This window comes from Enterobacter sp. SLBN-59 (assembly GCF_024807915.1).
Taxonomy (GTDB): Bacteria; Pseudomonadota; Gammaproteobacteria; order Enterobacterales; family Enterobacteriaceae; genus Enterobacter; species Enterobacter asburiae_B.
In genome coordinates this window covers 1,947,089-2,062,431 of record NZ_JANUFI010000001.1, presented here as the reverse complement: position 1 = coordinate 2,062,431, position 115,343 = coordinate 1,947,089, and the positions used below count along the sequence as shown (strand labels likewise).

At 55.9% G+C, this 115,343-nt stretch carries 108 protein-coding genes, 1 other RNA gene, 2 pseudogenes and 1 other annotated feature (1 of these 112 cut by a window edge); of the genes and pseudogenes, 72 read left to right on the top strand and 39 right to left on the bottom strand.

The window, feature by feature from the left end:
* Positions 1-81 precede the first annotated feature (81 nt).
* Complete coding sequence (gene adrA / locus M2422_RS09905) at positions 82-1,185, top strand: diguanylate cyclase AdrA (protein WP_047061223.1); 1,104 nt, start codon at positions 82-84, stop codon at positions 1,183-1,185.
* Between the two features lie 14 nt (positions 1,186-1,199).
* Here adrA and proC read toward each other — a convergent pair whose 3' ends face one another.
* On the bottom strand, positions 1,200-2,009 hold the full coding sequence (gene proC / locus M2422_RS09900) for a pyrroline-5-carboxylate reductase (RefSeq protein WP_023310536.1): 810 nt from the start codon (positions 2,007-2,009) through the stop codon (positions 1,200-1,202).
* A 97-nt stretch (positions 2,010-2,106) separates the two neighbouring features.
* Here proC and M2422_RS09895 point away from each other — a divergent pair, with 97 nt between their 5' ends.
* The 5 genes from M2422_RS09895 (at position 2,107) to ppnP (ending at position 4,743) form a co-directional block, all read left to right on the top strand.
* A complete protein-coding gene (locus tag M2422_RS09895) occupies positions 2,107-2,565 on the top strand; it encodes a YaiI/YqxD family protein (protein ID WP_010428006.1) in 459 nt (152 codons plus the stop codon).
* Positions 2,566-2,708: 143 nt separating this feature from the next.
* Positions 2,709-3,233 carry a shikimate kinase AroL gene (aroL, locus tag M2422_RS09890; RefSeq protein WP_064673464.1) on the top strand — a complete coding sequence of 175 codons (525 nt, stop codon included), beginning with the start codon at positions 2,709-2,711 and terminating at the stop codon, positions 3,231-3,233.
* Between the two features lie 44 nt (positions 3,234-3,277).
* A complete protein-coding gene (yaiA, locus tag M2422_RS09885) occupies positions 3,278-3,469 on the top strand; it encodes a protein YaiA (protein WP_032638425.1) in 192 nt (63 codons plus the stop codon).
* 237 nt (positions 3,470-3,706) lie between these two features.
* Positions 3,707-4,384, top strand: coding sequence for an AroM family protein (locus M2422_RS09880; RefSeq protein ID WP_008503271.1), 678 nt, complete (start codon positions 3,707-3,709; stop codon positions 4,382-4,384).
* A 71-nt stretch (positions 4,385-4,455) separates the two neighbouring features.
* On the top strand, positions 4,456-4,743 hold the full coding sequence (gene ppnP, locus M2422_RS09875; RefSeq protein WP_008503270.1) for a pyrimidine/purine nucleoside phosphorylase: 288 nt from the start codon (positions 4,456-4,458) through the stop codon (positions 4,741-4,743).
* 47 nt (positions 4,744-4,790) lie between these two features.
* On the opposite strand, the gene rdgC is transcribed toward ppnP, so the two are convergent.
* Positions 4,791-5,705: a recombination-associated protein RdgC gene (gene rdgC / locus M2422_RS09870; protein WP_023310540.1), complete on the bottom strand. Its 915-nt coding sequence runs from the start codon at positions 5,703-5,705 to the stop codon at positions 4,791-4,793.
* A 123-nt stretch (positions 5,706-5,828) separates the two neighbouring features.
* Here rdgC and mak point away from each other — a divergent pair, with 123 nt between their 5' ends.
* Positions 5,829-6,734: a fructokinase gene (gene mak / locus M2422_RS09865; protein WP_063441447.1), complete on the top strand. Its 906-nt coding sequence runs from the start codon at positions 5,829-5,831 to the stop codon at positions 6,732-6,734.
* Between the two features lie 156 nt (positions 6,735-6,890).
* Here mak and sbcC read toward each other — a convergent pair whose 3' ends face one another.
* Both sbcC and sbcD read right to left on the bottom strand, forming a co-directional pair.
* Positions 6,891-10,022 carry an exonuclease subunit SbcC gene (sbcC, locus tag M2422_RS09860; protein WP_248202695.1) on the bottom strand — a complete coding sequence of 1,044 codons (3,132 nt, stop codon included), beginning with the start codon at positions 10,020-10,022 and terminating at the stop codon, positions 6,891-6,893.
* The gene (sbcD, locus tag M2422_RS09855) at positions 10,019-11,224 is read right to left on the bottom strand and encodes an exonuclease subunit SbcD (protein WP_064673462.1); all 1,206 of its coding nucleotides are present in this window, start codon (positions 11,222-11,224) and stop codon (positions 10,019-10,021) included. The genes sbcC and sbcD overlap by 4 nt, the downstream gene beginning before the upstream one ends.
* Before the next feature lie 187 nt (positions 11,225-11,411).
* On the opposite strand from sbcD, the gene phoB reads away from it, so the two are divergent.
* The 7 genes from phoB (at position 11,412) to M2422_RS09820 (ending at position 22,645) form a co-directional block, all read left to right on the top strand.
* Positions 11,412-12,101, top strand: coding sequence for a phosphate response regulator transcription factor PhoB (gene phoB / locus M2422_RS09850; RefSeq protein ID WP_008503265.1), 690 nt, complete (start codon positions 11,412-11,414; stop codon positions 12,099-12,101).
* A gap of 21 nt (positions 12,102-12,122) precedes the next feature.
* Positions 12,123-13,418 carry a phosphate regulon sensor histidine kinase PhoR gene (phoR, locus tag M2422_RS09845; protein ID WP_047061227.1) on the top strand — a complete coding sequence of 432 codons (1,296 nt, stop codon included), beginning with the start codon at positions 12,123-12,125 and terminating at the stop codon, positions 13,416-13,418.
* 409 nt (positions 13,419-13,827) lie between these two features.
* Positions 13,828-15,147 (top strand): branched-chain amino acid transporter carrier protein BrnQ, encoded by a 1,320-nt coding sequence (gene brnQ / locus M2422_RS09840; RefSeq protein ID WP_024906795.1) that lies wholly within the window; start codon positions 13,828-13,830, stop codon positions 15,145-15,147.
* Between the two features lie 81 nt (positions 15,148-15,228).
* Positions 15,229-16,602, top strand: a complete 1,374-nt coding sequence (proY, locus tag M2422_RS09835) for a proline-specific permease ProY (protein WP_064673461.1) — start codon at positions 15,229-15,231, stop codon at positions 16,600-16,602.
* Between the two features lie 139 nt (positions 16,603-16,741).
* Positions 16,742-18,559, top strand: coding sequence for a maltodextrin glucosidase (gene malZ / locus M2422_RS09830; RefSeq protein ID WP_064673460.1), 1,818 nt, complete (start codon positions 16,742-16,744; stop codon positions 18,557-18,559).
* Between the two features lie 88 nt (positions 18,560-18,647).
* Positions 18,648-21,263 carry a DUF2339 domain-containing protein gene (locus M2422_RS09825; RefSeq protein ID WP_064673459.1) on the top strand — a complete coding sequence of 872 codons (2,616 nt, stop codon included), beginning with the start codon at positions 18,648-18,650 and terminating at the stop codon, positions 21,261-21,263.
* A complete protein-coding gene (locus tag M2422_RS09820) occupies positions 21,260-22,645 on the top strand; it encodes a DUF3999 domain-containing protein (RefSeq protein WP_064673458.1) in 1,386 nt (461 codons plus the stop codon). The genes M2422_RS09825 and M2422_RS09820 overlap by 4 nt, the downstream gene beginning before the upstream one ends.
* A gap of 43 nt (positions 22,646-22,688) precedes the next feature.
* Here the strand turns inward: M2422_RS09820 and M2422_RS09815 are convergent, their stop codons facing one another.
* Together M2422_RS09815 and acpH are read right to left on the bottom strand one after the other, a co-directional pair.
* Positions 22,689-23,291 (bottom strand): peroxiredoxin, encoded by a 603-nt coding sequence (locus M2422_RS09815; RefSeq protein ID WP_014168840.1) that lies wholly within the window; start codon positions 23,289-23,291, stop codon positions 22,689-22,691.
* 127 nt (positions 23,292-23,418) lie between these two features.
* A complete protein-coding gene (acpH, locus tag M2422_RS09810) occupies positions 23,419-24,000 on the bottom strand; it encodes an ACP phosphodiesterase (RefSeq protein WP_029741678.1) in 582 nt (193 codons plus the stop codon).
* Between the two features lie 92 nt (positions 24,001-24,092).
* Here acpH and queA point away from each other — a divergent pair, with 92 nt between their 5' ends.
* From queA to M2422_RS09775, 7 genes are all read left to right on the top strand, one after another.
* Complete coding sequence (queA, locus tag M2422_RS09805; protein WP_039263914.1) at positions 24,093-25,163, top strand: tRNA preQ1(34) S-adenosylmethionine ribosyltransferase-isomerase QueA; 1,071 nt, start codon at positions 24,093-24,095, stop codon at positions 25,161-25,163.
* A 53-nt stretch (positions 25,164-25,216) separates the two neighbouring features.
* Positions 25,217-26,344 carry a tRNA guanosine(34) transglycosylase Tgt gene (tgt, locus tag M2422_RS09800; protein ID WP_003859110.1) on the top strand — a complete coding sequence of 376 codons (1,128 nt, stop codon included), beginning with the start codon at positions 25,217-25,219 and terminating at the stop codon, positions 26,342-26,344.
* A 22-nt stretch (positions 26,345-26,366) separates the two neighbouring features.
* Entirely contained in the window at positions 26,367-26,699 is a 333-nt protein-coding gene (yajC, locus tag M2422_RS09795) for a preprotein translocase subunit YajC (protein WP_003859109.1), read from the top strand.
* Between the two features lie 27 nt (positions 26,700-26,726).
* On the top strand, positions 26,727-28,574 hold the full coding sequence (secD, locus tag M2422_RS09790; protein ID WP_071789390.1) for a protein translocase subunit SecD: 1,848 nt from the start codon (positions 26,727-26,729) through the stop codon (positions 28,572-28,574).
* Positions 28,575-28,584: 10 nt separating this feature from the next.
* A complete protein-coding gene (secF, locus tag M2422_RS09785) occupies positions 28,585-29,556 on the top strand; it encodes a protein translocase subunit SecF (RefSeq protein ID WP_023334689.1) in 972 nt (323 codons plus the stop codon).
* Positions 29,557-29,698: 142 nt separating this feature from the next.
* The gene (locus M2422_RS09780) at positions 29,699-30,064 is read left to right on the top strand and encodes a VOC family protein (protein WP_033144761.1); all 366 of its coding nucleotides are present in this window, start codon (positions 29,699-29,701) and stop codon (positions 30,062-30,064) included.
* Between the two features lie 14 nt (positions 30,065-30,078).
* Positions 30,079-30,759 (top strand): YafY family protein, encoded by a 681-nt coding sequence (locus tag M2422_RS09775; protein WP_047061231.1) that lies wholly within the window; start codon positions 30,079-30,081, stop codon positions 30,757-30,759.
* A 145-nt stretch (positions 30,760-30,904) separates the two neighbouring features.
* On the opposite strand, the gene M2422_RS09770 is transcribed toward M2422_RS09775, so the two are convergent.
* The gene (locus tag M2422_RS09770; RefSeq protein ID WP_039264090.1) at positions 30,905-31,783 is read right to left on the bottom strand and encodes a nucleoside-specific channel-forming protein Tsx; all 879 of its coding nucleotides are present in this window, start codon (positions 31,781-31,783) and stop codon (positions 30,905-30,907) included.
* A 267-nt stretch (positions 31,784-32,050) separates the two neighbouring features.
* A complete protein-coding gene (locus M2422_RS09765) occupies positions 32,051-32,590 on the bottom strand; it encodes a DUF3251 domain-containing protein (RefSeq protein ID WP_033146491.1) in 540 nt (179 codons plus the stop codon).
* Between the two features lie 152 nt (positions 32,591-32,742).
* Between M2422_RS09765 and nrdR the strand changes: the two genes are divergently transcribed.
* From nrdR to thiL, 5 genes are all read left to right on the top strand, one after another.
* Positions 32,743-33,192, top strand: coding sequence for a transcriptional regulator NrdR (gene nrdR / locus M2422_RS09760; protein WP_008503337.1), 450 nt, complete (start codon positions 32,743-32,745; stop codon positions 33,190-33,192).
* A gap of 4 nt (positions 33,193-33,196) precedes the next feature.
* Positions 33,197-34,300, top strand: a complete 1,104-nt coding sequence (ribD, locus tag M2422_RS09755) for a bifunctional diaminohydroxyphosphoribosylaminopyrimidine deaminase/5-amino-6-(5-phosphoribosylamino)uracil reductase RibD (protein ID WP_039263923.1) — start codon at positions 33,197-33,199, stop codon at positions 34,298-34,300.
* Between the two features lie 87 nt (positions 34,301-34,387).
* Complete coding sequence (gene ribE, locus M2422_RS09750; RefSeq protein WP_006176874.1) at positions 34,388-34,858, top strand: 6,7-dimethyl-8-ribityllumazine synthase; 471 nt, start codon at positions 34,388-34,390, stop codon at positions 34,856-34,858.
* Between the two features lie 21 nt (positions 34,859-34,879).
* A complete protein-coding gene (nusB, locus tag M2422_RS09745) occupies positions 34,880-35,299 on the top strand; it encodes a transcription antitermination factor NusB (protein WP_006809908.1) in 420 nt (139 codons plus the stop codon).
* A gap of 77 nt (positions 35,300-35,376) precedes the next feature.
* Positions 35,377-36,348: a thiamine-phosphate kinase gene (gene thiL / locus M2422_RS09740; protein ID WP_064673456.1), complete on the top strand. Its 972-nt coding sequence runs from the start codon at positions 35,377-35,379 to the stop codon at positions 36,346-36,348.
* Between the two features lie 61 nt (positions 36,349-36,409).
* Here the strand turns inward: thiL and M2422_RS09735 are convergent, their stop codons facing one another.
* The 4 genes from M2422_RS09735 to xseB all read right to left on the bottom strand — a co-directional run bounded on the left by M2422_RS09735 (position 36,410) and on the right by xseB (position 40,477).
* On the bottom strand, positions 36,410-37,384 hold the full coding sequence (locus M2422_RS09735) for an aldo/keto reductase (RefSeq protein WP_064673455.1): 975 nt from the start codon (positions 37,382-37,384) through the stop codon (positions 36,410-36,412).
* A gap of 63 nt (positions 37,385-37,447) precedes the next feature.
* Entirely contained in the window at positions 37,448-39,310 is a 1,863-nt protein-coding gene (dxs, locus tag M2422_RS09730; protein WP_064673454.1) for a 1-deoxy-D-xylulose-5-phosphate synthase, read from the bottom strand.
* A gap of 24 nt (positions 39,311-39,334) precedes the next feature.
* On the bottom strand, positions 39,335-40,234 hold the full coding sequence (gene ispA, locus M2422_RS09725; protein ID WP_008503332.1) for a (2E,6E)-farnesyl diphosphate synthase: 900 nt from the start codon (positions 40,232-40,234) through the stop codon (positions 39,335-39,337).
* Positions 40,235-40,477 carry an exodeoxyribonuclease VII small subunit gene (gene xseB, locus M2422_RS09720; protein ID WP_008503331.1) on the bottom strand — a complete coding sequence of 81 codons (243 nt, stop codon included), beginning with the start codon at positions 40,475-40,477 and terminating at the stop codon, positions 40,235-40,237. It lies immediately after the preceding gene.
* Between the two features lie 191 nt (positions 40,478-40,668).
* Between xseB and thiI the strand changes: the two genes are divergently transcribed.
* Positions 40,669-42,117, top strand: a complete 1,449-nt coding sequence (gene thiI / locus M2422_RS09715; RefSeq protein ID WP_048978945.1) for a tRNA uracil 4-sulfurtransferase ThiI — start codon at positions 40,669-40,671, stop codon at positions 42,115-42,117.
* 67 nt (positions 42,118-42,184) lie between these two features.
* On the opposite strand, the gene yajL is transcribed toward thiI, so the two are convergent.
* Both yajL and panE read right to left on the bottom strand, forming a co-directional pair.
* Positions 42,185-42,775: a protein deglycase YajL gene (gene yajL, locus M2422_RS09710; RefSeq protein WP_064673453.1), complete on the bottom strand. Its 591-nt coding sequence runs from the start codon at positions 42,773-42,775 to the stop codon at positions 42,185-42,187.
* On the bottom strand, positions 42,738-43,649 hold the full coding sequence (panE, locus tag M2422_RS09705) for a 2-dehydropantoate 2-reductase (protein WP_064673452.1): 912 nt from the start codon (positions 43,647-43,649) through the stop codon (positions 42,738-42,740). Before panE ends, yajL begins: the two co-directional genes overlap by 38 nt.
* A gap of 121 nt (positions 43,650-43,770) precedes the next feature.
* Here panE and M2422_RS09700 point away from each other — a divergent pair, with 121 nt between their 5' ends.
* Entirely contained in the window at positions 43,771-44,262 is a 492-nt protein-coding gene (locus M2422_RS09700) for a YajQ family cyclic di-GMP-binding protein (protein ID WP_033144770.1), read from the top strand.
* 32 nt (positions 44,263-44,294) lie between these two features.
* Here M2422_RS09700 and M2422_RS09695 read toward each other — a convergent pair whose 3' ends face one another.
* The 8 genes from M2422_RS09695 to M2422_RS09660 all read right to left on the bottom strand — a co-directional run bounded on the left by M2422_RS09695 (position 44,295) and on the right by M2422_RS09660 (position 53,167).
* Positions 44,295-45,656, bottom strand: a complete 1,362-nt coding sequence (locus M2422_RS09695) for an MFS transporter (RefSeq protein WP_064673451.1) — start codon at positions 45,654-45,656, stop codon at positions 44,295-44,297.
* A gap of 148 nt (positions 45,657-45,804) precedes the next feature.
* The gene (gene cyoE / locus M2422_RS09690) at positions 45,805-46,692 is read right to left on the bottom strand and encodes a heme o synthase (protein ID WP_013095848.1); all 888 of its coding nucleotides are present in this window, start codon (positions 46,690-46,692) and stop codon (positions 45,805-45,807) included.
* 11 nt (positions 46,693-46,703) lie between these two features.
* The gene (locus M2422_RS09685) at positions 46,704-47,030 is read right to left on the bottom strand and encodes a cytochrome o ubiquinol oxidase subunit IV (protein ID WP_006176899.1); all 327 of its coding nucleotides are present in this window, start codon (positions 47,028-47,030) and stop codon (positions 46,704-46,706) included.
* Complete coding sequence (locus M2422_RS09680) at positions 47,030-47,644, bottom strand: cytochrome o ubiquinol oxidase subunit III (RefSeq protein WP_023334703.1); 615 nt, start codon at positions 47,642-47,644, stop codon at positions 47,030-47,032. The genes M2422_RS09685 and M2422_RS09680 overlap by 1 nt, the downstream gene beginning before the upstream one ends.
* Positions 47,634-49,625, bottom strand: a complete 1,992-nt coding sequence (gene cyoB, locus M2422_RS09675) for a cytochrome o ubiquinol oxidase subunit I (protein ID WP_014168864.1) — start codon at positions 49,623-49,625, stop codon at positions 47,634-47,636. Before cyoB ends, M2422_RS09680 begins: the two co-directional genes overlap by 11 nt.
* Before the next feature lie 16 nt (positions 49,626-49,641).
* Entirely contained in the window at positions 49,642-50,589 is a 948-nt protein-coding gene (gene cyoA, locus M2422_RS09670; protein ID WP_014882770.1) for a cytochrome o ubiquinol oxidase subunit II, read from the bottom strand.
* Positions 50,590-51,066: 477 nt separating this feature from the next.
* The gene (ampG, locus tag M2422_RS09665) at positions 51,067-52,542 is read right to left on the bottom strand and encodes a muropeptide MFS transporter AmpG (RefSeq protein ID WP_023310567.1); all 1,476 of its coding nucleotides are present in this window, start codon (positions 52,540-52,542) and stop codon (positions 51,067-51,069) included.
* A gap of 46 nt (positions 52,543-52,588) precedes the next feature.
* Positions 52,589-53,167, bottom strand: coding sequence for a lipoprotein (locus M2422_RS09660; protein ID WP_023310568.1), 579 nt, complete (start codon positions 53,165-53,167; stop codon positions 52,589-52,591).
* Positions 53,168-53,472: 305 nt separating this feature from the next.
* Between M2422_RS09660 and bolA the strand changes: the two genes are divergently transcribed.
* From bolA to M2422_RS09605, 11 genes are all read left to right on the top strand, one after another.
* Entirely contained in the window at positions 53,473-53,790 is a 318-nt protein-coding gene (gene bolA, locus M2422_RS09655; protein WP_021241655.1) for a transcriptional regulator BolA, read from the top strand.
* Between the two features lie 330 nt (positions 53,791-54,120).
* Positions 54,121-55,419 carry a trigger factor gene (gene tig / locus M2422_RS09650; protein WP_023310569.1) on the top strand — a complete coding sequence of 433 codons (1,299 nt, stop codon included), beginning with the start codon at positions 54,121-54,123 and terminating at the stop codon, positions 55,417-55,419.
* A gap of 259 nt (positions 55,420-55,678) precedes the next feature.
* Positions 55,679-56,302, top strand: a complete 624-nt coding sequence (clpP, locus tag M2422_RS09645) for an ATP-dependent Clp endopeptidase proteolytic subunit ClpP (protein ID WP_010428105.1) — start codon at positions 55,679-55,681, stop codon at positions 56,300-56,302.
* 126 nt (positions 56,303-56,428) lie between these two features.
* Positions 56,429-57,703 (top strand): ATP-dependent protease ATP-binding subunit ClpX, encoded by a 1,275-nt coding sequence (gene clpX / locus M2422_RS09640; protein ID WP_023310570.1) that lies wholly within the window; start codon positions 56,429-56,431, stop codon positions 57,701-57,703.
* Positions 57,704-57,885: 182 nt separating this feature from the next.
* A complete protein-coding gene (lon, locus tag M2422_RS09635; protein WP_023334706.1) occupies positions 57,886-60,240 on the top strand; it encodes an endopeptidase La in 2,355 nt (784 codons plus the stop codon).
* 210 nt (positions 60,241-60,450) lie between these two features.
* Positions 60,451-60,723 carry a nucleoid-associated protein HU-beta gene (hupB, locus tag M2422_RS09630; RefSeq protein WP_002444653.1) on the top strand — a complete coding sequence of 91 codons (273 nt, stop codon included), beginning with the start codon at positions 60,451-60,453 and terminating at the stop codon, positions 60,721-60,723.
* 212 nt (positions 60,724-60,935) lie between these two features.
* Positions 60,936-62,807 (top strand): peptidylprolyl isomerase, encoded by a 1,872-nt coding sequence (gene ppiD, locus M2422_RS09625; protein WP_033144773.1) that lies wholly within the window; start codon positions 60,936-60,938, stop codon positions 62,805-62,807.
* 148 nt (positions 62,808-62,955) lie between these two features.
* Complete coding sequence (locus M2422_RS09620) at positions 62,956-63,336, top strand: helix-hairpin-helix domain-containing protein (RefSeq protein ID WP_064673450.1); 381 nt, start codon at positions 62,956-62,958, stop codon at positions 63,334-63,336.
* A 99-nt stretch (positions 63,337-63,435) separates the two neighbouring features.
* Positions 63,436-63,834, top strand: coding sequence for a YbgC/FadM family acyl-CoA thioesterase (locus M2422_RS09615; RefSeq protein ID WP_023310574.1), 399 nt, complete (start codon positions 63,436-63,438; stop codon positions 63,832-63,834).
* A 48-nt stretch (positions 63,835-63,882) separates the two neighbouring features.
* Positions 63,883-64,236 (top strand): type II toxin-antitoxin system RelE/ParE family toxin, encoded by a 354-nt coding sequence (locus M2422_RS09610; protein WP_047061239.1) that lies wholly within the window; start codon positions 63,883-63,885, stop codon positions 64,234-64,236.
* The gene (locus tag M2422_RS09605) at positions 64,223-64,552 is read left to right on the top strand and encodes an addiction module antidote protein (protein ID WP_048978937.1); all 330 of its coding nucleotides are present in this window, start codon (positions 64,223-64,225) and stop codon (positions 64,550-64,552) included. Before M2422_RS09610 ends, M2422_RS09605 begins: the two co-directional genes overlap by 14 nt.
* Positions 64,553-64,554: 2 nt before the next feature.
* Here the strand turns inward: M2422_RS09605 and queC are convergent, their stop codons facing one another.
* The gene (gene queC, locus M2422_RS09600; RefSeq protein WP_048975530.1) at positions 64,555-65,250 is read right to left on the bottom strand and encodes a 7-cyano-7-deazaguanine synthase QueC; all 696 of its coding nucleotides are present in this window, start codon (positions 65,248-65,250) and stop codon (positions 64,555-64,557) included.
* Positions 65,251-65,316: 66 nt separating this feature from the next.
* Positions 65,317-67,017, bottom strand: a complete 1,701-nt coding sequence (locus tag M2422_RS09595) for an SgrR family transcriptional regulator (protein ID WP_064673449.1) — start codon at positions 67,015-67,017, stop codon at positions 65,317-65,319.
* Between the two features lie 101 nt (positions 67,018-67,118).
* On the opposite strand from M2422_RS09595, the gene cof reads away from it, so the two are divergent.
* On the top strand, positions 67,119-67,937 hold the full coding sequence (gene cof, locus M2422_RS09590) for an HMP-PP phosphatase (protein ID WP_039263943.1): 819 nt from the start codon (positions 67,119-67,121) through the stop codon (positions 67,935-67,937).
* A 40-nt stretch (positions 67,938-67,977) separates the two neighbouring features.
* Here the strand turns inward: cof and M2422_RS09585 are convergent, their stop codons facing one another.
* On the bottom strand, positions 67,978-69,027 hold the full coding sequence (locus M2422_RS09585; RefSeq protein ID WP_233101016.1) for a PLP-dependent cysteine synthase family protein: 1,050 nt from the start codon (positions 69,025-69,027) through the stop codon (positions 67,978-67,980).
* Between the two features lie 112 nt (positions 69,028-69,139).
* Between M2422_RS09585 and M2422_RS09580 the strand changes: the two genes are divergently transcribed.
* The 5 genes from M2422_RS09580 (at position 69,140) to amtB (ending at position 75,059) form a co-directional block, all read left to right on the top strand.
* The gene (locus tag M2422_RS09580; protein ID WP_029739897.1) at positions 69,140-69,598 is read left to right on the top strand and encodes an Lrp/AsnC family transcriptional regulator; all 459 of its coding nucleotides are present in this window, start codon (positions 69,140-69,142) and stop codon (positions 69,596-69,598) included.
* A 30-nt stretch (positions 69,599-69,628) separates the two neighbouring features.
* Positions 69,629-71,401, top strand: coding sequence for a SmdA family multidrug ABC transporter permease/ATP-binding protein (locus M2422_RS09575; protein ID WP_064673447.1), 1,773 nt, complete (start codon positions 69,629-69,631; stop codon positions 71,399-71,401).
* Complete coding sequence (locus M2422_RS09570; protein ID WP_047742676.1) at positions 71,394-73,175, top strand: SmdB family multidrug efflux ABC transporter permease/ATP-binding protein; 1,782 nt, start codon at positions 71,394-71,396, stop codon at positions 73,173-73,175. The genes M2422_RS09575 and M2422_RS09570 overlap by 8 nt, the downstream gene beginning before the upstream one ends.
* A gap of 220 nt (positions 73,176-73,395) precedes the next feature.
* Positions 73,396-73,734 (top strand): P-II family nitrogen regulator, encoded by a 339-nt coding sequence (glnK, locus tag M2422_RS09565; RefSeq protein ID WP_008503304.1) that lies wholly within the window; start codon positions 73,396-73,398, stop codon positions 73,732-73,734.
* A 35-nt stretch (positions 73,735-73,769) separates the two neighbouring features.
* Entirely contained in the window at positions 73,770-75,059 is a 1,290-nt protein-coding gene (amtB, locus tag M2422_RS09560; protein ID WP_023310584.1) for an ammonium transporter AmtB, read from the top strand.
* Positions 75,060-75,154: 95 nt separating this feature from the next.
* On the opposite strand, the gene tesB is transcribed toward amtB, so the two are convergent.
* A complete protein-coding gene (gene tesB, locus M2422_RS09555) occupies positions 75,155-76,015 on the bottom strand; it encodes an acyl-CoA thioesterase II (protein WP_023334719.1) in 861 nt (286 codons plus the stop codon).
* A gap of 200 nt (positions 76,016-76,215) precedes the next feature.
* Here tesB and M2422_RS09550 point away from each other — a divergent pair, with 200 nt between their 5' ends.
* The gene (locus M2422_RS09550) at positions 76,216-76,743 is read left to right on the top strand and encodes a YbaY family lipoprotein (protein ID WP_008503301.1); all 528 of its coding nucleotides are present in this window, start codon (positions 76,216-76,218) and stop codon (positions 76,741-76,743) included.
* Positions 76,744-76,776: 33 nt separating this feature from the next.
* Here the strand turns inward: M2422_RS09550 and M2422_RS09545 are convergent.
* A pseudogene (locus M2422_RS09545) lies at positions 76,777-77,174 on the bottom strand (MGMT family protein).
* Positions 77,175-77,258: 84 nt separating this feature from the next.
* Between M2422_RS09545 and ffs the strand changes: the two are divergent.
* The 8 genes from ffs (at position 77,259) to M2422_RS09500 (ending at position 83,113) form a co-directional block, all read left to right on the top strand.
* An RNA gene (gene ffs / locus M2422_RS09540) (signal recognition particle sRNA small type) lies at positions 77,259-77,355 on the top strand.
* Between the two features lie 108 nt (positions 77,356-77,463).
* On the top strand, positions 77,464-78,552 hold the full coding sequence (locus M2422_RS09535; protein WP_064673445.1) for a site-specific integrase: 1,089 nt from the start codon (positions 77,464-77,466) through the stop codon (positions 78,550-78,552).
* 70 nt (positions 78,553-78,622) lie between these two features.
* Complete coding sequence (locus tag M2422_RS09530; protein ID WP_064673444.1) at positions 78,623-79,441, top strand: abortive infection family protein; 819 nt, start codon at positions 78,623-78,625, stop codon at positions 79,439-79,441.
* A gap of 73 nt (positions 79,442-79,514) precedes the next feature.
* The gene (locus M2422_RS09525; protein WP_064673443.1) at positions 79,515-80,048 is read left to right on the top strand and encodes a hypothetical protein; all 534 of its coding nucleotides are present in this window, start codon (positions 79,515-79,517) and stop codon (positions 80,046-80,048) included.
* Positions 80,049-80,057: 9 nt separating this feature from the next.
* Positions 80,058-80,486, top strand: coding sequence for a hypothetical protein (locus tag M2422_RS09520; RefSeq protein ID WP_064673442.1), 429 nt, complete (start codon positions 80,058-80,060; stop codon positions 80,484-80,486).
* 393 nt (positions 80,487-80,879) lie between these two features.
* Positions 80,880-81,632, top strand: coding sequence for an OB-fold protein (locus M2422_RS09510; RefSeq protein WP_064673490.1), 753 nt, complete (start codon positions 80,880-80,882; stop codon positions 81,630-81,632).
* Positions 81,633-82,649: 1,017 nt separating this feature from the next.
* Positions 82,650-82,901: a hypothetical protein gene (locus M2422_RS09505; protein WP_023310587.1), complete on the top strand. Its 252-nt coding sequence runs from the start codon at positions 82,650-82,652 to the stop codon at positions 82,899-82,901.
* Complete coding sequence (locus tag M2422_RS09500) at positions 82,898-83,113, top strand: hypothetical protein (RefSeq protein ID WP_023310588.1); 216 nt, start codon at positions 82,898-82,900, stop codon at positions 83,111-83,113. Before M2422_RS09505 ends, M2422_RS09500 begins: the two co-directional genes overlap by 4 nt.
* An 81-nt stretch (positions 83,114-83,194) precedes the next feature.
* Here M2422_RS09500 and M2422_RS09495 read toward each other — a convergent pair whose 3' ends face one another.
* Complete coding sequence (locus M2422_RS09495) at positions 83,195-84,616, bottom strand: PLP-dependent aminotransferase family protein (RefSeq protein ID WP_064673439.1); 1,422 nt, start codon at positions 84,614-84,616, stop codon at positions 83,195-83,197.
* Between the two features lie 86 nt (positions 84,617-84,702).
* On the opposite strand from M2422_RS09495, the gene M2422_RS09490 reads away from it, so the two are divergent.
* The 3 genes from M2422_RS09490 to M2422_RS09480 all read left to right on the top strand — a co-directional run bounded on the left by M2422_RS09490 (position 84,703) and on the right by M2422_RS09480 (position 89,654).
* A complete protein-coding gene (locus M2422_RS09490; protein ID WP_023310590.1) occupies positions 84,703-85,314 on the top strand; it encodes a YitT family protein in 612 nt (203 codons plus the stop codon).
* A gap of 77 nt (positions 85,315-85,391) precedes the next feature.
* Positions 85,392-86,462: a LacI family DNA-binding transcriptional regulator gene (locus M2422_RS09485; RefSeq protein WP_064673438.1), complete on the top strand. Its 1,071-nt coding sequence runs from the start codon at positions 85,392-85,394 to the stop codon at positions 86,460-86,462.
* Between the two features lie 102 nt (positions 86,463-86,564).
* Complete coding sequence (locus M2422_RS09480) at positions 86,565-89,654, top strand: beta-galactosidase (RefSeq protein ID WP_064673437.1); 3,090 nt, start codon at positions 86,565-86,567, stop codon at positions 89,652-89,654.
* Between the two features lie 39 nt (positions 89,655-89,693).
* Here M2422_RS09480 and M2422_RS09475 read toward each other — a convergent pair whose 3' ends face one another.
* Entirely contained in the window at positions 89,694-90,527 is an 834-nt protein-coding gene (locus M2422_RS09475; protein ID WP_064673436.1) for a nickel/cobalt efflux protein RcnA, read from the bottom strand.
* 134 nt (positions 90,528-90,661) lie between these two features.
* Here M2422_RS09475 and M2422_RS09470 point away from each other — a divergent pair, with 134 nt between their 5' ends.
* Complete coding sequence (locus tag M2422_RS09470; protein ID WP_023310594.1) at positions 90,662-90,934, top strand: metal-sensing transcriptional repressor; 273 nt, start codon at positions 90,662-90,664, stop codon at positions 90,932-90,934.
* Here M2422_RS09470 and M2422_RS09465 read toward each other — a convergent pair.
* Positions 90,927-92,492, bottom strand: a complete 1,566-nt coding sequence (locus M2422_RS09465) for an EAL domain-containing protein (protein ID WP_047061248.1) — start codon at positions 92,490-92,492, stop codon at positions 90,927-90,929. The two genes, M2422_RS09470 and M2422_RS09465, sit on opposite strands and share 8 nt — an antisense overlap.
* 219 nt (positions 92,493-92,711) lie before the next feature.
* Between M2422_RS09465 and M2422_RS09460 the strand changes: the two genes are divergently transcribed.
* Both M2422_RS09460 and ykgO read left to right on the top strand, forming a co-directional pair.
* Positions 92,712-92,972 (top strand): type B 50S ribosomal protein L31, encoded by a 261-nt coding sequence (locus tag M2422_RS09460; RefSeq protein WP_010428154.1) that lies wholly within the window; start codon positions 92,712-92,714, stop codon positions 92,970-92,972.
* 2 nt (positions 92,973-92,974) lie between these two features.
* Positions 92,975-93,115, top strand: a complete 141-nt coding sequence (gene ykgO, locus M2422_RS09455; protein WP_003859006.1) for a type B 50S ribosomal protein L36 — start codon at positions 92,975-92,977, stop codon at positions 93,113-93,115.
* Here the strand turns inward: ykgO and M2422_RS09450 are convergent.
* A complete protein-coding gene (locus M2422_RS09450; RefSeq protein ID WP_064673435.1) occupies positions 93,112-93,822 on the bottom strand; it encodes a GNAT family N-acetyltransferase in 711 nt (236 codons plus the stop codon). The two genes, ykgO and M2422_RS09450, sit on opposite strands and share 4 nt — an antisense overlap.
* Positions 93,823-93,923: 101 nt before the next feature.
* Between M2422_RS09450 and M2422_RS09445 the strand changes: the two genes are divergently transcribed.
* On the top strand, positions 93,924-95,384 hold the full coding sequence (locus M2422_RS09445) for a PLP-dependent aminotransferase family protein (RefSeq protein WP_064673434.1): 1,461 nt from the start codon (positions 93,924-93,926) through the stop codon (positions 95,382-95,384).
* Here M2422_RS09445 and M2422_RS09440 read toward each other — a convergent pair.
* From M2422_RS09440 to acrA, 6 genes are all read right to left on the bottom strand, one after another.
* Positions 95,356-95,823: a YlaC family protein gene (locus M2422_RS09440; protein WP_023310598.1), complete on the bottom strand. Its 468-nt coding sequence runs from the start codon at positions 95,821-95,823 to the stop codon at positions 95,356-95,358. The two genes, M2422_RS09445 and M2422_RS09440, sit on opposite strands and share 29 nt — an antisense overlap.
* A gap of 117 nt (positions 95,824-95,940) precedes the next feature.
* Positions 95,941-96,492 carry a maltose O-acetyltransferase gene (gene maa / locus M2422_RS09435; RefSeq protein WP_064673433.1) on the bottom strand — a complete coding sequence of 184 codons (552 nt, stop codon included), beginning with the start codon at positions 96,490-96,492 and terminating at the stop codon, positions 95,941-95,943.
* A 205-nt stretch (positions 96,493-96,697) separates the two neighbouring features.
* A complete protein-coding gene (locus M2422_RS09430) occupies positions 96,698-96,916 on the bottom strand; it encodes an HHA domain-containing protein (RefSeq protein ID WP_008499287.1) in 219 nt (72 codons plus the stop codon).
* Positions 96,917-96,943: 27 nt separating this feature from the next.
* On the bottom strand, positions 96,944-97,318 hold the full coding sequence (gene tomB / locus M2422_RS09425) for an Hha toxicity modulator TomB (RefSeq protein WP_008499288.1): 375 nt from the start codon (positions 97,316-97,318) through the stop codon (positions 96,944-96,946).
* A 511-nt stretch (positions 97,319-97,829) separates the two neighbouring features.
* Positions 97,830-100,976: a multidrug efflux RND transporter permease subunit AcrB gene (gene acrB / locus M2422_RS09420; RefSeq protein WP_029741964.1), complete on the bottom strand. Its 3,147-nt coding sequence runs from the start codon at positions 100,974-100,976 to the stop codon at positions 97,830-97,832.
* 22 nt (positions 100,977-100,998) lie between these two features.
* Complete coding sequence (gene acrA / locus M2422_RS09415; RefSeq protein WP_259140511.1) at positions 100,999-102,192, bottom strand: multidrug efflux RND transporter periplasmic adaptor subunit AcrA; 1,194 nt, start codon at positions 102,190-102,192, stop codon at positions 100,999-101,001.
* 141 nt (positions 102,193-102,333) lie between these two features.
* Between acrA and acrR the strand changes: the two genes are divergently transcribed.
* Together acrR and mscK are read left to right on the top strand one after the other, a co-directional pair.
* A complete protein-coding gene (gene acrR, locus M2422_RS09410) occupies positions 102,334-102,987 on the top strand; it encodes a multidrug efflux transporter transcriptional repressor AcrR (RefSeq protein ID WP_033144791.1) in 654 nt (217 codons plus the stop codon).
* 113 nt (positions 102,988-103,100) lie between these two features.
* Positions 103,101-106,448 (top strand): mechanosensitive channel MscK, encoded by a 3,348-nt coding sequence (gene mscK / locus M2422_RS09405; RefSeq protein ID WP_064673432.1) that lies wholly within the window; start codon positions 103,101-103,103, stop codon positions 106,446-106,448.
* An 11-nt stretch (positions 106,449-106,459) separates the two neighbouring features.
* On the opposite strand, the pseudogene rsmS reads toward mscK, so the two are convergent.
* A pseudogene (gene rsmS, locus M2422_RS09400) lies at positions 106,460-106,658 on the bottom strand (pleiotropic regulatory protein RsmS).
* Between the two features lie 14 nt (positions 106,659-106,672).
* Positions 106,673-107,200 carry a primosomal replication protein N'' gene (gene priC / locus M2422_RS09395; protein WP_064673431.1) on the bottom strand — a complete coding sequence of 176 codons (528 nt, stop codon included), beginning with the start codon at positions 107,198-107,200 and terminating at the stop codon, positions 106,673-106,675.
* Positions 107,201-107,250: 50 nt separating this feature from the next.
* Here priC and M2422_RS09390 point away from each other — a divergent pair, with 50 nt between their 5' ends.
* The 9 genes from M2422_RS09390 to M2422_RS09350 form a co-directional block, all read left to right on the top strand.
* The gene (locus tag M2422_RS09390) at positions 107,251-107,628 is read left to right on the top strand and encodes a DUF454 family protein (RefSeq protein WP_033144794.1); all 378 of its coding nucleotides are present in this window, start codon (positions 107,251-107,253) and stop codon (positions 107,626-107,628) included.
* 150 nt (positions 107,629-107,778) lie between these two features.
* A complete protein-coding gene (gene apt / locus M2422_RS09385; protein WP_000127359.1) occupies positions 107,779-108,330 on the top strand; it encodes an adenine phosphoribosyltransferase in 552 nt (183 codons plus the stop codon).
* An 88-nt stretch (positions 108,331-108,418) separates the two neighbouring features.
* The gene (gene dnaX, locus M2422_RS09380) at positions 108,419-110,347 is read left to right on the top strand and encodes a DNA polymerase III subunit gamma/tau (protein ID WP_064673430.1); all 1,929 of its coding nucleotides are present in this window, start codon (positions 108,419-108,421) and stop codon (positions 110,345-110,347) included.
* Positions 109,677-109,741, top strand: a sequence feature (DnaX frameshifting element). It overlaps the preceding gene by 65 nt.
* A 54-nt stretch (positions 110,348-110,401) precedes the next feature.
* Positions 110,402-110,734 carry a YbaB/EbfC family nucleoid-associated protein gene (locus tag M2422_RS09375; RefSeq protein WP_003858972.1) on the top strand — a complete coding sequence of 111 codons (333 nt, stop codon included), beginning with the start codon at positions 110,402-110,404 and terminating at the stop codon, positions 110,732-110,734.
* Positions 110,734-111,339, top strand: a complete 606-nt coding sequence (gene recR / locus M2422_RS09370) for a recombination mediator RecR (RefSeq protein WP_008499298.1) — start codon at positions 110,734-110,736, stop codon at positions 111,337-111,339. Before M2422_RS09375 ends, recR begins: the two co-directional genes overlap by 1 nt.
* Positions 111,340-111,449: 110 nt before the next feature.
* Complete coding sequence (gene htpG, locus M2422_RS09365; RefSeq protein WP_064673429.1) at positions 111,450-113,324, top strand: molecular chaperone HtpG; 1,875 nt, start codon at positions 111,450-111,452, stop codon at positions 113,322-113,324.
* A 194-nt stretch (positions 113,325-113,518) separates the two neighbouring features.
* Complete coding sequence (adk, locus tag M2422_RS09360; RefSeq protein WP_006809841.1) at positions 113,519-114,163, top strand: adenylate kinase; 645 nt, start codon at positions 113,519-113,521, stop codon at positions 114,161-114,163.
* Positions 114,164-114,287: 124 nt separating this feature from the next.
* On the top strand, positions 114,288-115,250 hold the full coding sequence (gene hemH, locus M2422_RS09355; protein WP_033144798.1) for a ferrochelatase: 963 nt from the start codon (positions 114,288-114,290) through the stop codon (positions 115,248-115,250).
* Positions 115,251-115,312: 62 nt separating this feature from the next.
* Positions 115,313-115,343: the start of an inosine/guanosine kinase gene (locus M2422_RS09350; protein WP_029741032.1), read on the top strand. Its footprint extends 1,274 nt past the window's final position; the window shows 31 of its 1,305 coding nt (coding positions 1-31); the start codon lies at positions 115,313-115,315; the stop codon falls past the right edge of the window.

The window sequence follows — 115,343 nt, the reverse complement described above, 5'->3', positions numbered from 1 at the left end:
GGCGGCTCACCCGAAATTTCATACTTTCCCCGCAGACCCCCTCTCTATAATTTGGGAAAATGTTTCAGAATATTCCCAAAAATGATGAATGATGAAACGTATTACAACAAAAAGCGCATTCGGGAAGAGTGGAATTTAACCCTTTCTCAGGATGACCCTCACCGCGCCGGCATTCAGTTTGCCCGGCGAGTTCGGCTGGCGCGCGCCGTCGGGCTGGCGGCGATGTTTTTCCCCGTTGCGGGGATGCTGGTCACCCATTTTTTACCCGGTGGCTGGTGGCTTTTACTGGTGGGATGGTCGTTCGTCTGGCCCCATTTTGCCTGGCAGCTGTCCTGCCGCGCCGCTTCACCTCATCAGCAGGAAATTTTCAATCTTAAAATCGATGCCATTATCGCCGGGCTCTGGATCGGCGTGATGGGGATGAATGCGTTACCCACCGCAGCGCTGGTGATGATGGTGGGGATGAATATGATGGGTTCCGGCGGCTGTCGTCTGTTTATCCCGGGGATCGCGTTGACGCTGCTCTCCGCGCTGGTGACCCTGCCACTCGTCGGGAAAGTGGCCGTCTTCAACCCCGACCTCGTGGAGTGGGGCTTAACGTTACCCGTGCTCGTGCTGTATCCCATGCTGTTTGCCTGGCTCAGCCACCGAACCGCCGTCAGGCTTGCGGAACATAAGCAGCGGCTGGAAATGATGAGCACCCGCGACGGGATGACCGGGGTCTTTAACCGTCGGCACTGGGAAATGCTGCTGCGAAATGAATTTGAGCATTGTCGGCGCGACCACAGCACCGCCACGATACTGCTGATTGATATCGACCACTTTAAAAACATCAACGACACCTGGGGGCACGACGTGGGCGACGAGGCGATCATTGCTATTACGCGTCAGCTCCAGCGGTCGGTACGGTCAGGCGATGCGATCGGTCGGTTTGGCGGGGATGAGTTTGCGGTGATTATGTCGCAGACCGCGGCGGAAAGCGCCATCGCCGTGATGTCGCGACTGCATGAGCGGCTGGAAAAACTGACGTTGCCGTGCGCGCCAAAAGAAGCGCTGCGCATCAGCGTAGGCGTTGCCCCCTGGGGGCCGCAGTTTGGACATTATCGGGAATGGCTGAAGGCGGCCGACGTGGCGCTGTACAGGGCGAAAAATGCCGGGCGCGGCCGCACCGAAGTGGCCGCCTGACGCCCGGTCAGAAATCAGGATTTACTCAGCTTCTCTGATTTTTCCATGCATTTTGCCATCGCTTCAATGACGGCCGAGCGGAATCCGCGCTCTTCCAGCACCCGCACCGCTTCAATGGTGGTACCGCCCGGGGAGCAGACCATATCTTTCAGTTCACCCGGGTGTTTGCCGGTTTCCAGCACCATTTTGGCGGAGCCCATGACGGCCTGCGCGGCGAACTTATACGCCTGCGCGCGCGGCATTCCGCCAAGCACGGCGGCGTCGGCCATCGCTTCTAAAAACATGAACACATAGGCAGGGGCTGAGCCACTCACGCCGACCACCGGATGGATCATCGATTCGGCAATCACTTCTGCTTCACCGAAGCAGCGGAAAATATTCAGCACGTCGGCCACTTCTTCTGTGGTCACCAGCGCGTTAGGCGTGACGGAGGTCATGCCGGCATTGACCAGCGAGGGGGTGTTGGGCATGGCGCGGACGATTTTACGATCGTGACCCAGCGCGCGCGCCAGCTGATCGAGCGTGACGCCTGCGGCAATCGACACGACCAGCGTCTCTTTATTCAGGCTGGAGGTGATATCGCTCAGCACTTTGATCATGATGTTCGGCTTGACGGCGCCAAAGACGATATCGGCGACCTGGGCGACTTCCTGCGCGCTTTCGGCGGCGTTGATCCCATATTGATCGCGCAACTCGGCGACTTTGTCCGGTGACGGGGTATAGACCCAAATCTGACCCGGCAGCACCTGCCCGCTGGCGATCAGACCGCCCAGGATGGCTTTGCCCATGTTACCGCAGCCGATAAACCCGATTTTCTTGTCCATCACGATTCTCCGTCATTATGCGTTGTTTTCTCTGATTGATAGCTTAACAACGAAATGCAGGCGACAATAGTCGGCAGAGTCATTATGGGGAGACAATATGGCGATTTGGGTTGATGCGGACGCGTGTCCGAACGTGATTAAAGAGATTTTATTTCGCGCCGCCGAGCGCGTTCAGATGCCGCTGACGCTGGTGGCGAACCAGAATATTCGCGTACCGCCTTCGCGGTTCATTCGCTCCTTGCGCGTGCCGGCCGGGTTCGACGTGGCGGATAACGAAATTGTTCGCCTGTGCAGCGCGGAGGATCTGGTGATCACGGCGGATATTCCGCTGGCTGCCGAAGTGCTGGAGAAAGGGGCGGCGGCGCTCAATCCGCGCGGGGAGCGTTACTCGCCTTCGACCATTCGGGAAAAGCTCACCATGCGCGATTTCATGGATACGATGCGGGCCAGCGGCGTGCAGACCGGTGGACCGGACAGCCTGTCCCAGCGCGATCGCCAGCAGTTCGCTGCCGAGCTGGATAAATGGCTGCTGGAAGTGAAGCGCCGCACAGCGTAATGATAATTATTGTCAATTTGTGGTACAGTGTGGCCTCCACAGGGTTGTCATCCCGTACCGCTTTGCAGTAAAGTAATCGCAACATCTTCTGCAATTATTTCTTTACACTCTTCAGCCATTCGGCATCAAGGGGAACACCTGGCATGACCCAACCCATCTTTTTAGTTGGCCCCCGCGGCTGTGGGAAAACCACCGTTGGCCTGGAGCTGGCACGCGTGTGTCATCGCCAGTTTGTTGATACCGACCACTGGCTGCAAACCGAGGCCGGAAAAACCATCGCCGAGATTGTTGAGCAAGAGGGATGGGAGAGCTTTCGCGCGCGCGAAACCGCCGCGCTGAAAGCGGTCACCACCCCGTCTGCCGTGATCGCGACCGGCGGAGGCATCGTTCTGGCGGAGTGCAATCGCCACTTTATGCGCGAAAAGGGGATTGTGATTTATCTCAGCGCGCCGGTGTCGGCTCTGGTAGGGCGTCTGGAAGCTTTTCCGGAAGAGGGGCAACGCCCTGCGCTGACTACCAGGCCGCTCAGCGAAGAGGTGAGCGAAGTGCTGGCCGAACGCGATGCGCTATACCGCGAAGCGGCTCACCATGTGGTGGATGCGGCAGCCTCTCCCGAAGACGTTGTGATTCAGATTATTACCGCCCTGCGTTTGGCTTGTGCCAGCTAACCGGCGTCTATACTTATAGCTCAGACATAAAAAAAGGATGAGCTATGCCAACCAGACCTCCCTATCCGCGTGAAGCACGTATTGTTACCGTTGAAAAAGGCCAGACGGGTCATACCGTGACCTGGTATCAACTGCGTGCCGATCACCCCAAGCCGGACTCGCTGATCAGTGAACACGAGACTGAACAGGAAGCGCTGGATGCGAAACGGCGCTATGAAGATCCCGATAAAACCTGACCCTTTTCCTAAACGTTCCAGTATCGTGCCTGAATCACACTTTTTACTCATCGGGAAAGTTAAGCAGGAGTTAATATTTAGTTATTACAAGTAACTCCGGTATCGGCAGGCGATCTTTACATTTCGATGTCGGGATCACCTGCTACGCTTGGTGCTGTTTTGTTGAAAAAATGAACTGTGCAGCGTAGTGAGCCTGTACCTGTATGCACGATGTTGGAGTAATGGAAGGCGATCAAGATGAAGGCAACGTTGGCGATCCTCACCATTGGTGTGGTCCCTGTAAGCGAAGTGTTACCGCTCTTAACCGAGCATGTATCTGAACAACAGATAACGCATCTTAGCCTGCTGGGGAAGATGAGTCGGGAAGAGGTCATGGAAGACTACGCTGTCGAGGCGGGGGAGGATCCCCTGGCGACGTTATTAAGCGACGGTAAACTGGCGCACGTTTCGCGTCAGAAAATCGAGCGCTCGCTGCAGGGCGTAATAGAAGTGCTCGATAATCAAGGTTATGACGTTATTTTGCTGATGAGCACCGCACCCATTAAGGGGCTTACGGCGCGTAATGCGATTTTGCTTGAGCCGATGCGGATCATTCCACCGCTGGTGGCCTCCATCGTGGATGGTCATCAGGTGGGGGTGATTGTGCCCATTGAGGAGCTCATGGATAACCAGGAAGCAAAATGGCACGTGCTGGAAAAAGTGCCCTTGTATGCGCTGGCAAATCCGTTCTGGGACAGTGAGGCCAAGCTCATTGCTGCCGGGAAGGAACTGCTTGAGAGAGGAGCAGATGTCTTGATTCTGGACTGCCTCGGTTTCCATCAGCATCATCGTGATCTGCTGCAAAAAGCGCTGGATGTTCCCGTGCTGTTATCCAACGTTCTGATGGCTCGCCTGGCCTCGGAACTGCTCATGTAATGATTTTGCGTGACAGGTGATGAGCATGGCCCCTATAGTGAATTTTTATCTATAAATATAAGGGCCAGTTCATGCTTCAAAGTAACGAATACTTTTCCGGTAAAGTGAAATCCATTGGTTTTACCAGCAGCAGCACTGGCCGCGCCAGTGTCGGCGTTATGGCGGAAGGGGAATACACCTTTGGCACGGCGGAAGCTGAAGAAATGACGGTCGTCAGCGGTGCGCTGAACGTCTTACTGCCGGGTGAAACGGAATGGAAAGTTTACGCTGCCGGGCAAGTTTTCAACGTCCCTGGCCACAGCGAGTTCCATTTGCAGGTCGCTGAACCTACCTCTTATCTGTGCCGCTACCTGAAATAAAAAAAAGCCGGGTGGCGCTAACGCTTACCCGGCCTGCGTTTTGCCTGTTATCTCTGCGCTTCGCCGCCGAGACCTTCCACCAGATTCTGAATCAACGCGGCCAGCTCGCCGGTCATCAGGATGAAGTCCGCGTCAAAGCGCTGGGCATAATCTTCCCTGTCGATATCTTCGTTCTGATCGCGCAGCTCGTCGCAGAACTTCAGACGCTTCACGGAGCCGTCGTCGCACATCACGAACTGAATGCGCTGCTGCCAGTCGAGCGCCAGTTTAGTGACCACTTTACCCGCTTCGATGTGGACGGCGATCTCGTCGCTCACCAGATCCTGCTTCTTCGCGCGGATCACGCCGCCATCTTCCAGCAGGGCTTTCAGCTCGGCTTCATCAAGGATCTGGAAACCCTGAGCCGCAGCGCCGCTGCGTACCCATTCGGTCAGCGTCAGCTCGATCGGCGTTTCCAGCGCCAGCGGAACGACCGGTAAAGATCCGATGCTTTTACGCAGCAGGGCCAGCGTATCTTCTGCTTTCTTGGCGCTGGCGCAGTCCACCATGATCAGCCCGTTGACGGTGTCGATCCACATCATGGTCTGGCTGAAGCGGCTGAAGGCGCGCGGCAGCAGAGAGTGCAGCACTTCGTCTTTTAGCGAATCTTTCTCGGTCTTTTTCAGCTTGCGGCCCTGTTCGGCTTCCAGCTTGAAAATTTTCGCTTCGAGCGCCTGCTTAACCACCGGCGTCGGCAGGATTTTCTCTTCTTTACGGGCGCAGACGATGATTTGACCCGTGCTGCTGGCGTGGGTCAGTGCATCGCTTTGTGAACCCATTGGCGGAACCCAGCCGGTTTTCGCCATATCCTGGCTACCGCAAGGGGAAAAGGTATAAGCGGCTAACTGTTTTTCCATCTCTTCTGCACGCAGCGAAACGTCGCGGCTGAGACGGTAAACCATCAAATTTTTGAACCACAGCATGATAATTTCCACGGCCTTGTCGTTAAATCAGCGGGCATGATAACGAATTGTCGCATCGCTTGCATTGCTAATCGGGAAGCGTGCTTCTACTCTGTTGATAATCAAAATAATGAGGAGAGTCTTGTGCGTATTGGGATCGATTTGGGCGGCACCAAAACAGAAGTCATCGCGCTGAGCGAGCAGGGGGAGCAGCTGTTCCGCCACCGTCTGCCGACGCCGCGCGATGATTATCACCAGACTATCGAGACGATTGCCAGCCTGGTTGAGATGGCAGAGCAGGCGACAGGGCAAACCGGCAGCGTCGGGATGGGGATCCCGGGGTCGATCTCGCCGTATACCGGGGTGGTTAAAAATGCCAACTCCACCTGGCTCAACGGTCAGCCGTTTGATAAAGATTTGAGCCAACGTCTGAACCGGGAAGTGCGTCTGGCCAACGACGCCAACTGCCTGGCGGTCTCTGAGGCCATCGACGGCGCGGCGGCCGGTGCCCAGACCGTGTTTGCCGTGATCGTCGGTACCGGCTGCGGTGCGGGCGTGGCGTTCGGCGGACGCGCCCATATCGGCGGTAACGGCACCGCGGGCGAGTGGGGACACAACCCGCTGCCGTGGATGGATGAAGACGAGCTTAAATACCGCGCTGAGGTGCCGTGCTACTGCGGAAAGCAGGGCTGTATTGAGACGTTTATCTCTGGCACCGGTTTTGCGACCGACTACCACCGCTTAAGCGGCCAGCCGCTCAGGGGCAACGAAATCATGCGTCTGGTCGAAGAACAGGATCCGGTCGCCGAGCTGGCCCTTAGCCGCTACGAAATGCGGCTGGCGAAATCCCTGGCGCACGTGGTGAATATTCTCGATCCGGACGTGATTGTGCTCGGCGGCGGCATGAGCAACGTTGACCGGCTGTACGCCACGGTACCGAATCTGGTGAAACAGTGGGTGTTTGGCGGCGAGTGTGAAACCCCGATCCGCAAAGCTGTCCACGGTGACTCCAGCGGCGTGCGCGGCGCGGCGTGGCTGTGGCCGGAATAAAAGCAAATAATGTTTATTCCCTCTCCCTGCGGGAGAGGGCCTGGGTGGGGCAAGGTAAAAGCAAAACAGCAACGCAAGTTGCTGTTTTTGGTGTTTTTACCCTCTCCCTGTGGGAGAGGGCTAGGGTGAGGGCATCAGACCGCACCGACCTACCATTCAGCCCACCGCAAATTCCTTATCCAGCCTGCTATAACCCAGCCCGTTGATTTTCTTCACCTTGATCTGCACCGGAATGCGCTCTTTCATCGCCTCTACGTGGCTGATCACGCCGATGGTTTTCCCGGTGGCGTTCAGCGCGTCGAGCGCATCCAGCGCGGTATCCAGCGTTTCACTGTCGAGCGTGCCGAACCCCTCATCCAGGAACAGGGAATCGATCCGCGTCTTATGGCTCACCAGATCGGAAAGAGCCAGCGCCAGCGCCAGGCTGACCAGGAAGCTCTCGCCGCCCGAGAGCGTTCGGGTATCGCGCACCGCGTCCGCCTGCCACGTATCGACCACTTCCAGCTCCAGCGCGTCGCTGGCCTTGCGCTGCAGCAGATAACGCCCGTGCAGACGGTTAAGCTGCTGGTTAGCAAGCCAGACGAGATTATCCAGCGTCAGCCCCTGCGCGAACTTGCGGAACTTGTCGCCGGTGCTGGAGCCGATCAGCGCGTTCAGATAACCCCAGTCGTCCGCCTGGCGCGCGGCCTCTTCAATTTGCTGCATCAACGCCAGCTGGTGCTGACGGTTATCGCTGTCCTGCTTGAGCTGCTGGCGGATCTCGCCCTGATGCGTCGTGTTCTCGCGAAGCCTTTCCGCCAGCTGCTGCAGCTGGCTTTGCAGCGCAGGAGCATCGGCGTTGAGCCCTTCCGGCCGCAGCGACAGATGAGCCTGCAGCTGCTGGTTAGCCTGGCCGGAAAGGGCTGCGGCCTGCTGTATCTGGCTTTCCAGCGACTGCTTCAGCTGTTCGAGGCGACGAATAGCGTCGTCATCCAGCAGCGCGGCAAGGAACGCGTCCCGATCGGCAAAGCAGCTCGCTGCGAGCGCCGCGGTGAACTGCGTCTGCGACTGCTGCAGGCGCTCTTGCTCCAGCTTTTCCTGCTGCTGCTGCGCGCTGAGCTGGCTTTGTAGCGACACGCATTCATCGTGAACGTCGCGCCAGCCGTCAGGAATGGCCGGTTCGGCCTCTTCGCCGTTCGTTTCCGGAAGCGTGTCGAGCAGCGGCTTCAGCGCGTTTATGCGTTCCAGAAGCACGCCGTGCTGCGTTTGTTTCTCCTGCCACTGCGCGAATTCCGCTTCGCGGGCGTGCAGCCAGGCGGCTTCATTGCCGTCTTCAGGTACGTTAAGCGATAGCGAGAGCAGGGTGATTTCCAGCGCCTGGCGCGCGGCCGTCAGCTGCTGCTGATACTGTCGCTCCAGCACTTCCTGCTCGTTTAGCTGGTTTTGCAGGGTCAGACGCTGGCTCAACTGATAAAGCTGGCGCTCGTACTGTTCCTGCTCGTTCATCCATGGCGTGATATCTTCCTGAATATTCAACGCTATGTTCAGGGAAGCGCAGACCTCCATCCACTCTTTAGTGAGCGCTTGCTCTTCCTGAGAGAGAGTCTGCGCTTCGTCTGTCTCGCGCTGGATCTGCTGCGTCAGGGCATTAACCTGTCCCAGCACCAGCAGGCCTTCCTCTTTAAGCGCGGCGACCTCTTTTTCCAGGGTATCGCGGCGGCGCTGGTTATCCGTCAGCTCAAGCGACTGGTATTGCGCAACGGCGGGGTGTTCGCTGGAGCCGCACAGCGGACAGGGTTTGCCGGCCTCAAGCCGGGAACGATAGCTTTCCAGGTCTTTAATCGTCGCTTCGCGTTCGCAGAGGGCTTTAAGATCCAGAAAGTGCTGGTGTTTCTCTTTGTACTGCTGGCGACGCAGCGTCAGCGTTTCATTGAGTTTGTTTTGATCGGCCTGGGCCTTCTGCACGCTTTCACCGCTCTGGCGCAGGCGCTTTTGCAGCGGCTGATAGCGGGCATGCAGCGACGTTAGCCGCTGGCGCAGCGCGCGTGACCGTGACTGTTGCTCCATGGCCGCGCTGACCTCATCCGCCGTCAGCGTCAGCGCATTTTCCGGCATCTCAGCCAGCCTGTTGCGTAGTTCACCCATCCGCGCAGCAAGCGAGGCTAACTGCGTTTTGTCGCGGTTAAGCTGTGAGAACTGGGCACGCCAGCCGGCAATCTCCTGCCCCAGCAGGCGATAGCGCTCGTGCTCCGCCAGCCACTGCGCCAGCGCCTTCAGTTCGGTCTGAAGCTGCTCATGATTACGCTGGGCGGTATGACGGATCCGCGCGCGCAGTGCGGTTTTGGCTTGTAAGCGAGTATTTACTTCAACAATTCGCTGCTGGGTTTGCGTCAGGCGCGCGGTTTGCTCCTGCTGGTGCGCCCAAAGCGGTCGAAGCTGGGCGGCGGGCAGGGCAAGCTGGAGCTTTGCCAGCTCTGGCGCAGCGTTCGTCAGCGCCTGTTGCGCCTGCTGCTGCATTGCGGTGACGCGCTGTTGCTCAAGCACGAGCTCATCATGGCGCGTAAGCCACTGAAAATCTTTCTGTTGGCTTTGCTGCTGAACCAGCAGGATTTTCTCTTCGTCAGTAAGCGCCTGCAAACTTTGCTGCAACTGCTGCTGTTGCTCTTCGCTCAACAGCACGACGCCCGCCGCCTGCGCCTCGCACTTTTCAAGCACGCTGCGGGCGGCTTTATGTTTTTCAAACACCATGGCGGAAATCTGTCCGTAGATCTCGGTGCCGGTCAGCTCTTCCAGCAGCTCGGCGCGATCGCTCGGCCTGGCATTAAGGAAGGCGGCAAACTGCCCCTGTGAGAGCAGCATCGAGCGGGTGAAGCGGCCATAGTCCAGCCCGGTGAGCGCGGCGGTTTGCTCCAGTTTATCCGTCACTTTGTCGGCCAGGATTTTGCCATCTTCGCAGCGCGCCAGCTCCACGCGCGGCGCCTGCAGGTTTCCGTCCGGCTGGTTGCGCGCGCGGTTCTGGCTCCAGAATGCGCGATAGGCGGTGCCTTTTACCTCGAACTCCACTTCCGCCAGGCACTCGGCGGTGTCGCGCGTCATCAGGTCGTTTTGCGCCTGAGAGACCTTCTGCAGTCGCGGCGTTTCGTGATAAAGCGCCAGGCAGATGGCGTCGAGCAGGGTGGTTTTACCTGCCCCGGTCGCGCCGGTAATGGCAAACAGCCCGTTGCTGGCAAACGGCTCCGCGGTAAAGTCAATTTTCCACTCGCCCTTGAGGGAGTTGAGATTTTTCAGGCGCAGGCTCAAAATTTTCATGCGTTTTCTTCCTCATCATTGAGCGCATGCAGGGTATGGCTGAACAGTTCGCTGAGTCTTGCGCGCTTCGCGTCGTCAATTTCCTCCTGCGAGAGCCTGCGTTCAAACACCTCTTCAACCCGCAGTTCACTGAGCGTTTCGCGTTGAGCGCTTAACAGAATTTTCTCGCGCTGCTCGCGGCTGCGGCGTACCAGTAAGACCTCGACGGGTAAATCTTCCGTCAGCGCCTGAATTTTACGCTGCATATCGTGCAGGTAGTCGTCGGTGGTGATTTCGATATCCAGCCAGACGGGCGGGTTAAGCGCTGTTCCGCGCCACTGCTCAAGCTGGGCGGTAATGGCGGCAAGATCGCCCTTCAGCACCGCCAGCGGCTGGGTGACCGGGACCTCCAGCGTCTCGACGGCGTGAAGTTTTCCGTCGGAAAAGCTCACCAGGTGGACGGATTTGGCCTTGCCCGTTTCGTCAAAGCTGAGCGAAATTGGCGAGCCGCAGTAGCGGATGTGCTCGCTGCCGCCGACGACCTGCGCCCGGTGAATGTGCCCGAGCGCAATGTAGTCGGCTGGCGGGAAGTTTTGCGCCGGAAAGGCATCCAGCGTGCCGATATAGATGTCGCGTACGGCGTCACTTTTACTGGCCCCGACGGTGGTGAGATGGCCGGTCGCAATCACTGGAATCCGCTGCTCGCCCCGTAGGGCGCAGGCATCGGCGTGCTGCTGGTGATAATAGTCGGTGATGGCCTGTAATAAATGCTGCTGCTTTTCCGCACCCGACAGCCCCGCCTGGCTTTGCACGATGTCGCGTGGCCGTAAAAACGGAATGGGGCACAGCACCGCCCCCGGCGTGCCGTCGCGTTTTTTCAGGAGCTGCGGGGCGTGCCCGGCGCTGGCGACGACGGTGGTATTGAGAAATGCCAGGATGTCACGAGATTCATTGAGGGTCGCGACGGAATCATGGTTGCCGGCGACAATCACCAGATGACAGCCGGTTTGCTGCAAATTCACCACGAAGCGGTTGTACAGTTCACGCGCATAGCTGGGGGGCGAGCCGGTATCAAAGATGTCACCCGCCACAATAATCGCGTCCACCTCGTGCGTCCGGGCCGTTTCCAGCAGCCAGTTCAGGAAGGCTTCATGTTCAGCCGCACGGCTTTTGCTGTAAAAATTTTGACCCAGATGCCAGTCCGAGGTGTGAAGTATGCGCATAGCAGATCCGTGGCAAAAAAGAGAAAGCAGGATTATAAACGTTCAGAGACGGGAAAATAACCGCTGTAATAAAACAACGGTTTGCCCGTTATCGTGGTACTGTTTTTCATAAATCTGTCATAAATCTGACGCATAATGGCGCCGAATTACAAACTTGTAACTTAAATAAGATAAGACAGGGCAAAGTATGGCGAGACGTATTCTGGTCGTAGAAGATGAAGCTCCAATTCGTGAAATGGTGTGCTTCGTGCTCGAGCAAAACGGCTTCCAGCCGGTTGAAGCGGAAGATTATGACAGCGCAGTGAACCAGCTGAATGAACCCTGGCCCGATCTGATTCTGCTGGACTGGATGTTGCCCGGCGGCTCCGGACTGCAGTTTATCAAACACCTGAAGCGTGAAGCGCTGACCCGCGACATCCCGGTTGTGATGCTCACGGCGCGCGGAGAAGAAGAGGATCGCGTGCGCGGTCTGGAGACCGGCGCGGACGATTACATTACTAAACCGTTCTCCCCAAAAGAGCTGGTTGCCCGCATTAAAGCCGTGATGCGCCGTATTTCGCCGATGGCGGTGGAAGAGGTGATAGAGATGCAGGGGCTGAGCCTTGACCCCACCTCACACCGCGTCATGACCGGTGAAAATCCCCTCGACATGGGGCCTACCGAATTTAAACTCCTGCACTTCTTTATGACTCACCCGGAACGCGTTTACAGCCGCGAGCAGTTGCTGAATAACGTCTGGGGAACTAACGTGTATGTCGAAGACCGGACGGTTGACGTACATATTCGCCGCCTGCGAAAAGCACTGGAACTGAGCGGCCACGATCGCATGGTGCAGACGGTCCGCGGCACGGGTTATCGTTTTTCTACCCGTTTCTGAACAATGACAGGAGTGTGACGCGTGCTGGAACGTCTGTCATGGAAAAGGCTCGTCTTTGAACTGATCTTATGCTGTATTCCGGCCTTCCTTCTGGGGGCCTTTCTTGGACACCTGCCGTGGTTTCTGCTGGCGTCGGTCACCGGGCTGCTGATCTGGCATTTCTGGAACCTGCTGCGCCTCTCGTGGTGGCTGTGGGTTGACCGAAGTATGACGCCGCCGCCGGGAAGCGGCAGCTGGGAGCCGCTGCTGTACGGTCTGCATCAGATGCAGATGCGTAATAAAAAGCGTCGCCGCGAGCTGGGAAGCCTGATTAAGCGTTTTCGCAGCGGTGCAGAGTCGCTGCCGGATGCCGTTATTATGACGACCGAAGAAGGGACGATCTTCTGGTGTAACGGCCTTGCGCAACAGCTGCTGGGCCTGCGCTGGCCCGATGATAATGGTCAGAATATCCTCAACCTTCTGCGCTATCCCGAGTTCACGCTGTATCTGAAAAAGCGTGATTTTACCCGCCCGCACAATCTGAAGCTCAATAATGGTCGCCATCTGGAAATCCGCGTGATGCCCTACAGCGATAAACAGTGGCTGATGGTGGCGCGCGATGTCACCCAGATGCACCAGCTGGAAGGGGCGCGTCGCAACTTCTTCGCCAACGTCAGTCACGAACTGCGTACCCCGCTGACCGTGCTTCAGGGCTACCTGGAGATGATGCAGGAGCAAACGCTTGAAGGCGCGCCGCGTGAAAAAGCGCTGCACACCATGCGCGAGCAAACGCACCGGATGGAAGGGCTGGTGAAGCAGCTGCTGACGCTCTCGAAGATTGAAGCGGCGCCAACGCTCGCGCTAAATGAGACCATTGATGTCCCGATGATGCTGCGGGTAGTTGAGCGTGAAGCGCAGACGCTAAGCCACAAAAAGCATCACCTGACCTTTGAGGTCGACAATACGCTGAAGGTGCTGGGCAGCGAAGATGAACTGCGGAGCGCCATTTCCAACCTGGTGTATAACGCGGTGAATCATACGCCGGAGGGGACGAATATCGTGGTGCGCTGGCACCATGCCCCAACGGGGGCTGAGTTTAGCGTGGAAGACAACGGGCCGGGGATCGCGCCTGAGCATATTCCGCGTCTGACCGAGCGCTTTTACCGTGTGGATAAAGCGCGATCCCGGCAAACAGGCGGAAGCGGCCTGGGGCTGGCAATTGTGAAACACGCGGTGAATCACCATGAAAGCCGTCTCGATATTCAGAGTACGCTGGGTAAAGGAACCCGCTTCAGTTTCGTTATTCCGGAACGATTAATTGCCAAAAAGATCGCCTGACGGCAGGCGTGTCATTTTACCTTTCCACGGGTCAGCGTCTGCTGGCCCGTTTGCTTTGCAGTCAAGCGAAACGCGGATGAATTTTATACGGCTGACTGTTTTTTGTTCGCATGATTAGCCATGGGTTTTTCTTATAAATAGCGTATTGTTCTGACGTGTATTTTCATGCTGGCATATTGTTCTGGTTTTACGATCCCACCTTGCCTTTAAACGTTATAAGCGTTTAAATTGCGCCCCAGATACTGTCAGACCGACTGTATTTGCGTGGTAAATCGAAAAACTATTCTTCTCCACGCCAGGACGGGAGCATTTCCCGCTGAAATTGAGCAAATTTTCGGCTGTATCATCCCGTCAGGGATATCGAAAATCTCAATGTTTTCAACACCACATCCACAGGCAGTAAGGTTTTATGACCCATCACTTAAAATCGCGTGACATCATCGCGCTGGGCTTTATGACATTTGCGCTGTTCGTTGGCGCAGGCAACATCATTTTCCCTCCAATGGTTGGCTTACAGGCGGGTGAACACGTCTGGACCGCCGCGTTTGGTTTCCTGATTACTGCCGTGGGTCTGCCGGTTCTGACCGTCGTCGCGCTGGCGAAAGTCGGCGGCGGTGTGGATAGCCTCAGCACCCCGATTGGCAAAGTGGCAGGCGTTCTGCTGGCAACCGTCTGCTATCTGGCCGTTGGCCCGCTGTTTGCGACCCCGCGTACGGCAACCGTGTCCTTCGAAGTGGGTATTGCTCCCCTGACCGGTGACGGTGCGATGCCGCTGTTTATCTACAGCCTGATCTACTTCGCAATCGTGATTCTGGTTTCCCTCTATCCGGGCAAGCTGCTGGATACCGTGGGTAACTTCCTGGCTCCGCTGAAAATTGTGGCGCTGATTGTTCTGGCGGTAGCGGCCATCGTCTGGCCAGCGGGCCCGATTAGCGACGCGATGGACGCCTATAAAAATGCCGCGTTTTCCAACGGCTTTGTGAACGGCTACCTGACGATGGATACGCTGGGCGCGATGGTGTTTGGTATCGTTATCGTTAACGCCGCGCGTTCCCGCGGTGTGACCGAAGCGCGTCTGCTGACCCGCTATACCATCTGGGCTGGCCTGATGGCCGGCGTGGGGCTGACGCTGCTGTATCTGGCGCTGTTCCGTCTGGGCTCCGACAGCGCCATGCTGGTCGATCAGAACGCCAACGGTGCGGCTATCCTGCACGCCTACGTTCAGCACACCTTCGGCGGTGCGGGCAGTATGCTGCTGGCAGCGCTCATCTTCCTTGCCTGTCTGGTGACGGCGGTTGGCCTGACCTGCGCCTGCGCAGAGTTCTTTGCACAGTATCTGCCGCTCTCTTACCGCACTCTGGTGTTTATCCTCGGTATCTTCTCCATGGCGGTGTCCAACCTCGGTCTGAGCCACCTGATTCAGGTCTCTATTCCGGTGCTGACGGCGATTTACCCGCCGTGTATTGTGCTGGTGGTGCTGAGCTTTACTCGCCCGTGGTGGAACAACTCTTCACGAATTATTGCGCCAGCCATGTTTATCAGCCTGATTTTTGGTATCCTTGACGGGATTAAAGCATCAGCTTTTGCGCACATACTGCCGGCATGGACACAGCGTCTGCCGCTGTCCGAGCAGGGTCTGGCCTGGCTGATGCCTACCGTTGTTGCACTGGTTCTGGCGATTATCTGGGACCGTGCTGCAGGGCGTCAGGTCGCATCGAACGCTCATTAATCAACGGCAACAAACTGTTTAACCACGGGGCTTAAGGCCCCGTGGTTTTTTGTTTTTTTCGTGTTGAATGGCAAGATTTAAATGGAAAGCACTAACAAACTTAAACGTGGATTGAGCACGCGCCACATCCGCTTTATGGCGCTGGGCTCTGCTATCGGCACCGGTCTTTTTTATGGCTCGGCAGATGCCATCAAAATGGCCGGTCCCAGCGTTCTGCTGGCGTACATCATCGGCGGCGTGGCGGCGTATATCATCATGCGCGCCCTCGGCGAAATGTCGGTTCACAACCCGTCCGCCAGCTCCTTCTCCCGCTACGCGCAGGAAAACCTCGGCCCGCTGGCCGGGTTTATCACCGGCTGGACCTACTGCTTTGAAATCCTGATTGTGGCGATTGCCGACGTGACGGCGTTTGGCATCTATATGGGCGTCTGGTTCCCGGCGGTGCCGCACTGGATTTGGGTGCTGGGCGTGGTGCTGATCATTTGCGCCGTCAACCTGATGAGCGTGAAGGTGTTCGGCGAGCTCGAATTCTGGTTCTCCTTCTTCAAGGTCGCCACCATCATCATCATGATCGTGGCCGGTTTCGGCATCATCATCTGGGGAATCGGCAACGGCGGGCAGCCGACCGGCATCCATAACCTCTGGAGCAACGGCGGCTTCTTCAGTAACGGCTGGCTCGGAATGGTCATGTCGCTGCAGATAGTGATGTTCGCCTACGGCGGTATCGAGATTATCGGTATCACCGCCGGGGAAGCGAAAGATCCGGAGAAATCCATTCCGCGCGCCATCAACTCGGTGCCGATGCGTATTCTGGTGTTCTACGTGGGCACGCTGTTCGTGATTATGTCCATCTACCCGTGGAATCAGGTCGGCACCAACGGTAGCCCGTTTGTTCTGACCTTCCAGCATATGGGAATTGCCTTTGCGGCCAGCATTCTGAACTTTGTGGTGCTCACCGCGTCACTCTCCGCGATCAACAGTGACGTCTTTGGCGTGGGCCGTATGCTGCACGGCATGGCGGAGCAGGGCAGTGCGCCGAAGGTGTTCGCCAAAACCTCACGCCGCGGCACGCCGTGGGTAACCGTTGTGGTGATGACCGTAGCGCTGCTGTTCTCGGTTTACCTGAACTACATCATGCCGGAGAACGTCTTCCTGGTGATCGCATCGCTGGCGACCTTCGCGACGGTGTGGGTGTGGATTATGATCCTGCTGTCGCAGATTGCGTTCCGCCGTCGTCTGTCGCCGGATGAGGCGAAAGCGTTGAAGTTCAAAGTACCGGGCGGCGTTGCGACGACCGTCGTCGGGCTGATCTTCCTGGTGTTTATCATTGCCCTGATTGGCTACCATCCGGATACCCGCATTTCCCTGTACGTGGGCTGCGCGTGGATCGTCCTGCTGCTGGTGGGCTGGGTGTTTAAATGCCGCCGTGACCGTCAGCTGGCGGAAGCGCAGTAATATCCTTTTCCCCTCTCCCCTTGGGAGAGGGAATTTTGCCTCATCCTCCTTTCTCCTCCCCCAATAATCCCGAACGTGATGAGCTATCCTTAACCACCCTGTGGCAAGGTGACGTCAATTTCATCAGAGGGGATTCGTGATGTTAAACGCCTGGCACCTTCCTGTTGCCCCATTTGTTAAGCAAAACAAAGACAACCTTGTGATTACGCTCTGGCTGGCGGGGGAAAATCAGCCTGAACGCGTGACGCTCCGCGCCGAAATAGATAACGAAGAGACCGGCCTGAAAATGCACAAGCTGCGCAGCCAGCCGCAGCCGGGGATCACGGCGTGGCGGGCGAATATCGACCTGAATACTGGGCAGCCGCGCCGCCGTTACAGCTTTAAGCTTTTGTGGAATAACCGCCAGCTGTGGTTTACCCCGCAGGGGTTTAGCCGTTTCCCGCCCGCACGGCTGGAGCAGTTTGCGGTCGATTACCCGGATAACGGCCCGCAGTGGGTTAACGATCAGGTGTTTTACCAGATTTTCCCGGACCGTTTTGCGCGCAGCGAAAAACGCACCGCCGACCAGGATAAGATCTATCACCACCATGCGGCGGGCCACGACATTATCCTGAAAGCGTGGGACGAGCCGTTAACCGCGCAGGCGGGTGGATCCACTTTTTACGGCGGCGATCTCGACGGCATCAGCGAAAAGCTGCCGTACCTGAAAAAGCTCGGCGTGACGGCGCTGTATCTCAACCCGGTGTTTAAAGCCCCGAGCGTGCACAAATACGATACCGAAGATTATCGCCACGTTGACGAACAGTTTGGTGGTGACGAGGCGCTGCTGCGCCTGCGAAAGAATACCCAAAACGAAGGCATGCGCCTGATTCTGGACGGCGTGTTCAACCACAGTGGAGATTCGCACGCCTGGTTTGACCGCCATAACCAGTCGATGGGCGGGGCATGTCATAACCCGGACTCGCCGCAGCGCGACTGGTACAGCTTTAACGAGGAGGGCCGCGCGCTGGACTGGCTGGGCTACGCGAGCCTGCCGAAGCTGGATTTCCAGTCGCCAACGCTCGTGAATGAAATCTACGGCGGCGAAGACAGCATCGTGCGTCACTGGCTGAAGGCGCCGTGGAACATGGACGGCTGGCGGCTGGACGTGGTGCATATGCTGGGTGAAGCGGGCGGGGCGCGGAATAACCTTCAGCACGTCGCCGGGATTACGCGCTCGGCGAAAGCGGCCCAGCCGGAGGCGTTCGTCTTTGGCGAGCACTTTGGCGACGCGCGCCAGTGGCTGCAGAACGATGCGGAAGATGCGGCGATGAACTATCGCGGCTTTACCTTCCCGCTATGGGGATTCCTCGCTAACACCGACATATCCTACGATCCGAATCATATCGACGCTGAAACCTGCATGGCGTGGATGGAGAACTATCGCGCCGGTCTGTCCCATCAGCAGCAGCTGCGGATGTTTAACCAGCTCGATAGCCACGATACCGCCCGCTTTAAGTCCCTGCTCGGCAAGGATGTGGCGCGTCTGCCGCTGGCGGTGACCTGGCTCTTCACCTGGCCGGGCGTGCCGTGCATCTATTATGGCGACGAAGTGGGGCTGGACGGCAACAACGATCCTTTCTGCCGCAAAACCTTCCCGTGGGAGCCAGAGAAGCAGGACAAGGTGCTGTTCAGCCTGTATCAGCGGCTGGCGAAGCTGCGTAAGCAGAGCCTTGCCCTGCGCTACGGCGGCTGTCAGGTGGTGTATGCCCACGATAACGTGGTGGTGTTTGCTCGCGTCTACAATCAGCAGCGCGTGCTCGTGGCGATCAACCGGGGCGAGGCGTGCGAAGTGGTGCTGGATGATTCACCGCTGCTGAAGGTGGCGGCGTGGAAGAATAAAGAGGGCAAGGCGACGATACAGGACGGCGTGCTGGCGCTGCCTGCGGTATCCGCGACGATCTGGTTCGGCAGCTAAGACCTGCTAATGTTTCCACCTTTTAAGATGGCGCAAATGCAACTATTTGTGTCAATCTTAACGGATCGTTTACGGTGAAGGTGGAAACATGGACGAGCTTTACATCCTTGGCTGTTTGTTCCTGGTATTTGCGCTGGTGGTGGCACCCGTGCTTGCGGTTATCGGCTTTAACCGAAGTACGGCGGCTCGACAGGAGATCGCCCGGCTACGCCAGCGCATTGAGGCGCTTGAGCAGCGCGGCGCGAATGAGATAGCGCCAGAGCCGGTGCAGTCTGCCGCTCCGGCGGTCGTGACCGCGTCGGTGGTTGAGGACGCTCCCGCGCCTGTCGACCCCTGGCGCCCCGATACTCCCGCAGCCGTGGCAGAACCTGCTCCGGCCCCGACGCCTGCGGCAAAACAGCCTTCTGCCTTTGGCGGCATCCTGACGTCGCTGGTGCGCTGGTTTATGCAGGGTAACCCGTTGGCGAAGCTTGGGATCCTGCTACTCTTCCTCGGTCTTTCATTCCTGCTGCGCTATACCGTGGAACATTCCCTGTTCCCGCTTGAGCTGCGCCTCGTGGCAACGGCGCTGTTTGCCATTGTCCTGCTGGCGGTCGGGTGGCGGCTGCGGCACAGGCAGCGCGTCTATGCGCTGATCCTCCAGGGCGGGGCGACCGGCGTGCTCTACCTGACGGTGTTTGGCGCATTCCGGCTCTGGCAAATGCTGCCGATGACGCTGGCCTTTGCGCTTCTGGTGGTAATTTGCGCCGCGAGCGTCGGGCTGGCGGTTCTGCAGAAGGCGCTGAGCCTGGCCATGTTGGCGAGCCTCGGCGGGTATCTTGCGCCGCTGCTGTTGTCCACCGGGGGCGGCAGCTTTGTGGCGCTGTTCTCTTTCTATCTCCTGCTTTCCATCGGCATTCTCGCTATCAGCATCTGGCAGCACTGGCGCGAGCTGAACCTGCTCGGGCTGCTGTTTACGTTCGGCGTGGGCGGCCTGTGGGGGCTGAATGACTACCAGCCTGAAGACTATTGGGTCTGCCAGCTGTTCCTGATTGCCAATACGCTGATATTCGGCGTCCTGAGCGTGGCGCTGTCGCTGCGGGCGCAGGAGAAAGGGAAGCAAATTATTGACGGCGTGCTGCTGTTTGCTCCGCCGCTGATCGGTTTCGGGATGCAGTACGGCATGACCCGGCACTGGGAATATGGACCGGCCCTGAGCGCGCTGGGCTACGGCGCATTTTATCTTACCCTCGCGTTCCTTGCGCTGCGGCGCTATCCCTCTATCGGGCGACCTCTGGTCATGGCGGCGCTGGCAATCGGCGGCGGATTTGCCACGCTCGCCATTCCGCTGGCGCTGTCGGCGCGCTGGACGGCGATGGCCTGGGCGCTGGAAGGGCTGGGTATCCTCTGGCTGGGCGTACAGCAGAACCAGCGTCGCATGAGCTATAGCGGGACGGTGCTGCTGGTGCTGGCGCTCGGCAGCGCGCTGTGGGCGCAAACGAACGGCGTTACGTCCCTGAGCCTGCTGCTGATCTTCACCATCCTCAGCCTTTGCTGGCTGGCTGCGGCCTGGCTGTGGCGGACTCTCTTTCTGCCGGTCAGCTGGGCGCTGCTGGCAGGCGGGCTGCTGTTCTGGCTCGTGGCGCTGTTGGGTGCATCGCGGCTGGCACTGACTAAGGAATTACCGATTCTGGCGGGCGTGCTGGCGATGACGGCGGCGTCGGTCTGGGGCTGGCGGCAGGCGGCTGCTCGTCTGGCGTGGCGGGAGCTGGATGCCAGCAAATGGCTGCTGTGGCCGGTTATGCTGCTGATGGTGGGTTATCAGCTCTGGCACCAGCAGATCGTTGCCGCCGGCTGGTCAAATCTCGCCTGGTGCGTTGCGCTTCCTGCCGCGCTGATGCTGCTTCGGCGCGACGGTGAAAGGCTCCCGCCGCGCATCGCGATGGGGCTGCATTTGTCGCTGTTCTGGATGATTTTGCTGGCGCTGGCCGCGGAGCTTTACTGGTTTGCCCGTTCATTGCCGTGGGGCATGGCGGCCTGGGGCAGCGGACTGGCGATGGCAGCAGGCGGCGGGATGATTATGGGGCTCTCTGCAGCCGTACGGCGTCGCGGGTGGCCGTTCCGGGAGTGGCCTGCGCTCTACGCCTGCCTGGCACCGATCCCCGTGGTCGTGGCGCTGCTGGTACTGCTGGTGGTGACCAATTTCCAGGACGGCGTGGTCTATCGCCAGACCTGGCTGCCGCTGGTAAACCCGCTTGAGGAAGGCGCGGCGTTCGCATTGCTGGGGCTGGTGGTCTTTTATCGGGCGGTGGATCGCTACTACCCGGCGTGGCTCTCGCAGGCCCGTCCGTGGCCTGCCGTCGCGATGATGGCGTTTGGCTTCTGGTGGCTTAATGGTGCGCTGATGCGCGCCCTGGCCTGGTACGGCGACGTGGCCTGGAATATGGCATCGCTGTGGGATTCGCGGCTTATCCAGACCAGTTTTGCTCTGTTCTGGATGTTGAGCGCGCTGGTGGTCATGATCCATGCCACCCGTCGGGCTTCCCGACAGGAGTGGCTCTGCGGTGCCGTGCTGCTGGGCGTGGTGATGGTTAAACTGATGCTGGTGGACAGCGCGGGCGGAGGCGGTTTGTCGCGCGCGGTGGCGTTTATCGGCGTGGCGATACTGGTTCTGATCGTGGGGTATTTCTCACCGCTACCGCCCAAAACAGGAGATGAAAAATGAAATGGATGAAAGCGGTAGCCTGTACCGCGCTGCTGGCGCTTTCCGGCCCGGCGTTCTGCGACGAGGGACAAACGGAATCGCCCCGGGACTATGCCTTTGGTCTTTCACTGGATACGTCTGTTCCTTCCCAGTGGTATCGGGTGATGCTGCCGCTCGCCGTCTATGAGCAAAGCACGTCGCCGGATCTGCATGATGTCCGCGTCTTTAACCAGTCGGGCGAGGCGGTTCCCTTCAGCTTGGTCAGCGCGACGCGTCCGCAGGTGCCAGCGCAATCCACCGCGCTGCGCCTTTTCCCGCTGGACTCCTCGCCGCTTGCGGCTTCTCGAGGATCCGGTGATAGCGATAAGATCCTGCTTCGTTCCGGAAGCGGCGTTGAGATTGTGCTGGAGGGGCAAAAAGCCGCCGCAGCCGGGCAACATTATCTGCTGACCCTGCCGGAACAGGCGACGGGCGAGATCGCTATATCCCAGCTGCAGCTGCTCTGGAATACCCCGCAGACGCCGTGGCAGGGAACGGCGTCGGTCTATTACAGCGAGGATCTTAAGCGCTGGTATACCCTGCGCGAGGATATGCCATTGCTGGACGTCATCAGCGGTCAGGATCGTCTTAAGCTCGATCGGATCGATACCGATACGGTTTTATCTCCCGATGCGAATCGCTATCTCATGGTGGTGCTGAATGCGCAGAGACAGGGGATAACCTTGACCGGCGTAAACGCAATCAGCGCACCCGCGCAGACAGCCCCCGAAGCGGTCGACCTTGAGGGCGAAGTGGAGCAGCTATCGACAAGCGAAGCGCAGTGGCACTGGGCGCGCCCGCAGCCGCTGAGTGCTGTCAGCCTCTCACTGAATGGCGATGGCGTCCTTCCCGTGGAGATCGCGTGGCGGAGTACGGAAAAAGACGCATGGCATCCTCTGAAGAAAGAGGTCCTTTACCGTCTTGAGGGAAAAACGTCGCCACCGGTTTCGCTTAACGGGGGGCTGGTGCAGGCCTTGAAAATCACGACGCTGAATGCGCGTCTGCCAGAATACCTGCCGAGCGTCACGGGACATCGCGACCGCTATGACCTGGTGTTCAACGCGCAGGGGAAAGCGCCGTACGTGCTCGCCTGGGGCAACGGCGCCGCGAAGCCTGCCAGCGTGGAGCCCGGCATGCTGATCCCGGCCGACCTGCGCAAGACCTATGATATGGCGAACCTGCCGCAGGCCGACATTCTGGATGATGTTGCGTTAGGCGGCGAGGGGCGTCTGAACGCTACCTCTGCGGCTGAGCGGGAGAGCAGGATGAACACGCTTCTGGTATGGGGCGTGCTGATTGCGGGGGTGATTCTGCTGGCGGGCATGGCCTGGCGTATCTGGCGAGAGACGCAGCGTAAGGCATAAAAAAAGGCCCGCATAAGCGGGCCTTTTTCGTAAACCGTGCCGATTACAGGCTGGATACGTTCTCAGACAGGTATTTAGCCACGCCGTCTGGAGACGCGTTCATGCCTTCTTTACCTTTTTCCCACTGAGCCGGGCACACTTCGCCGTGCTCTTCGTGGAACTGCAGCGCGTCAACCATGCGCAGCATTTCGTCGATGTTACGACCCAGCGGCAGATCGTTCACAACCTGGTGACGAACGATGCCGTTTGCGTCGATCAGGAAGGAGCCACGCAGCGCAACGCCAGCGTCCGGATGTTCGATACCGTAAGCCTGCTGGATTTCGCGTTTGATGTCCGCAACCATTGCGTATTTCACCGCACCGATGCCGCCTTTGTCGACAGGGGTGTTACGCCATGCGTTGTGTACAAATTCAGAGTCGAAGGAGACGCCAACAACTTCCACGCCACGCTTCTGGAATTCTTCATAACGTTTGTCGAAGGCAATCAGCTCAGACGGGCAAACGAAAGTGAAGTCCATTGGCCAGAAGAACAGAACGGTCGCTTTACCGTTGGTGTGCTGTTTGAAGTTGAAGTTTTCAACGATTTCACCGTTGCCCAGAACTGCTGCAGCTGTAAAATCCGGAGCCGGACGAGTTACCAGAACCATATGATTCTCCTGTAGATACTAAGGTTATTTGGAACGCAACGCGAGCCAGTATAGAGAGTGTTCATGGATAAGACAAAGAGGTGGTGACAATCGTTCCGCCAGCTTTTACCTATCAATGTGAATTCTGTCAGAGCTGTTTGTTTTTCGCCTGCACCATCATCCGCGGGTAAAACTGCCAGAAACGCGCTTCCAGGGCATCGTAATGTTCATCCAGGTCATACCAGGAATCCCGCAGCGCATCCAGTCGCGGTCGGCGGCTCGCCATCCCGTTCAGCACGTTCTGGATGAAATCCATCTCGCGATAGCGCTCCAGCCAGCGTTCCGACCATAAATAGTTATTCAGATTCACAAAGCGCGGCGGCGAGTCGGGCAGAATGATCGACACCTGCTGGTGGGCATAGCGCACAAACGCCGGCAAGGGCATCTCCGGCGACAGCTGTTCCCAGTGGCGCGACAGAAAGTGATCCCACATCACGTCGAGCGTGATCGGCGCAACGCGGCGCGTTTCAGGGCGAAACCACGCTTTGGCTTCCGTCACTTCCGGCAGCTTATCCGTCAGTACGTCGATGCGGCGGTGCATAAAAATCCCGTCGACAACCTCAGGGGAATAGTCCTCAGCGGGGTTGCCGCGTACGAAATCGGCCAGCAAATTGCCGGACAGGGAGCTGTCAGCGAGGTGAGCGAGATGCAGGTGAGCGAGAAAATTCATGCGTTTTATTTGTCCGGGGGCGGCTAGTTGTTGCAGCAAAAGGGTGTGAGCACTAGACTATGCCGCCTGTTTTTAAGTCACGAGTATACGTCATGCGCGTCGCCGATTTCTCCTTTGAACTACCTGAATCCCTGATTGCTCACTATCCCATGCCTGAGCGCAGCAGCTGTCGCTTACTGTCACTGGATGGGCCAACGGGCGAGCTGACGCACGGTACTTTCACCGATTTGCTCGACAAGCTCAACCCTGGCGATCTGCTGGTCTTTAACAATACCCGCGTGATACCGGCGCGCCTGTTTGGTCGTAAAGCCAGCGGCGGCAAGATTGAAGTGCTGGTCGAACGTATGCTCGATGATAAACGTATTCTGGCACATATTCGCGCGTCTAAGGCGCCGAAGCCGGGCGCTGAACTGCTGCTGGGTGATGACGAGAGCATCAAAGCGACCATGACCGCGCGCCACGATGCGCTGTTTGAGGTGGCGTTCGACGACGAGCGTACGGTGCTCGATATCCTGAACGCCATCGGCCACATGCCGCTGCCGCCGTATATTGAGCGTCCGGACGAAGAGGCCGATCGCGAGCTGTACCAGACCGTCTACAGCCAGAAGCCTGGCGCCGTCGCTGCGCCGACCGCGGGCCTGCATTTTGATGAGCCGCTGCTGGAGAAACTGCGCGCGAAGGGCGTGGAGATGGCGTTCGTGACGCTGCACGTCGGCGCGGGAACCTTCCAGCCGGTGCGCGTGGACAGCATTGAAGATCACATCATGCACTCTGAGTATGCCGAAGTGCCTCAGGATGTGGTGGACGCGGTGCTGGCGGCGAAAGCGCGCGGTAGCCGCGTCGTGGCGGTCGGTACAACGTCCGTGCGCTCACTCGAGAGCGCCGCGCAGGCGGCGAAGCGCAATCTTATCGAGCCGTTCTTTGGCGACACACAGATCTTTATCTATCCGGGCTATCAGTACAAAGTGATTGACGCGCTGGTGACCAACTTCCATCTGCCTGAATCGACGCTGATTATGCTGGTGTCGGCATTTGCCGGTTATCAGAACACGATGGCGGCCTACAAGTCTGCGGTAGAACAAAAATATCGCTTTTTTAGCTACGGGGACGCGATGTTTATCACGTACAATCCGCTGGCTTTGAATGAGCGTGTCGGGGAATAAGTCCGCGGCACCGTTTTACAACGTTGGACTGTTTTTCTGACGTCGGAGAAAAAATGAAATTTGAACTCGATACCACCGATGGCCGCGCGCGTCGCGGTCGCCTGGTGTTTGATCGCGGCGTGGTGGAAACCCCCGCGTTTATGCCTGTGGGCACGTACGGCACCGTAAAAGGGATGACGCCGGAAGAAGTAGAAGCCACTGGCGCACAGATTATCCTCGGCAACACCTTCCACCTGTGGCTGCGTCCGGGTCAGGAGATCATGAAGCTCCACGGCGACCTACACGATTTCATGCAGTGGAAAGGCCCAATCCTGACCGACTCCGGCGGCTTCCAGGTCTTCAGCCTGGGCGATATCCGCAAGATCACCGAGCAGGGCGTACACTTCCGTAACCCGATCAACGGCGATCCGATTTTCCTCGATCCCGAAAAATCGATGGAGATTCAGTACGATCTCGGCTCTGACATCGTCATGATCTTCGACGAATGTACGCCGTATCCGGCCGACTGGGATTACGCAAAACGCTCCATGGAGATGTCTCTGCGCTGGGCGAAGCGTAGCCGTGACCGTTTTGACTCCCTGCAGAACAAAAATGCGCTGTTCGGCATTATCCAGGGCAGCGTTTACGAAGATTTACGCGATATCTCTGTTAAAGGTCTGGTAGAGATAGGTTTTGATGGCTACGCTGTCGGCGGTTTGGCTGTGGGTGAACCGAAGGAAGACATGCACCGCATTCTGGAGCATGTCTGCCCGCAAATCCCGGCGGATAAACCACGATACCTGATGGGCGTGGGTAAACCAGAAGATCTGGTTGAAGGCGTACGCCGCGGCATTGATATGTTCGACTGCGTCATGCCAACCCGCAACGCGCGTAACGGCCATTTGTTCGTTACCGATGGCGTGGTGAAAATCCGTAACGCGAAGCATAAGAGTGACACCAGCCCGCTCGATTCCGAGTGCGATTGCTATACCTGTCGCAATTATTCTCGCGCGTATCTGCATCATCTCGATCGTTGCAACGAGATTTTGGGCGCGCGTCTCAATACCATTCATAATCTTCGTTATTATCAGCGCTTAATGGCTGGTTTACGTAAGGCTATCGAAGAGGGTAAATTAGAGAGCTTCGTGACTGATTTCTACCAACGTCAGGGGCGGGATGTTCCACCGTTGAACGTTGATTAATTTTAATAATGAGGGAATTTGAATGAGCTTTTTTATTTCTGATGCGGTAGCGGCAACAGGTGCTCCAGCGCAGGGCAGCCCGATGTCTCTGATTCTGATGCTGGTTGTGTTCGGTCTGATCTTCTACTTCATGATCCTGCGTCCACAGCAGAAGCGCACCAAAGAGCACAAAAACCTGATGAACTCCATTGCGAAAGGCGATGAAGTACTGACTAACGGTGGTCTGGTGGGTCGCGTAACCAAAGTGGCTGAAAACGGCTACATTGCTATCGCCCTGAACGACACCACTGAAGTGGTCATCAAACGTGACTTCGTAGCTGCCGTTCTGCCGAAAGGCACCATGAAGGCGCTGTAATCCCAACTTTTCCCAAAGGGAACTGCCGTGTTAAACCGTTATCCTTTGTGGAAGTACATCATGCTGGTCGTCGTGATTCTCGTCGGCCTGCTGTACGCGCTTCCCAACCTGTATGGTGAGGATCCGGCTGTTCAAATCACTGGCGCGCGCGGTGTTGCCGCCAGTGAGCAAACGCTGATCCAGGTCCAGAAAACGTTACAAGAAGAAAAAATTACCGCTAAGTCTGTGGCTCTGGAAGAGGGGGCAATTCTTGCTCGCTTCGACACCACCGACACGCAGCTCCGCGCTCGCGAAGCGCTGATGGGCGTGCTGGGTGACAAATACGTCGTGGCGCTTAACCTTGCCCCTGCAACCCCGCGTTGGCTGGCTGCGATGAAAGCAGAGCCAATGAAACTCGGTCTTGACCTGCGTGGCGGCGTTCACTTCCTGATGGAAGTGGATATGGATACCGCGCTCGGCAAGCTGCAGGAACAGAATATCGACAGCCTGCGCAGCGATCTGCGTGACAAAGGCATCGCTTACACCACCGTGCGTAAAGAAGATAACTACGGCATGAGCATCACGTTCCGCGACAGCGCGGCGCGCGATCAGGCTGTAGATTACCTGACTCAACGTCACCGTGACCTGGTGATCACCTCTCAGGGCAGCAACCAGCTGCGCGCGGTGATGACCGATGCGCGTCTGAAAGAAGCGCGTGAATATGCCGTTCAGCAGAACATCAACATTCTGCGTAACCGTGTAAACCAGCTGGGCGTGGCTGAGCCGCTGGTACAGCGTCAGGGTGCTGACCGTATCGTGGTTGAACTGCCGGGTATCCAGGATACCGCGCGTGCGAAAGAGATTCTGGGTGCGACTGCAACCCTGGAATTCCGTCTGGTGAACTCCAACGTCGATCAGTCCGCTGCCGCCGCAGGGCGTATTCCGGGTGACTCCGAAGTGAAACAGACCCGCGAAGGTCAGCCAGTAGTGCTGTACAAACGCGTGATTCTGACCGGTGACCACATCACCGACTCCACGTCGAGCCAGGACGAATACAACCAGCCGCAGGTTAACATCTCGCTGGATAGCGCGGGTGGTAACATCATGTCTAACTTCACCAAGGACAACATCGGCAAACCGATGGCGACCCTGTTCGTGGAGTACAAAGACAGCGGCAAGAAAGATGCAAACGGTCGTGCGGTACTGGTGAAAGAGGAAGAGGTGATTAACATCGCCAACATCCAGTCTCGTCTGGGTAACAGCTTCCGTATTACCGGTATCAACAACCCGAACGAAGCGCGTCAGCTTTCTCTGCTGCTGCGTGCCGGTGCGCTGATTGCGCCAATTCAGATTGTTGAAGAACGTACCATTGGTCCAACTCTGGGTATGCAAAACATCCAGCAGGGTCTGGAAGCGTGTCTGGCCGGTCTGGTGGTCTCTATCCTCTTCATGATCTTCTTCTACAAGAAGTTTGGTCTGATTGCGACCTCCGCGCTGATCGCCAACCTGGTGCTGATCATCGGCATTATGTCCCTGCTGCCGGGGGCGACGCTGACCATGCCGGGCATTGCGGGTATCGTTCTTACCCTTGCGGTGGCGGTCGACGCCAACGTACTGATTAACGAACGTATCAAAGAAGAGTTGAGCAACGGTCGCTCTATTCAGCAGGCGATTGACGAAGGCTATAAAGGCGCGTTCAGCTCCATCTTCGATGCGAACGTAACAACACTGATTAAGGTTCTTATCCTGTATGCAGTGGGTACTGGCGCGATCAAAGGCTTTGCGATTACAACCGGTATCGGTGTCGCAACGTCAATGTTTACCGCTATTGTCGGCACCCGTGCCATCGTGAACCTGCTGTACGGCGGCAAGCGCGTCAAAAAGCTGTCTATCTGAGGAGTGCGTTGTGGCACAGGAATATACTGTTGAACAATTGAACCACGGCCGTAAAGTCTGGGACTTTATGCGCTGGGACTACTGGGCCTTCGGCATTTCAGGTTTACTGCTGATTCTGTCCATCGGCATTATGAGCGTGAAAGGCTTTAACTGGGGTCTGGATTTCACCGGCGGTACGGTCATTGAGATCTCCCTGGAAAAGCCGGTCGATATGGACCAGATGCGTTTGTCTCTGCAGAAAGCGGGCTTTGAAGAGCCGCTGCTGCAGAACTTCGGCAGCAGCCGCGACATCATGGTGCGTATGCCGCCGGTGCACGATGCCAACGGCAGCCAGGAGCTGGGCAGCAAGGTTGTTAGCGTGATTAACGAAACAACCAGCCAGAACGCGGCGGTCAAGCGTATTGAGTTCGTCGGCCCAAGCGTGGGTGCTGACCTGGCGCAGACCGGTGCGATGGCGCTGCTGGTGGCGCTGATCTCCATTCTGGTATACGTCGGTTTCCGCTTTGAGTGGCGACTGGCGGCCGGTGTGGTTATCGCTCTGGCGCACGACGTGGTGATCACCATGGGCATACTTTCGCTGTTCCACATTGAGATTGACCTGACGATTGTGGCATCCCTGATGTCCGTTATCGGTTACTCACTGAACGACAGTATCGTGGTATCTGACCGTATCCGTGAAAACTTCCGTAAGATCCGTCGCGGTACGCCGTACGAAATCTTTAACGTGTCGTTGACCCAGACGCTGCACCGTACCTTGATAACATCCGGTACCACTTTGATGGTGATCCTGATGCTGTTCCTCTTCGGTGGTCCGGTACTGGAAGGCTTCTCGCTGACCATGCTGATTGGTGTCACCATCGGTACGGCGTCGTCTATCTATGTCGCATCCGCTCTGGCACTGAAACTCGGCATGAAGCGCGAGCACCTGCTCCAGCAGAAAGTCGAGAAAGAAGGGGCGGATCAGCCGTCCATTCTGCCGTAAGGCGACGTTTAGCGCGTTATCGAAATCCCGGTCTGTTGACCGGGATTTTTTTTATCTGCTCCTGACAAACACTCCTGACAGTATGCTGTCAGGAGCCCTGTCGTAGACTTCTTCTGAACCCAAACAACTGGCAGGAGAATATATGAAAAGCGTCATTAACTGGTTTGAAATTCCGGTCGCCGATATGGATCGCGCCATCAAATTTTATGAGCCGGTGATGCAGCTCGCGCTGCGTCGCGAGAAAATGGACTGTGCGGAGCTGGCCGTTTTCCCGCATGAGGATCCGTATACCGGCGGGGCGCTGGCAAAATTTGACGGCGTTACACCGTCTTTGCAGGGCGCTATTATTTACCTGCATACTGACAATCTGGCGGCCACGCTCGATCGCATCGCCTCCGCGGGCGGCGAGTGCGTGTTTGGCCCGCTGGAACTGCCGCATGGTATTGGCACTATCGCATTGTTTACCGACAGCGAGGGTAACCGCGTCGGCCTCCATCAACCTGCCTGAGAGCGGAATAAGATATGACCCGACGCGCTGACCGTTTGTTTCAGATTGTGCAGATCCTGCGGGGCAGGCGTCTGACAACGGCAGCGCATCTGGCGGACCGGCTTGGCGTGTCCGAGCGCACGGTCTACCGCGATATCCGCGATCTGTCGCTTTCCGGCGTGCCGGTGGAAGGTGAGGCGGGGAGCGGATATCGGCTGATGTCGGGTTTTGACCTGCCGCCGCTGATGCTGACAAATAAGGAGTCAGAGGCGCTGATCGTCGCGATTCGCCTGCTCAAAACCTGGGGAGGGGAATCGCTTTCGCGCGAGCTGGAGTCGGCTCAGGAGAAGGTGCTGGCTATCCTGCCCGAGGAGAGTCGTCGAAAGGCGGAGCAGACGCGGATCTACGCCCCGGATTTTTGCATGCAAAGCCACTCCCGCAGCGATTTTGACATGATCCATCAGGCGATTTCCGCCCAGCGCGTGCTGGCGCTGCATTACCGTGATGAAGCCGGACAGCTCTCAAAGCGCGAGGTTCAGCCGCTGGGCTTGTTCTTCTGGGGGGAGCGCTGGCTGCTGGCGGCGTGGTGCGAACGGCGCGACGACTATCGCTGTTTCCGGCTCGACCGCTGTCTCAATATTGTGCAGACGGAGAGGCGGTTTAGCGAGAGTGCGGACAGATCGCTGGCGGATTTTTTGCGGAAGGTTAAGCAGTAAAAAGCCAGCTCTTGAGCTGGCTTTTTTTGCCCGGCGGCGAGGTAAAAGTAAAACGGCAACGAATGTTGCCGTTTTTTGTATTTGTTCCCTCTCCCTGTGGGAGAGGGTCAGGGTGAGGGCATCAGCCCGCACAGTCCCGAACAGGTTAGAAGTTATAACCTACAACCAGGTAGCCACCCCAACCGGTAGAACGGACGTTTTCGTTCATCCATACCAGTTTCGCATCGTCGTTCCACTGACCGCCGTTGTGCCAGTAACGCGCAACAACAGAGTAGTGCCAGTGATCGTAGTTCAGCGCCAGGATGTGGCTGGAGGCGATGGAATTGTTGGTACGCTGCTTGATACCGTTCTCTGCGTAACCGCTCTTATCGCCCAGCTCTGAACCCCAGTCGAAGTTGGTGAAGCCGATATAGCTCAGGTTACCGCCCCACAGCTGAGTGATTGGCACAAAGTATTTCACTTTGAAACGGTAGCCATCCCACTCATTCTGGTTTTCGGCACCGTAGTTCTGCCACTGGTATTTCGCGTACACGTTCAGGGACAGGCTCATTGGCAGGCCGGTGTCAACGTCGGTACCCAGACCCATATACCAGGTGCTCTGACGACCGGACTCGTTGCGGCCCATGTCGTAGATATAGTTGTTCGCGAAGTACCACTCTTTGAACGGGCCGAAGCTCAGGTCTGTGCCGGTCAGCTTGTCGATGGAGAAGCGCGGTTCGATCTCCATGAACAGTGGAGAACCGTGGTTCCAGATACCTTTAGCCTGCGAGTTACCGCCGAAGAAGACCGGTGCATCCATATAGCCGTAGAAATCAAACCAGTCTTTCTTGGCGAATGCTTCGTACTCCAGGTAGGTATCGTTGCGGATCTGAGGTCCGAAACGCGTGTGGTAGCTGCCGACCACGTTAACGCTCTGGTGCCACCAGTCGGAGAGGTATTGTGGTTTATCGTTTTCCGCTGCGTTAACAGTGAAAGAGGAAGAAAGTGCCAGCACGGCGCCGGCTGCGAGTAATGTTTTTTTCATAATCATGCCACTGATTGAAATTCCCTTCCGGGAGTGAAAAATGCGCGAATTGCGTTTCTAAATATTTCGTGTTTCTGCGGTGCCTATTATAGGAATCCCTGCTCACAAAAATATGTGTTGTTTCACATATCTCTCACACGCGTAATCGATTGCGTTCACGTTTGCGTACTTTAAACGGGCGGGATTGTAGCGGCAATCATTTATGTTGCCAATCCATACGAAATGTAAATGTTAGCGGAGTGACATTTCACTCCGCTAAAGGGAGGGTTATTGCGCGGCGGGCTGGATATCGTGAATGCGGATGAAACCTAACCGATCCGGAGTGAGTCCGTTAAGCTGCAGCGGAATGTCAACATCGCTCGGAGCCAGCACGCTGGCCGGTGCGGTGAACAGCTGACTGTTAACATTCACCTCCTGGTAGCTCTCAGTGGTGCCCTGGATCTGTCCCCATTCGACGGTACCACTGAAGGCAGGCAACGGATCGTTGGACTCGCCCTGAATGCGTAATGTTGCGCGAGTACCATTTGCATTCGCCGCCACATTCACCAGAGACATTTTTAGCGTGCCAATCTGACTATTGAGACGCGCAGGCGTATTCGCTCCCGGCAGGAGATAAACCCCGCTGCTGGATTTGGCGTTTAGCGCGTTTTGCTGGGTGATCTTCACCGTTTCTTTGTTCAGTTTGTCCATCGCCGCATTGAGCGTGTTCACGCTCTGTTTCATCTGGCGGACTTCGGTTTGCTGTGCACAGGCGCTAAGGGTGAAGAGGCTCCCCACCAGCAAAATTTTAAGGTAACGTCTTGTCATTGCGTTTATTTCCTTGAAATAACGGATCGCCTTAATGGTAGCCAGCCTCGACGTGTCAGACATAGATCCTTTGTCTCAAAAAGCTCTTCCTTTGTTGTCAGGCCAGATCAGGGTAAAATGAAAATTAGTTAACCACATAACAGGGATATCGTATGCATTGCCCATTCTGCTCCGCTGTGGATACCAAAGTCATCGACTCTCGTCTTGTGGGCGAAGGGTCATCCGTACGCCGTCGTCGGCAGTGTCTGGTGTGCAACGAGCGTTTCACGACCTTTGAGGTTGCAGAGCTGGTAATGCCGCGCGTGGTGAAAAGCAACGACGTGCGCGAGCCGTTTAACGAAGAGAAACTGCGCAGCGGGATGTTGAAGGCCCTGGAAAAACGTCCCGTCAGCGCGGATGACGTTGAGATGGCGTTAAACCACATAAAATCTTACCTTCGTGGTTTGGGTGAGCGTGAAGTGCCGAGCAAAATGATCGGTAACCTGGTGATGGAGCAGCTGAAAAAGCTCGATAAGGTTGCCTATATCCGCTTCGCCTCGGTCTACCGCAGCTTCGAAGACATCAAAGAGTTTGGCGAAGAGATCGCCCGCTTACAGGATTAAGCTCATGCAGGATGAGATTTACATGGCGCGAGCCATGAAGCTGGCGCAGCGCGGTCGTTTTACCACCCATCCCAACCCGAACGTCGGGTGCGTTATCGTTAAAGATGGCGAGATCGTGGGGGAGGGGTTTCACTATCGTGCCGGCGAGCCGCATGCCGAGGTTCATGCGTTGCGCATGGCGGGTGAGAAGGCGCGCGGCGCCACAGCCTACGTCACGCTGGAGCCCTGCAGCCATCACGGGCGTACGCCGCCGTGCTGCGAAGCGCTGATCGCGGCAGGCGTTTCACGCGTGGTCGCATCGATGCAGGACCCGAATCCGCAGGTTGCCGGACGCGGTTTGTATCGCCTGCAGCAGGAAGGCATCGACGTCAGCCATGGGCTGATGATGCAGGATGCGGAAGCGATCAACAAAGGCTTTCTGAAGCGCATGCGCACGGGGTTCCCGTATATTCAGCTCAAGCTGGGCGCCTCGCTGGACGGTCGTACGGCGATGGCAAACGGCGAAAGCCAGTGGGTAACCTCACCACAGGCAAGGCGCGATGTGCAACGTCTTCGCGCGCAAAGCCATGCTATTCTCACCAGCAGTGAAACCGTTCTGGCTGACGATCCGGCCATGACCGTGCGCTGGGACGAACTGAATGCCGATACCCAGGCGCTGTACCCGCAGGAGAACCTGCGCCAGCCGCTGCGTATTATCATTGATAGCCAGAACCGCGTGACGCCGGAGCACCGCATCGTGCAGCAGCCGGGTGAAACCTGGATTGCCCGCACTAAAGAAGATGCGCGCGAATGGCCGGAAGGCGTGCGCAGCATTATGGTGCCGGAGCATAACGGTCATCTGGATCTGGTGGTGCTGATGATGCTGCTCGGCAAGCAGCAGGTGAACAGCATCTGGGTGGAAGCGGGGCCAACGCTCGCCGGTGCGCTTTTACAGGCCGGACTGGTGGATGAACTGATTGTTTACGTTGCGCCTAAACTGTTAGGTCACGACGCGCGCGGCCTGTTTGTGCTGCCCGGCCTTGAAAAACTGGCCGACGCACCGCAACTCAAATTTAGCGAGATTCGTCCGGTAGGCCCGGATGTCTGCCTCCACTTAACGACAGCGTAATTGCTCCTGAAATAGGGAAGCAGTGCGCAAAGTATTATGATAAAATCCGCCCCCCTGCGGGGCCAAATGAACCCGTAAAGGAAGAGTATGAACATTATTGAAGCTGCTGTAGCTACCCCGGACGCTCGCGTCGCCATCACCATTGCGCGTTTCAACAACTTCATCAACGACAGCCTGCTGGAAGGTGCGATTGACGCCCTGAAACGTATCGGCCAGGTTAAAGATGACAACATTACCGTTGTTTGGGTTCCAGGCGCTTACGAACTGCCACTGGCGGCGGGCGCGCTGGCGAAAACCGGTAAATACGACGCGGTGATTGCGCTGGGTACCGTTATTCGTGGCGGCACTGCGCACTTCGAATACGTTGCGGGCGGTGCAAGCAACGGTCTGGCACACGTTGCGCAGGATGCTGAAATTCCTGTCGCGTTCGGCGTGCTGACCACCGAAAGTATTGAACAAGCCATCGAACGTGCTGGCACCAAAGCCGGTAACAAAGGTGCAGAAGCTGCACTGACCGCGCTTGAAATGATCAATGTATTGAAAGCCATCAAGGCCTGATTTTTTTGTAAGGGGAATTCCGTGAAACCTGCTGCTCGTCGCCGCGCCCGTGAATGTGCCGTCCAGGCACTTTACTCCTGGCAGTTGTCCCAGAACGACATCGCTGATGTCGAATACCAGTTCCTGTCAGAACAGGACGTAAAAGACGTTGACGTTCTGTACTTCCGCGAACTGCTGTCGGGAGTGGCGACTAATAGCGCGTATCTCGATGGCCTGATGAAGCCATACCTGTCCCGTCTGCTCGAAGAGCTGGGCCAGGTGGAAAAAGCAGTGTTGCGTATCGCGCTGTTTGAGCTGTCTAAACGTGATGATGTGCCGTATAAAGTGGCCATCAACGAAGCGATCGAGCTGGCGAAAACCTTCGGCGCTGAAGACAGCCACAAGTTTGTAAACGGCGTACTTGATAAAGCAGCACCTGCGATCCGTCCCCACAAAAAGTGATCCGCAAACCGGAGTTCTGCATTGCCTGACGGGCAGTGCGGCTCCGGTTTTTTCTTTTATTTGCTGAGGCATAACGTATGGCATGCGGCGAATTCTCCCTGATTGCCCGTTATTTCGACCGTGTCAGAACCTCTCGTCTTGATGTTGAAACCGGCATTGGCGATGACTGTGCACTTCTCAATATTCCCGAAAAACAGACGCTGGCAATCAGCACCGACACCCTGGTGTGCGGCCGTCATTTCTTACCGGATATCGATCCTGCCGATCTGGCGTATAAAGCCCTGGCGGTTAACGTCAGCGATCTGGCGGCGATGGGGGCCGATCCCGCGTGGCTGACGCTGGCTCTGACCCTGCCTGAGGTAGATGAAGCCTGGCTGGAAGCCTTTAGCGATGCGCTGTTTGAGCAGCTTAGCTATTACGATATGCAGCTGATTGGCGGCGATACGACTGCCGGTCCGCTGTCGATGACGCTGGCGATCCATGGCTACGTGCCGCTCGGCCGCGCGCTGAAGCGCTCAGGTGCAAAACCGGGCGACTGGATCTACGTGACCGGTACGCCGGGCGACAGCGCGGCAGGGCTGGCGATCCTTCAGAATCGTTTAACGGTTGAAAATGCTGACGACGCGGCGTATCTGGTGAAACGCCATCTGCGGCCAACGCCGCGTATTTTGCACGGCCAGGCGCTGCGCGAACGGGCAAGCTCGGCTATCGATCTCTCTGACGGGCTGATCTCGGATCTCGGGCATATCCTGAAGGCCAGTGGCGTAGGCGCGCGCGTTGACCTGGATCTCTTCCCGCTGTCGGAGCAACTGCTTCGCCATGTAGAGCCTGAGCAGGCCCTGCGCTGGGCGCTGTCCGGTGGTGAAGACTATGAGCTGTGCTTCACGGTGCCAGAGCTCAACCGTGGAACGCTGGACGTGGCGTTAGCGCATCTCGGCGCGAAGTTTACCTGCATCGGTCAGATCATGCCGGAGAGCGAAGGGCTGAAGTTTGTGAAAGACGGTGCGCCCGTTACGCTGGACTGGAAAGGATACGATCACTTCGCGTGAGTTTGTGCGCGCTGTACTGCCGGGTGGCGGCTTCGCCTTACCCGGCCTACAAAAGATGTGATTACTTAAACCCCACCGCCGGGTGGGGCTGATACGGTGTTTCCAGCTCGGCAACCTGCTCCGGCGTCAGCGTGATATCCACCGCATTCAGCAGCTCATCCAGCTGTTCTTCCCGCGACGTTCCAATAATCGGCGCTGCGACCCCGCGCTTGCCCAGCAGCCACGCCAGGGCCACCTGAGCGCGGGTTGCACCGGTATCGTCGGCGATCCCGGCTAAACGTTCGGCAATCAGCGCATCGCTGGCTTCTGTACCGGAATAAAGTTTTTTTCCCACTTCATCCGATACCAGGCGAGCCGTGGTTTCCCCCCACGGGCGGGTCAGGCGGCCGCGCGCCAGCGGGCTCCACGGGATCACCGCCACGCCCTCCTGATGGCACAGCGGCAGCATCTCGCGTTCTTCTTCACGATAGATCAGATTGTAGTGATCCTGCATGGTGACAAAGCGCGCCCAGCCGTGCTGCGCCTGGAGATCCAGCGCCTGAGCAAACTGCGACGCGTGCATAGACGATGCGCCGATGTAGCGCGCTTTCCCGGCTTTCACCACGTCGTTCAGCGCTTCAAGGGTCTCTTCAATGGGCGTGTTGTAATCCCAGCGGTGAATCTGCAGCAGGTCGACGTAATCCATGTTCAGGCGTCTGAGGCTGTCATCAATGGAGCGCAGGATCTGCGCGCGAGAAAGGCCCTCAGCCAGGTCGCCCACCGGGTAGTAGACCTTGGTGGCGACGACGACGTCATCACGGCGGGCAAAGTCGCGCAGTGCGCGGCCGACAATTTCCTCGCTGCTGCCGTCGGAGTAGCTGTTGGCGGTGTCAAAGAAGTTAATGCCGCCCTCGATGGCGCGTTTGATAATCGGACGGCTGCTCTCTTCCGGCAGCGTCCAGGCGTGGTTTCCCCGATCGGGCTCGCCAAAGGTCATGCAGCCCAGGCAAAGTCGGGAAACCTTAAGGTCCGTTTTTCCTAATGTTGTGTATTGCACGGTTCCGCTCCTGCTGTTTAAACATCAGCTTTAAGCATAGCAGGAGCGGAAAAGGGGGAAGGGTCAGTCCAGCCAGGTACGGATTTTGGCTTCGATACCGGCGGCGTCCAGGCCTATCGCCGCACGGGCTTCGTCCTGAGTACCTTGCGGAATGAAGCGATCCGGCAGGCCGAGGTTCAGCACCGGCACGGCTTTACGGTTCGCCATCAGCACCTCATTCACGCCGCTGCCCGCGCCGCCCATGATGGCGTTTTCTTCCAGCGTGACCAGCACGTCGTGGGTCTCAGCCATACTCAGGATCAGAGAGTCGTCGAGCGGCTTCACAAAGCGCATGTCCACCAGGGTGGCATTCAGCGCTTCAGCCGCTTTCGCGGCCTCGGGCATCAGCGTGCCGAAGTTCAGGATTGCCACTTTCTCACCGCGACGCTTCACCAGACCTTTACCGATCGGCAGTTTTTCCAGCGGCTGCAGCTCAACGCCTACCGCATTGCCGCGCGGGTAGCGGACGGCGCTTGGGCCATCCTGATAGTGATAGCCGGTAAACAGCATCTGACGACATTCGTTCTCGTCGCTTGGCGTCATGACAACCATATCCGGAATACAGCGCAGGAAGGAGAGATCAAACGCGCCCTGGTGCGTCTGGCCGTCGGCACCGACGATGCCCGCACGATCGATAGCAAACAGTACCGGCAGCTTCTGAATCGCCACGTCATGGATCACCTGATCGTAGGCGCGCTGCAGGAAGGTGGAATAGATCGCGACAACCGGCTTGTAGCCACCAATGGCCAGGCCCGCAGCAAACGTCACCGCATGCTGCTCGGCAATGGCGACGTCAAAATACTGGTCAGGGTATTTTCTGGAGAACTCCACCATGCCGGAGCCTTCACGCATGGCCGGGGTGATCGCCATCAGCTTGTTGTCTTTGGCTGCGGTTTCGCACAGCCAGTCGCCGAAGATTTTGGAATAGCTCGGCATGCCGCCGCTGCTTTTTGGCAGACAGCCGCTGGACGGGTCAAATTTCGGTACCGCGTGGAAGGTGATCGGATCTTTTTCCGCCGGTTCGTAACCGCGCCCTTTTTTAGTCATGATATGCAGGAACTGCGGGCCTTTCAGGTCGCGCATGTTCTTGAGCGTGGTCACCAGGCCCAGCACGTCGTGACCGTCAACCGGGCCAATATAGTTAAAGCCCAGCTCTTCAAACAGGGTGCCCGGCACCACCATGCCTTTGATGTGTTCTTCGGTACGCTTGAGCAGCTCTTTAATCGGCGGTACGCCGGAGAAGACTTTCTTGCCGCCTTCGCGCAGCGAGGAGTAAAGCTTGCCGGAGAGCAGCTGGGCCAGATGGTTGTTCAGCGCGCCGACGTTCTCGGAGATCGACATTTCGTTATCGTTGAGGATAACCAGCATGTCCGGCTTGATATCGCCCGCGTGGTTCATGGCTTCGAAGGCCATACCGGCGGTAATGGCGCCGTCGCCAATCACGCAGACGGTGCGGCGCTGCTTGTTCTCTTTCTCGGCGGCAACGGCAATACCGATGCCCGCAGAAATGGAGGTGGAGGAGTGGCCGACGCTCAGCACGTCGTACTCGCTCTCACCGCGCCACGGGAACGGGTGCAGGCCGTCTTTCTGACGAATGGTGCCAATTTTATCGCGACGTCCGGTCAGAATTTTGTGCGGATAGGCCTGGTGTCCCACGTCCCAGATGAGCTGATCGAACGGCGTGTTATAGACGTAGTGCAGCGCCACGGTCAGCTCTACCGTGCCAAGCCCGGAGGCGAAATGGCCGCTGGAGCGGCTTACGCTGTCGAGCAGGTAGCGACGCAGCTCGTCGCACAGCTTCGGCAGGCTCTCTTTCGGCAACAGACGTAACTCCTGGGTGGAGTCAACTAACGCCAGTGTCGGGTATTTGGCAATATCAAAACTCATCAAAGGCTCATCGAGATATATAGTTTATTTATCACGCTGGATTATATAGTCCGCTAGCGCTTCCAGTGCCGAGGTATCCAGCGATTGCGCGGCCAGTTCATTTAGCGACTGGCGGGCATCGTCAATCAGATCCCGGGCTTTACGTTGGGCTTGCTCAAGACCCAGCAGGGCGGGGTAGGTACTTTTGCCAAGCTGCTGGTCCGCACCCTGACGTTTACCCAATGTTGCAGTATCGCCCACCACATCCAGAATGTCATCCTGAACCTGGAACGCCAGACCGATACTTTCTGCGTATCTGTCCAGAATCGGCAGGGCTTTGCGCCCTTGTTCACCCGCGCTCAGCGCGCCCAGGCGAACGGCGGAACGAATCAACGCCCCGGTTTTATGGCGATGAATACGCTCCAGCTGTTCCAGATTAACCTGACGTCCTTCCGCTTCAAGATCCAGCGCCTGTCCGCCGCACATGCCGGCCACGCCGCTGGCCATTGCCAGCTCGGAGATCATCGCCAGGCGGTCGCGGTCGGCCACTTCCGCCATCGGCGCATCGCTCAAAATCGAGAATGCCAGCGTTTGCAGGGCATCACCCGCCAGAATGGCATTCGCCTCGCCAAACTTGATATGGCAGGTGGGTTGACCCCGACGCAAATCGTCGTCGTCCATGGCCGGGAGATCGTCGTGGATCAGCGAGTAGGCGTGGATACACTCCACGGCGGCTGCCGGGGCGTCCAGCGTGTTATCGCTGATGCCAAACATATTGCCTGTGGCGTAGACCAGGAACGGGCGCAGGCGCTTTCCACCCAAGAGTGCGCCATAGTGCATGGCTTCAACCAGTGGAGTGTTCTGAAAAGGCTGTGGCGCAATAAAACGGCGCAGGGCGTCGTTGGCGCGTACGACACGCGCCTGAAGCTCGTTGGCAAAATCCATTTACTCGGCGTCCGGTGTGAAAGGCGTGGTTTTCGCGTCTTCGCTGTCGGAAAGCAGGATCTGCACGCGCTGCTCGGCCTGCTGCAGTTTGACCTGCCCCTGGCGCGCCAGCTGCACGCCACGCTCGAATTCGTTGAGCGCCTCTTCCAGCGGGAGATCGCCGCTTTCAAGACGGGTAACGATTTGCTCCAGTTCACTCAGCGCAGTTTCGAAACTGGCCGGTGCGTCGTTCTTCTTCGGCATAGTGAATTGACTCTTATATTCTCAGCCCCGACATGGTAACGGACTCAGGGCAATTATCAAATAACGCGCAATGTGCACAGGAGCGGCGCGATGGTGGTATACTTGCGCGCCTGGATGCAGCCACGGGTGTGGGCTGCTGTACTCTTTTCCATTACAAGCCTTAATACGCTTGCCTAAGAAACATTGCCGCCATGAAGTTTATCATTAAATTGTTCCCTGAAATCACCATCAAAAGCCAATCTGTGCGTTTGCGCTTTATTAAAATTCTCACCGGGAACATTCGTAACGTATTAAAGCACTACGACGAAACCCTCGCCGTGGTGCGCCACTGGGACCACGTAGAGGTCCGTGCGAAAGACGAAAACAAACGTCAGGATATTCGCGACGCGCTGACCCGTATTCCGGGGATCCACCATATCCTGGAAGTGGAAGATGTTCCGTTCAGCGATATGCACGACATCTTCGAGAAAGCGCTGGTCCAGTACCGCGACCAGATCGAAGGCAAAACCTTCTGCGTGCGCGTGAAGCGTCGCGGCAAGCACGAGTTCAGCTCTATTGAAGTGGAACGTTACGTCGGCGGCGGTTTGAACCAGCACGTTGAAACGGCGCGCGTTCGTCTGACCAACCCGGACGTAACCGTGAACCTGGAGATCGAAAACGATCGCCTGCTGCTGGTGAAAGGGCGCTATGAAGGTATCGGCGGCTTCCCGATTGGCACCCAGGAAGACGTATTGTCCCTGATCTCCGGCGGCTTCGACTCCGGCGTCTCCAGCTATATGCTGATGCGTCGCGGCTGCCGTGTGCACTACTGCTTCTTCAACCTGGGCGGCGCGGCGCACGAAATCGGCGTTCGTCAGGTCGCGCATTACCTGTGGAACCGCTTCGGCAGCTCCCACCGCGTGCGTTTCGTGGCGATCAACTTCGAACCTGTCGTCGGCGAAATCCTCGAAAAAGTGGACGACGGCCAGATGGGCGTGGTGCTGAAGCGCATGATGGTGCGTGCGGCGTCCAAAGTTGCCGAGCGCTACGGCGTGCAGGCGCTGGTCACCGGTGAAGCGTTGGGCCAGGTATCCAGCCAGACGCTGACCAACCTGCGTCTGATCGACAACGTGTCTGATACGCTGATCCTGCGCCCGCTGATCTCCCACGATAAAGAGCACATCATCGATCTGGCGCGCGAAATCGGCACCGAAGATTTTGCCCGCACCATGCCGGAATACTGCGGCGTGATCTCAAAAAGCCCAACGGTGAAAGCGGTGAAGGCGAAGATCGAAGCGGAAGAAGAGAACTTCGATTTCAGCATTCTGGAAAAAGTGGTGGAGGAAGCCTCCAACATCGACATCCGCGAGATTGCCCAGCAGACCGAGCAGGAAGTCGTTGAAGTTGAAACCGTGAGCGGTTTTGGCGCTAACGATGCGATTCTGGATATCCGCTCCATTGACGAGCAGGATGACAAGCCGCTGCAGGTTGAAGGCGTCGACGTGGTTTCTCTGCCGTTCTATAAGCTGAGCACCAAGTTTGGCGATCTCGACCAGAGCAAAACGTATCTGCTGTGGTGCGAGCGCGGGGTGATGAGTCGCCTGCAGGCGCTGTATCTGCGCGAACAGGGCTTTGCGAACGTGAAGGTGTACCGCCCGTAGTTTATTGCCGGGGAGTGCGGCCTGAAGCCCTCACCCCGGCCCTCTCCCACAGGGAGAGGGAGAACACCTATTCGTAATAATTATAAATCCCCGCCGGCATCACCAGCGACGACGCCACTTCGTACGCTTTCTCGCGCCCGACCAGCAGGTCAATAATCTTTAAGCCAAAATCAATCGCGGTGCCTGGCCCCTGGCTGGTCAGCAGGTTGACGCGCGGGTCCCAGACGACGCGTTTATCCACCCAGTGCTCTTCCGGGATCGTATCCTTCAACCCCGGGAAGCCGGTCATATTGCCGATGGGGAAGATATCGTGCGGAACCAGAACCGTTCCGGCGGCGGCACAGATAGCCGCGACGATGCGGCCGGATAAATGAAACTGACGCACGGTCTCGACCAGCAGCGGGCTGTCGCGAAAACATTCCGCGCCTTTTAAGCCGCCGGGCAGCACGATGATGTCGTAATCGCCGTCAGCCACCTGAACAAGGGGGGCATCCGCGAGGATTTTCACCCCGCGCGAGCAGGTGTTTGTCAGATTACCGTCGCTGGCGACGCTGGCGGTGGTGACCTTAATGCCGCCGCGCACCATCAAATCAATGGTGGTGACCGCTTCCATCTCTTCGCTACCAGGGGCGAGACAGATCAGTGCTGACGCGCTCATATTCACTCTCCTTACGTTTAACAAGGTCATACAGACGGGCGTTTTCCGGCACGGAAATACCGTGCGCGCGGGCGCGTTTTAGCAGATAGCCGGTAATGTAGTCGATCTCCGTGTGGCGTAAAGCCCGAACATCCTGCAGCATCGAGGAGATGTTTTCTGCCGTGCTCTCAATGACCTGCTCGACATAACAGCGTAAATCGTCGGCCGAGGTATGCAGGCCTTCCCGCTCAACGACCGCCGCGACTTCCGCACACAAAATCGCAACGTCCTGCGGATGATTTTTCAGCTCCCCGTTCGGGCAATTCCACAGCGCCGTCAGCGGATTGATCACGCAATTTACCGCCAGCTTGCGCCACAGCTGAGGGCGGATGTTGTTGTGCCAGGCGACGTCCGGCAGCACCTTCTGCAGCACATCGGCAAGATAGCTGTAATCTCCATCCTGAGTTCTGGCGGGCCCGATGTGCGTCACGCCGCTGGCGACATGCACGATGATGTTGCCGTCGCGACGGGCAGCGTGCGTGGTCGTCGCCATCAGCAGGGGCTGCGGGACGCTTTTCAGCTCATCAAGGGTTCCCATGCCGTTATGCAGCAGCAGTATGGGCGAAGTGGGGGGGAGCTGCGCGGCCAGTGTCTTTACCGCGTCTGAGACCTGCCACGCTTTGAGCGTCACCAGTAAAAGATCGCTTTGCGCCAGGAAATCAGGATCGTTCGCGGTGAGGGATTCGTTAAAGATGCTTCCGTCTTCACCAATCAGGTTTACACTGCAATAGGGCTGGGGCACGCGCAGCCAGCCCTGAACCTCATGTCCGTGCTTGCACAGCGCGGTCAGCCACAGCTGACCAAGCGCTCCGCATCCGAGCACCGTAATTTTCATTGTTCCTCCTCACCTGCAACTGCGCCAGGTGTTACAGCTTAATTATACAGCTAAGCTTCTGTTGAGTTATGCCTCGTAGCGGGTATTATGCAACGCAACAAAAGTGAAGGGAGAAGAAAAGATGCCATCTTTCGATATTGTTTCCGAAGTTGATATCCAGGAAGTTCGCAACGGCGTTGAGAACGCAACCCGCGAAGTTGAGTCACGTTTCGATTTTCGTGGCGTTGAGGCGTCGTTTGAGCTGAACGACGCAAATAAGACCATTAAGGTGCTGAGCGAGTCTGATTTCCAGGTGAATCAGCTGCTCGACATTCTGCGCGCCAAGCTGTTAAAGCGCGGCATCGAAGGGACGTCTCTGGACGTGCCGGAAGAGTTTGTGCACAGCGGTAAAAACTGGTTTGTTGAAGCCAGGCTGAAGCAGGGCATCGAGAGCGCGGTGCAGAAGAAGATCGTTAAGCTTATTAAAGACAGCAAGCTGAAGGTGCAGGCGCAGATCCAGGGCGAAGAAATTCGCGTGACCGGTAAGTCCCGCGATGACCTCCAGTCCGTAATGGCGCTGGTGCGCGGCGGCGATCTGGGGCAACCGTTCCAGTTTAAAAACTTCCGCGATTGATATAAAAAAGCCCGGTTTAACCGGGCTTTTTTTCACGCTTTGAGCGCCTGCTCGACCTCGAAGCGGTTGGTCATTTTACTGTCTATTTTGACGTAAGCGCTGCGCTCTTCCGGGACGATGAGCACCTCTGTCACACCCTCTTTGGCTTCCAGACGCTGTTTCAGCGTATCGCTAATCTCAACATCATCCGGGATTTCCACGCGCAGGCTGCTCACGTAGCGCGGCTCTTTCATGGTGCTGGCGACCAGCAGCCAGACTGTCGCCAATAGCGCACCTGCGAGAAACACGGTTTGTGAATCAAACAGGCCGTCCACCCAGCCGCCGAGCGAGCCGCCGATCGCCACGCCGAGAAACTGGCTGGTGGAGTAGATGCCCATCGCCGTGCCTTTGTAGCCGGCGGGGGACTCTTTGCTGATCAGCGACGGCAGCAGCGCTTCCATCAGGTTAAAGGCCAGGAAGAACAGCTGCACGCCGGCAATCAGCTCCCAGAAGTGCGGGCCAGCACCCCAGAGCACAATTTCGGCAATCAGCAGGACCGCCACGCAGCCCACGAAGACGCGCTTCATTTTGCGCTTCACTTCGGCGTAGATGATGAACGGCACGACGGAGACAAACGAAATCAGCATCGTGACCAGATAGATTTTCCAGTGCTCAGCCGCCGGGAAACCCGCTGCGGCAAGCTGGCCGGGCAGGGCGACAAAGGTCGACATCAGCAGGATGTGCAGACACATAATGCCAAAGTTCAGCTTGAGCAGGCGCGGCTCGACAATCACTTTGCTGAAGCAGCCTTTTACCATCCCCGATTCGCGGTTCAGGACGTGGTTTTTGCTGTCCGGCACAACCCACAGGGTTAAGGCAATACCGATGGTTGCCAGCACGGCAATCATCCAGAACAGGGCGTGCAGACCCAGCGTGTGCGTAATGATGGGGCCCAGCACCATCGCAATCGCAAAGGTCACGCCAAAGCTCACGCCGATGAACGCCATCGCTTTAGTACGGTTTTGCTCGCGGGTTAAGTCGGACAGCAGCGCCATCACCGCGGCGGCAATCGCGCCGGAACCCTGCAGGGCGCGGCCGAGAATAATCCCCCAGATGGAGTGGGAGAGGGCGGCAATCACGCTTCCGAGCACAAAGACCAGCAGCCCGCCGACGATCAGCGGCTTTCGGCCCACCCGATCAGAGAGCAGGCCAAAGGGGATCTGGAAAACCGCCTGCGCCAGGCCGTAGATGCCGATCGCGAGGCCAATCAGCGCCTCGCTGGCCCCCTGCAGCGCCATACCGTACGTGGTCAGAACAGGCAGGACCATAAACATGCCAAGCATCCGTAGCGAGAAGACAGTCCCTAAGCCCCAGGTCGCGCGTAGCTCGCCTGGCGTCATTTTATAATCGTTCATTACCACCTCAGTTCAAAAGCAGGCCATAGTGTAGTGCGGGGAAGGGGCGGGGTAAATAAAGGGTTATTTAACAAATATTACATGCGTTATTAGTAGATTCAGTGAATAAAAAAGGGTGCCGAAGCACCCCTTTATTGACCTGTTTGGCTTACCAGACGTAAGTCAGCAGGTTGTGTGAATCTGGCACCATGAAGTCCACGGACATCATCACGGACAGCGAGGTGATGGCCACAATCGAGAACACAAACAGTTTGCGCGCCCAGACTTTGTCATCTTCCACTTTGTAACCGCGCAGCGCCATACCGAGCCACCAGACGCTCACCGCAGCCGCTACCGCCAGATATTTATACCCGGCGTAACCACCCAGAGAGAGCATCAGCGTTGCCACGGCAAAGGCGATGATGTACAGCGTGATGTGGTTCTTGGCAACCGAAATGCCCTTCACGACCGGCAGAACCGGGATGTTCGCTGCCTGATAATCCTTAAAGCGGAAAATCGCGATGGCATAGGAGTGCGGCATCTGCCACAGGCTAAAGATAGCCAGCAGGATCAGCGCACCGCTGTCGAACTCGTTCGTGACCGCGCAGTAGCCAATCACCGGCGGCGCAGCGCCGGAGAGAGAACCAATCAGCGTGCCGTAGACGGAGTGGCGTTTCATATACAGGCTGTAGACGCCCACATACACCACGAACCCCATCACCCCCAGCCAGCAGGCCAGCGGGTTAGCACCAAACCACAGCAGCATAAAGCCAGCAATACCCAGCAAGGTGGCGTACACCAGCGAGACGGAAGGGGCGATCAGGCCTTTCACCAGCACCCGATTTTTGGTCCTTTCCATCTTCTTGTCGATATCCATGTCGATGTAGTTGTTAAATACACAACCGGACGCAACAACCAGTGACACACCGACCAGCGTGTAGATAAAGAGGGTGTAATCAATGCTGCCCTTAGAGGCCAGCAGGAACCCTCCGATCACGGAGATCAGGTTGCCAAAGATGATGCCTGGTTTCGTTACTTGCAGGTATTGCTTAAACATACTCGCCGCTCTTAGTGAACCATCATGTTGTAGTTGAGGTTCCACATAATCCAGATGGAACCGACTACCAGGATAGCGATGATAATCACGGTAAAGATAAAGGCGGTCATATTCCAGCCTTCATCGGACTTGGTGTTCATGTGCAGGAAGCAAACCAGATGCACCAGAATCTGAATCACCGCGGTCACCAGGATTGCACCCAGAATAACCGGTTTAGACGCAGAACCGCTCATCACCATCCAGAACGGGATCACCGTCAGGATGATCGACAGGATGAAACCTGTCATGTAGGTTTTTACGCTACCGTGGGAAGCGCCATGATCGTTTGAATGACTCATTACATCGCCCCCATCAGATATACAACAGAGAACACACAGATCCACACCACGTCCAGGAAGTGCCAGAACAGGCTCAGGCACATGATACGGGTACGGTTAGTGCTGGTCAGGCCGCGACGGGATACCTGGAACATCAGTACCGCCATCCAGATCAGACCAGAGGTCACGTGCAGACCGTGGGTACCGACCAGCGCGAAGAACGCGGACAGGAAGCCACTGCGATCCGGACCGAAACCTTCCAGAATCAGGTGATGGAATTCATAGATTTCCATCCCGATAAATCCAGCACCAAACAGCCAGGTCAACGCCAGCCAGGACACAACCTGGCTCTTGTTGTTTTTGTACATGGCGATAGCCGCCATGCCGTAGGTGATGGAGCTGAATAACAGCAGTGCGGTTTCAACCAGAACGAACGGCAGTTCAAAGATGTCCTTGCCAGCCGGGCCGCCCGCCGTGCCGTTCACCAGAACGGCGTAGGTCGCGAACAGACAGCAGAACAGAATGCAGTCGCTCATCAGGTAGATCCAGAAACCGAAGACTTTGGTCGGTCCTGTATCGTGGTGCGCATGTTCATGCGCGTGGGCAGTTGAGTGCGCCAGAGTATCAGTTGCCATTTTTCAGCCCCGCTTTAGAAATCTCGTCGAAATGCTGATTTTCCAGCTTCTCAACTTCACGGACTGGTACGTAGTAGTCCACGTCCTCGTCAAAGCTCTTCACAATCCAGCTGATTACGATGCCAGCGAAGCCAACAATCGCCATCCACCAGATGTGCCAGATCATTGCGAAACCAAATACCGTTGCGAAGGCGGCAATCACAATGCCCGCACCGCTGTTTTTCGGCATGTGGATTTCTTCGTAATGAGCAGGTTGCTTGTACGCTTCACCTTTTTCTTTCATTTCCCAGAATGCGTCGCGTTCATGAACCTGCGGCACGATGGCAAAGTTATAGAAAGGAGGTGGAGAAGAGGTCGCCCACTCCAGCGTACGGCCACCCCATGGGTCACCGGTCAGGTCACGGTTCTGGTCGCGGTCGCGAATAGACACGTAGAACTGAATCAGCTGAGACGCGATACCGCAGGCAATCAGCACGGCGCCGCCCGCTGCAACCATCAGCATTGGGTGGAACTGCGGATCGATCTGCTGGCTCAGACGACGGGTCATACCCATGAAGCCCAGCACGTACAGCGGCATAAATGCCACGAAGAAGCCGATGATCCAGAACCAGAACGCGCGTTTACCCCATTTTTCGTTCAGCGTGAAGCCGAACGCTTTTGGCCACCAGTAGGTTACGCCAGCGAAGCAGCCGAAGACCACGCCACCGATAATAACGTTATGGAAGTGCGCAATCAGGAACAGGCTGTTGTGCAGAACGAAGTCAGCACCCGGTACCGCCAGCAGTACGCCGGTCATCCCACCTACGGAGAAGGTCACGATGAAGCCGATAGTCCACAGCATCGCTGAGTGGAACACGATACGGCCCTGGTACATGGTGAACAGCCAGTTGAAGATCTTCACCCCGGTAGGGATGGCGATAATCATGGTGGTAATACCGAAGAAGGCGTTTACGTTCGCGCCAGCACCCATGGTGAAGAAGTGGTGCAGCCAAACGATGAACGACAGAACGGTAATACACACGGTTGCCCACACCAGAGAGGTGTAACCAAACAGACGTTTACGCGAGAAGGTTGCCGCGATTTCGGAGAACACACCGAACACAGGCAGAACCAGAATGTACACTTCCGGGTGACCCCAGGCCCAAATCAGGTTGATGTACATCATCATGTTGCCACCCATATCATTCGTGAAGAAATGGGTGCCCAGGTAGCGGTCCAGGGTCAGCAGCGCGATGGTAACGGTCAGAATTGGGAAGGAGGCTATAATCAGGATGTTGGCGCACAGAGATGCCCAGGTAAATACCGGCATCTTGAACATGGTCATGCCAGGGGCACGCATCTTGATAATGGTCACGAAGAAGTTGATACCGGTCAGGGTAGTACCGACACCGGAGAGCTGAAGCGCCCAAATCCAGTAGTCGACGCCAACGCCCGGACTGTACTCAATTCCTGACAGCGGCGGGTAAGCCAGCCAGCCGGTCTGCGCGAATTCGCCCACACCCAGTGACAGGTTAACCAGGATAACGCCGACAACCGTGAACCAGAAGCTCAGGTTGTTCAGGAACGGGAACGCCACGTCGCGCGCGCCGATTTGCAGCGGAACGACAACGTTCATCAGACCGATAACCAGCGGCATCGCCACGAAGAAGATCATGATAACGCCGTGGGCGGTAAAGATCTGATCGTAGTGGTGCGGTGGCAGGAAGCCGGCTTCGCCCGCAGAAGCGAGTGCCTGCTGGCTACGCATCATGATCGCATCCGCAAAGCCACGAATTAACATGACGATACCGACGATGCAGTACATGATACCGAGTTTTTTGTGGTCAACCGAAGTCAGCCACTCGTTCCACAGGTAGCTCCACTTACCGAAGTAAGTGATCAGGGCCAGTAAGGCCGCGCCACCAATGATAATTGCAGCCACCGTAACCACGATAATCGGTTCATGGTAGGGCACTGCATCCAGTGTCAATTTTCCGAACATTTTCTTCCTCGGCCCCTTAGTGAGCGGTTTCCGCGTGGCTCATGTCCATGCCTTCCATACCTTCGTGCGCGCTGTGCTCGCCTTCAGGCTGGGTCATGTCCATGCTCTTGCCGTGATCCATAAATTTGCCAATAACGTCTTTGAACAAATCTGGTTTCACATTAGAGAAGTACTCCACCTTGTTGTATTCGCTTGGTGCAGCCACTTTTTCGAACGCCGCCATGTCAGACATGGTGTTTGGAGACTGCTTCGCTTTTTCAACCCACTGGTCGAAAGCGGCACGGTCTGGCGTCGCAATAGCTTTGAACTTCATACCTGAGAAGCCCGGGCCGCTATAGCTGGCGGAGATACCATCATAGGTGCCTGCTTCATTCGCGATCAGGTGCAGGTTAGTCTGCATACCGGCCATCGCGTAAATCTGGCTACCCAGACGTGGGATGAAGAAGGAGTTCATTACGGAGTTGGAGGTCACTTTGAACTGAACCGGAGTGTTCGCCGGGAAGGCGATTTCATTCACGGTAGCAATACCCTGCTCTGGATAGATGAAGAACCATTTCCAGTCCATGGAGACCACTTCAATGGTAATAGGTTTCTCATCGTGAACCAGCGGTTTGCTTGGCTCAAGTGCGTGAGTGGTTTTCCAGGTCAGTACGGCAAGGAACAGGATGATCAGAATAGGTACCGTCCAGACCACAGCTTCCACTTTATTGGAGTGTGACCAGTTAGGGCTATACTTCGCATCTTTATTGCTCGCACGATACTTCCAGGCGAAACCAACAGCCATCAAAATGGCAGGAATAACCACAATCAACATCAGGCCAAAAGCCGTCAATATCAGTGAACGTTGTTCCAGTCCAATCTGTCCTTTGGGGTCTAGTAGTGCAGAATCGCAGCCACTGAGTAATACAGTGCCCGCGAATAATGACAACCATCCCAAACTTTTATTGTATTTCCCGAGTCTCATTTAACGACCTCAATTCCACGGAGTCTGGTGGCGTTTAAAGTGTGCGGGCATTTTACGGGAAGGTTACATTACTGTAAACATCATTAGGCCTGTGTCAGGAAGGTGTTACCGGGTTCTGCCGCACGTGTCACAAGTGTTGCAAATTATGTCGGTTTTTATGACCGAAGCCGCATGGCATGGGCTTTATAACGAAAGGACCCCCAAGCATACCCTAAAAGGGGCAATTGGTATAACCATTGTTGAAAATAAACAAAAAATTAACAATTAATTATCAATAAAAAGACATCTGAAAAACGAAAAATCAAACTCTCGTATGCTGAATCGTTTAATGAAAAATAGCGGTTTGGAATGGGAGCCAATAATTTCCAAATCCTATCCCGCACAAAACAACAAATATTTTTTTTGCGCCTGGCGGCTATTTCACCGTTATAATTTCAGTTAGTGATTACAACGGGAAATAACCTTTCGCATTTTTCTTCAGGTCATCTGCGTTTTACGCAACGCCATGAAATCGAGCAGACCTCCGATCAGGATCCCGGCGATAGCCAGCAGGGCGCCTGCGTCCAGCAGAAGGGCTTCGAAAGGGAGTACCAGAGAGGTGCTGGCATTGATAATAAGCACCACAAGCCAGAGCGCCAGAGCGATGCAGCCCGCCATTAACAGACGTAGCGCAAAACGGTAGGCGCGGCGATATTCGGTGCGCGGCATAAAATGTTCTGTCCGCTGGGTATATTCCAGCGTCTGACGGCAGACCAGCAGCAATAAAATTCCCGGCACGGCAGCCACGACCGAGAAGAGATAAAATGTTGGCCAGCCATGGGCTTCCACGAACCAGCCGGCAATCGGGCCAACGTACACCCGGCCAACGGCGGAGAGCGCCGAGAGCAGCGCGAACTGGGTAGCGGAAAACGACTTATTGCACAGGGTCATCAGCAGGGCGACAAACGCCGCTGTGCCCATGCCGCCGCAGAGGTTTTCGAAGAACACCGCCGCGGCCATGCTGATCGTATGTTTGTCGGTAATCGACAGCAGCCAGTAGCCTGCGTTAGAGGCGCCCTGAAGGATGCCGAAAATCAGCAGCGCGCGAAACAGCGTCAGGCGCTGCATCAATACGCCGCCATAAAGCGCGCCGACAATCGTCGCAAACAGCCCCAGCGTTTTATTCACCACACCCACTTCACCGGCGTCAAAACCGACGCCCCGGATCAGGAAGGTGGTGGTCAAACTCATGGCAAAGGCATCGCCCAGCTTATAAAGGACGATAAGCAGCAGGATCAGCCAGGCGTTGTTGCGGCCAAAGAAGTCACGAAGAGGTTCGGCGACGGCCTGCTCCAGCGAGCGGGGAACCGGAATAACGTCACTCGGTTCGGGCGCGAACAGCGTCGCGATGATGCAGGGGATCAGCAGGGCGGCCATCAGCCAGTACATGCCCTGCCAGCCGAGGTAACGGTCGGCCAGCCACAGCGCCAGCCCGCCGGAGACCAGCATCCCGAGGCGATAGCCCAGCACGCTGATTGCTGCACCGGCGCCGCGCTCTTCAGCAGGTAACACGTCCGTCTTCCAGGCGTCGAACACGATATCCTGAGAGGCGGAACAGAAGGCAATCACCACCGCAAGCGCTGCCATCCAGCGAAGCTGGGTGGTGGGTTCAAGAAATCCCATCGCCGCAATAGCCAGCAGCAGCAGGATCTGCGTCATCACTAGCCAGCCGCGTCGACGTCCGAGGAAAGGCGGCGTGTAGCGATCCATGACCGGAGACCACAGGAACTTAAAGACATAGGCCTGGCCAACAAGCGAGAAGAAACCGATGGTTTTAAGATCGATGTTCTCAACCGTCATCCACGCCTGAAGCGTGCCGGAAGTGAGCGCGAGGGGTAAACCCGAGGCGAAGCCGAGGATCAGCAGGATCGCTGATTTCGGTTGCTGGAAAATGCGTAAGTAATGGCTGGACATGTTCTTATAAAACTGACCCGGTGATACACCGGGTCAGAGAGCGGGATTAACGCGCGTTCTGCTTGATGAAGTCGTGAATGCTGGTGTCCTGCGCCATATCGGCGATGGTATCGGTCAGCACGCTGTTCACGGCGTTAGCAATGTTCTGGTTAGAAGCCTGGAAGGCACCTTCAACAGAGTAGCTGGCGCGGTAGTTTTTGGTCATCTTGTTGCCATTCTTAGCGGTGGCAATGATGGCGATATCCGCTTTGGTCGCAATGTTGTAGCGCACGTTGCCCTGAGACACGTCAGCGTACAGGTTGTTGACGATGATCTGCAGATCGACCGCGCCGCTTGGGCCAATCATGTAGCCGCGAGCGGTCATCTGTTTCTCCAGCACTTCCTGGAGCAGGAAGCGCAGGTCGCGGGACGCGGTGAGAGTAACCTGCTGGTTATCGCGGGTCACTTTAGCCAGCGCCTGATCCTGACGCTGATCGGCACCGTTAATGCTCACGGTGACGCCCATCAGGCTTGGGTCCTGCTGAGGCAGGGTGATTTTTGGTGAGACATCAATGGTGGTAGGTGGGGTAGCACAGCCTGCCAGCATAAAAAGGGCTACCAACGGAAAGAAGAGTTTTTTTAACATTTTCGGGTTCTCAACGAATCGTAAGCATATAAAGAGAAAAATTGCCGCCATCATAACATCGCCAACGGCGAGGGGAAGTGGTCAACGCATGTAAATTCATCGCCTTGTCCGAAAACTGACCAGATCACCCTTTTTCCCAATCCGTGTATGACAAAACGTATGAGTCTCACAGTGAACTTCATTCGTTTGAATGAGAAAATCAGACGAAAGCTAAATATTTGTTGTCAAGGTGTAATGGAAACGGTAAAAGCGGCTAACATTTAAAGGGATGGGTGACATCCTGGCGTTGTCGGAGGAGTAATTTCATGATGATACGTGAGCATATAGAAGATAAATTAAGGGCAGCGTTCAACCCTGTGTTCCTCGAAGTCGTCGACGAAAGCTATCGTCATAACGTGCCGGCAGGTTCTGAAAGCCACTTTAAAGTGGTTCTGGTTAGCGATCGCTTCACGGGAGAACGTTTCCTGAATCGACACCGCTTGATCTACAGCACCTTGACGGAAGAACTCTCCACGACCGTGCATGCGCTGGCACTGCATACCTACACCATTAAGGAATGGGAAGGCCTGCAGGATACGGTTTTCGCATCGCCGCCCTGTCGCGGTGCAGGCACTATCGCCTGATAAATCGGATTTGCAACGGCTGGAGCTTTTCCAGTATGTTGCTTACAGATTTCCTCAAAACGGCCTCCGGGCCGTTTTGTTTTGTCTGAGTTTTGAGCGAATGGAGCGATTTTAAGACTAAAAATAGCCTTAAAGTGTGAAAAAAGCCGCAGCAACATGCCCCAACCGTTCTCGACTCACCTAAGTGATGCCGCTATAATGCCGCGTCTTATTGAATGTCTTCGGGATGATTCTGGCGACAGGGAATGTGAATCTGCACTAAGAGAGCATCCCGGTATAACAGACAGATTCAGAGTTGACCGAGCACTGTGATTTTTTTGAGGTAACAAGATGCAAGTTTCAGTTGAAACCACTCAAGGCCTTGGCCGCCGTGTAACGATTACTATCGCTGCTGACAGCATCGAAACTGCTGTGAAAAGCGAGCTGGTCAACGTAGCAAAAAAAGTACGTATTGACGGCTTCCGCAAGGGCAAAGTACCAATGAATGTTGTTGCTCAGCGTTATGGCGCTTCCGTGCGTCAGGATGTGCTGGGTGAACTGATGAGCCGTAACTTTATTGATGCGATCATCAAAGAAAAAATCAATCCGGCCGGCGCGCCGAACTACGTTCCAGGCGAATACAAACTGGGCGAAGACTTCACCTACTCCGTTGAGTTCGAAGTGTACCCGGAAGTTGAGCTGAAAGGTCTGGAATCTATCGAAGTTGAAAAACCAGTTGTTTCCGTGACTGACGAAGACGTTGACGGCATGCTGGATACCCTGCGCAAACAGCAGGCGAACTGGAAAGAGAAAGAAGGCGCTGTTGACGCTGAAGACCGTGTCACCATCGACTTCACCGGTTCTGTAGACGGCGAAGAGTTCGAAGGCGGTAAAGCGTCTGACTTCGTACTGGCGATGGGCCAGGGTCGTATGATCCCAGGCTTCGAAGACGGTATCAAAGGCCACAAGGCTGGCGAAGAGTTCACCATCGACGTGACCTTCCCGGAAGAATACCACGCTGAAAACCTGAAAGGGAAAGCAGCGAAGTTCGCTATCAACCTGAAAAAAGTTGAAGAGCGCGAACTGCCAGAACTGACTGAAGAATTCATCAAGCGTTTCGGCGTGGAAGATGGTTCCGTAGCGGGTCTGCGTACCGAAGTGCGTAAGAACATGGAACGCGAACTGAACGGCGCTGTACGTAACCGTGTGAAATCTCAGGCGATCGAAGGTCTGGTGAAAGCCAACGAAATCGACGTTCCAGCTGCCCTGATCGACAGCGAAATCGACGTTCTGCGCCGTCAGGCTGCACAGCGTTTCGGTGGCAACCAGCAGCAAGCGATGGAACTGCCACGCGAGCTGTTCGAAGAGCAAGCGAAACGCCGCGTTGTTGTTGGCCTGCTGCTGGGCGAAGTAATTCGTACCCACGAGCTGAAAGCTGACGAAGAGCGTGTGAAAGGCCTGATCGAAGAGATGGCTTCTGCATACGAAGATCCATCAGAAGTGATCGAGTTCTACGGTAAGAACAAAGAGCTGATGGACAACATGCGCAACGTTGCCCTGGAAGAGCAGGCTGTTGAAGCGGTACTGGCGAAAGCGAAAGTGACCGAAAAAGCGACCTCTTTCAACGAACTGATGAACCAGCAGGCGTAATTTCGCCCAACGGTTTAAAGTTTGAACAGAAAACCCGTTGCCTTGCGGCAGCGGGTTTTTTTTATCGCAGCGATAGCCCAGGAAGAGTGCTAAAACGCCCTTTCGGTGTTAGCGTAACAACAAAAGGTTGTTATGCTTGAAATAGGGCACTGTGAACCCCATAAGTACGTAATCATGATGAATGAGACTGGCTGATAATCCGTCCGTAAGGTTACAATCAGTACAGCAGGTGTTTTCAATTTTGATCCAGGAGACGGAAATGTCATACAGTGGCGAACGAGATAACTTTGCACCCCATATGGCTCTGGTGCCAATGGTTATTGAACAGACCTCACGTGGTGAGCGTTCTTTTGATATCTATTCCCGTCTGCTCAAGGAACGCGTTATCTTTCTGACCGGCCAGGTGGAAGACCACATGGCTAACCTGATCGTTGCGCAGATGCTGTTTCTGGAAGCGGAAAACCCGGAAAAAGACATTTACCTGTACATTAACTCCCCGGGTGGCGTGATTACAGCAGGAATGTCGATTTATGACACCATGCAATTCATCAAGCCTGATGTAAGCACTATCTGTATGGGTCAGGCTGCATCAATGGGCGCGTTCCTGTTAACAGCAGGGGCGAAAGGTAAGCGTTTCTGCTTGCCAAATTCCCGCGTGATGATTCACCAGCCGCTGGGCGGTTACCAGGGGCAGGCGACGGATATCGAAATCCACGCCCGCGAAATTCTGAAAGTAAAAGCGCGCATGAATGAACTTATGGCGCAGCATACGGGTCAACCACTCGAGCAGATCGAGCGCGATACCGAGCGCGATCGCTTCCTCTCTGCTCCAGAGGCAGTTGAGTACGGCTTAGTCGACTCCGTGTTGACCCATCGTAATTGATGCCCGCGACGCGAGTGTGCCGCTATACTAAGGTAGGGCGGCACGCTGCTGATTGCAGCTTGCGTCTTAGAATGGCATTTGCGTCGTCATGTGCGGCACAAAGAACTTAAAAAGAGGTTTGGACTCATGACAGATAAACGCAAAGATGGTTCGGGCAAACTGCTGTACTGCTCTTTTTGCGGCAAAAGCCAGCATGAAGTGCGTAAACTGATTGCCGGGCCGTCCGTGTATATCTGCGACGAATGTGTCGATTTATGTAACGACATCATTCGCGAAGAGATTAAAGAAGTCGCACCGCACCGTGAGCGCAGCGCGCTGCCAACGCCGCATGAAATTCGTCATCACCTTGACGACTACGTCATCGGACAGGAGCAGGCCAAGAAAGTGCTGGCGGTAGCGGTCTATAACCACTACAAACGTCTGCGTAACGGCGACACCAGCAATGGCGTAGAACTGGGTAAAAGTAACATTCTGCTGATCGGCCCAACCGGTTCCGGTAAAACGCTGCTGGCTGAAACCCTGGCGCGCCTGCTTGATGTTCCGTTCACGATGGCGGATGCCACCACCCTGACCGAGGCCGGTTATGTGGGTGAGGACGTCGAAAACATCATTCAGAAACTGCTGCAGAAGTGCGATTACGACGTACAGAAAGCCCAGCGCGGGATTGTTTACATCGATGAGATCGACAAGATCTCCCGTAAATCTGACAACCCGTCCATTACCCGTGACGTATCGGGTGAAGGCGTACAGCAGGCACTGCTGAAGCTGATTGAAGGTACGGTTGCTGCCGTTCCGCCACAGGGTGGTCGTAAACATCCGCAGCAGGAGTTCCTGCAGGTTGATACCTCCAAGATCCTGTTCATCTGTGGTGGCGCGTTTGCTGGTCTGGACAAAGTCATCTCCCACCGTGTTGAAACCGGCTCCGGCATTGGTTTTGGCGCAACGGTGAAATCGACGTCCGAAAAACCAAACGAAGGCGAACTGCTGTCTCAGGTTGAACCGGAAGATTTGATCAAATTCGGTCTGATCCCTGAATTCATCGGCCGTCTGCCGGTTGTGGCAACGCTGAATGAGCTGAGCGAAGACGCGCTGATCCAGATCCTGAAAGAGCCGAAAAATGCGCTGACCAAGCAGTATCAGGCGCTGTTCAATCTGGAAGGCGTTGATCTGGAATTCCGCGACGAAGCGCTGGATGCTATTGCCAAGAAAGCGATGGTCCGTAAAACCGGTGCCCGTGGTCTGCGTTCAATTGTTGAAGCGGCACTGCTCGACACCATGTACGATCTTCCGTCGATGGAAGACGTTGAGAAAGTGGTGATTGACGAGTCCGTCATTAGCGGTCAAACCAAGCCGCTGCTGATTTACGGCAAACCGGAAGCGCAGCAGGCATCTGGCGAATAATTAACCAAATCATACAAGCAGTTAATCAAAAAGGGGGGATTTTATCTCCCCTTTACTTTTTCCGTATTCATAGCGTTGAATGTGTGGGAAACATCCCCATATACTGGATACATGTTAATGGTTATGTGAAGCACAGTGACATGACCAGCTTACCTGGCGGACACTAACTAAGAGAGAGCTCTATGAATCCTGAGCGTTCTGAACGCATTGAAATCCCCGTATTGCCGTTGCGCGATGTGGTGGTTTATCCGCACATGGTCATACCCTTATTTGTAGGGCGGGAAAAATCTATCCGTTGCCTCGAAGCCGCCATGGATCATGATAAAAAAATCATGCTGGTCGCGCAGAAAGAAGCATCAACGGATGAGCCGGGTGTAAACGATCTTTTCACCGTCGGGACCGTGGCCTCTATTTTGCAGATGCTGAAGCTGCCTGACGGCACCGTGAAGGTGCTGGTAGAAGGCCTGCAGCGTGCGCGTATTACCACTCTGTCAGACGACGGCGAGCACTTCTCTGCAAAGGCAGAGTACCTTGATTCGCCTGAGCTTGATGAGCGTGAACAGGAAGTGCTGGTTCGCACCGCGATTAGCCAGTTTGAAGGCTATATCAAGCTGAACAAGAAAATTCCACCAGAAGTGCTGACGTCGCTGAACAGCATCGACGATCCTGCGCGTCTGGCGGACACCATCGCTGCACATATGCCGCTGAAGCTGGCTGACAAGCAGTCCGTGCTGGAAATGTCCGACGTTAACGAACGTCTGGAATACCTGATGGCGATGATGGAGTCTGAAATCGATCTGCTGCAGGTTGAGAAGCGCATTCGCAACCGCGTCAAAAAGCAGATGGAGAAATCTCAGCGTGAGTACTATCTGAACGAGCAAATGAAGGCCATTCAGAAAGAACTGGGCGAGATGGACGACGCGCCGGACGAAAACGAAGCGCTGAAGCGTAAGATCGACGCGGCGAAGATGCCGAAAGAGGCGAAAGAGAAGGCTGAAGCAGAACTGCAGAAGCTGAAAATGATGTCTCCAATGTCGGCTGAAGCGACCGTTGTTCGCGGCTACATTGAGTGGATGGTGCAGGTTCCGTGGAACGCCCGCAGCAAGGTCAAAAAAGACCTGCGTCAGGCGCAGGAAATCCTGGATACCGACCACTACGGTCTGGAACGCGTGAAAGACCGCATTCTTGAGTACCTCGCGGTACAAAGCCGTGTAAACAAAATTAAAGGCCCAATTCTGTGCCTGGTTGGACCGCCGGGGGTGGGTAAAACCTCTCTGGGTCAGTCCATCGCCAAAGCGACCGGACGTAAGTATATCCGTATGGCGCTGGGTGGCGTACGTGATGAAGCGGAAATCCGCGGTCACCGCCGTACCTACATCGGTTCTATGCCGGGTAAACTGATCCAGAAGATGGCGAAAGTGGGGGTTAAAAACCCGCTGTTCCTGCTCGATGAGATCGACAAGATGTCGTCGGACATGCGTGGCGACCCTGCGTCTGCACTGCTGGAAGTGCTTGATCCAGAACAGAACGTAGCGTTCAGCGATCACTACCTGGAAGTGGACTACGACCTGAGCGATGTGATGTTCGTGGCGACCTCCAACTCCATGAACATTCCGGCCCCGCTGCTGGACCGTATGGAAGTGATCCGTCTCTCCGGTTATACCGAAGATGAGAAGCTGAACATCGCTAAGCAGCACCTGCTGCCGAAACAGATTGAGCGTAACGCGCTGAAAGCCAACGAGCTGACCGTCGAGGACAGCGCGATTATCGGCATCATTCGCTACTACACCCGTGAAGCGGGCGTGCGTAGCCTTGAGCGTGAAATCTCTAAACTGTGTCGTAAAGCGGTGAAACAGCTGCTGCTGGATAAGAGCCTGAAGCACATTGTGATTAACGGCGACAATCTGCATGCCTATCTCGGCGTTCAGCGCTTCGACTACGGTCGCGCGGACAACGAAAACCGCGTTGGCCAGGTGACCGGCCTGGCATGGACGGAAGTGGGCGGCGATCTGCTGACCATCGAAACCGCCTGTGTCCCTGGCAAAGGCAAGCTGACCTACACCGGCTCGCTGGGTGAAGTGATGCAGGAATCCATCCAGGCGGCGCTGACCGTGGTGCGCGCGCGCGCGGAGAAACTGGGTATCAACCCTGATTTCTACGAAAAACGCGACATCCACGTGCACGTTCCGGAAGGGGCGACGCCGAAAGATGGCCCAAGCGCGGGTATTGCTATGTGTACCGCTCTGGTTTCCTGCCTGACAGGTAACCCGGTGCGTGCCGATGTGGCAATGACCGGTGAAATTACGCTGCGTGGTCAGGTTCTGCCGATTGGTGGTTTAAAAGAAAAACTGCTGGCGGCACACCGCGGTGGGATCAAAACCGTATTGATCCCTTACGAAAACAAACGCGATCTGGAAGAGATTCCGGACAATGTGATTGCCGACCTGCAGATCCATCCTGTGAAGCGAATTGAGGAAGTTCTCAGTCTCGCACTGCAGAATGAACCCTCCGGAATGCAGGTTGTAACCGCAAAATAGTGACCTCGCGCAAAGAGCGTCAATAAAAACAAGGCTGGTAAGTCATTTCGCACTTGCCAGCCTTTTTTTGTATAGCTAATTTAGATTGCTGATTAGGTCCGTCATCAACAACGGGTGTTGTAAGGTCATGGCAGGCCTGATATAACTGCTGCGCGGTCGCGTTGTGAAGGATTCAGGCGCGATATAAATTATAAAGAGAGGAAGAGAACAGTGAATAAATCTCAACTGATTGACAAAATTGCTGCGGGTGCTGATATTTCTAAAGCTGCAGCTGGACGTGCGTTAGATGCTTTAATTGCTTCTGTTACTGAATCTCTGCAGGCTGGGGACGACGTTGCACTGGTAGGTTTCGGTACTTTTGCTGTTAAAGAGCGTGCTGCCCGTACTGGCCGCAACCCTCAGACCGGTAAAGAGATCACCATTGCTGCTGCTAAAGTGCCGGGTTTCCGTGCAGGTAAAGCGCTGAAAGACGCAGTAAACTGATTGCTTTCCCGTTTCAGGGAAGCCGGAAAGTACAAGGGCGCATCATTTGATGTGCCTTTTTTGTTTGTCCAGACCTGATTTGTGCGAGTTTATGCGAGTTGTGGGCTGACAATCGCCCCGTTTTCTTGTCACAATACGCCTTCACGCGCGACGGGCAGGATTTTCCGTCAGCGTCAGGTAACCAGTCACCTACAGCGGAGTGTTGTTACACCATGATGGACAGCTTACGCACGGCTGCTAACAGTCTCGTGCTCAAGATTATTTTCGGTATCATTATCGTGTCGTTCATATTGACCGGCGTGAGCAGTTACCTTATTGGCGGTGGCGCAAACTACGCCGCAAAAGTGAATGGCCAGGAAATCAGCCGTGGTCAGTTCGAGAATGCTTTTGCCGGTGAACGTAACCGTATGCAGCAACAGCTGGGCGACCAATTCTCTGAACTGGCGGCGAACGAAGGGTACATGAAGACCCTGCGCCAACAGACACTGAACCGTCTTATCGACGAAGCGCTGCTTGATCAGTATGCCAAAAAACTCGGCCTTGGCATCAGTGATGAGCAGGTGAAAAAAGCCATCTTCTCCACCCAGGCCTTCCAGTCTAACGGTAAATTCGACAACGCGCGTTACAACAGCATCGTCAATCAGATGGGGATGACGGCCGATCAGTACGCCCAGGCGCTGCGTAACCAGCTGACCACCCAGCAGCTCATCAATGCCGTCGTGGGCACCGATTTCATGCTCAAAGGTGAAACGGACGAACTGGCCGCGCTGGTGGCGCAGCAGCGTGTTGTACGCGAAGCGACCATTGATGTGAACGCCCTGGCGGCGAAACAGCAGGTGAGCGACGCTGACGTCAACGCTTACTACGAGCAGAACAAGAATTCCTTTGTTTCTCCAGAGCAGTTCCGCGTGAGCTACATCAAGCTGGATGCTGCCGCGCTGCAGGAAACCGCGTCTGATGCTGAAATCCAGTCTTACTACGATCAGCATCAGGATCAGTTCACTCAGCCGCAGCGTAACCGCTACAGCGTAATTCAGACGAAAACCGAGGCTGATGCTAAAGCGGCGCTGGATGAGCTGAACAAAGGCGCTGATTTCGCGACCGTTGCGAAAGCGAAATCCACCGACATTATCTCTGCGAAAAACGGCGGTGATATGGGCTGGCTGGAAGATGCGACCACGCCTGACGAGCTGAAAAATGCCGGTCTGAAAGAGAAAGGCCAGCTTTCTGGCGTCATTAAGTCTTCCGTTGGTTTCCTGGTCGTGCGTCTGGACGACATCACCGCGGCGAAAACCAAGCCGCTGGCTGACGTTCGTGATGATATCGCGGCGAAAGTGAAACAGGAAAAAGCGCTGGATGCCTACTACGCGCTGCAGCAGAAGGTAAGCGATGCTGCCAGCAACGACAACGAATCTCTGGCAGGTGCAGAGCAGGCGGCGGGCGTGAAGGCGGTTGAGACGGGCTGGTTTGGTCGTGACAACCTTCCGGAAGAGCTGAACTTCAAACCGGTTTCCGATGCCATCTTCAACGGTGGTCTGGTGGGCGAGAACGGCACGCCGGGCAGTAACTCTGACATCATTACCGTCGACGGCGATCGTGCGTTTGTGTTGCGCGTCAGCGAGCACAAGCCAGAAGCGGTCAAACCGCTGGCGGAAGTGAAGGATCAGGTCGTCGCTCAGGTTAAGCACAACAAAGCGGAACAGCAGGCGAAACTGGATGCTGAGAAGATTCTGTCCGATCTGAAAGCGGGTAAAGAAGATGCGCTGAAAGCGGCTGGCCTGAGCTTCGGTGAAGCGAAAACGCTGAGCCGTACCGGCCAGGACCCAATCAGCCAGGCCGCGTTTGGTCTGACTCTGCCTGCGAAGGACAAGCCAAGCTTTGGTACCACCACCGATACGCAGGGTAACGTTGTTCTGCTGGCGCTGGATGAAGTGAAAGCCGGTACCCTGCCAGAAGCGCAGAAGAAAGCGATGGTTCAGGGGATTACCCAGAACAATGCTCAGATTGCCTTCGAAGCCATGATGAGCAACCTGCGTAAAGAAGCCAAAATCAAGCTGGGTGATGTAATGACTCAGCAGCAGTAATTACGTGTCTGCTCGCAGATTTTCGTAACGCTCTGCAAAAACTAAAGGCCGCTTTCGCGGCCTTTTCCATTTCTGCAATCTGCTGTTTGTGCCGGTTTTAACTGGCGGCTATCGTGACGTGGCTGTCAACAAACAAGGAGATAACAGCATGAAATGTGGAATCAAAGCACTGTTAATTACGCTGGCTATTGCCACCACCGGGATGAGCGCGGGCGCGCTGGCGGCGACGCCTGCTGCCAAAGCACAGGCTACGCAGAGCAAGGCCGATGCGGCAGCGCCGGTGCAAGGGCAAACCAAAGCGACAGATGCCGGTAAAAATGCGGATGATGACGGTACGCGGGTCAGTATCAATTCGGCCTCAGCGGAAGATCTCGCCCGTGCGTTGAACGGCGTGGGCCTGAAAAAAGCGCAGGCCATCGTCAGCTACCGCGAAGAGTATGGTCCTTTCAAAACGGTCGATGATCTCAAGCAGGTGCCGGGCATGGGCAGCGCGCTGGTTGAGCGCAACCTCTCACACCTGACGCTGTAATTACGCAATTTCTTGCACTGCGGCAAAATTTTGCCAGGATAAAGAGGTCATACCAGTTATGACCTCTCTTCCTACAATAACAGTAAAGGCTATTGCGCTATGCAGACAAAAATCAAAGTACGCGGTTTTCATCTCGACGTTTATCAGCATGTGAACAATGCTCGCTATCTTGAGTTTCTTGAAGAAGCGCGCTGGGACGGGCTGGAAAACAGCGAAAGCTTTCAGTGGCTGACCGCGCACAACATCGCGTTTGTGGTTGTCAATATCAACATCAACTACCGCCGTCCAGCCGTGCTGGGTGATGTGCTCACGGTCACCAGCCAGGTGCAACAGATCAATGGCAAAAGCGGGGTCTTAAGCCAGGTGGTGACGCTCGATCCAGAAGGGCAGATGGTCGCAGATGCGTTGATCACGTTTGTCTGTATCGATCTGAAAACGCAGAAAGCGCTGCCGCTGGAAGGGGAATTGCGGGAAAAGCTGGAGTTGATGATCGCTTAGAAAGGTTGTCTTTTATAAAAGACAAAAGGATTTTTCAGGGATAGAATAATGGACAGGGACTATGTCGTTGAACGCTACCGGACCCGTGACGGGAAAGTACCGTTTGAGGAGTGGGTAGCCAGAATGAATCGAAGGGATCCGGATATGGTTTTCCGGATCCTTATGCGGATTAACCGCGCGATAAAACGTAATTTTGGCGATTACAGGTATCTCAGGGAAGGTGTTTGGGAGATGCGAGTCGACAGTGGCCCCGGCTACAGAATCTATTTTTCAGTAGAGAATCGGCAGGTTTTATTGTTACTGATCGGTGGTGACAAAAAGAGTCAAAAAGCGGATATCAAACTGGCAATAGATTACTGGAAAGATCATCAAACAAAAGGACATTCCTATGAGCGCCACTGAACGAAAATATTCGAGCTCCGTTAGCCACCATGATGCTGTTGTGAAAATGCTGCGAGAGAATCCTTCCTACGCTCAGCGTTATCTGCAAACAGCCCTGGAAGAGATCTATGAAGAGCAGGGAATCCCTGCCTATCTCATTGCACTCCGTCAGGTCATTGAAGCGCGAGGCGGTATTGGAGAAATTTCTGCCAAAGCAGGTCTGTCCCGTCAGCAGCTATACCGAACCTTATCAGACAACGGCAACCCAACGCTGACAACGCTGATGAAAGTCACCCGTGCTGCCGGTGTGAAATTATTCGACAGCACGGTCAAGTAGCCCTATTTAAGACCGGTCTTTTTCTTCATCGCGGCCATCACGCCGGATTTATCGGCAAGATAGTGGTTCAGCCCGTTAGCGCGCAGATTACAGGCCGCACACTGGCCGCAACCGTCGCCTTTGATGCCGTTATAGCAGGTGAGCGTTTCGCTGCGAACAAGGTCCAGCTTGCCCCAGTAGTCCGCCAGCGCCCAGGTTTCGGCTTTATCCAGCCACATGAGCGGAGTTTCAAACCGCGTCTCTTTCGCCATCCCCAGATTGACGGCGTGGTTTAACGCTTTCACGAACTCATCACGACAGTCCGGGTAGCCGGAGAAGTCGGTCTCGCACACGCCCGTGATCACCGCTTCGGCCTTTACCTGATAGGCGTAGATCGCCGTCAGGGTCAGGAAGAGGATATTACGGCCCGGCACGAAGGTATTTGGAATACCGCTGGCATCGGGTTCATAGTCTGGTACAGGAATACTGTCGCGGGTGAGGCTGCTCACGGCCAGTTCATTTAACAGCGTAACGTCCAGCACCTTGTGCGCGCGTGCGCCCAGTTTCAGGGCAAGTTCACGGGCAACGTCGATTTCAGCGCGATGACGCTGACCATAATCGAAAGTGACACAGTGAACTTCATCGTATTGATGAAGGGCCTGGACCAGGCAGGTAGTAGAGTCTTGTCCTCCGCTGAACACGACGACGGCACGTTTCATAAATCATCTCGACTGTTACGGTAAAAACGTTATGTTACCGTCTGACCACGACGGCGACCAGCTTCTTCACGATTTGGGCGCGGGCAGCCAGGCTTCGGTAAAGTCAAACCAGCCGCGGGTGTTGAGGCGTATACCATTCACGCCAGGCGGAGCACTGATTTGGTATTGATAATTAAAGAGTGGCGTCAGCACCGCACTCTCCATTAACCGGTTAAAGATGGCTTGCAGCCCCGAGTGTCTATCCCGAGCCTCGGCCTGAGTCTGTACCGCATCCAGCGTGGCTTGCAGATGGGCGTAAGCCGGTGCGCTAAGAACGTGCGGCCAGAGGGCATCGCAGCGCAGCCACTGTTCAAGCGTATATTCCGGCGCTTCGCCAATCAGTCTGTCCCCCATCATGATGTCTGCATCGGCAAGCTCCAGGCATCCGTCCCACGTCTTGGCGTCGTGAAAGATGACGGTCAGTTCACACCCCTGTAGCGCCAGGTATGCCTTCAACTGGCTGGCCATGGTGTGAAGCTCAACAGGGAGATGGTAAACCAGCGTCAACGCTTCAGGGAGGGTGACGTCCGATAAATCAGGCCAATCGGGGATGGTCCAGCCGGGAAGCAGTTCCTGAGTGGGTGTGATGAGCCCTTCGTTTAGCGGAAGTGTGTGAAGAAGCCTGGAGAGATGAATGATATTGATAAGCCGTTTTGCCTGAATCTCACTCAGGCGCGCGCTCTGTTTTAGCGTGAGGTAACAGAACCCCAGGCTGGTGCTGCTGCTTACCAGCCGCAGACTTTCCAGCTCGTCGGCCTCGCCGATCGCGATTTGCACCGGGTGACGACAGCTGGTGCCCAGGCTGTAATCAAAAAGCTGGGGAGTGATCCAGTATTCGATGGCTTTGAGCAGCGGATGGCTCAGGTGATACTGCTCATGGCTTTCCAGACGAACCAGGTCGGGCTCAAAGGCGGCCAGCCGAAACGGGCCACTGCCAACCACAGGATGGTCGGGATGCGCCAGACGGCTGCAGTAGGTTGCCAGCCTGTGCGGCAGCCAGTAGTCCGGTTGATGCAGCCTAAACGTCAGACACTGTGGATGCGTTGTTTCAATACATAAGACGCTATGAAACAGAGTGCGCAGGGCGGGAAGCGTCAACAGCGCTGTCAGACTTCGCTGGAGTTGCGGCGTTTCTATTTTATCGCCGTTATGCCAGTGCAGTGTGGAGCGAATGTAGAAATGCCAGCGCAGGCCGTCAGCAGAGACATCCCAGTGATGCGCCAGATCGCCCGTAGGTTCACTGCTGTTACCGTTAAAACGCGTCAGGCCTGAGAACACCTCTCCCGCCAGATGCTGCTCCGCCCGGCCCGGTAAAAAACCCGGCTGAAGCGGTTCCAGCGAGCGATAGTAGGGGATGCGCAGCGTCGGCGTGTCGTTTTGCCACTGCCCGCCCAAAAAAGGATGCAGTAATGACCGCAGCGCTTCAGGGGCAAGCTGGGCCAGTTCCAGCGCGTTATGCTGCTGCCCGCTTTTCAGCGCCTCTTCCATCATCGCATTGCGCAGTGACTCCGGGGCGACATGGAACGTTAGCTCACCGCGCTTACCGCGGCCAGACTGCGATCGCCAGCTGAGCCAGCCCGCCTCCTGGGCCTGGCGCAGCAGGGTTCGGACATGCCGCTCGCTACAAAAACAGCGGGCGGCCAGCTCGCTGATGGTGACCTGTTGCGTTGCGCCCTGAGAAGGCTGCCAGAGGCGGTGATACTGGTTGAGTCGATTGAGCTGGCGCATAAGAAACCCGGAACAATAATTTTCATCTATTCACTATTACTTCCGTATATCTCACACGATACTGATGCACAAGTTAACCGCATCACATTTCGGGAGTAATCATGGCTCGGCTCGCTGCATTTGATATGGACGGTACGCTGTTAATGCCGGATCACCGTTTAGGGGAAAAAACCCTGAACACGCTGAAGCGTCTGCGCGAGCGTGATGTCACCCTGACGTTTGCCACTGGCCGCCATGTGCTGGAGATGCGCCATTTGCTGGGCGCGTTTTCCCTCGACGCCTTTCTGATCACCGGCAACGGGACGCGAATTCACTCCGTAGAAGGCGATGTGCTGCACCGGCAGGATCTCAACCCGGAAGTGGCGGACATCGTGCTGCACAGCACCTGGGACACGCAGGCCAGTATCCACGTCTTTAACGATCGGGGCTGGTTTACCGGACGTGAAATTCCTGAACTGCTGCACGCGCATGTATACAGCGGTTTCAAATATCAGCTTATCGATCTGCGTCGGATCCCCGCTCATGCGGTAACCAAGATCTGCTTCTGCGGCGATCATGACGATCTGTGTCGCTTACGGATTCAGCTGAATGAGGCGCTGGGTGACCGGGCGCACTTGACTTTCTCGGCGGTGGATTGTCTGGAAGTTCTGCCGGTGGGCTGTAACAAAGGCTCCGCTCTGGCGGTACTCAGCGACCACCTGGGCTTAACGCTGCAGGAGTGTATGGCGTTTGGTGACGCCATGAACGACCGCGAAATGCTGGGTAGCGTTGGCCGCGGTCTGATCATGGGGAATGCGATGGCGCAGCTGAAAGCAGAACTTCCCCATCTGCCGGTTATTGGCCACTGCCGCAATGAAGCAGTGTCCCATTTTTTGACGCATTGGCTGGACAACAACAATCTCCCGTATTCCCCCGAATAGTGAGACCCTTCCAGCAAGCCAGACTTCGGTCTGGCTTTTTTTATTTCACCAGGTCTGTAATCTGCGCTTTCCACGGGGCGATATCGCCGATGTTGGCATGCACCCACTCCGCGTTGTAGTAGGTATCGAGATAACGCTCGCCGCTGTCGCACAGCAGCGTGACGATGGAGCCGGTGCGGCCCTCTTCGCGCATACGTGCTGCAAGCTGCAGTGCGCCCCACATGTTGGTGCCCGTCGATGCGCCCACTTTGCGGCCCAGCTGCGTCTCCAGCCAGTGCGCCGTTGCCACGCTGGCGGCATCCGGCACGCGCATCATCTCATCCACAACGTCGGGGATGAAAGAGGGCTCAACGCGCGGGCGGCCAATCCCTTCAATTTTACTGCCCACCGGGCTGCGCAGTTCCGCATTGCGGTTTTGCCAGTAGTCGAGGAACACGGAGTTCTGCGGGTCAACCACCATCAGTTGGGTATCGTATCCCTGACAGCGGATATAGCGTCCAATCGTGGCTGACGTGCCGCCGGTACCGGCGCTCATGACGATACAGGACGGAACCGGATGCGGTTCGTGGGTCATCTGGCGGAAAATACTGTCGGCAATGTTGTTATTGCCGCGCCAGTCGGTCGCGCGCTCGGCGAAGGTGAACTGGTCCATATAGTGGCCGTTCAGCTCGCGGGCCAGCATTTCGGAGGCGGCGTAGATTTCGCAGGCGCTTTCCACAAAGTGGCAGCGACCGCCGTAAAATTCGATCTGCTCGATTTTGCGTTTTGCGGTGCAGGACGGCATCACCGCGATAAACGGCAGGCCCAGCAGGCGGGCGAAATAGGCTTCGGACACCGCCGTTGAGCCGGACGAAGATTCAATAATAGTGGTGCCTTCTTTGATCCAGCCGTTACATAAACCGTATAAAAACAGCGAGCGCGCCAGGCGATGCTTCAGGCTGCCGGTAGGATGGGTGCTTTCATCTTTCAGATAGAGCTGAATGCCGTCAAATCCCGGCAGAGAAAGGCGAATCAGGTGCGTATCCGCCGAGCGCTGATAGTCGGCATTGATTTCGCTGATTGCATGTTTAACCCAGGTGCTATTCATCATCGTTATCCGTTTGTCATTTTGTGCCTAGGATAGCGAAAAGCACAGAAAAAATTGTTGCTATCTGGCCTTTAAAATAGAATGAAGAGAGAAAAATTTTCTCTGTGAGGTGGGTATGCTAGATAAAATTGACCGCAAGCTCCTTTCATTGCTGCAAAATGACTGTACCCTCTCTTTGCAGGCGCTGGCAGATGCCGTTAATCTGACCACCACCCCGTGCTGGAAGCGCCTAAAGAAGCTGGAAGATGACGGCATTCTTCTGGGGCGCGTCGCGCTGTTAGATCCCGAAAAGCTGGGGCTTGGGCTGACGGCGTTTGTGCTGATAAAAACCCAGCATCACAGCAGCGACTGGTATTGCCGTTTCGTCACCCAGGTGTCGGAGATGCCCGAGGTGCTCGGTTTCTGGCGAATGGCCGGAGAGTACGATTACCTGATGCGCGTCCAGGTGGCCGACATGAAGCGCTATGATGATTTCTACAAGCGGCTGGTGAACAGCGTCCCGGGTTTGTCGGACGTCACCTCAAGCTTCGCCATGGAACAGATTAAATACACCACAGCATTACCTATTGAATAACTTCGTAAAATACCTTCAGGAACAAACCGCGTGCGATTATTTGCCCAACTAAGCTGGTACTTTCGTCGGGAGTGGCAACGCTACCTCGGCGCAGTATTCCTGCTTATTATCATTGCCATCCTGCAGCTGATCCCGCCGAAAGTGGTGGGGTACGTCGTGGATGGCGTCACCGAACAGCATTACACCACCGCACGGGTGTTGATGTGGGTCGGCACGCTGGTGCTGACGGCCGTCATTGTTTATCTGCTGCGCTACGTCTGGCGCGTGCTGCTGTTTGGTGCGTCCTATCAGCTGGCCGTTGAGCTGCGTGAAGATTTTTACCGCCAGCTGAGCCGACAGCATCCCGAATTTTATCTGCGTCATCGCACCGGGGATCTCATCGCCCGCGCGACAAACGACGTCGATCGCGTGGTCTTTGCCGCCGGGGAAGGGGTGCTGACGCTGGTGGACTCGCTGGTGATGGGCTGTGCGGTGCTGATCGTGATGTCCACGCAGATCAGCTGGCAGCTGACCCTGCTCGCCCTGCTGCCGATGCCGATCATGGCGCTGGCGATCAATCGCTATGGCGAACAGCTGCACGAGCGCTTTAAGCTGGCGCAGGCGGCGTTTTCATCTCTGAACGATCGCACCCAGGAGAGCATGACCAGCATCCGCATGATCAAAGCGTTTGGTCTGGAAGACCGGCAGTCTGCGCTGTTTGCCGCCGATGCGGCAGACACGGGGGCGAAAAACATGCGCGTCGCGCGTATCGACGCCCGCTTTGACCCGACGATTTATATCGCAATCGGCATGGCAAATATGCTGGCCATTGGCGGCGGAAGCTGGATGGTGGTGCAGGGCACGCTTACCCTGGGGCAATTGACCAGCTTTGCGATGTATCTGGGTCTCATGATCTGGCCGATGCTGGCGCTGGCCTGGATGTTTAACATCGTGGAGCGCGGCAGCGCCGCCTACAGCCGCATTCGCGCCATGCTGGCCGAAGCGCCGGTGGTCATCGACGGTAGCGAAGCCGTACCGGAAGGGCGCGGCGTCATGACCGTCGACGTCCGCAAGTTTGTCTACCCGCATACGGAGCATCCGGTGCTGGAGAACGTTAGCTTTACGCTTCAGCCGGGCCAGATGCTGGGGATCTGCGGCCCGACGGGATCCGGCAAAAGTACCGTGCTCTCTCTGCTTCAGCGCCACTTTGACGTCACCGAGGGCGATATCCGCTTCCACGATATTCCCCTGACCAGACTGCTGCTGGACGAGTGGCGCGGTCGCCTGGCGGTCGTCAGCCAGACGCCGTTTTTATTTTCGGACACCGTGGCGAACAACATTGCCCTGGGACGCCCTGCGGCAACGCAGGAAGAAATTGAGCATGTGGCGCGTCTGGCCAGCGTACATGATGACATTTTGCGTCTGCCGCAGGGCTACGAAACGGAAGTCGGGGAACGCGGCGTCATGCTGTCAGGGGGGCAAAAGCAGCGTATCTCCATTGCCCGCGCCCTGCTGCTGAATGCTGAAATCCTGATCCTGGATGATGCGCTTTCCGCCGTGGACGGTCGTACCGAGCATCAGATCCTGCATAACCTGCGCCAGTGGGGCGACGGACGCACGGTGATAATCAGCGCCCACCGTTTGTCGGCGCTCACCGAAGCCAGCGAAATTGTGGTCTTACAGCACGGGCACATTGCCCAGCGCGGGCAGCATGAAACGCTTGCCGAGCAGCCGGGCTGGTATCGCGATATGTACCGCTATCAACAGCTTGAGGCGGCGCTGGACGATGCACCAGAGCAGAATGAGGAGGCCGCCAATGCGTAAGCTTGGAACGATGTGGCCGACGCTAAAACGTCTGCTGGCCTACGGCTCGCCGTGGCGTAAACCGCTCTCCGTGGCCGTGCTTTTACTCTGGATTGCGGCGATCGCTGAAGTGAGCGGTCCGCTGCTCATCAGCTATTTTATCGACAACATGGTCGCCAAAAGCTATCTGCCGCTGGGGCTGGTGGCGGGCTTAGGCGTGGCCTACGTTGGCCTTCAGCTGACGGCAGCAGGGCTGCACTATGCGCAGTCGCTGCTGTTTAACCGTGCAGCCGTGGGCGTTGTTCAGCAGCTGCGTACGGATGTGATGGACGCGGCGCTTCGCCAGCCGCTCAGCGAATTTGATATCCAGCCGGTCGGGCAGGTGATTTCACGCGTGACCAACGATACCGAGGTGATCCGCGATCTGTACGTCACCGTGGTGGCAACCGTACTGCGCAGCGCGGCGCTGATTGGCGCGATGCTGGTGGCGATGTTCAGCCTCGACTGGCGCATGGCGCTGGTGGCGATCACCATCTTCCCGGCGGTGCTGATCGTGATGGTGATCTACCAGCGATACAGCACGCCGATTGTGCGTCGGGTGCGCGCTTACCTGGCCGACATCAACGATGGCTTCAACGAAGTGATCAACGGCATGAGCGTCATCCAGCAGTTCCGCCAGCAGGCGCGCTTTGGCGAGCGCATGGGCGAAGCCAGCCGATCGCACTACATGGCGCGCATGCAGACGCTGCGCCTCGACGGTTTCCTGCTGCGTCCGCTGCTCAGCCTTTTCTCTGCGCTGGTGCTTTGCGGGCTGCTGATGCTCTTTGGCCTGAGCTCAAACGGTACGATCGAAGTGGGCGTGCTGTACGCCTTTATTAGCTATCTGGGACGCCTTAACGAGCCGCTGATCGAGCTCACCACCCAGCAATCGATGCTGCAACAGGCGGTAGTTGCCGGTGAACGCGTGTTTGAGCTGATGGACAGGCCGCGCCAGGCCTACGGCAATGACGAGCGACCTCTGCAAAGCGGGACTATCGCCTTTGATAACGTCTCGTTTGCCTATCGCGAAGACCGGCTGGTGCTGCAGGACATCACGCTTGACGTTCCGTCGCGCGGTTTCGTGGCGCTGGTGGGGCATACCGGCAGCGGTAAGAGCACGCTTGCCAGCCTGTTGATGGGCTATTATCCGGTCACGCACGGCGAAATCCGCCTCGACGGGCGCCCGCTCGCGTCTCTCAGCCACACCGTGTTGCGTAAAGGCGTCGCGATGGTGCAGCAGGATCCGGTCGTGCTGGCCGATACCTTCTACGCCAACGTGACCCTGGGGCGAGACTACTCGCAGGAGCAGGTCTGGGACGTGCTGGAAAAAGTGCAGCTGGCAGAGCTGGCGCGCGGGTTTAGCGATGGGATCAATACCAAACTGGGCGAGCAGGGGAACAATCTCTCCGTCGGGCAAAAGCAGCTCCTGGCGCTGGCGCGGGTGCTGATTGAAACGCCGCAGATACTGATTCTGGATGAAGCCACGGCCAGTATTGACTCCGGCACCGAACAGGCCATCCAGCAGGCGCTGGCCGCCGTACGCGACCATACGACGCTGGTGGTGATTGCCCACCGTCTTTCCACCATCGTCGATGCCGATACCATTCTGGTGCTACATCGCGGACAGGCCGTTGAACGCGGTACGCACCGTGAACTGCTGGAAGCAAAAGGGCGCTACTGGCAGATGTACCAGCTGCAGCTGGCGGGCGAAGAGCTGGCGGCCAGCGTGCGTGATGAAGAGTCGCTTAGCGCCTGATGCACCAAAATGAGGCGACGCGCTAACAGTCATTCCTGTTGGTGCAAAACTGAAACGCACCGTGCACCGGCATGGTGCGTTTTTTTTCGCCTGTTCGTTTATTACGGCCGCGTAATGCTCTGTGCGCCGCCGTTCCCCCTCGTTTTCATTTCTGGCACACCCCTTGCAATACCTTCTGCGTAAGCTGCGGCCATTACCGAATTCTGACTGGAGGGGATCTATGAAGCTGGTTACGGTTGTAATCAAACCATTCAAACTCGAAGACGTGCGTGAAGCGTTGTCTTCAATGGGTATTCAGGGACTGACTGTCACCGAAGTGAAAGGCTTTGGTCGTCAGAAGGGTCATGCCGAGCTTTATCGCGGGGCGGAATACAGCGTTAACTTTCTGCCAAAAGTAAAAATTGATGTCGCGATTGCTGACGATCAGCTTGATGAAGTCATTGATGTCATTAGCAAAGCGGCCTATACCGGCAAAATTGGCGACGGCAAAATTTTCGTTGCCGAACTGCAGCGCGTCATTCGCATCCGTACCGGCGAATCTGACGAAGCGGCATTGTAAATAACGCCTGGCACACAGTGATAGGGATCGAGAAAATGAAGATAGCAACACTTAAAACGGGTCTGGGTTCGCTGGCGCTGCTGCCGGGCCTGGCGCTGGCTGCTACCCCTGCGGTGGTCGACAAAGCCGATAACGCCTTTATGATGATCAGCACCGCGCTGGTGCTGTTCATGTCAATTCCGGGCATTGCGCTGTTCTACGGCGGCCTGATCCGTGGCAAAAACGTTCTCTCCATGCTGACGCAGGTTGCCGTGACGTTCGCACTGGTCTGCGTGCTGTGGGTGGTTTACGGTTACTCTCTGGCGTTCGGTACGGGCAACGCGTTCTTTGGTAACTTCGACTGGGTGATGCTGAAAAATATTGAGCTGACCGCGCTGATGGGCAGTTTCTATCAGTACATCCACGTTGCGTTCCAGGGCTCCTTCGCCTGTATTACCGTCGGGCTGATTGTGGGCGCGCTCGCCGAGCGTATTCGTTTCTCTGCCGTGCTGATCTTCGTGGTGGTCTGGATGACGCTCTCCTATGTGCCGATTGCGCACATGGTCTGGGGTGGCGGTCTGCTGGCAACGCACGGCGCGCTGGACTTCGCGGGCGGTACCGTTGTACACATCAACGCCGCGGTAGCGGGTCTGGTGGGTGCCTACCTGATTGGCAAACGCGTGGGCTTCGGTAAAGAAGCGTTTAAACCGCACAACCTGCCGATGGTGTTTACCGGTACGGCTATCCTCTACTTTGGCTGGTTTGGCTTCAACGCCGGCTCGGCAAGTGCAGCAAACGAAATCGCCGCGCTGGCCTTCGTGAACACCGTTGTGGCCACGGCGGGTGCAATCCTCTCTTGGGTGTTTGGCGAGTGGGCGGTACGCGGTAAACCTTCTTTGCTGGGTGCCTGTTCGGGTGCCATTGCCGGTCTGGTTGGCATTACGCCAGCATGCGGTTATGTCGGCGTGGGTGGCGCGCTGCTGGTCGGCCTGGTTTCCGGTCTGGCGGGTCTGTGGGGCGTGACCGCACTGAAACGTGTGCTGCGCGTTGACGACCCATGCGATGTGTTTGGTGTTCACGGCGTGTGCGGCATCGTAGGTTGTATCATGACCGGTATCTTTGCCGCGAAGTCGCTCGGTGGCGTGGGCTACGCAGAAGGCGTGACCATGGTTCATCAGGTGCTGGTGCAGCTGGAAAGTATTGCTATCACCGTTGTCTGGTCTGCCGTTGTGGCCTTCATTGGCTATAAGCTGGCGGATATGACGGTGGGTCTGCGCGTACCGGAAGAGCAGGAGCGCGAAGGCCTGGACGTCAACAGCCACGGCGAGAATGCGTATAACGCCTGATAAACAGCAAAACGGCAACCCAGGTTGCCGTTTTTATTGTGTATTCCCTCTCCCCGTGGGAGAGGGTCAGGGTGAGGGCATCAGGCCGCACACAATCACCCGCGATTACGCATTACCCCTTCCTGCACCGTAGACGCGACCAGCACGCCATCCTGAGTATAAAACTCCCCGCGCACAAACCCGCGCGCGCTCGACGCTGACGTACTCTCCACGCTGTAAAGCAGCCACTCATTCATGTTGAACGGACGGTGGAACCACATGGAGTGATCGATCGTCGCGACCTGCATCCCTTTTTCCAGGAAACCAACGCCGTGCGGCTGCAGCGCCACCGGCAGGAAGTTGAAATCTGACGCATAGCCGAGCAGATACTGATGCACGCGGAAATCTTCCGGCACGGTCCCGTTGGCACGGATCCAGACCTGGCGCTTCGGTTCGGCGGTATGGCCTTTCATCGGGTTGTGGAACTCAACCGGGCGGATCTCCAGCGGCTTATCGCAGAGAAACTTCTCTTTGACCTGCGGCGGAAGCAGATGCGCCAGCGCGCGGGCGATATCCGTCTCTGATTTTAAAGAGTCGGGCGACGGAGCCGGGGGCATCACTTTTTGATGTTCGTAGCCGGGTTCCGGCGCCTGGAAAGAGGCGGTCATGTAAAAGATCGGCTTGCCGTTTTGAATGGCCGCTACGCGGCGTGCGCTGAAGCTGTTGCCGTCTCGCAGGACTTCAACGTCATACACAATCGGTTTTGCGCTATCGCCAGGGCGTAAGAAGTAGCTGTGGAATGAATGCACCAGACGGTCTGCCGGGACAGTCTCCTTTGCTGCGTACAGAGCTTGTCCAACGACTTGCCCCCCGAAGACCTGGCGTAAGCCGAGATCTTCGCTCTGTCCGCGAAAGAGTCCTTCCTCAATTTTTTCCAGATTCAGTAATGTCAGCAGATTGTTCAGTGCCTGACTCATAGTTGTCCTCAATAAACGCCGTAGCGAAAGATAGGCAGAGTATAACGCAGAAATGAAAGTGGTCCGATGGGTAGAATAATCTGAATATCGGCACGTTTTCAGGCATAAATCGGTGATCTGTGCCACACTTGAATACGTTATGTGATTGAAACGACATCGGATGGGATCGATCCCGCTGGTGCATTGATAAGGAGACTTCAATGAAACTCGTGCCCATGCTAAGTGGTGTAGCTATTGCGGTGGCGTTGTCCGCCTGTGCCGGTAAAAGCGCCCAAGTGCCAGTACCAGCAGCCGACCCGAACGGGATTAATACCCTTTCACAGCAATCCATTCAGCAGCCTAATGTTTCCGGTACCATCTGGATTAAACAGAAAGTGGCGTTGCCGCCGGATGCGGTATTAACCGTAACGCTGTCTGATGCTTCTCTGGCCGACGCGCCGTCGAAAGTCGTTGCCCAGCGTGCCGTTCGTACTGAAGGCAAGCAGGCGCCGTTTAGCTTCGTATTGCCGTATAACCCGTCGGACGTGCAGCCTAACGCCCGTATCCTGCTGAGCGCAGCGGTAACCATCAACGGCAAGCTGGTCTTTATCACCGATACGGTCCAGGAAGCGATCAACAACGGTGGGACAAAAATCGATCTGAACCTGGTGCCGGTGCAGCAGACCGAAGTGCCGGTCGCACCGCAGACCAATCAGCCGTCTCTGCCAACTCCACCGACTCAGATGTAATTTCTGCATTTCCCCTCTCCTCCGGGAGAGGGGTCAATACACCCAGCGAAACTTCTGCAAATCGATCTGACCCGACCCTGACACCTGCACACCCTCTGAAAGTAACGCCTGACGCTGACGCTGAAGATCCGGCCCGGTGAGTGAAATGGCGCCATGACGGTTCACCACCCGATGCCAGGGCAGGGTACTGCCTTCCGGCAGCCGTTTCAGGACGCCTCCAACCTGTCGCGCCGCGCGCGGGAAACCGGCCAGACGCGCGACATCACCATAGGTGGTGACGTAGCCTTCCGGGATTGAGGCCACGATTTGCCATACGCGCTGTGGAAAGGAGTCGTGTTCGTCCATACCTTTACCTGTGGGGAGTTTCTGGAAAGCTATGGTAAACGAAGATCTTCATGATTGCTGCGCCTGTTTGCGCAAGAAACCAGCATCCGGTTGCTGGTCGCTTGCAATTGGGCCTTAGCACAGGGATAATGCGCCAGCGCGTTGGTTATCAACGCTCTCAATGGGGGCTCTGTTGGTTCTCCCGCAACGCTACTCTGTTCACCAGGTCAGGTCCGGAAGGAAGCAGCCAGGGCAGACGACGTGTGTGCCGGGATGTAGCTGGCAGGGCCCCCACCCATTTCTGCTAAGTGCATGATATCCATCATGTAACCCTCTGTTTTCGTGCATTGAAACGGCGGTGATACAACTTTCGTGTATCACTTAGGACGCTAATCAATGTCGCATCTGATGCTTTCCCGTCACGGGATCTGGTACTACCGTAGGGTCTACCTGACACCTCGGAAACGCCGTGAAATTCGTATTTCTCTTCGCACACGTTCCAAGCGTGAAGCTTTGCTCCGTGTGGAGAAATATCTCACCTCACAACCTTTCCACTGCGTTCCGCAGTCCATCCCGGCACACACTGCAACCCCGTCTGCTTCCTTCCAACAACCACAACAGAAAAAGCCTTTCAAGAGCCTGAAGAGCGAGCTTGATAAGTACACCAAGGCTAAAACAGGAGAGGTTGGTGAACGGGAAATACTGACGATCAATAGGTGCGTAAATGCATATCTGAATTCTACAAAAGAGCCTTTCAGCAAGAGAAGCGCGGCGGCATTTGTCGATGATCTTGAAGGTTCAGCATCCACCAGAAACCGTTACATCAAAAAGAACTCGGCGTTTTTCAAAGGGCTTGCAACTCGCACGGACGAAGAGATTCGAAACCCATTTGAGGGGATGGGTGTTAAGGAAACAACCGCACCGATGGATCGCCGTCCTGCATACACGTTCAACGATTTGAAACGGTTGCACATTGCTTTGCATGGCGTGAAAGATTGGAAGCGGTGGATCATTCTGATAGGTCGCTATTCTGGTATGAGGCAGAATGAGATTTGCCAGCTTTACCACAATGACGTGATGAAAGTTGACGGGGTTTGGTGCCTCCGTGTTGATAACTTGAATCCGAATCAGACGCTCAAAACCGACAGTTCACGGCGGTTCGTTCCGATCCATTCGCAACTGCTGACGCTTGGTCTGCTTGATTTCACCAAAGAAAGGAAAGGACATTTGTTCCCTGAGCTAACCTTGCATCTTGGTAGCTATGGTCACTATTTCAGCCGTTGGTTTACGAGGTTCAGAGGCAAGCATAGCCTGCCTGAATATCATTCACTGCGCCACTATGCCGCCACAACATTTAAACAGAATGGTTTCCCTGAACAGTTCGCTTCGCAGGTGCTCGGACACTCGAATGCAACGATCACGTACAATCGATACGGGAAGGGCGTTGATGTCTCGCGATTGGTTGAATTGGTGGAGTATCTATGATGGTTGTGCTGGTAGCTTTGTAGGGATAAAGTCGTTATCGATATAAGGCCGGAATAATAAGGGATTAATTATGAAATTTGTTCTTACCGAGATCATCTTGGTTGCAATAGCTCGTCTTGTTGGAGATGCACAGGCGGATGCCCCTAGGTCACCTTCTCATTCAGATTTGAGTTATGCTTTTGAAAGACATTGCTTATCACATGTTGATCCAAAAAATCAGCAAGTTGTAGGTAAGACTAAACGTGTTCGTGCTGTCCTCTCTTGGGCATTGGATAACGATCCTGAAGCTGGATATAAACTGGCATTGACGCTTTTGCAGGATGTTAAAGTAGCTGGAGGTTTTAGACCAGAGTCGACCAACTATGCGGGACGCGATGCCATCCAAGGGGCAATTGAAGCCTTTAGAGAACAAGGTCTAATTTTGACAGAAGAAGGCTCTTTAGTTCGTCAAAGTATTGAAGGTCTTCGAGGGCGTGAATTAACTGAAGCATTGAGAAAATATGCTGATAGAGCGAGGCGCGGTGCTGAAGATGCTGCACTTCTCTCTGGAACCAGTAAGGATCTTTTGGAAGCAACAGCAGCACATGTTATCACCCAAAAATTTGGGACCTATCCTCAACAAGCTAATTTTCCTGCCTTGCTTGGACAGGCATTCATCGCTCTTGGATTAGCCACACCAGAAGATAAGATCGAAAATCTTGAAGCTCCTCATCATACAATGGAGCGGGGGATGTTTAACACTGCCATTGGTATCAATAAATTGAGAAATAAGCAGGGAACTGGACATGGTAGGCCTTGGTTACCAACAATAAAAGAAAGTGAGGCAAAAGCTGCCATTGAGATGGCGGGGGTCATATCTAGCTATATGATTGATAAACTTACTAATTAATACTAATACCATTATTCAGTGCTTGTTTATTATGCATACCATATAAAATCACTAAAAAAGTAGGGGTAAAGGCATGGATGTTGAAAAGGCACAAGCGATTGAAAACAGTATGATGTGCTTAACGATATTTTCACGATCCATCCACACTTTTTTCGCGCTGGCTAACGTTCTAGAACACCTGGATCGTGGGACTGGTGATTTATTCCCGTTCAGGGGAGTTTGCAATGCCTTGATTGGTGATGCGGCGATACACTGGTGCAAAGTTTTTGGATCTGATGCTGAGGCTACTCACTGGAAATGTGTAATCGATGATCACGATGGGTTTCGAAAGTTTTTATTCGAAGAACTGCGAACGACGCCAACCGAATTTCATGCTTATTGGAAGAAAATGACTGAATTCAGAAGCAATGTAATCGCGCATTTTAACGCTGAACATTTTTTGAACGGTTCAACACCTGAGTTTGATACGGCGATTGCAGCAGCGGCAACGGCGCATAAATACATGTACCGAACCTTCCCTCCAAATGTGAATTACGTCGGGCCTATGGATTTAGTCAGTTATGGTAAAACTGCGTCTGAAGCAGTAATGAATCGAATTTTAGTTTAAGGAAACAATATGTCTGGAATGTTAGCAAGTACAGCTGCCGCTGTTGGCATTATTGATAAAGCTGTCGGTATCGCAAAGAAACTTGCAGATGATGGCGGTGAGCTTGATAAGGCGACGCTTAAACTTGAGCTTGCAAACCTCATGACAGAGCTTGCAAGTGTTAAGATGGAAGTTATCACCACCCAAGCGCTACTTTTTGATGCAGAACAAAAGAACAAGCAATTAGAGGAGCAGTTAAAGGATAAGCAAGTCTTCATTTTCCAAAACGGTGTTTGGTGGAAAGAGGGTGATGAAATAGCATTTTGCCCTAAATGCTATGAAAGTGAGAATATTAAATTCCACATGGAAGCAAGGGAGAAGGTCATCGGTATGATGGGATCATACGACTATAAGCATTGGCATTGCCGCCGCTGCAATTCTGATTTTGACAGAATTTAACCTTACTTGTCCTCTGTAGAGAATGTTTTCACGTTTGGACAATGCTTGCTGTTCGTTTTGTACATAAAATCGTAGATTGAATTGGAATAGCGACACAGCGTCCCGTTGGCAGTCTGGGTCTGTTCTGTCAGTTGCATGGTGATTTTGCCTGCCATTGCATAAAAAGCCACCAGAGTACCGCAAATCAATAGAATTCCTCTCATATATTCCCCCTAGAATGATCTGCCTTCTACAATGCCAAATGGCAATCCGAGTAAACATCCTTGGAAGATTATAGTAACCAAATTGATCAATTTTAACGATCAATTTTATTATTTTGATCGATTAAAGTAATTAATTGCGTTGAGGCACCTACCGTTGGTGCACTTAATCTATTCAGCTATGGAGGCTGTTTTGAAAAAGATTCTTGCATTACCTCTTATGTTCTTTTCCTTCTCGTCCTTCTCTGAAGGCGTTCCGTCTACAGATGTACAACCATACCCTGAGTACCTGGCGGCCTATGTCAAAACGTTGATTACTGCTGGATGTGAACAAACCTTGAAAGGTGGTTCTGAGGACGTATTGATCAAACGGGCAACGAAGGGTATGAAGAAGGACACGGCGAGTTACGATAATGTACACAATGCTATCGTTTTGGGGGCTGGTTTCGGCAACGGACTGAAGGAAAAAGGTAAACTTATCACCAAAGAAAAAATCGCGATTGAAAGTTGTGGTGGTGCAGCGGCCTATACCATGATGCAAAAAGAGTTTATAAAAACGGTCGTTGCTAGTATGACTAATCCGGAACAATCTCAGGTTGCCGATAGTAAACCCAAAGTGCCAGCTTCTGATGAGGGCATTTACCGTACAACAGCAAAAGCTCTGGCGAAACTGTACAGCGCTAATGAAGTTGCAGCGGATGACAAGATTGGTGGTCGTAAGGTGGAAATGACCGGAATTGTTCAGGACATAACAAAAAATTTCGCAAATGATGTAGTCCTTAAACTTGAAAGTGGTAATCGCTTCATGCCTGTCAGCCTGAGTATGGCTGATTCAGAGATGGCACAGGCGTCGAAATTGAAAAAGGGGCAGAAGATCACCGTGACCTGCGAAAAGATGCAGCTTTTCATCGGTGCTCCGTCTGGCGGCAACTGCACCTTTAACTAATCAGTCTAACTGTCTGCCGGGTAAAACTCCCGGCAACTCATCAACCCACCTCGTGGGTGTCCCTGCTATTTGCCGATCCAGCTTACATGCTCTTGCTGAAAATATCCTACGGCTCTCTGGGCCATGTGCCTGACTTGACAGACGATCCCTCAATAATTTCTTATTCTCTTGCAGAAATATCGCAGAGCCGACACTCCCAGCAATGCACTTCACCACTTCATCCCATAGGGCATAACAACAGGGAAACTTGGCACAATAGAGCGTTTTACTGTTCGTTTTCTGGTCTATTTAACATAATGGTTCTTATAAGTACTTGACTGGAATTGTCAGATATTGCTTTTCGGAGCGTTGATGCGAAGCGGGGTAGACAACAGCGATTTCATCTGTAGTGGTCTAGCATTCCTAAGCGTAGCGCCAGCAATCACCTGATTGAAGCTCCGCTTTATGCTTTTCAGGACCGTATTACAGCGGCAGACGTGCAACCATATCGCAAACCAGGCTCCGACCTGCAAATGTCTGTAATGGATGCGGTCAATTCTTCTGCTGTCGCAATGCTTGAGAAGGCTATCAGTGAAGCTCTGTTGAAGTTGAGAAAGAAGAATGCAATCTGAGGCTGGGGCAACCCGGCTTTTTTGTGTCTGTCGCATGAGAAAATAGCTTGCCCGTGTCTCCTTATGGTGATACAAATTCATAGCCTCACTGCTGTTTAGTGCATTGAAATACATGGGCTTTATTCGAAAAGGCTTAGCTGGCAGGGCCCCCACCCATTTGTGGCCTCATAAGATCCTTCAGCTTCACCTCTCCCTTACATCATTACTCCACAATAAAACTACACCTGTATCGTGTAATATATATTTCATTACACTGAAATATTATTGTCATAAACCTGTAATAATAGACTGTCATTTTATAATCGGACGGTTATTTTCTTCCATAACTCAAAAAAATATATATCTGGATAAGATTGTTAAGTTCGTGTATTAAATAAAGTACTTATTCCGAAGGGAAGTGACAAACATGGCTACAGCGGTATTAAACGTTAAGATTGATGACGCGCTAAAAGAAAGGCTTCGCCACTATGCGGAAGTCAATAACGAGAATTTAAGCGTGACGACAGAGAAACTGCTGCTGCTGGCGTTCGAAGCAGTAGAAGAGGCGGGAGTATCGGAAGAGGATATTGATAATCAGCATACGGAAGAAGAGAGTGTTTCTCCTTTTACTCCTAAAGAAATCAAGGCCCTACGTAAACTTCTGAAGAAGAGAAAATGAAACAACAACTGTCAACCGCCAGTGACTACAACGAGGCCTGCGATCTGTTGCGTTCAGGCTACGTGAAGCATGTACGTCTTGGCTGGAATGTTGGAAGCGATGAGTTCTTTCGAATTGCGTCTGACTGGTGTGATACCGGTGCAAAAATTAAGAAAGACGGTGATAACTTCGTTATTTCACTAAAAGGCTTTCCTATTCCTCCTCAGCATTAAACCCTGACCAGTGAAAACTGCTGACTGCATATGTTACAGTCAGCAGTTTTTATTTTATGATCTGCTTCTAATATTTTAATATTAGATCACGCTGCGTTTTAACGATGGCACGTTTTTATTCAAGGCGAGCCATAACGGTTTGATCCTCAGCAACGCCTGCTCAAGCTCTGTCGATTCCAGCGAGAAGGGCATACGTAAATAGCGGTCAAACGCCCCCGATAAACCAAATCGCGTCCCGGTTCCCAGGTTAATCCCGATTATTTCTGCCCGCGCGGCAAGCTGTGTCGCCAGCATGCCCGGAAGCTCTATCCAGTAAGAGAGCCCGCCTTCCGCCTCGTGGAATTTCCACTCCGGGAAATGTTCGCGCAGCAGGTCACCACATCGATCGCGCCGTTCCGCCAGCATCTTCCGGCGTGCGGGCAGAAACGTCTCGCTGTTGTTAATGAGCCACCGCATTGCCAGCTGTTCGAGCAGCGGCGAGCCTAAATCCAGAGTATCCCGCGTCTGGGCAAGGGTGGCGATGATGCGCGATGAGGCACGGATCCAGCCGAGACGCAGCCCGCCCCAGAAGCTTTTTCCGGCAGAGCCTAAGGTGATGACGGTGGCCTGCGGGTTAAAGGCGGCCAGCGGTGGCGGGGGAGGCGCATCAAACCAGAGATCCACCATCGTTTCATCCACCACCAGCGCCGTGCGGGTTTGGGCTGCAATATCCGTGATGGCCTGACGGGTGGCGATATCCATACAGCGCCCGGTCGGATTATGAAAATCTGGCATCAGGTAGGCCAGGCGCGGCGCCGTCTGGGCAAGCGTTGCGGCAAAGCCATCCGTATCCCAGCCGGTTTCCGGCAGCGACACCCCGACTGGCCGACACTGCGCCCCCTGAATGGCGGCAATCGCCAGCGGATAGGTGGGATGATCGACCACGACGCGGTCCCCCGGCCCGGTCATCATCCGCAGCACCAGCGCAAAGCCGCTGACGGCGCCATTAACCACCATCACTTCGTCTGCGCGGGTGGGAAGGCCCCGCGCGGTATAGCGCGCAGCGATGGCCTCCCGCAGCGTCGGTAGCCCCAGCTGATCGTAGCCCGTCAGCGAGAGAAGCGGGGTAATGGCCGTGAGCGCATGGGCATAAGCCTGATGGATCTCCGGCCCGGCATTCAGGGCGGCAGTGGAGAGATCCAGTGCGGCGCTCGCCGCGGAAAGGGTGGGAACGGCGCGCGTGTCCGGGAGAATGACCCGCGACCCGCTGCCGTGGCGGCTTTCAAGGTACCCCTCTTCACGCAGGTGGGCGAGCGCGCTGCTGATGGTGGTTCGGCTCACGTCCAGCGCCGTGGCCAGCTCACGCTCGCCCGGCAGCCGCGTATTCAGTGCCAGACGCCCATCAAGAATTAACAAACGCAGCGCGTCGGCCAGCTGTCGCCAGAGCGGGGTGCGGGATGAGGCTTGCTGCCAGTGGCCTAAAAGGCGTACCAGAGACTGGCTTCCGAAGCGACGTGATGACATATGCAGTCCACTATTTGAAAACTGGACATTAATCATAGTGCCATTTTAGGTCAGGATGAAAGCCTGGTTCACTGGAGAAGATAAAAATGGTACGTCGTCTGCTACAACTCTATGTCGGTTTAGGACTGTATGGCCTTTCCACCGCAATGTTTATTCGTTCCGATTTGGGTGTCGATCCCTGGGATGTGTTTCACCTCGGGGTGGGGATGCAGCTGGGGATGACTATCGGGACGGTGATCATTGTGACCGGCGCGGCGGTGCTGCTGCTGTGGATCCCGCTGCGCCAGATGCCGGGCCTTGGCACGATCAGCAACGTGATTTGTATCGGCCTGGCGGCGGACGCCAGCATGGCGCTTATCCCGGAGCTGGATTCGTTACCCGTTCGAATTGCTTTCCTGGTGTCGGGCATCGTGATGAACGCGATTGCGACCAGCATGTACATCGGGGCCGGTTTCGGGCCAGGCCCGCGCGACGGCCTGATGACCGGCATTCACGCCCGACTGGGGTGGTCCATTCGCAGCGTGCGTACCTCAATTGAGGTGTCCGTTCTGCTGATTGGGTGCGTGCTTGGCGGCACGTTTGGGGTGGGAACCGTACTGTATGCACTGACCATTGGCCCGCTTATCCAGCTCTGCCTGCCCTGGTTCCGCCAGAAGCCACGCATTGCGGAAATACCCCAGCCGGAGCGGGTTGTTTAATTTTACGAAGCGCTCACATGTTTTAACGGCGTCGCTGTGCCAGAATAGACGCTTCGAAAATCGCGATGCCAGAAAGCATGAAAGCAATCACTCTCTATGATGTCGCCCTCCTTGCGGGGGTTTCTTATCAGACCGTTTCCCGCGTCATTAACGACGCGGAACATGTGTCTGCCCGCACGCGAGAAAAGGTGCAGCAGGCGATGGCGGAGCTGCACTACGTTCCTAACCTTCGGGCGCAGCAGCTGGCGGGGAAACGCACCCGTACGTTGGGCCTCATCACCACCGACCTGGCCCTGCACGCTCCTTCGCAAATTGTGTCGGCGGTCAAATCGCGTGCGGCGGAACAGGGGGCGAGCGTCCTGATTTCAATGGTGGAGCAACCCCGGCAGTGTCAGGCCGCGCTTCAGGCGCTGCTGGCACAGCGGGTGGACGCGCTGCTGGTGAATGTGCCGCTTGACGATCCGCACGCCGAAGAGCTCAGGGCGCTGGCGTCCCCCGTCCCGGTGCTGTTCCTCGATGTATCGCCCTCAGCGCGGGTAAACAGCCTCGTGTTTAACGCGGAGCAGGGGGCGCGTCTGGGCGTTGAGCATCTGCTTTCTCTGGGGCATCAGCGCATTGCCCTGCTGAGCGGGCCGGAAAGCTCGGTCTCTGCGCGGGCGCGTCTGGCGGGCTGGAAAGCGACGCTGGCGCAGGCGGGTCTTAACGCGACGGCTGTGGCCTACGGTGACTGGAGCGCGGCCAGCGGTTATGAGAAGGGACACGTGCTGCTGTCGGGTGCGGCATTACCGGACGCGATTCTGGTGGCGAACGATCAGATGGCGCTCGGGGCGATGCGCGCCTGCGCGGAAAAAGGGATCGCGATACCTGGCCAGCTTTCGGTGGTTGGGTTTGACGATACGGCCGACAGCGCCTGGTTTTCCCCGCCGCTGACAACCATTCGTCAGGCGTTTCGCGAGGCAGGCGAACGCAGCGTGGAGTGGCTGCTGGCGCCTTCCGGGGGCGAAGCGTGCCGGCAGGTTCAGCTGCCGGTGACGCTGGTTACCCGTCATTCCAGCGCGCGCCGCAATCCGAAGCAGGCCGAACGCGAGGATCTGGCGCAGCAGCTCAGAAGCCTGGCACTCCTTGCCGAGCAGATTGCCCGCAAATAAAACTTTGTGATCGGACTCGCTACCCCGCGATTGAACGCTTTACCGTTGCCCGGTGCCAGGGCATGTTAACCAAAATTGTGAGCGCTTCGCAAAGAGGTTACTATGTCCACCACTTCACCGCTGACCCTCAGCGCCATTCTGGCCCGTCGGGACTGGGAAAATCCTGGCGTCACCCAGTGGAACCGTCTGGCCGCACACGCGCCGTTGCACAGCTGGCGCAATGAACACTCTGCCAGAGAGGACGCTGGATCGACCAGCAGGCACTCTCTGAACGGAGTGTGGCAGTTTAGCTTCTTTACCGCGCCGGAGCAGGTTCCTCAGGCATGGGTAACCGAAGATTGCGCCGATGCCGTTGCGATGCCCGTGCCGTCTAACTGGCAGATGCAGGGTTTCGACACGCCCATCTATACCAATGTCACCTATCCCATTCCCGTTAACCCGCCTTTCGTGCCGCAGGAAAATCCGACCGGTTGTTACTCGCTCACATTTGAGGTGGATGACGCCTGGCTTCAGAGCGGGCAGACCCGCATCATCTTCGACGGCGTGAACTCCGCGTTCCATCTCTGGTGCAACGGACAGTGGATGGGCTATTCCCAGGACAGCCGATTGCCCGCCGAATTTGACCTCTCGGCGGCCTTGCGCCCCGGGCAGAACCGCCTGGCGGTCATGGTATTGCGCTGGTGCGACGGCAGCTATCTGGAAGATCAGGACATGTGGCGCATGAGCGGCATCTTCCGCGATGTGACGCTGCTGCATAAACCCGAGACGCAGATTGCCGATTATCACGTGGTGACGGACCTGAATGCGGAGCTGGACCGCGCGGTGCTGAAGATGGATGTCGCGCTGACAGGCGCTGGCTTTGCAGACTGCGAGGTGGTCATGACCCTGTGGCGCAGGGGTGAAAAATGCGCCAGCGTTTCCCGGCGGCCAGGATCTGCCATCGTCGACGAGCGCGGCAGCTGGGCAGAGCGGCTAACGACGGCGATCCCCGTCGACCAGCCCGCGCTCTGGAGCGCTGAAACGCCAGAACTGTATCGCCTGACGATTGCGCTTCTTAACCCGCAGGGTGAGGTGCTGGAGGTTGAGGCGTGCGACGTGGGCTTCCGCCGCGTTGAGATCGGCAATGGCCTGCTGAAGCTTAACGGTAAACCGCTGCTAATCCGCGGGGTTAACCGACACGAGCATCATCCGGAAAACGGCCAGGTGATGGACGAAGCGACCATGCGCCGCGATATCGAAATCATGAAGCAGCACAACTTCAACGCCGTGCGCTGCTCGCACTACCCGAACCATCCCATGTGGTACCGGCTTTGCGACCGCTACGGGCTGTACGTCGTTGACGAAGCCAATATCGAAACGCACGGCATGGTGCCGATGAGCCGCCTTGCTGACGATCCGCGCTGGCTGCCCGCCATGAGCGAACGCGTGACCCGCATGGTGCAGCGCGATCGTAATCATCCCTCGGTTATCATCTGGTCCCTGGGCAATGAGTCGGGCCACGGCGCGAATCACGATGCGCTGTACCGCTGGCTGAAAACCACCGATCCTACGCGTCCGGTGCAGTATGAAGGCGGCGGCGCGAACACGGCGGCGACCGATATTGTCTGTCCGATGTACGCCCGGGTCGATCGGGATCAGCCCTTCCCGGCAGTGCCTAAATGGTCAATCAAGAAATGGATCGGCATGCCGGACGAAACGCGCCCGCTGATCCTCTGTGAATACGCCCACGCGATGGGAAATAGCTTCGGCGGGTTTGCGAAATACTGGGAAGCGTTTCGCAGCCATCCTCGCCTGCAGGGCGGGTTTGTCTGGGACTGGGTCGATCAGGCCCTGACGAAACGGGATGAAAAGGGCAACGCGTTCTGGGCCTACGGCGGAGACTTCGGGGATAAGCCGAACGATCGGCAGTTTTGTCTTAACGGGCTGGTGTTCCCCGATCGCACGCCGCATCCGGCGCTGTACGAGGCGCAGCGTGCCCAGCAGTTCTTTACCTTTACGCGGGTCAGCACCTCTCCGCTGGTGATTGAGGTGCAAAGCGGCTACCTGTTCCGCCACACCGATAACGAAGTGCTGAACTGGACGGTTGCCCGGGACGGGGACGTGCTGGCCGCGGGCGAGGTGACGCTCTCGATGGCGCCTGAAGGCACCCAGCGTCTGGAGATTGACCTGCCGGCGCTGAACGCCGGGCCGGGTGAGATCTGGCTGAACGTTGAAGTACGCCAGCCGCGGGCAACGCCGTGGTCTCCGGCTGACCATCGCTGCGCGTGGGAGCAGTGGCCGCTTCCGGCTCCCCTCTTTATTGCTCCGCCAGTCCCGGCGGGCGAGCCGCCGGTGTTAACGCAAAACGAGCTCATCCTGGAGATCGCCCATCGTCAACAGCGCTGGCAGTTCGATCGCGCAACCGGAAACCTGTCCCAATGGTGGCGAAATGGCGTTGAAACGCTCCTTTCACCTCTGACGGACAACGTCAGCCGCGCGCCGCTGGACAACGACATTGGCGTGAGTGAAGCGACGCAGATCGATCCGAACGCCTGGGTTGAACGCTGGAAAGCGGCGGGCATGTACGAACTCACCTCGCGCGTTCTGCACTGTGAGGCACGGCAGCACGCAGGCGACGTGGTGGTCACAACCCAGCACGTGCTTGAGTATCGCGGCAAAGCCCTGTTCATGAGCCGTAAAGTCTGGCGGGTGGACGATCGGGGCGTTCTGCATGGCGATATTCAGATTGATGTTGCGTCTGATATCCCTGAACCCGCGCGCGTTGGCCTGAGCGTTCATCTTGCCGAAACGCCGGAAAACGTTCACTGGCTGGGGCTGGGGCCGCATGAAAACTACCCGGACAGAAAGCTGGCGGCGCAGCAGGGTCGCTGGACATTACCTCTCGAGGCCATGCACACGCCGTATATCTTCCCGACGGAAAATGGTTTGCGCTGCGATACCCGGGAGCTTGTGGTGGGAACGCATCAGCTGAACGGCCGGTTCCATTTCTCGGTGAGCCGCTACGGCCAGCAGCAGCTGCGTGAGACAACCCATCATCATCTGCTGCGCGAAGAGCCGGGATGCTGGCTCAATCTCGATGCGTTCCATATGGGCGTGGGCGGCGACGACTCCTGGAGCCCCAGCGTCTCGCCGGAATTCCTCCTGCAGACACGCCAGCTTCGCTATACCTTCAGCTGGCAGCAGAACCCTTAACTGACCATGAAGATGCGGCCACAGAGCGTGGCCGCAGTCTTACGCCAGAATGCCGCTCAGGCCATGCAGGCTCATGTAAATCCCTACTACGGTAATCAGCGCAGCGGAGATCCACGGCGCTTTACGGGAGAATTCGCTAAACCCGGGCCAGCGTTTGGTCGCGTGCTTGAGGCTTAAGGCGGCAATCGCGCCGGAAGCGACCAGCGTTAACGCCAGACCAATACTGAAGCTGAACACCAGCGTCGCGCCGAGGGCGAAATGCTTCAGCTGCAGGCAGATCAGCAGTACGGTGATGGACGCCGGGCAGGGAATAAGCCCGCCGGTCAGGCCAAACATCACGATCTGTCCGGTGGTGACGTTTTGACCGCTGAAGCGCCGGTTAATATCCTGCGCGTGAGCGCGCTGGTGGGCGTCCTGCCACTCTTCTTCAACCAGCGTGTGTTCGTGGTGGTGATGATGATCATGATGGTGGTCATGGTCATGGTCATGGTGGTGGTGGTGATCATGGTCGTGATGATGATGATCGTGCGGCTGGCTCTCTTTCCAGGTTCGCCACGCCATCCACAGGGCGATCGCAACGATCAGCACCCCGGAAATCAGCTGGAACCAGGGTTCGGACGTGTGTGCATCCCAGCCCCGACCAAACCATAATCCCGCCATCGCAACGAGCCAGACCACCGCCGTATGGGAGAGCGTGGCCGCCAGGCCGAGCAGCACCGCCTGTTTCAGCGTGCCTCGGATGGCAACAATAAAGGCGGCCATCATTGTTTTTGAATGGCCCGGTTCCAGGCCATGTAGCGCACCGAGCAGGATAGCGCTGGGAACAAACAGCCAGGCGTTGCCCTGCTGAAGGAGTGAAGCAAAATCGGTCATGGGAAATTCCGGAGTGGAAAGCGTGCGGAGATACTACTCCCCCCCAGTAGCGTAATACTACCCCCCAGTAGAAAAATACTCAGGGGGAGTAGAGCGTGGTATGCTTTAAAAGCCAAAAAATAAGGGAGACAGAGATGTCACATACCGTTCGCGACAAGAAGATGTTACTGACTCGCCTGAAGAAAATTCAGGGGCAGAGCACCGCGCTGGAGAAAATGCTCAACAGCGATCACGAATGCGCCGAGGTGTTACAGCAGCTGGCGGCGATCCGCGGGGCGGTGAATGGCATGATGATGCAGGTGATCGAAGGGCATTTAACCGATCATGTGGTGAAAGAGCCTGAAGAAGCGCAGCGTGAAGCCGATCTTGGCGTGGTGTTGCGGGTGATGAAATCCTATCTCAAGTAGCGTGCGTGCCGAGGTTATTTTCTGCCCAGAGAATAAATTCCGTTTTTGGCAGCGCTTTGCTGTAGTACCACCCCTGCCCGTACTGCACGCCGTGTTGGTGTAGCCAGGCGAGTTGCCCTGCGGTTTCGACGCCCTCCGCTACCATCGCCAGCTTCAGCGACTTCGCTATTTCAATGATGTGCGGCGTCACATTTTTATACTCCAGCGCATCTACGAACGATTTATCAATTTTTAGCGTATCGACGTCCAGATCCTGCAGATAGCTCAGGCTGGAATAGCCCGTGCCAAAATCATCAATATAGACAGGGTGGCCCGAACGACGAAATGCGGCGATAGCCGGTGCGCTAATTTTGGGATCGGCAAAGCCGCGCTCGGTGAGCTCAAGGGCGATTTGCCGGGGGTGGATTTGCCACTTGTTCAGGAGCTGGCTCAACAGAGGCGGCAGGATGCCGGAGGTTAAATCGGCAGGGGCGAGGTTAATGGAGATATGCTGATCCGGATAGCGTTGCAGCCAGTGGCCCATATCTTCAAACACCTTTTCGATGACTAACTGCGTCAGCTTCGAGATGAGCCCCGTTTGCTCGGCAAGAGGGACAAAAATATCCGGAGAGAGGCAGCTTCCGTCCGGCTGCGGCCAGCGCGTTAGCGCCTCAGCGCCCACAATTTTTCCACTACAGAGCGCTACGATGGGCTGATAGTGGACCACAAAATCCCGGCTGTTAATGGCGTCAAGCAGGCGATTGCGCGGCGACTGGATACGCCGCAGGATCCGCAGGACAAACAGTGCGGCGAGCAGGCTTATCAACATGCCGAACGGTAACCAGAAAAGAAGCTGCCGGTGCCAGGTTTCAGCCAGCGGTTTGAGCGTTGCCCATGCGACGACGGTAAATCCAAGCTCAGGTACAGACTTCATGACGTACATTGAACCGTTGTACTGCACGCTTTTCACACCCCGCTCCTGAACCATGTCGCGGATGTGAGAGTCGAGCTTGCTGCTGCTGGCAAATATGCGATGCGTTGCGCTTCCTACCAGGGCGGCATCAATCGCTATCTCGCCGAAAGGGATCACGTCCACCAGCGAGGCAGGATCGATCATGACAAGGTAGTGGCCTTTTCCCAGCACCGTCATGTAGCGGTTAAACCCAAGATCGTTTTGCGTGGTCAGCCACGCGCTGTAACCATCTTCGGTAATGCGCATTGGAGGAGGGAAAGGGGACGCATGGCTGGTTTGCTCCAGGGAGGAGCAGAGCGGTCGAAGGTTGTCGATATAAATCACTTCCTGGACATATCGCCACGAGAAAGCGACCCGGCGCATTTCCCGCAATTGCAAGGGGCTACACGGCACGCCCTCAAAGGCCTGCAGGTGATCGAGCGCTTCTTTTGCCTGATCCACAACCCTGTCGGTGCGTACCAGCACGCGGGAGGCATAGTTATCCAGCGCATCGGCGAATTTATCTTCCGCCTGGCGATGGGCCAGCCAGATGCTCAGGCAAATGGGGACCAGCACAGAAAAGATAAGTACGCCAGTCACCAGACTGACCAGATGTCGGGTTTTCATGCTGTCGTGTCCTTCCTCGTATACCCGTTCCTGGGCATTGAGTTCCCTGCCTGAAGAGAAAGATTTTACCGCGAAATGATATAGTTATAGCACGTGGTTGGCATGGTTTTCATTTTATCTCAGGCATACGAGAAATTATCGTCAGAAGAGAGGGGTTGTTTTTTCAACCTCGCCTGGATATTATTTTGTTATGTTATAACAAAACATAAAGGATTTACGATGAAACCCGATATTCACCCAGCCTATCGCACCGTGGTATTCCACGACACCAGCGCTAATGAATACTTTAAAGTCGGCTCAACCATTAAAACCGACCGCGAAATTGAACTCGACGGTGAGACATATCCGTACATCACCATCGAGGTTTCTTCAAAATCGCACCCGTTTTATACCGGTAAGCAGAAAACGTTCTCCACGGACGGCAGCGCAGCGCGCTTCCGCAAGCGTTTTGGCGGTTTTCTCAATGCGAAGCGGGGCTAACCATGCAGGTACTTAACTCATTACGAAGTGCAAAGCAGCGTCACCCGGATTGCCAGATAGTCAAACGCAAGGGACGCTTATACGTGATTTGCAAATCTAATCCGCGCTTTAAGGCGGTTCAGGGACGTAAAAAAAGACGCTAAACGCGCGTTTCTCGCCAGCTTTCCAGGGATCTTTTCTGTTTGCCATCGGCAGTAAAATTGTCGGTGGCAAGCCAGCTTTCAAAGGCGCTCGCCAGCGCCGGCCACTCTTTGTCGAGAATCGAAAACCAGTCGGTATCCCGGTTACGGCCTTTTATGACCAGCGCCTGACGAAAGCGCCCCTCAAACTGAAAGCCCAGACGCAGCGCCGCTTTACGGGAAGGCTCGTTCAGGCTATTGCACTTCCATTCATAACGCCGGTACCCCAGGGTATCGAACACGTATCGCATCAGCAGATACTGCGCTTCTGTCGACCCTGGCGTGCGGCTTAACAGAGGAGAGAAGTGAACGTGCCCCACTTCCACGACCCCGTTTTTAGGATCGATCCGCATCAGGGACAGCGTCCCGACAGGAGACTGGGTCCGGTTATCCATAACGGTAAAGTGGATGGGATCGGATAACTCACTTACGCTCGCCACCCATTCGGCAAAATCCTCTGCGTTGGCATCGGGTTCACGCAGCAGCCACGTCCAGCTGCGGGTATCTTCGGCCAGGGAATAGGCGGAGAACAACGCGTGGGCATGCTCCACGCGCAGCGGCTCAAGCCGACAATAGTGACCCTGAAGGACCACCCGGGACGGGTGCTGACGAGGCTGCCAGTCGATAAGGGCTTCGCCTACAGGCTGTCCAAACTCGTTGAATGTATTCATCTTTATTTCCATGACGTTGAAAAGATCTCCAGATTAGTGAATTGCTGGTTCCTTAAAAAGAACCACCAGGCTATGTTTTTCTGGTACCACAAGGAGGGAAGATGAATATACCGGGTGATGAGCTTTACACTTTGCTCCATGCTGCGCTGAAAAAGCGTGGGCAGGAGACGCTTCAGCGCGCGCTCTATCTCGCTTTGCGGGAGGCCATACTGAGCGGAAGGCTTCGGTCCGGCAGCCAGCTGCCCGGTTCGCGAACGCTGGCGCAGCAGATCTCGGTTTCCCGAAACACCGTCAATGCGGCGCTGGACCAGCTCGCGCTCGAAGGCTATTTGCTGCGTAACCGTCAGGGTACGCGGGTGGGGCAATTCGCTCATCGTACGATTGCCCGGACATTGCCGGATCCTGACGTCAGTCTGACAAAACGGGTCGCCCTGCTGCCCGCGCCCGTGCCGCGCGACACCCCGGTGATGGCGTTTACGCCGGGAACGCCTGCCATTAACTATTTCCCCTTGCCGCTGTGGCGGCGATTGTACGATCGCGTCCTGCGCGAGGAGGGGAGTGCCCTGTTAGGCTATGGCGACCCGGCCGGCGAGCCGTCGCTGCGCGCCGCGATTGCCCGGCATCTCGCCCTGTCCCGCGGTATCGACTGCGACGCCAGCCAGATTGCGATAACCGAAGGGGCGCTTGAAGGCGTCAACCTCTGCACGATGCTGTTAAGCGAGCCTGGCGATGTCGCCTGGGTAGAAAACCCCGGCTATAGCGGGGCAAAGAGTGCGTTTGTTAAAACTGGCCTGGCAATGACGGGAATACCGGTTGATGACGAGGGAATGTGCTGGGAAGGGCTGGATGCGCCTGCGCCCTCAATGATTTTTACCTCACCTTCGCATCAGTTCCCTTACGGGAGCGTGCTCAGCGCGCGGCGGCGGCTGGCGCTGCTGGAGCTGGCCCGGCAGCACAACGCGTGGATCATTGAAGACGATTACGACAGCGAGTTCCGCTATGCCGGTGAGCCCGTACCGGCGATGCTGGGAATGGTCAACAATGCGCCCGTTGTGTATCTGGGGACGTTCAGTAAAACGCTGTTTCCCTCGCTCAGAATGGGGTTCATGGTGCTACCGCCAGCGCTGGCGAAAGCGGCTCGCCCGGCCATCGGCTCGCTGTTGCGCGGAGGGCATCGTGCGGAGCAGCGTACCCTGGCGCTGTTTATTGAAGAAGGTTATTACGCACGTCATCTTGCCGCCATGCGTCGGCTCTACCGTAAACGCTACCGCCAGCTGCGGGAGGTGCTGAGCGCAGAGCTTTATTCTCCGCACCGCATTCTGGCAGGCGAAGGGGGAATGCATCTGACGCTGGCGATAGACGGTATTGACGACCAGAAGCTGGTGGAGCAGGCGAGGGCGTTTCAGCTGGCACCCGCTGCGCTGAGCGGGTACTACCTGGAGGCGAAGCAGGGGCAAACCGGTCTGGTTTTAGGTTACGGCAATACCTCTGCTTCTCAGTTTGCGCCGGGGATCCGACGCCTGCAGGCGTTAATTACGCAGCAGCAGGGCGGGAAAGGGTAAAGACATCATAGAAAGAGAGCTGACCTTTGGTGGAGACCATTTTCTGCAGCTTCTCTTTTTGCCCGGCTTCAACCGCCGGAGAGTGCATAATGTTCTCGATCAGCTCTTCTGGCACGTAACGCGTGTTGTACCATTCGCCGTTATAGCAGACCCGGAAATCGAGCACGTCGATATCTTCGTAACGGTAGCGCGGATTCACGTCGAAAAAGAAAAAGGCGTTAAAGACGACAAACAGTACAACCAGCAGCCAGACGGAGTCCACCAGCGTTTCGGACTTCAGCATTACAATCAGCGTCGCCAGCCAGGCGGCATACATGGCGACAAACAGTCCAGGATGTTTGCGAATAAAGCTAATGCTAAAGCGCGGGCGATTGTCGCGCTTTTCGCGGAGGTTAAGATCGTCGATGGTGGCGGTAAGCAGGCGCTGTATCTCGGTCATTTTTTGCCTTCATAAGAGTTGACAATACAGGGGGTCTGCCAATTTTAGGGGAGCCATCTGGCTGAAAAAAGTAACAGTCTGGCCCTAAAAGACCATAACAGTTGGCTCCCCGTAACTTCACAGCGTTTTGATGATTTTGGCCGGGTTGCCGCCAACGACGACGTTAGCCGGGACGTCTTTCGTCACGATGGCACCGGAGGCCACCACCACATTATCACCAATGGTGACGCCAGGGTTAATGACCGCCCGGCCACCAATCCAGACGTTATTGCCAATCCTGACGGGTTTTCCAAACTCCACGCCGCTATTCCGTTCCTCCGCGTCCAGCGGGTGGGTGGCCGTATAAATATGAACACCCGGTGCGAGCATACAGTTATCGCCAATATAAACAGGGCAGACATCCAGCATTACGCAGTCGAAGTTAGCGTAAAAGTTTTTGCCGAGATAAATGTTATATCCATAGTCGCAGCGGAAGCTCGGCTCAATATAAGCGCCTGCACTTTGTCCCAGAAGTTCCGCCAGAATGTTCTGGCGTTCTGTTTTTTCATCAGGCGCAGTGTGGTTATAGCGATATACCAGATGGCGGGCCCGCAGTCGGTCAGCCCGTAACGTCTCATCGCCGGGGCGGTAATGTTCACCGGCAATCATTTTCTGTTTTTCTAAGCTCATTGGAAACCTCTCTGGATGTTATTACCGAAGGGTAATCGGAACAGGCCAGAAGGGGAACGTTCCCGAAAAGCCGATGTGACTGACGTCACAACATTGCTGCTGATGAACACGTTTTACACGGAGACCTGGCCTGGGCACAGGGAGCATAACGGGACAGGTAAATACTCAGAACGAGGCGTAGAACTCTACAGACACCCTTCAAAGATTAACGGACAAATTTCCACACAGAAGTAGGGATTTTGTCATACAGCTTATTCATTGTCAGTTCAGCAAGACGATGGTCAGCGGCTGAATAAAATACCGCCAGTTCATTATCAGAAAGCTCGTATTTATTCTTTTCAATGACGCGCTCAAGCGTGTCAATTGACTGACAACGTCGTAAGCGCATCAAATAATCGATTTTTGTGAGTGGTTTATCAGACATAAATTCACCTTAGTAATTGTAATAATTTTAACAGGAAAGACTCACCGGGTTAGCTCTGCTCACGTTGACGAAACAGCGGAATAGCCGATTTCCCGATTTACGCCATTTTTGCAAATCCTGAGCGTTAATGCCGTAACTGCTGAACAACATAAAGGTGTCGTCCAGGTATTCATCAATTTGCTCAATGAGCTTATTATCTTCATTGTACTTAATTTTATAATTAAGTGCGAAGGTTGCGATATGCTCTATCAGCTCATTCAACTGTAAATTGATGGCAGATGTTGGGTCGTTTACCCAGCCATGATTACTTTCATCAAGATTGGCAAGGCAGTCATGGTACAAGGATTCGCAGAGAAATTTCAACTGCGCGATATCATGCCTTTTTGGCGAGTACTCGTCCATAGCGCATCCCCTTCTGAGTGATTTCTTACTCACCGAACATCATTGTCGGGATGGATACAACTGACTTAGCTACATGAGTGCTGTGTTCCTGATAACCTAACTATAAGCCACTCCTTCCTGGATTTCACCGCGCTATTACGAAAAATTACAAATAAAAACCGTAGGCTGGGAGCGTGCACGCAAATGGTCACCCTGGACTCAACGTTTTTATCCAAATTAACGACGGGGTTTTATCGCTTCCTTACGTTTCATCGGCTTAGCAAAAATGATGAGAAAAGTTCAGATTCAGACTTATCTTTGTAAGAACTTCTTATTAGGAATATTCCTAATAGCTTAAGCGGGGAAATGAAATTAAAAAAATCCTGAATTCACCGATTAAGGTATCAGTTAATTATGATATGTCTATTTAAGATGGCAGAAAATAAATAGAGCCACAATAAGCGTAATTTATGATTTTTTCTGAAAATGAAAAAGGCCGCTAATGCGGCCTTTTTATCATGTGGAACCGGTATCAGTGAGGTTCTACCGAATGACTGTGTTCAACATCTTCATTCTTGCGGCTAAAGCGGCGGCGAACCACCACGAAGAACACCGGTACGAAGAAGATAGCCAGTACGGTCGCGGTAACCATACCGCCCATCACGCCTGTACCTACTGCGTTCTGCGCGCCGGAGCCCGCACCGGAGCTGATAACCAGCGGCAGTACGCCGAGGATAAACGCCAGCGACGTCATCAGGATTGGGCGCAGACGCATACGAACCGCTTCAAGCGTCGCCTCAATAAGGCCTTTGCCTTCTTTCTCCATCAGATCTTTGGCGAATTCAACGATAAGTATCGCGTTCTTCGCCGACAAGCCAATGGTTGTCAGCAGGCCTACCTGGAAGTAAACGTCGTTGGTCAGTCCACGGAACGTTGCCGCAAGCAGCGCACCGATAACCCCGAGTGGAACCACCAGCATAACGGAGAACGGAATCGACCAGCTCTCGTACAGTGCCGCCAGACACAGGAAGACCACAATCAGTGAAATGGCGTACAGGGCAGGGGCCTGGTTACCGGACAGACGTTCCTGATAGGACATACCGGTCCAGTCATAGCCGATACCCGCAGGCAGTTTGCTTGCCAGTTCTTCCATCAGGTTCATGGCTTCACCGGTGCTTCGGCCCGGAGCAGCCTGACCCAGGATCTCCATCGATGGCAGACCGTTATAGCGTTCCAGACGCGGCGAACCGTATTCCCAGCGTGAGGTTGAGAACGCCGAGAACGGTACCATCTGACCATTGCTGCCGCGCACGAACCAGCTGTTGATATCGTTAGGCAACATACGGTACTGCGCCTCTGACATCACGTACACCTTCTTCACACGACCGCGGTCGATGAAGTCGTTAACGTAGCTACCGCCCCAGGCTGCGCCCAGCGTGGTGTTGATGTCACTGATGGATACGCCCAGCGCCTGGGCTTTCTCCTGGTCGATATCGATCTTGTACTGCGGCGTATCTTCCAGGCCGTTTGGACGCACGCCGACCAGCAGGTCAGGGTGTTTAGCGACTTCACCAAACAGCTGGTTACGCGCCTGCGTCAGTTTTTCGTGGCCCAGACCGCCCTGGTCAATCAGCTGGAAGTCGAAACCGGTCGCCGTACCCAGTTCAACAATCGCTGGCAGGTTAAAGGCAAAGACCATCGCATCTTTAATCTGCGAGAAGGTTCCCATTGCACGGCCGGTGATGGCTTCAACCTTGTTCTTTTCGCCCGGACGTTCAGACCAGTCTTTCAGAGAAACGAAGGCAATACCGGTGTTCTGACCACGACCCGCAAAGCCAAAGCCGTTAACCGCAAACACGGACTCAACGTTGTCTTTCTCTTTGGTGAGATAGTAGTCCGTCACTTCATCCAGCACTTTCTGGGTACGCTCTTGCGAGGCACCCGCCGGAAGCTGTGCCATCGTCAGGAACACGCCCTGGTCTTCATCTGGCAGGAACGAGCTTGGCAGACGAACGAACAGGAAGGCCATGCCCACCACGATGATGATATAGAGCAGCAGGTAACGACCGGTGCTGCGCAGGATGTTGCCCACGCTGTCGGTGTAGTGATGCGTGCTCTTATCGAACATGCGGTTAAACCAGCCGAAGAACCCTTTGTGCTCGCCGTGACCGCCTTTCTGAATTGGCTTCAGCATGGTGGCACACAGGGCAGGGGTCAGGATCAACGCGACCAGTACCGACAGCGCCATCGCGGAAACGATGGTAATGGAGAACTGGCGGTAAATCGCACCGGTAGAGCCTCCGAAGAAGGCCATCGGGATAAATACCGCAGACAGCACCATCGCGATACCGACCAGCGCGCCCTGGATCTGGCCCATTGATTTACGGGTCGCTTCCTTCGGCGGCAAACCTTCTTCCGCCATCACGCGTTCGACGTTCTCGACCACGACGATGGCGTCATCCACCAGCAGGCCGATGGCGAGCACCATCCCGAACATCGTCAGGGTGTTTATCGAGTAGCCGAATATCGACAGGATCGCAAAGGTCCCGAGCAATACCACCGGCACGGCAATCGTTGGGATAAGCGTCGCGCGGAAGTTTTGCAGGAACAGGTACATCACCAGGAATACCAGGATGATCGCCTCAACCAGCGTCTTAACCACTTCATGAATCGAGATTTTGACGAACGGCGTGGTGTCGTACGGATAAACGATTTTCAGACCTGACGGGAAGAACGGTTCCATCTTCTTCAGCTCTGCGCGGATCGCCGTGGCGGTGTCCAGGGCGTTAGCGCCGGTCGCCAGTTTGATACCCAGACCGGAAGCCGGTTTACCGTTAAACTTCGCGATGATGTCGTAGTTCTCACCGCCCAGCTCAACTTTCGCCACGTCGCGCAGGCGAACCTGCGAACCGTCCTGATTCACCTTCAGCAGAATTTTGCTGAATTCATCGGCAGAGGTCAGACGGGTCTGCGCGATGATCGAGGCGTTAAGCTGCTGGCCTTTCACCGGCGGCGTACCGCCTAACTGACCGGCCGCTACCTGGGCGTTCTGCGCTTTAATCGCGCTGATCACGTCAACCGGCGTCAGCTGGAAGTTGTTCAGCTTGTTCGGATCCATCCAGATACGCATCGCGTACTGGGAACCGAACAGCTGCACGTCACCCACACCGGAAGTACGGCTGATGGCGTCCTTCATGTTGGCGCCCACGTAGTCGGAAATATCCTCCTGCGTCATGGTGCCGTTGGTGTTGATAACGCCGACAACCATCAGGAAGCTACTGGACGATTTCTCGACGCTCACACCCTGCTGTTGTACTTCCTGCGGCAGCAAAGGCATTGCCAGCTGCAGTTTGTTCTGCACCTGAACCTGCGCAATGTCAGCATCCGTACCTGACTGGAAGGTCAGGGTGATCTGCACCGTACCGGTGGAGTCACTGTTTGAGGACATGTACATCAGGTTATCGATACCGTTCATGTTCTGTTCGATAACCTGGGTGACGGTGTCCTGCACCGTTTTCGCATCAGCCCCCGGGTAGGTTGCGGAAATTGTCACCGCCGGTGGCGCAATCGTTGGATATTGCGCGACAGGCAGCTTCAGGATCGCAAGTCCCCCGGCCAGCATGATGATTATGGCGATCACCCACGCAAATATGGGGCGATCGATAAAGAAATTAGGCATGTCTTAACGGCTCCTGTTTAAGTTAAGACTTGGTTTGTTCTGACTGGCCAGCGGCCGAAGCTTGTTGTTTATCGTCAGATTTCACTTCCTGTGCTTTAACCTGCGCGCCAGGACGAACTTTTTGCAAACCAGTAACAATCACGCGATCGCCATCTTTCAGACCTTCCGTCACCAGCCATTTATCGCCAATCGCCTGGGTGGCGGTGATATTGCGCGTTTCGACTTTGTCATCAGCCCCAACAACCAGCGCGCTCGCATCGCCGCGTGGCGTACGGGTCACACCCTGCTGTGGAACCAGAAGTGCGGTTGGATTCGTTCCTTCTTCCAGACGCGCGCGAACGAACATACCTGGCAGCAGATTTTTGTCAGGGTTCGGGAAAATCGCACGTAAGGTGATGGAACCGGTAGTCTGGTCGACCGTCACGTCAGAGAATTCCAGGGTACCTTCCTGCGGGAACTTGATACCGTCATTGGTAATCAGCTCCACTTTGGCTTTGCCGTTTTCCTGTTTCAGGGTGCCGTTAGCCAGCTCCTGTTTCAGGCGCAGGAAATCGTTGCTGGACTGCGTCACGTCAACGTAGATCGGATCAAGCTGCTGCACGGTTGCCAGCGCATTGGTCTGACCGTTCTGCGCCAGCGCCCCTTCCGTGACGGAAGATTTACCAATACGACCGCTGATAGGGGAGGTCACTTTGGTATAGGCCAGGTTAATGCGCGCGGTTTCGACGGCCGCTTTGGCTGCCACCACGGCCGCGTTAGCCTGCTGTGCATCGGCCAGAGCGGTATCGTAATCCTGTTGGCTGATGTACTTGGTACCGAGCAGCTTTTGGTAGCGGTTCAACGTCAACTGAGCAATTTTGGCCGCGGCTTGTGCTTTCGCCAGGTCGCCTTTCGCACTTTCATAAGAGGCCTGATAGGTTGCTGGATCAATCTGATACAGAGACTCACCGGCTTTCACATCACCACCTTCGGTGAAGTTACGCTTCAGGATAATGCCGCTGACCTGAGGACGCACTTCCGCAATGCGGTAAGCATTGGTACGGCCTGGTAATTCGGTGGTGATTTGTAGAGGTTCAGATTTGAGCGTCACGACGCCTACTTCTGGCGCCTGCTGAGCTCCTTGTTGAGCTGGTTTGTCGTCACATCCTGTTAGCGCTAAGCTGCCTGAGAGCATCAGAACGACCGCCAGAGGCGTTAACCCTCTGTTTTTGTTCATATGTAAACCTCGAGTGTCCGATTTCAAATTGATCAAGGGTCCTGAGTCTAAAAACCCATTGCTGCGTTTATATTATCGTCATGCTATGGTACATACATTCACAAATGTATGTAAATCTGACTCCTGTAAATTCACCCACCTATGGCACGAAAAACTAAACAACAAGCGCTGGAAACCCGACAACACATTCTGGATGTGGCAATACGTTTGTTCTCGCAGCAGGGTGTTTCATCCACCTCGCTGGCGCAGATTGCTCAGGCTGCCGGTGTGACGCGAGGAGCGATTTACTGGCATTTTAAAGATAAGTCAGATCTGTTCAGTGAAATCTGGGAGCTTTCAGAGTCCAGCATTAGCGATCTCGAGAGTGAGTATCGGGCAAAATTCCCTGACGATCCACTCTCAGTATTGAGAGAAATATTAGTATATATCCTTGAAGCAACGGTAGTTGAAGAACGTCGCAGATTAATGATGGAGATTATTTTTCATAAATGCGAGTTCGTGGGCGAGATGGCGGTGGTGCAGCAGGCGCAACGCAGCCTTAGCCTGGAGAGCTATGATCGTATTGAACAGAATCTGAACCTGTGTATGCAGGCAAAACTCTTACCGGCCAATCTCTTGACCCGACGGGCGGCAATCCTGATGCGCAGCTACATTTCAGGTCTGATGGAAAACTGGCTTTTCTCACCGCAATCCTTTGACCTCAAAGAGGAAGCCCGCAGCTACGTGGCGATTTTACTGGAAATGCTACAGCTCTGCCCCACGCTGCGCAGCGACGCGCCTTCGCTAACGGCCTGATCCCTTTCCAGGATTTATCTCAGAGGATAACGTTCGCGCTATTCTGCTTTCAGCGAGCGTGATATTCTTCACGCCGGACTATTTTCGGTCATCTTCTGACATCATTCACAACTATGCTGCCCATCAATCGCTCGCAACATCCTGTTTTTGCATTGCTCTTTGCGATGCTGTTTTTCTTCGCCACGGCGCCGCTGACCTGGGCCCGCGCCGATAACAGCAATGATATTCCCTCGCGCGGCGATGTTCAGTCGCAGCTCGACACGCTGAACAAACAAAAAGATCTCTCCCCTCAGGAGAAACTCGTCCAGCAGGATCTGACGGAAACGCTGGAAACGCTGGATAAAATTGAACGCATCAAAGCGGAAACCGTCCAGCTTCGCCAGAAGGTGGCGCAGGCGCCTGAAAACATGCGTAAGGCCACCGACGCGCTGAATGCCCTCAGCGATGTGGATAACGATGACGAGACGCGCAAGACGCTCTCGACGCTCTCTTTACGCCAGCTGGAGTCCCGCGTCGCGCAGCTGCTTGACGACCTGCAAACCGCGCAGTCGGATCTCGCAACCTATAACAGCCAGCTTGTCTCGCTTCAGACCCAGCCCGAGCGCGTGCAAAACGCGATGTACGCCGCGTCTCAGCAGCTGCAGCAGATCCGCAACCGTCTGAACGGCACGACGGTAGGCGAAGGCACGCTGCGCCCGACGCAGCAAACCCTGCTGCTGGTACAGCAGACCTTGCTCAATGCGCAAATCGAACAGCAGCGTAAAAGCCTGGAAGGGAATACGGTGCTGCAGGACACGCTTCAGAAACAGCGTGATTACGTCACCGCGAATATTAACCGCCTGGAACACCAGCTTCAGCTGTTGCAGGAGGCGGTAAACAGCAAACGCCTGACCCTGACGGAAAAAACCGCCCAGGAGGCCGTATCGCCTGACGAAACCGCCCGCATTCAGGCAAATCCGCTGGTGAAACAGGAGCTCGAGGCCAACCACCAGCTTAGCCAGCGCCTGATACTGGCGACGGAAAACGGCAACTCGCTGGTTCAGCAAAATATCAAAGTGAAGAACTGGCTGGATCGCGCGCTGCAGGCTGAGCGCAACATCAAAGAGCAGATTGCGGTCCTGAAGGGCAGCCTCCTGCTGTCGCGTATTCTCTACCAGCAGCAGCAGACGCTCCCGTCCGCCGATGAGCTGGAGGACATGACCAACCGCATTGCGGATTTACGTCTGGAACAGTTTGACGTCAACCAGCAGCGCGATGCCCTTTTCCAGAGCGATGCCTTTGTCGCCAAAATTGAAGAGGGGCATTCCAGCGACGTGAACCCGGAAGTGCACGACGCGCTGCTCCAGGTCGTCGATATGCGTCGCGAGCTGCTGGACCAGCTCAACAAACAGCTGGGCAACCAGCTGATGATGGCCATTAACCTGCAAATCAACCAGCAGCAGCTGGTGAGCGTTTCGAAAAGTCTGCAGGAGATCCTGACCCAGCAGATTTTCTGGGTGAACAGCAACAAACCGATGGACTGGGACTGGATCAAATCCTTCCCGGAGACGCTGAAAACGCAGATTAAGAGCATGAAGATCACCGTAAACTGGGAGAAAGCCTGGCCTGCGGTGACGATTGCCCTGCTGGCGGGATTACCGCTGCTGCTGATTGCCGGCCTGATCCGCTGGCGTCTGGGCTGGCTGAAAAAATATCAGGCGAAGCTGGCCTCCGAAGTGGGGCAGCTGCGCAACGATAGCCAGCTCCATACGCCAAAAGCGATTCTCATCGATCTCATCCGCGCCCTGCCGGTGTGTCTGATTATTCTGGCGGTGGGCCTGATTCTGCTCACGATGCAGCTCAACGTCAGCGATCTGCTGTGGGCGTTCAGTAAAAAACTGGCGCTGTTCTGGCTGGTCTTTGGCGTGTGCTGGAAGGTGCTGGAAAAAGACGGCGTGGCGGTGCGTCATTTCAACATGCCTGCACAGCTGACCAGCCACTGGCGTCGTCAGATTGTGCGCATCAGCCTGGCGCTCCTGCCGCTGCACTTCTGGTCGGTTGTCTCTGAGCTTTCTCCGCTGCACCTGATGGATGACGTGCTGGGCCAGCTGGTCATCCTGCTGAACCTGCTGCTGATTGCGATCCTGATGTGGCCGATGTGCCGCGACAGCTGGCGTGATAAAGAGTCCCACAATATTCGCCTGGCCACCGTGACGGTGCTGGCGATCATTCCGCTGGCGCTGATGGTGCTGACGGCAACGGGCTACTTCTATACCACGCTGCGCCTGTCCGGGCGCTGGATTGAAACGGTCTATCTGGTGATCGTCTGGAACCTGCTCTATCAGACCGTGCTGCGCGGCCTGAGCGTGGCGGCCCGCCGCATCGCCTATCGCCGTGCTATCGCGCGTCGTCAGCATCAGGTGAAAGAGGGGGCCGAAGGCGCGGAGCCGCAGGAAGAGCCGACCATCGCCCTGGAGCAGGTTAACCAGCAGACGCTGCGTATCACCATGCTGGTGATGATCGCCCTGTTTGCGGTGATGTTCTGGGCCATCTGGTCCGATCTTATTACCGTTTTCGCCTATCTCGACAGTATTACCCTCTGGCAATACAACGGTACCGAAGCGGGCGCGGCGGTCATGAAAAGCGTGACCATGGGCAGCCTGCTGTTTGCGCTGGTGTCGTCGGTGGTGGCCTGGGCGCTGATTCGCAACCTGCCAGGCCTGCTCGAAGTGCTGCTCCTGTCGCGTCTGAATCTCCGCCAGGGGGCGTCCTACGCCATTACCACGATCCTCAACTACGTGATCATTATTGTTGGGGCGATGACGGTCTTTGGCTCGCTTGGCGTCTCGTGGGATAAACTGCAGTGGCTGGCGGCCGCCCTCTCGGTCGGTCTTGGTTTTGGCCTGCAGGAGATCTTCGGTAACTTTGTGTCCGGCCTGATCATCCTGTTCGAACGTCCGGTACGAATCGGCGATACCGTCACCATCGGCACCTTCTCCGGTACGGTCAGCAAGATCCGTATTCGTGCCACCACCATCACCGACTTCGATCGCAAAGAGGTGATCATCCCGAACAAAGCGTTCGTGACCGAGCGCCTGATCAACTGGTCGCTTTCCGATACGGTGACGCGCGTGGTGATCCGCCTGGGCGTAGCCTACGGATCGGATCTGGAGAAGGTGAAAGAGGTACTGCTCAAGGCGGCGTCAGAACATCCGAAAGTGATGCACGATCCGGCGCCGGCGGTCTTCTTCACCACCTTTGGGCCGAGCACGCTGGATCACGAGCTGCGTTTATACGTGCGCGAGCTGCGTGACCGCAGCTACACGGTGGATGAACTCAACCGTTCTATCGATCGTCTGTGCCGTGAAAACGATATTAATATCGCCTTCAACCAGCTCGAGGTTCACCTGCGCAACGAGAAAGGTGATGAGCATACGGAAGTGAAGCGCGACATTAAGGGTGACGATCCTACGCCTGCTTAATCTATTTTCTCTCAGCCCTCAGGGGCGAGGGAACGATTTTCCCCCTCTCCCTCAGGGAGAGGGTTGGGGTGAGGGTAATTTTCCTTCAAAATCCCGCCGCACAATCTCCAGCGCCTTAAGCACCGTCTCGGCGGGGATCTCATGATTCTCGAGAAGCATAATCAAATCGACGGCCAGCTTGACCTCATCGGGTGCATTTTCCAGTGACATGGGTGTGGCTCCTGTTAACGGGTCAAACGTTCAATGACGCGCTCAATCTCGTCCCGCGCCTGACGGCAGCGGACGATACGTCCTTCCAGCGCGCTAATCTCGCGCATCAATAGCTGCTGCTCTTCCAGCGTCTCGCTGTTGTTTAGCCGCGTCTCGCGCTCGCGCTTCATCTCAAACAGCCGGCGCTCAAACTCCTGGTTCTCCAGCCGCTTGCGCTGCCATTTACCGAGCCCCGGCGAGGCGCTGTCCCAGGCGCGCAGCGGCCAGGCGGCGATTTCGCGATGCAGAGCGGTGATCTGCTCTGTGAGATGCTCTGCGAGCCACGCCACCTGTTCCTGCTGTTCACTCTCAACCGCATGGCGAAGCTCGTCGAGGTTGGTCTGCGCTTCCGCCAGGTAATCCTGAATGACGGTGCTGCGGGTACGAAAAAGCTGCCGGTCAAAGCGCGGTTTCAGCGTGGCGTGGCCCATCAGCGGTGTAGCCTGCTCCCGCAGAACAATAAGCTGATTTTGCAGCCTCTCAAGAAGCAGTGCTGTTTTCAAGGCGCTCTCCAGTGGTAAAGTAGCCGTTCAGTTTGATAACGATTCGCATTATGAAGCGTACTATTTTAATCATCATTGGCTGGCTCGCGGTAGTGCTTGGCACGCTGGGCGTGTTTTTACCCTTGCTGCCGACCACCCCGTTTATCCTGCTTGCGGCCTGGTGCTTCGCCCGCTCGTCGCCGCGTTTTCACCACTGGCTGCTCTATCGCTCGTGGTTTGGCGGCTATCTGCGGCACTGGCAAAAACACCGGGCCATGCCGCCCGGCGCGAAGCCGCGCGCGATCGCGGTGATCCTCATCACCTTCGCTATTTCATTATGGCTGGTGAAAATGATGTGGGTACGTATTCTGCTGCTGGCGATCCTCTCCTGCCTGCTTTTCTTCATGTGGCGGATCCCCGTGGTTGATGAAAAGCAACAAAAGCACTGAAGCCTCATCATGGCTGTTGCAATTATCACGCGCAGCCAGTAAATTCGACCGTTTTCGAGCACAGGTGCGCCTGGTCAAAGGTTAAACAATTGTTGCCTTGGCCGACTCGTTGCGCGCTGTGAGTAACACTGTTTCATTTAGGCAAAACCGATGACCGCAACTGCACAGCAGCTTGAATATCTGAAAAACAGCATCAAAAGCATCCAGGACTATCCAAAGCCTGGCATTCTTTTCCGTGATGTCACCAGCTTGCTGGAAGACCCGAAAGCGTACGCGCTCAGCATTGAACTGCTGGTCGAGCGTTATAAAAACGCCGGGATCACCAAAGTAGTAGGTACCGAAGCCCGTGGCTTCCTGTTTGGCGCACCGGTTGCGCTGGCAATGGGCGTGGGTTTTGTGCCGGTGCGTAAGCCGCGCAAACTGCCGCGTGAAACCATTGCTGAGAGCTATGAGCTGGAGTACGGCACCGATCAGCTGGAGATCCACGTTGATGCGATCAAGCCTGGCGACAAAGTGCTGGTGGTGGACGATCTGCTGGCAACCGGCGGTACCATTGAAGCGACCGTGAAATTGATCCGTCGTCTGGGTGGTGAAGTGACCGACGCGGCATTCATCATCAACCTGTTCGATCTCGGCGGTGAACAGCGCCTGGAAAAACAGGGCATCACCAGCTACAGCCTGGTGCCTTTCCCGGGTCATTAATCCCGGTTTTCACAACCTCGCTCAATGGGTGAGGTTGTGATAGCATTCCCCTCCATAAATTCACCTTCCAGCGTTGCAGAGCCTGCCCATGAGTTATCAGGTGTTAGCCCGTAAATGGCGACCACAAACCTTTGCTGACGTTGTCGGTCAGGAACATGTGCTGACGGCCCTGGCGAACGGCTTGTCGCTAGGTCGCATCCATCACGCCTATCTTTTCTCCGGCACCCGCGGCGTCGGTAAGACCTCTATTGCCCGTTTGCTGGCAAAAGGTCTCAACTGCGAAACCGGGATCACCGCCACGCCGTGCGGCGTGTGCGATAACTGCCGGGAGATCGAGCAGGGGCGTTTTGTCGATCTGATCGAGATCGACGCCGCCTCGCGTACCAAAGTGGAAGATACCCGCGATCTGCTCGATAACGTGCAGTACGCCCCGGCGCGCGGCCGCTTCAAGGTCTACCTGATCGATGAAGTGCACATGCTGTCGCGCCACAGCTTCAACGCCCTGCTGAAAACGCTGGAAGAGCCGCCCGCGCACGTGAAGTTCCTGCTGGCGACCACCGATCCGCAAAAGCTGCCGGTCACGATTTTGTCGCGCTGCCTGCAGTTCCATCTGAAGGCGCTGGACGTTGAGCAGATCCGCGCGCAGCTTGAGCACATTCTTGATGAAGAGAAGATCGTTCACGAGCCGCGCGCCCTGCAGCTGCTGGCCCGCGCGGCGGACGGCAGCCTGCGTGATGCGCTCAGCCTGACCGACCAGGCGATTGCCAGCGGTGACGGCAAGCTCTCCACCGAGGCGGTCAGCACCATGCTCGGCACGCTGGATGACGATCAGGCGCTGTCGCTTATCGAGGCGATGATTGCCGCCAACGGCGAACGCGTGATGTCGCAGGTGAACGCGGCCGCTGCCCGCGGTATCGAATGGGAAGGACTGCTGGTTGAGATGCTCAGCCTGCTGCACCGCGTGGCGATGCTGCAGCTTTCTCCGTCCGCCATCGGTGCGGATATGGCCGCCATTGAACAGCGGATGCGTGAACTTGCCCGCACCGTGCCGCCTGCCGACGTGCAGCTGTACTATCAGACGCTGCTGATTGGCCGCAAAGAGCTACCTTTCGCGCCGGATCCACGGATGGGCGTTGAAATGACGCTGCTGCGCGCGCTGGCGTTCCACCCGCGCATGCCATTGCCGGAGCCGGAAGCGCCGCGGCAGTCTTTCGCGCCGGTCGCCCCTACGGCGGTGATGTCGCCGCAGCAGGTGCCAGCGCAGCCGACACCGCCGCCGCCGCAAAACGTGCCGCTGTCGGATGCCACCAGTTCGGTGCTTGCCGCACGCAGCCAGCTGCAGCGTGCGCAGGGAGTAACCAAACCAAAAAAGAGTGAACCGGCAGCGCCAGGAAGAGCGCGGCCGGTGAACAACGCCGCGCTTGAACGACTGGCCTCGGTAACGGAGCGCGTACAGTCGCGTCCGGCACCGTCCGCGCTCGAGCAGAAAGCCCCGGTGAAAGAAGAGGCTTACCGCTGGAAGGCAACCACCATCACCGAAGAGGTGAAGGAAGAGGTCGCCACGCCGAAAGCGCTGAAAAAGGCGCTGGAGCATGAGAAAACGCCGGAGCTTTCCGCGAAGCTTGCCGAAGAGTCCATTGCGCGCGACGCCTGGGCCGCCGAGGTCAGCAAACTCCAGCTGCCGAAGCTGGTCGAGCAGGTCGCGCTGAATGCCTGGAAAGAGCAGGACGGTAATCAGGTGCGTTTACACCTGCGTCCGGGCCAGCGGCACCTCAATTCCCCTGGCGCGCAAAAGGCGCTGGCCGAGGCGCTCACCGCATTACAGGGTGCGCCGGTTGAATTGACTATCATTGAAGATGATAATCCGGCAGTGAAAACGCCGCTCGAGTGGCGCCAGGCCATTTATGAAGAAAAGCTCGCGCAGGCGCGCGAGGCGATTATTGCGGATAACAACATTCAGACCCTGCGCCGGTTCTTCGACGCCGATCTGGATGAAGAGAGTATTCGCCCCATTTGATCGTGAGTCTGACTTACGGTTGTAATCCTTAAACGTGAAAGAAGAGAGAAGCCTATGTTTGGTGGAAAAGGCGGTCTGGGTGGCCTGATGAAGCAGGCTCAGCAGATGCAGGAAAAAATGCAGAAGATGCAGGAAGAGATCGCTCAGCTGGAAGTCACGGGTGAGTCCGGTGCCGGTCTGGTCAAAGTGACCATCAACGGTGCGCACAACTGCCGTCGCGTGGAAATCGACCCGAGCCTGCTCGAAGACGACAAAGAGATGCTGGAAGATCTGGTTGCAGCCGCGTTTAACGATGCCGCTCGCCGTATCGACGAAACTCAGAAAGAGAAAATGGCCTCTGTTTCCAGCGGTATGCAGCTGCCGCCTGGCTTCAAGATGCCATTCTGATGCAAACCAGTCCGCTGCTCACGCAGTTAATGGAAGCACTGCGCTGCCTGCCGGGCGTTGGCCCGAAGTCGGCGCAGCGCATGGCGTTTACGCTATTGCAGCGCGACCGCAGCGGCGGGATGCGCCTGGCGCAGGCTTTAACCCGCGCCATGTCAGAAATTGGTCACTGTGCGGATTGCCGCACCTTTACCGAGCAGGACGTGTGTAACATTTGTACGAACCCGCGTCGTCAGGAAAACGGTCAGATTTGCGTGGTGGAGAGTCCGGCGGACATCTACGCCATCGAACAAACCGGGCAGTTTTCCGGTCGCTACTTCGTGCTGATGGGGCATCTCTCCCCGCTGGACGGTATTGGCCCGGATGATATCGGTCTTGACCGCCTTGAACAGCGTCTTGAGTCCGAAACCATCAAAGAGGTGATCCTCGCCACCAACCCAACGGTGGAAGGGGAGGCAACCGCCAACTACATCGCCGAACTGTGCTCGCAGTACGGCGTTGACGCCAGCCGCATCGCCCACGGCGTGCCGGTGGGCGGCGAGCTGGAAATGGTCGACGGCACCACGCTGTCGCACTCACTGGCAGGGCGTCACAAGATTATTTTCTGACCAAACGGAGGCTGCGCGCGCGGCCTCCGCTTGAAAATTTCCCCCCTTATCCCCATCTCTCACTCAACGTTTTAAAACCCCATTAAATGGCATTGTTGAGGTCGACATAGATGAAAGGACAAGAAACCCGTGGTTTCCAGTCAGAAGTAAAACAGCTTCTGCACCTGATGATCCATTCCCTGTATTCCAACAAAGAAATTTTCCTGCGTGAGCTGATTTCCAACGCCTCGGACGCGGCGGACAAGCTGCGCTTCCGCGCGCTGTCCAACCCGGACCTGTATGAAGGCGACGGCGAGCTGCGCGTGCGCGTCTCGTTCAATAAAGAGAACCGCACCCTGACCATCGCCGATAACGGCATCGGGATGAACCGCGACGAGGTGATCGACCACCTCGGCACCATCGCTAAATCCGGCACCAAAGCGTTCCTTGAGTCCATGGGCTCTGACCAGGCGAAAGACAGCCAGCTGATCGGCCAGTTCGGCGTGGGCTTCTACTCGGCGTTTATCGTGGCCGACAAAGTTACCGTCCGTACCCGTGCGGCAGGCGACAGCGCCGAGAACGGCGTGCTGTGGGAATCCAAAGGGGAAGGCGAATATACCGTTGATGACATCACCAAAGCGGATCGCGGTACCGAAATCACCCTGCACCTGCGTGAAGGGGAAGATGATTTCCTGAACGACTGGCGCGTGCGCTCCATCATCAGCAAATATTCCGATCACATCGCCCTGCCGGTAGAGATTGAAAAACAGGAAGAGAAAGACGGTGAAACCGTGGTTTCCTGGGAGAAGATCAACAAGGCGCAGGCGCTGTGGACGCGCAACAAGTCTGAAATTAAAGACGACGAATATAACGAGTTCTACAAGCACATCGCCCACGACTTTACCGACCCGCTGACCTGGAGCCACAACCGCGTGGAAGGTAAGCAGGAGTACACCAGCCTGCTGTACATTCCGGCACAGGCGCCGTGGGACATGTGGAACCGCGATCACAAGCACGGCCTGAAGCTGTACGTGCAGCGCGTGTTCATCATGGACGACGCCGAGCAGTTCATGCCGAACTACCTGCGCTTCGTGCGTGGTCTGATCGATTCCAACGATCTGCCGCTGAACGTCTCCCGTGAGATCCTTCAGGACAGCACCGTCACCCGTAACCTGCGCAACGCCCTGACCAAACGTGCGCTGCAGATGCTGGAGAAACTGGCGAAAGACGATGCGGAAAAATATCAGACCTTCTGGAAACAGTTTGGCCTGGTGCTGAAAGAAGGCCCGGCAGAAGACACCGCGAACGTTGAAACGATCGCCAGGCTGCTGCGCTTCGCCTCTACGCACACCGACTCCTCCGCGCAGACCGTGTCGCTGGAAGAGTACGTCTCCCGCATGAAAGAAGGGCAGGAGAAGATCTACTACATCACCGCCGACAGCTACGCGGCGGCGAAGAGCAGCCCGCACCTGGAGCTGCTGCGTAAGAAAGGCATCGAAGTGCTGCTGCTTTCTGACCGCATCGACGAGTGGATGATGAACTACCTGACCGAGTTCGACGGTAAATCCTTCCAGTCCGTAGCCAAAGCGGACGAATCCATCGACAAGCTGGCGGATGAAGTTGACGAAAGCGCGAAAGAAGCCGAGAAGGCGCTGGAGCCGTTCGTTGAGCGCGTGAAAACCCTGCTGGGCGAGCGCGTGAAGGAGGTGCGCTTCACGCACCGTCTGACCGACACCCCGGCGATTGTCACCACCGATGCGGACGAAATGAGCACCCAGATGGCGAAGCTGTTCGCGGCGGCGGGCCAGGCGATGCCGGAAGTGAAATATATCTTTGAGCTTAATCCGGATCATCCTCTGGTGAAACGCGCGGCGGATACCCAGGACGACGCCCGCTTTGCCGAGTGGGTTGAACTGCTGCTGGATCAGTCCCTGCTGGCCGAGCGCGGCACGCTGGAAGATCCTAACCTGTTCATTAAACGTGTGAATGCGCTGCTGCTGGCGTAATTGAGCACGCCTCCCCTGGTCTTCTCCCTCTCCCGTGGGAGAGGGCCGGGGTGAGGGCACCAGACCGCACTAACCCAAATAATCTCCCCCCGTTAACCGTTTCAGCCTTCCCGCCTTCCTTGAGCGATGCCCGTTCTGGTGGTATTGTTTAGCGCTTTTGAAAAATTGAAACGACTTTTGAGGGGATTTTCGCAATGCGTATTATTCTGCTTGGCGCTCCGGGCGCGGGTAAAGGAACTCAGGCTCAGTTCATCATGGAGAAATACGGTATTCCGCAAATCTCCACCGGTGACATGCTGCGCGCCGCTGTTAAATCTGGCTCCGAGCTGGGTAAACAAGCGAAAGACATCATGGACGCAGGCAAGCTGGTGACCGACGAGCTGGTTATTGCTCTGGTCAAAGAGCGCATTGCGCAGGAAGACTGCCGTAACGGTTTCCTGCTGGACGGCTTCCCACGCACCATTCCTCAGGCTGACGCCATGAAAGAAGCGGGCATCAACGTGGACTACGTTCTGGAGTTCGACGTACCGGACGAGCTGATCGTTGACCGTATCGTTGGCCGTCGCGTACACGCTGCTTCTGGCCGCGTTTACCACATCAAATTCAACCCGCCTAAGGTTGAAGGCAAAGACGACGTGACCGGCGAAGAGCTGACTACACGTAAAGACGATCAGGAAGAGACCGTGCGTAAACGCCTGGTGGAATACCATCAGATGACCGCGCCGCTGATCGGCTACTACACCAAAGAAGCGCAGGCGGGTAACACCAAATACGCCAAAGTTGACGGCACCAAAGCCGTGGCTGACGTACGTGCAGAGCTGGAAAAAATCCTCGGCTAATCGCGCGCCTCTCACCCGGGCTCCCGGGTGAGAAATATTCTCATCTTACCTATTACAGCAATGGGTTTCGTTTAAACGCATTTCCGCTACAATTGACAACCTATCAAATGGTTAAGAGGCGTGAATGAGTCAGGCGAAAACCGGCATCCTGCTTGCCAATCTGGGCACTCCAGAAGCACCTACATCAGACGCGGTAAAACGCTACCTGCGACAATTTTTAAGCGACACGCGCGTCGTGGATTTCCCGAGACTGCTGTGGTGGCCGCTGCTGCGTGGCGTCATTCTGCCGATTCGTTCTCCGCGCGTCGCCAAACTCTATCAGTCCGTCTGGATGGAAGAGGGCTCGCCGCTGATGGTTTACAGCCGTCGCCAGGAAAAAGCGCTGGCCGCCCGACTGCCGGATATGCCCGTCGCGCTCGGCATGAGCTACGGAAAACCGTCCCTGCAAAGCGCGGTGGAATCACTGCTGGCGCAGGGCGTGGACCATATCGTCGTGCTGGCGCTCTACCCGCAGTACTCCTGCTCGACGGTGGCCGCCGTCTGGGACGAGCTGGCCCGCATTCTGGCGACCCGCCGCCGCATTCCGGGCGTGACCTTTATTCGAGACTACGCGGATAACGATCTCTACATCCAGGCGCTTGCCAACAGCGCGCGCGCGTCGTTTGAAAAGCACGGCGAGCCGGATCTGCTGCTGCTCTCCTATCACGGGATCCCGCAGCGTTTCGCCAATGAAGGGGATGATTATCCGCAGCGCTGCCGCGATACCACGCGCGAGCTGGTTTCCGCCCTTGGCCTGCCGCCGGAGAAGGTGATGATGACCTTCCAGTCGCGCTTCGGTCGCGAGCCGTGGCTGACGCCGTACACCGATGAAACCCTCAAAATGCTGGGTGAGAAGGGCGTGAAGCACATTCAGGTGATGTCGCCGGGCTTCTCGGCCGACTGTCTGGAAACGCTGGAGGAGATCGCGGTGCAAAACCGGGAATTTTTCCTTGAGGCTGGCGGCGAAAAGTATGAGTACATTCCGGCGCTTAACGACTCGCCTGAGCATATCGACATGATGGTCTCGCTGGTAACCAACAGCCGCTGATCGCACTCCGGGCCGGGTTTGTGCTACCATTCCCGGCCCATATTCTTCGTACAGTTCAGACCATGAAATTTCCCGGTAAACGCAAATCCAAAC

Bases quoted from the DNA above. Each gene is read 5' to 3' on its own strand.
- adrA (WP_047061223.1), top strand. From the start codon at position 82: ATGATGAATGATGAAACGTATTACAACAAAAAGCGCATTCGGGAAGAG.
- proC (WP_023310536.1), bottom strand. From the start codon at position 2,009: ATGGACAAGAAAATCGGGTTTATCGGCTGCGGTAACATGGGCAAAGCC.
- M2422_RS09895 (WP_010428006.1), top strand. From the start codon at position 2,107: ATGGCGATTTGGGTTGATGCGGACGCGTGTCCGAACGTGATTAAAGAG.
- aroL (WP_064673464.1), top strand. From the start codon at position 2,709: ATGACCCAACCCATCTTTTTAGTTGGCCCCCGCGGCTGTGGGAAAACC.
- yaiA (WP_032638425.1), top strand. From the start codon at position 3,278: ATGCCAACCAGACCTCCCTATCCGCGTGAAGCACGTATTGTTACCGTT.
- M2422_RS09880 (WP_008503271.1), top strand. From the start codon at position 3,707: ATGAAGGCAACGTTGGCGATCCTCACCATTGGTGTGGTCCCTGTAAGC.
- ppnP (WP_008503270.1), top strand. From the start codon at position 4,456: ATGCTTCAAAGTAACGAATACTTTTCCGGTAAAGTGAAATCCATTGGT.
- rdgC (WP_023310540.1), bottom strand. From the start codon at position 5,705: ATGCTGTGGTTCAAAAATTTGATGGTTTACCGTCTCAGCCGCGACGTT.
- sbcC (WP_248202695.1), bottom strand. From the start codon at position 10,022: ATGAAAATTTTGAGCCTGCGCCTGAAAAATCTCAACTCCCTCAAGGGC.
- sbcD (WP_064673462.1), bottom strand. From the start codon at position 11,224: ATGCGCATACTTCACACCTCGGACTGGCATCTGGGTCAAAATTTTTAC.
- phoB (WP_008503265.1), top strand. From the start codon at position 11,412: ATGGCGAGACGTATTCTGGTCGTAGAAGATGAAGCTCCAATTCGTGAA.
- brnQ (WP_024906795.1), top strand. From the start codon at position 13,828: ATGACCCATCACTTAAAATCGCGTGACATCATCGCGCTGGGCTTTATG.
- proY (WP_064673461.1), top strand. From the start codon at position 15,229: ATGGAAAGCACTAACAAACTTAAACGTGGATTGAGCACGCGCCACATC.
- malZ (WP_064673460.1), top strand. From the start codon at position 16,742: ATGTTAAACGCCTGGCACCTTCCTGTTGCCCCATTTGTTAAGCAAAAC.
- M2422_RS09825 (WP_064673459.1), top strand. From the start codon at position 18,648: ATGGACGAGCTTTACATCCTTGGCTGTTTGTTCCTGGTATTTGCGCTG.
- M2422_RS09820 (WP_064673458.1), top strand. From the start codon at position 21,260: ATGAAATGGATGAAAGCGGTAGCCTGTACCGCGCTGCTGGCGCTTTCC.
- M2422_RS09815 (WP_014168840.1), bottom strand. From the start codon at position 23,291: ATGGTTCTGGTAACTCGTCCGGCTCCGGATTTTACAGCTGCAGCAGTT.
- acpH (WP_029741678.1), bottom strand. From the start codon at position 24,000: ATGAATTTTCTCGCTCACCTGCATCTCGCTCACCTCGCTGACAGCTCC.
- queA (WP_039263914.1), top strand. From the start codon at position 24,093: ATGCGCGTCGCCGATTTCTCCTTTGAACTACCTGAATCCCTGATTGCT.
- tgt (WP_003859110.1), top strand. From the start codon at position 25,217: ATGAAATTTGAACTCGATACCACCGATGGCCGCGCGCGTCGCGGTCGC.
- yajC (WP_003859109.1), top strand. From the start codon at position 26,367: ATGAGCTTTTTTATTTCTGATGCGGTAGCGGCAACAGGTGCTCCAGCG.
- M2422_RS09780 (WP_033144761.1), top strand. From the start codon at position 29,699: ATGAAAAGCGTCATTAACTGGTTTGAAATTCCGGTCGCCGATATGGAT.
- M2422_RS09775 (WP_047061231.1), top strand. From the start codon at position 30,079: ATGACCCGACGCGCTGACCGTTTGTTTCAGATTGTGCAGATCCTGCGG.
- M2422_RS09770 (WP_039264090.1), bottom strand. From the start codon at position 31,783: ATGAAAAAAACATTACTCGCAGCCGGCGCCGTGCTGGCACTTTCTTCC.
- M2422_RS09765 (WP_033146491.1), bottom strand. From the start codon at position 32,590: ATGACAAGACGTTACCTTAAAATTTTGCTGGTGGGGAGCCTCTTCACC.
- nrdR (WP_008503337.1), top strand. From the start codon at position 32,743: ATGCATTGCCCATTCTGCTCCGCTGTGGATACCAAAGTCATCGACTCT.
- ribD (WP_039263923.1), top strand. From the start codon at position 33,197: ATGCAGGATGAGATTTACATGGCGCGAGCCATGAAGCTGGCGCAGCGC.
- ribE (WP_006176874.1), top strand. From the start codon at position 34,388: ATGAACATTATTGAAGCTGCTGTAGCTACCCCGGACGCTCGCGTCGCC.
- thiL (WP_064673456.1), top strand. From the start codon at position 35,377: ATGGCATGCGGCGAATTCTCCCTGATTGCCCGTTATTTCGACCGTGTC.
- dxs (WP_064673454.1), bottom strand. From the start codon at position 39,310: ATGAGTTTTGATATTGCCAAATACCCGACACTGGCGTTAGTTGACTCC.
- ispA (WP_008503332.1), bottom strand. From the start codon at position 40,234: ATGGATTTTGCCAACGAGCTTCAGGCGCGTGTCGTACGCGCCAACGAC.
- xseB (WP_008503331.1), bottom strand. From the start codon at position 40,477: ATGCCGAAGAAGAACGACGCACCGGCCAGTTTCGAAACTGCGCTGAGT.
- thiI (WP_048978945.1), top strand. From the start codon at position 40,669: ATGAAGTTTATCATTAAATTGTTCCCTGAAATCACCATCAAAAGCCAA.
- yajL (WP_064673453.1), bottom strand. From the start codon at position 42,775: ATGAGCGCGTCAGCACTGATCTGTCTCGCCCCTGGTAGCGAAGAGATG.
- panE (WP_064673452.1), bottom strand. From the start codon at position 43,649: ATGAAAATTACGGTGCTCGGATGCGGAGCGCTTGGTCAGCTGTGGCTG.
- M2422_RS09700 (WP_033144770.1), top strand. From the start codon at position 43,771: ATGCCATCTTTCGATATTGTTTCCGAAGTTGATATCCAGGAAGTTCGC.
- M2422_RS09695 (WP_064673451.1), bottom strand. From the start codon at position 45,656: ATGAACGATTATAAAATGACGCCAGGCGAGCTACGCGCGACCTGGGGC.
- cyoE (WP_013095848.1), bottom strand. From the start codon at position 46,692: ATGTTTAAGCAATACCTGCAAGTAACGAAACCAGGCATCATCTTTGGC.
- M2422_RS09685 (WP_006176899.1), bottom strand. From the start codon at position 47,030: ATGAGTCATTCAAACGATCATGGCGCTTCCCACGGTAGCGTAAAAACC.
- M2422_RS09680 (WP_023334703.1), bottom strand. From the start codon at position 47,644: ATGGCAACTGATACTCTGGCGCACTCAACTGCCCACGCGCATGAACAT.
- cyoB (WP_014168864.1), bottom strand. From the start codon at position 49,625: ATGTTCGGAAAATTGACACTGGATGCAGTGCCCTACCATGAACCGATT.
- cyoA (WP_014882770.1), bottom strand. From the start codon at position 50,589: ATGAGACTCGGGAAATACAATAAAAGTTTGGGATGGTTGTCATTATTC.
- ampG (WP_023310567.1), bottom strand. From the start codon at position 52,542: ATGTCCAGCCATTACTTACGCATTTTCCAGCAACCGAAATCAGCGATC.
- M2422_RS09660 (WP_023310568.1), bottom strand. From the start codon at position 53,167: ATGTTAAAAAAACTCTTCTTTCCGTTGGTAGCCCTTTTTATGCTGGCA.
- bolA (WP_021241655.1), top strand. From the start codon at position 53,473: ATGATGATACGTGAGCATATAGAAGATAAATTAAGGGCAGCGTTCAAC.
- tig (WP_023310569.1), top strand. From the start codon at position 54,121: ATGCAAGTTTCAGTTGAAACCACTCAAGGCCTTGGCCGCCGTGTAACG.
- clpP (WP_010428105.1), top strand. From the start codon at position 55,679: ATGTCATACAGTGGCGAACGAGATAACTTTGCACCCCATATGGCTCTG.
- clpX (WP_023310570.1), top strand. From the start codon at position 56,429: ATGACAGATAAACGCAAAGATGGTTCGGGCAAACTGCTGTACTGCTCT.
- lon (WP_023334706.1), top strand. From the start codon at position 57,886: ATGAATCCTGAGCGTTCTGAACGCATTGAAATCCCCGTATTGCCGTTG.
- ppiD (WP_033144773.1), top strand. From the start codon at position 60,936: ATGATGGACAGCTTACGCACGGCTGCTAACAGTCTCGTGCTCAAGATT.
- M2422_RS09620 (WP_064673450.1), top strand. From the start codon at position 62,956: ATGAAATGTGGAATCAAAGCACTGTTAATTACGCTGGCTATTGCCACC.
- M2422_RS09615 (WP_023310574.1), top strand. From the start codon at position 63,436: ATGCAGACAAAAATCAAAGTACGCGGTTTTCATCTCGACGTTTATCAG.
- M2422_RS09610 (WP_047061239.1), top strand. From the start codon at position 63,883: ATGGACAGGGACTATGTCGTTGAACGCTACCGGACCCGTGACGGGAAA.
- M2422_RS09605 (WP_048978937.1), top strand. From the start codon at position 64,223: ATGAGCGCCACTGAACGAAAATATTCGAGCTCCGTTAGCCACCATGAT.
- queC (WP_048975530.1), bottom strand. From the start codon at position 65,250: ATGAAACGTGCCGTCGTCGTGTTCAGCGGAGGACAAGACTCTACTACC.
- M2422_RS09595 (WP_064673449.1), bottom strand. From the start codon at position 67,017: ATGCGCCAGCTCAATCGACTCAACCAGTATCACCGCCTCTGGCAGCCT.
- cof (WP_039263943.1), top strand. From the start codon at position 67,119: ATGGCTCGGCTCGCTGCATTTGATATGGACGGTACGCTGTTAATGCCG.
- M2422_RS09585 (WP_233101016.1), bottom strand. From the start codon at position 69,027: ATGATGAATAGCACCTGGGTTAAACATGCAATCAGCGAAATCAATGCC.
- M2422_RS09580 (WP_029739897.1), top strand. From the start codon at position 69,140: ATGCTAGATAAAATTGACCGCAAGCTCCTTTCATTGCTGCAAAATGAC.
- M2422_RS09570 (WP_047742676.1), top strand. From the start codon at position 71,394: ATGCGTAAGCTTGGAACGATGTGGCCGACGCTAAAACGTCTGCTGGCC.
- glnK (WP_008503304.1), top strand. From the start codon at position 73,396: ATGAAGCTGGTTACGGTTGTAATCAAACCATTCAAACTCGAAGACGTG.
- amtB (WP_023310584.1), top strand. From the start codon at position 73,770: ATGAAGATAGCAACACTTAAAACGGGTCTGGGTTCGCTGGCGCTGCTG.
- tesB (WP_023334719.1), bottom strand. From the start codon at position 76,015: ATGAGTCAGGCACTGAACAATCTGCTGACATTACTGAATCTGGAAAAA.
- M2422_RS09550 (WP_008503301.1), top strand. From the start codon at position 76,216: ATGAAACTCGTGCCCATGCTAAGTGGTGTAGCTATTGCGGTGGCGTTG.
- M2422_RS09535 (WP_064673445.1), top strand. From the start codon at position 77,464: ATGTCGCATCTGATGCTTTCCCGTCACGGGATCTGGTACTACCGTAGG.
- M2422_RS09530 (WP_064673444.1), top strand. From the start codon at position 78,623: ATGAAATTTGTTCTTACCGAGATCATCTTGGTTGCAATAGCTCGTCTT.
- M2422_RS09525 (WP_064673443.1), top strand. From the start codon at position 79,515: ATGGATGTTGAAAAGGCACAAGCGATTGAAAACAGTATGATGTGCTTA.
- M2422_RS09520 (WP_064673442.1), top strand. From the start codon at position 80,058: ATGTCTGGAATGTTAGCAAGTACAGCTGCCGCTGTTGGCATTATTGAT.
- M2422_RS09505 (WP_023310587.1), top strand. From the start codon at position 82,650: ATGGCTACAGCGGTATTAAACGTTAAGATTGATGACGCGCTAAAAGAA.
- M2422_RS09500 (WP_023310588.1), top strand. From the start codon at position 82,898: ATGAAACAACAACTGTCAACCGCCAGTGACTACAACGAGGCCTGCGAT.
- M2422_RS09495 (WP_064673439.1), bottom strand. From the start codon at position 84,616: ATGTCATCACGTCGCTTCGGAAGCCAGTCTCTGGTACGCCTTTTAGGC.
- M2422_RS09490 (WP_023310590.1), top strand. From the start codon at position 84,703: ATGGTACGTCGTCTGCTACAACTCTATGTCGGTTTAGGACTGTATGGC.
- M2422_RS09485 (WP_064673438.1), top strand. From the start codon at position 85,392: ATGAAAGCAATCACTCTCTATGATGTCGCCCTCCTTGCGGGGGTTTCT.
- M2422_RS09480 (WP_064673437.1), top strand. From the start codon at position 86,565: ATGTCCACCACTTCACCGCTGACCCTCAGCGCCATTCTGGCCCGTCGG.
- M2422_RS09475 (WP_064673436.1), bottom strand. From the start codon at position 90,527: ATGACCGATTTTGCTTCACTCCTTCAGCAGGGCAACGCCTGGCTGTTT.
- M2422_RS09470 (WP_023310594.1), top strand. From the start codon at position 90,662: ATGTCACATACCGTTCGCGACAAGAAGATGTTACTGACTCGCCTGAAG.
- M2422_RS09465 (WP_047061248.1), bottom strand. From the start codon at position 92,492: ATGAAAACCCGACATCTGGTCAGTCTGGTGACTGGCGTACTTATCTTT.
- M2422_RS09460 (WP_010428154.1), top strand. From the start codon at position 92,712: ATGAAACCCGATATTCACCCAGCCTATCGCACCGTGGTATTCCACGAC.
- ykgO (WP_003859006.1), top strand. From the start codon at position 92,975: ATGCAGGTACTTAACTCATTACGAAGTGCAAAGCAGCGTCACCCGGAT.
- M2422_RS09450 (WP_064673435.1), bottom strand. From the start codon at position 93,822: ATGAATACATTCAACGAGTTTGGACAGCCTGTAGGCGAAGCCCTTATC.
- M2422_RS09445 (WP_064673434.1), top strand. From the start codon at position 93,924: ATGAATATACCGGGTGATGAGCTTTACACTTTGCTCCATGCTGCGCTG.
- M2422_RS09440 (WP_023310598.1), bottom strand. From the start codon at position 95,823: ATGACCGAGATACAGCGCCTGCTTACCGCCACCATCGACGATCTTAAC.
- maa (WP_064673433.1), bottom strand. From the start codon at position 96,492: ATGAGCTTAGAAAAACAGAAAATGATTGCCGGTGAACATTACCGCCCC.
- M2422_RS09430 (WP_008499287.1), bottom strand. From the start codon at position 96,916: ATGTCTGATAAACCACTCACAAAAATCGATTATTTGATGCGCTTACGA.
- tomB (WP_008499288.1), bottom strand. From the start codon at position 97,318: ATGGACGAGTACTCGCCAAAAAGGCATGATATCGCGCAGTTGAAATTT.
- acrB (WP_029741964.1), bottom strand. From the start codon at position 100,976: ATGCCTAATTTCTTTATCGATCGCCCCATATTTGCGTGGGTGATCGCC.
- acrA (WP_259140511.1), bottom strand. From the start codon at position 102,192: ATGAACAAAAACAGAGGGTTAACGCCTCTGGCGGTCGTTCTGATGCTC.
- acrR (WP_033144791.1), top strand. From the start codon at position 102,334: ATGGCACGAAAAACTAAACAACAAGCGCTGGAAACCCGACAACACATT.
- mscK (WP_064673432.1), top strand. From the start codon at position 103,101: ATGCTGCCCATCAATCGCTCGCAACATCCTGTTTTTGCATTGCTCTTT.
- M2422_RS09390 (WP_033144794.1), top strand. From the start codon at position 107,251: ATGAAGCGTACTATTTTAATCATCATTGGCTGGCTCGCGGTAGTGCTT.
- apt (WP_000127359.1), top strand. From the start codon at position 107,779: ATGACCGCAACTGCACAGCAGCTTGAATATCTGAAAAACAGCATCAAA.
- dnaX (WP_064673430.1), top strand. From the start codon at position 108,419: ATGAGTTATCAGGTGTTAGCCCGTAAATGGCGACCACAAACCTTTGCT.
- M2422_RS09375 (WP_003858972.1), top strand. From the start codon at position 110,402: ATGTTTGGTGGAAAAGGCGGTCTGGGTGGCCTGATGAAGCAGGCTCAG.
- recR (WP_008499298.1), top strand. From the start codon at position 110,734: ATGCAAACCAGTCCGCTGCTCACGCAGTTAATGGAAGCACTGCGCTGC.
- htpG (WP_064673429.1), top strand. From the start codon at position 111,450: ATGAAAGGACAAGAAACCCGTGGTTTCCAGTCAGAAGTAAAACAGCTT.
- adk (WP_006809841.1), top strand. From the start codon at position 113,519: ATGCGTATTATTCTGCTTGGCGCTCCGGGCGCGGGTAAAGGAACTCAG.
- hemH (WP_033144798.1), top strand. From the start codon at position 114,288: ATGAGTCAGGCGAAAACCGGCATCCTGCTTGCCAATCTGGGCACTCCA.